The organism is Opitutaceae bacterium (assembly GCA_015075305.1).
In the GTDB taxonomy this organism is placed as follows: Bacteria; Verrucomicrobiota; Verrucomicrobiia; order Opitutales; family Opitutaceae; genus UBA6669.
Genome location: JABTUS010000004.1, coordinates 1 through 115,343, shown reverse-complemented (window position 1 = coordinate 115,343; position 115,343 = coordinate 1). Strand labels below are relative to the sequence as shown.

Here is a 115,343-nt window from a genome sequence, read left to right as displayed (position 1 = left end):
TCAAGGCCGCAACAACCGGCCCGGACTCCAGCTCCAGCTACCCGAAGGACGGCACCCTTCGCTTCAACTTCCGCGGCGCGCCGCTGGAAGCCGTTCTCAACTACATGAGCGATGCAGCCGGCTTCGTGATCATCCTGGAGACACCCGTCCGCGGCACCGTCGACATGTGGAGCGCGCAGCCGGTCTCAAAGGCCGAGGCGATCCAGCTTCTCAATCTGGCACTCAACAAGAACGGTTACACGGCAACCCTGCAGGGCAGGAATCTGATAGTCGCATCGCGGGAGGAGGCGAAGAAGAAGAATCTTCCGATTCGCACCGGCAACGATCCCCGGGAAATCCCGGCGAACGCCGAAATGATCATGCAGGTCATCCCGCTGCGCTACATTACGGCGGCAAAGGTTCTCGTCGACATCGCCACGCTGGTTCCGAGCAGCGCAACAATCACCGCCAACGAGGACAGCAACTCCCTCGTCGTCACTGACACCAATCTCAATGTCCGGCACATCGTCGAGATCGTGTCGGCGCTCGATCTTTCGGTGCAAAGTGATGCCGCGATGCGCATCTTCAAGCTGCACAACGCCGATCCGACCGAAATGGCGGACCTGATCACCAACCTCTACCCGAATTCCGGCGCTCCCGGCGGCGCGTCAACGGCGGGCGGACTCCCGTTCGGCAGCCAATCCCGGTTCGCGGCATTCCTGTCCAACCGGGGCGGATCAGGATCCAGAAACGGGGGCCGCGACAGCAGCAGCCGGAGCAATAGCGGCAGTCGAACCACGACTCCGGTCACCGCAGTCGCCGATCCCCGCACCCAGTCGCTCATCGTCACCGGATCAAAGGACACGCTGCTGCAGATCGGCGAGATCATTGCCCAACTGGACGAGAGCAGCGCCCGCAAACAAAAGGTGTTTGTTTACACCCTGGAGAACGCCGACGTGAGCCAGGTCGAGAATGTCCTCAAGAACCTCTTTGAAAGCACCACGTCCCGGAGCACAAGCAGCAACCAGAGTGATCCGCTCTCGGCCCGTGCAAACAACAACAGCCAGCAGAGTGCCAGCGGCCTGCTCAACAGTTCATCCAGCCGCGGTCAGCGCTGACGGAATCACCCAATCCCTTTCATGCCATGAGGACTCTCCTCCGATCTTCTTCAATCCGACTCCTTGCGATGCTGTCGCTGCTTTCCGCATGGCTGCCCGCCGCCGCCCAGACCACGCGTCCGGGAACGCCGAGCCGCACGACCGGAAACCGCAGCTCCAGCACGACCAACACCAGTCAGCGTCCCGCCGCATCCCGCAGCGGTCGCACCGCAGGTGACAGACAGTACCAGAATTCGACCATGCTTGGCGACGCCATGATCAGCAGCGATCCGATCACAAGGCGCCTGATCGTCGTCGCCGACGACGAAACCAACAAGAACATCAAGGAGATCATCGAGAGTCTGGACCGACCGAAACCGCAGGTCCTGATCAATGTCGTATTCATGCAGGTGACGCACAACAAGGACCTCGATCTGGGAGCGGAGTTCAGCCAGCGGGGCACCTATCTGGGCAACGACATTGTCTCGACGGCCGCGACGAAATTCGGCTCACCCACGACCGGCGGATTTTTCAATATCCTGAACGCAGACGTGGATGCCACAATCCACGCCCTGTCGACCGTGGGAAAAACCGAGATCCTTTCCCGCCCCTCCATCCTGGCGCGCAGCAGCCAGCAGGCCACGATCATGGTCGGCCAGGAGGTTCCCTTCATCACCAACTCGAGGATCAGCGACACCGGTCAGACGACGAACACCGTGCAATACCAGGACATCGGCATCATCCTGCGGGTGACTCCCTTCATCACCTCGGCGGGCCTCGTTGAGATGATCGTCACTCCGGAGATCTCCGCCTTGAGCGAAAAGACCGTTGCGATCTCGGAAACCGTCAGCACCCCGGTGATCGACAAACGATCCGCGGACACCGTCGTGGTGACGCCCAGCGATCGCACGGTTGTGATTGGCGGTCTCATTTCCAACCAGAGCATCAATCAGGACAACAAGATCCCCCTCCTCGGCGACATACCGCTGCTTGGGCAGTTGTTCAAGCGGACGGTCACTCAAAACTCGAAGACCGAACTCCTGATCTTTCTAACTCCGCACGTCGTTCAACAGCCCGAGGATCTCTCGAAACTGACGCATTCCGAGCGCAGCAAGCTTCAGTTGGAATCGAAGGCTTTCAAGCCGGGCGAGGTGGACATGTATCTCGACCAGGCTCCCCCGACTTCCAACAAGTCACCCCAGTAGGAACGCGCCAGGGCATCCGCACCCCCATGTCCCGGACAAAGTGTAACCCATCTCACAATCTCCCTCGTGGCTTGTCCAAGCGCCATTCGGATTGGATTGTGACCCGAATTTCAAACCGGTCCGGATTGAAATGGCACCGATCTCACAGCCGGACGATACATATTCACGGGCTTGACTCGACAGCCGAAACGAGGGAAACGTAAACGCTTATCCTTTCCATCCATGGGTCGCCAATCCAACAAGGTCATCAAGAGAAAACGCCGTCTAGCACGCATCAAACGCAGAAAAGAGGCTGCAAAGAAAAACGCCAAGGCCAAGAAGTAGCCCACTTACCGCGGCCCTCCAGCCGCGGTTTTTTTGTCACTTGAGGCAGAGGTCCGATTCACGGGCGATTCCGCCTGCCTCGGCACAAGAAATCTGCATCCTTCGGCTACGCATTCATGATCAAGGTCAGTCTGATTTCACTGGGTTGCGCCAAGAACCTCGTCGACAGCGAGATCATGGTCGGCCACCTGCACAAGGCTGGCATGACCGTTATTCCGGAGGCGGAGAAGGCGGACGTCGTCATCGTCAACACCTGTTCCTTCATCGATTCCTCCAAGGAGGAGTCGATCGGCCACATCCTCGAGGTTCACCAGAATCGCGGCCTTCGCAAGCGCCGCAAGGAACAGAAGCTGATCGTTGCCGGCTGCATGTCCCAGCGCTTTTCCAAGGAGCTTTCCCAGGAGCTCTCCCATGAGGTCGACGCTTTCATCGGACTCGATCAGGTTACCAGAGTCGCACCCATCATCGAGTCGATCTATGCGAAGGAGCGCGCGGCAAGTCCGGCTCCCGAGAATTTTGTCACGCGCCATTCAACCTACATCCCCGACTACGACACGCCGCGCTTCCGGCTGACTCCGAAGCATTTCGCGTACATCAAGATCGCGGAGGGCTGCAATCACCCCTGCACTTTCTGCATCATTCCACAGATTCGTGGGCGACACAGAAGCCGGACCGTGGAAAGCGTCGTTGCCGAGGCCAGGGGGCTTGTCGCCGAGGGGGTGCGCGAACTCGACCTCATTTCTCAGGATACAACCTTCTTTGGGATGGACACCTGGGAACAGCGCCCCAACCCGCGCACGCCCGTCGATTCCTCCAGGGGAACCGCGCTGACGACCCTGCTGCGACAGTTGAATGCAATTGAAGGGGATTTCTGGATACGCCTGCTCTATACACATCCCGCGCACTGGAGTGACGAACTCATCCAGACGATCGCCGAGTGCCCCAAGGTGGCGCGTTACATCGACATACCGCTCCAGCACATCAGCGCGCCCATGCTGACAGCCATGCAGCGCGAGACGAGCGGCGACTATATTCGCGACCTCATCAGGCGCATTCGCACCGGGATCCCCGGCATCGCGATCCGCACGACATTCATCGTGGGTTTCCCGGGGGAGACCGAGGCGGACGTGGATGAACTGTGCGAGTTCATTCGCGAAGCACGCTTTGAACGTCTTGGCGTGTTTCGCTATTCCCAGGAGGAGGGAACGCGCGCGGCAAAGATGGAGCAGCAGATTCCTCCCAAGGTGAAAGAGGCGCGCTGGCACCGGGTGATGGGTCTGCAGAAGGATATCGCCGCGCAGGTGAGCGCCAGCCAGCTCGGACGCACCCTGAAGGTCCTCGTCGAGGAGCCCGGCATCGCCCGGGGAGAGGCCGACGCCCCGGATATCGACGGGCGCGTCTACGTGCCGCGCGAACTGACCGTTGGTGATTTTGCCAGCGTGACGATCAATGCCTACCGCGACTATGATCTCCTGGCGCTTCCAACCGGAGAACAGCCCGCGGCCTACAAGGTGGCAAGGCAGGCCCAGTAGCCTTGTGCCACGTTTCGATGCCTGGCGCAGCGCTCAAGATTGGTTGGACAACACTCGCGTCAGCCGCTGACGCAGAGCGGCTTTCCCGGGAACTTGTCCATCGAAGTCTGGCCGTCTGCTGCCAGATCGATGGACCGATTCAATCCATCTATCGGTGGAAGGAGGAAATCGAAGCCGCTTCGGAATACAGACTGACCGTCAAGTTCCTGGCCGGGAAAGAGTCGCATCTGGAGACATTGCTGCTTTCCCTGCATCCGTACGACACCCCTGAGTGGGTGGTCGTCGACGCGACATCAGTCAGTGAAAAGTACTTGTCATGGGCCAGATCCGCTGCACAGTCTTGACCCTTTAACTCGAAACAGACCGTCAATCATCTTTCGTCATGTCACAACACAAGAGTCTCCAGGGAGCATCCGGCATCATTGTGAAACGCAATGTCCTCAAGCGCTTCGAGCGTGTGGATCTTCTGAAAAAGCGCGGCCTGTGGAAGGCCGGAGACCGGATTCTCGGGCTCAAGAAGACGAAGCCCGACGTCTGATCGATCGCACATTCAACCCTCTTTCGGCAGGTCAATCCAGACCTGCCTTTTTTGCGCTCATCCACTTCTCTCCGCTGCTTCGCAGCCGCAATCGCGCAGGCGGGAACCGCCTCATTCAAGTCCATCACGTCAGCATGCTTGACGTGATGGATTGAGCCCGTTTCCTTAGCCGCAATTCTGCGGGCGTAGCACAATGGATAGTGTAGCGGTCTCCGAAGCCGTTGATGTGGGTTCGATTCCCGCCGCTCGCACCACCCCGACCCACGTCAATCGATTCTCCGCCTATTGCGTTTGGATTCGCGCCAGATCAGCAGGTTTCGCCGGCACATACGGAGCTTCAGCCCGTCCTGCCCAGCGATACAGTGTGATATCCGCCGTCTGGCTATTCTTGGCACCTGAGTTTTCACAAAGGTAGGTGAGTCCGTGGCCGACCGGCTGGAGCCCGACATTCGCCTTCTGGTTCCAACCTCGAATTCCAGTTGCAGGATCCTTCAAACCGTCGTCCGCCAGGGCCAGCAGGAGCCCCTGCTCCTCCCCCAGTCCACCCGGATTCCGAACACCGATCAGGTTTCCGCGCATGGGTTGCGTGCGCGCTTCGACGGCAAAGAGGAGGTAATTGGGAAAGGATGGCTTGATGCCCTTGTAGACGCCCATGAACCAGCGTTGCTGACTTTCATCGTAGGCGAGGTTCTGCACGCCCCAGCTCGTGTTGCCGGTGCGCACGAAGTATTTTCCCTGCACGTCACTTGGACCGCTTTGAGTCGCACCGGCCTCCCTCACCGGACGCTCATAACGACTCCATTCACTGATGTCATATTGCAGCAGAACCTGGTGGTCATTGTCGCTTCTGTCCGCATTGGCATAGATGCCATAGGCGACCGTGAGGAACGACGGGCCGTCGGTCCGCCCGAACTGCGGACCGAAGGCGACGCCATCAATACCCGAACAGCCGTAGCGATGATCCGGAGTCTTCGCCACGTCCCCGTCAAAAACACCGTCCCCGTTCATGTCGGCCGTGAAGTCGCCGGCAACCTCGGGAAGGTAGACAATCCGGAAGATGTCGGACTCGGTGGCATCGAGACCGATCCGGTTGAGGCGGCTCACATCGATGACCGCAATGTAGAAGGACCGGCTCTTCTTGTATTCAAGCGATCCATACACGCGGCCATTCTGCGCATTGAAATCGAGGTCACCGAGATGGCCGGTCCAGCCGACAAGCGTTCCCACGAGCCTGCCGCTGAAGTCATACTTGGCCAGCAGAGTGGTGAACGAATAGTAGATGTAGCCACCCTTCACGTCTACCGCGATGCCCTGCACGTGGCTGGTGGGCCAGGTGCCGCCATTCTGGCGGAGGGGCATCGTCCGCACCGCCGCCGGACCCGGTGCCGGTGCGCTGGCCACACAACCGGCCAGCACCGCGGCAAGCGGGAGAATCAAGGACAGTCTTTTCATTGCGATCAGAAGGAACCGCGAATGCCCGCACTCCACAGCGATCCATAGACGTCATAGAGATAGACGCGCCCCGGGACGTTGGTGTACTGGATCGACGGCTCATTGAAGATATTGCGGCCCGATAGCATGAGGTCAAAGTGCTTTGTCAGCCTGAACCCGGCGCTGAGGTTCCACATCTCCCGCGCAGCCAGCCAGCGGATTCCCGTGTTATTGGTCGTGGGAGTGTCACTCAGCGAACCAATGCGATACATCGTCGTCCAGGTGCCGTTGATCTGGGCATTGAACCGGCCGTACCGGTAGCGAAGCCCCCAGTTGCCGGAACGATTGGGCACACCGATGCGCAGGCCGTCGGCAATGACACGGGTCACCGATCCATGGAGGCTCAGGCCCTTGAGTGCACCCGGGAGGAACGTGAGCTGCTGGCTGTACTCCGCGGTGATGCCCTCGGTCTCAAACGTTCCAACGCCGTTCACTGCACTGACAAAGGTGTACCCCGGATAGTCGGTGGGATCGTAGCCCGCATCCGCGGGGTTGATGGTGATGCCCGCCTGCTGCATGTCGTTCACCTTGAGTTTGTAATAGGACAGCCCGATGATGCCGGACGGTTCCAGGAAGTATTGGATTCCCGCGTAGTACTTCGTGGAATGCTCCGGTTTCAACTCCGGATTCGGCACGTTTACAATCTGGGTGCTGTCATTCACCGTCGCGATGCCGCCGAGATTTCCGTAGTCAGGGCGCAGGATCGAGTCGGAGAAGGCAATCTGGCCGGTCAGCTTTTTCGTGATGTCATACTTCATGCCGCCGCTGAGGAACCAGTCGCCGTACTTTCCGCGCCGCGTGTTCTGCTCGCCGTTGCGGTACTTGTACGTGATGCCCTCCACCGTGTTCAGCGCGTAGTTTGCGGCGGTGACCTCCTTGTCCGGACGAACATTGGCGACCAATGCCGCAGTTTCCGTTCTCTCATAACGCAGCCCGAGATCAAAGCGGGCTTTTCCGACCTTTGTCTGTCCCTCCACGTAGGCCGAGCTGATGTCCTCGGATATTTTTTTGTTGTTCTGGAATTTCCGCGTCAGATTGCCGGTGGTGTCGGGAACGAAATACTCCGGGTGCTGCCTGTAGATGTCATAGACACCGTAGTTGCTGTCCGCCCTAAAGTTCTGCGCGGTGACATTCCCGCCACGGCCATCCAGATTGAGATCGAACTTGTAGTTTGTCGTCGCGGGAATGAGTGCCTGCGGATCCATCTGGTTCAGATTGCCGGTCGATCCGACGTATTGGAACTGCCGATACGACCCTTCAATGGATTTCCATTCGTTGGTGCGATAGCCCAGGCCTCCAAAAAGGGTGACCGGAAAGCCTCGGACGCCCAGCACCTTCTTGAAATCGAGGTTGCCGACGTATTGTTCGTTGGATGCGTCCGATTCCGCGTTGCGGATGTTATTGCCGATGTCGTCATCGCGATTCACACTGGCGGGATCACCCCAGGGACGACCGGCCGTTTGCTTGAGAGTCCATGTTGGAGAGTTTTCAGACGGGCGGTCCGCCGTGAATCCGATGCGTGTGATCCAGGTGTCCGTCCGCTGGAAGAAGCCCTTGCTGTTGTCACGGAAATTGAATTCCGATCTGGCATAGCTCGGCCGGAATGCCACTTCGAATGTGTTCCCCTTGTATTCCAGCTTTGGGGCGAGCAGCATCGCCGGCGTTCCGGCGTACCGGTGGGAGTACTCCGTCCGGAAGCGAGGACTGCTTCCGCCGGTGACCACGGCACCTGTCGCCGCATTCACCGGGTTCACCACGACATGCGTGATCGAGCTGCCCGCCACCTGGGTCGCCACCGGGGCGTAGAGGTAGGTGTACTGATTCACATACTCCACATCGTAGAACGAATAGGTGCTCCTCCACGAGAGCGTCAGTTCCGGAGTGAGACGATAGTCGACGCTCAGGCAGCGCGTATTCACGAAGGGAAGTGGCGGGAGGTGACGGCGGAGACGGCGCGTTGGTCATGGTTTTCAGCCATGGCGGCGATGAAGTCAGTGGTGGTGTGATGAGGTTTTCGGCGCCAGTGGATGAACAGGCTGTTTGCCCAGCGGTTGAAGATGGCGTGGATGCGCACGGCCCTTCGTGTGCGCAGGCGGCAGGTGTCGTCATGGCGTGAGACGTCGAGGCGTGCATGCAGTCCGTTCTCGATGCCCCAGTGCTGGATATTGACCTTGAGCCAGTGGGCCGCAGGCAGTTGGGCCAGTGGACGACTGGTGATCAGAGTCACCGTCTCGGATGGCTTGAGGGTGCGGTGCCGGTGGAGCCGGGCGGCTTGTGCAAGCAGGGGAAAACCGGCGGCTTCCCCGTCAAACTCGCGAGCGACAAGGGTGCGGGTGACCGGCTGGCCTTTCTCCATTGTGGTGCAGCGCACCGCCATCGGATCGTTCAGCGGGGAGAAAAAAAGGGGGGGGGGAGGGATCGGGCACCGCCGCCTGCACCGTCGCGGCGAGCTGGGGCTGGTTGCCTTTGACGGTCATCAGGTAGTCGCCGCCGTGTTCGAGCACGATCTGGCGGGCGGTCTCCGCCTGGGTGTGCAGCGCATCGATGCTGACAAGCCGCCCGTCGAGTTCGAGCCTCGAGCACAGGGTGCGCACGGCGGGTATCTCATTGGTTTTTTCAGCCACCACCTCGGTGCCCAGGAAGTGAAGGCTGGGCACGGTGACCGCGGTGACCACATTGAGTCCGCCGCTGTGCCTGGGCACCTTGCCATCGAGCACGACGATCTGCCCACTGGGCGGTGCTCCCCGCACCTGCGACTGGTGCGCGAGCAGCACCGCCTCAATCTGCTCCTCGCTCACGCGGGCGAACATCCGGCTGAATGTCGGCTGACTGGGAGCCGGATAGCCGCTCCCGGAAATGCGCCTCACACCAAGCGCGCCGCGCTGGCGCGAGGAGAGCCGGCGTGCAAACGCCGCCAGATCCTTCTGTCCCCGGGGCGCTCCGGCAAGATAGGCGCACGCGGTCAGCCCCAGCAGCGCAAAGAGCGGATACCGGCCCACACGCTGCCGGTACTCAGGCACCGCACGAAAGTGCTCCGAGAGCGACTTGAGTGCCGCGGCCTTGAGCGTGCTGCGCACCGGCACCCTGGCCTCGACCGCCGCCAGCGAGGGCTTCAGGTGCTCGGCCTGAAGGCTGCGGCGCGCGTTTCTGACCAGTTCACACACAAAAAGCCGCTTGGGCCGGTTGTGGTTTTCGTAGTAGTCGCGCCGTGTGCGTCCGTGCCCCTTGGTAAGCCCCAGCTCCGTCCAACCCGAGGCCCGGTAGACGCTGCCTTGGAAACGCTCGGGATCCACAAAGGTCTCCACCACGAGCACCGGATGAGCGTAGCGCGCCTGCCAGTCCTCGCCAAGCCTTGCCAGTATCCGGCTGAGCACCACGGAACCCAGATTGGGCACGCTGCGTCCGGGCAATATCAGGAAGCGCACGTTGTTGGCCACCAGCGCCAGCCTCCTCCTTCTCTGCTCATCGCTCCATCCAATCCACTGCTCTCGCGCCCGCAGGTGCTGCGCGGCCGCCGCGAATATCAGCACCGCCACCCACTCACCCTGCGCATCGCTCACCGCGTAATGAATCTGCTCTCCCACCGCCTGAACCCCGCCAAGGTAATGGTGCTCCTTGAGCAGCTGCTGCGCTCTCAATCGCAGTTCCGGTGTGTCGAGAACCTGCGTCTGCACCGTGCGCAACAACATCGCGCGATCTTCCGGCAGCGGCTTCGGCTGCTTCCCAAGTGGCATTGTGCTCATGGCCACCCAGAGTGAAAAAGTTTTTCCGAAATGTCCCGCAAAATCGTGGAATCTCGCTTCCTCTCAGTCATTTGCGGAAACTGGGAATGCGCGCTGACGCTCAGGTTTGCCGCCTGGCGCGAGGTCATCTTGGGTCCTGGCCGGAACATGATGTCGTTCAACCTGGGAGTGTCGACCGTCGCACCGGAAGCCGGCGTGTTGTAGTTGTAGCGCATCTGGACACGGTCCTGCTGGACGAAGTTGGCGTTGTAGCTGGTGTTGAATTCGACGCCCAGCCGGCCATCCATGAACACCTCGGCATAGCCAAACTGACCCGATGGGAAGATGCGGTTGTGCTTCTTGTCGTCAGGAAAGTACTCGCGTTTCAGATCGGCGTCAGAGGTGCCGACGCCATAAACCTGAAAGATGATCGAGCGATCCTTGCGCTGGAACGCGTATTTGCTTCGGAGATTGATGGTGCCTCCCGGGGAATCGGCATCCATGCGCGCGGTCAGGGTGTTGTTGAACTCGATCGATTCGATTCCGGTGATGGACATCTGCTCGAAGGAATTCTGACGGCCTGCATTGTTGTTGGATGTTGCCGTCGCCATGCGTGCACCGTCGGTCGTGAAGGTGGAGTATTTCGGATCCAGACCACCGATGCGCACCTGGGTGGCGTCCACCTCGGTGTAGTCGAGCGAGATGCCCGGCATTGACTTCATGAACTCGCCCACGTCTCCCATCGTGAGCTCCCCATAGTTGTCAGCCGCGACAACGTTCTTGGCGTTGATCGATGCGCGGCGCTCCATGATCGCCTTGGCCTGTCCGCTGCGCGTGTCCGCCACCTCGAACTTCTCAAGTGTGATCACCTTGTCGCCCCCGGGACCCGCCGCACCATAGCTGATCTCCCTCATGTTGACGTCGACCGCGGTCGTCTGCCCGGCCGTGATCGTCACGGTGGTTCGCGTCTCCTGCAGTCCGGTGTAGCTTGTCACAATCGTCGCCTCGCCGGCCGGCACACCCGAAATGACAAACGCTCCGCCATCCGAGGAGTAGACAACGAGCGGCGTGCCCTCGACGCGCACCTCGGCATTGCGGATGTATTCGTTCGTGGCCACGTTGAAGACGCGCCCGCGGACTCCGCCGGTTGACGCTGTCTGCGCCTGCAGCGCGCCCGCGACTGAGACCAGGGCGGCGAAGAGCTGAAGAAAGCCCCGCGCAAAACCTGCGCGGCGGCATGGGATGGTTTGTGATGACATGGTGGTGAGGTTGACCTGGCTTGAATGGAAATTCCGGGCGCACCCCCCTTTTCGCCGCGGAGCGGCCGCGGCGGCGCGCGGAGCCGGATGGGGCGGTCGCCGGAATATTTTCAATAGGGGGTGGGTATTCACTTGACTGAATATCTATTCAGCATTGTGATTCCATTCAGATACCGAAATTTTGACGTGTCAAGCCTCCCTTCCGATATTCCCACCGCACTTTCGCCCAGTTCCTGGCTGGCGTGATGCCACTCCCATTCCGCACGCTCTCCGCATGTCGAACACCTATTCAGACGACCGCCTCCGTCTAGCGGCGCGGCTCTATTACATCGACGGCCTGGGCCAGAACGAGGTCGCGAAATTCGTCAAGGTATCCCAGGCCAAGGTATCCCGCCTGCTTGCCCTCGCCCGCGAACGCGGCATCGTCCGCATCACCGTCGCGGACTACGACCCCCGCCATGCCGATCTCGAGGCGCGCATCCGTTCGCGCTTCCACCTCGGCACGGTGATCGTCATCAAGGCGCTTGAGGGCCTCAACGCGTCGGATCTTCGCCGGGCGGTGGGCCACTTTGCCTCCGCCACGCTCGACTCCCTCATCAAACCGGGGGATGTCGTCGCGATCGCGGGCGGCCGCACCATCTACGAACTCGTGCACCACCTCCCGGAGCCGCGCAACAAGGCGATCACGGTTGTCCAGGCGATGGGCAGCGTCGATTCCACCGTGAGCGCATTTGACGCCCAGGAGGTGGGCAGGGTTGTGGCCCAGCGCCTCGGCGGCAGCTTCCTCGCCCTGAATGTCCCCGCGTACATCCCGGAAAAGCGCACGCGCGACGCTCTGCTGAAGCTTCCGCAGGTCCGGGCGGTGCACGACCATCTCGACCGTGCACAAGTTGCCGTTGTCGGTCTCGGCACCTTGGAAAACTCGGTTTTTGTCGAGCGCGGGGCGCTCACCCCAGCCAACATAAGGGAACTGCGCAACGCCGGCGCAATCGGCGAGATGTGCGGACGTTTCCTCGACAGCGAGGGACGGGAGTGCGACACCGCGTGGCGGGACCAGGTCATGAGCGCGGAGTTCGGCCAGATTCGCAGGATCCCCCTCACGATCGGGGTCGTTTCCGGGAGTGATCGATCCCCTGCAATAGCTGCTGCGATCCGCGCCCAGCTGCTCAAGGCGCTCATCATCGATGAATCGGGTGCGCTCGCCCTGCTTGACCAGCCCTCAGTTCCTTCCGCTCGAAAGGAAAGAACGCGAAGGAAATAGCGGCGGAATGCCCGCCTCCCGCATCAAACCTCGACGAGACCAGAATTTATGACTTCACAAGCGACTTCGTCGCTGCCCGCTCCATCCATTCCACCGCCGCGACAGTCGCTGGCTGAGGCGCTCGCTGCCGCTACCGAAACACAGGCGCTTCATATCGGGACGGGTGCCATTGCTGGCACCGCCAGAATTTTCAGCGAACAATTTCCGGGGCGGAAGGCGCTGGTGGTCTGCGACCCCAACACCCATCGTGTCGCAGGTGCCTCAGTCGACAGTCAGCTTCGCCTTGCCGGACTTGCACAGGCTCCCGCCTGCATTCTCGACGATCCCGATCTCCACGCCGAAATCCGCTTTGTCGAAAGGCTGGAGCCGGTCATCAGGGAATCGAACGCCATCGCCGTCGCAGTTGGATCAGGAACCATCAACGATCTCGTCAAGCTCGCCTCCCACCGTGTCGACCGCCCCTACCTCTGCGTCAGCACAGCGGCATCGATGGACGGATACACCGCCTTCGGTGCGTCCATAACCCATCAGGGGGCAAAACAGACCTTCAGCTGCCCCGCACCGCGCGCCGTGGTCGCGGATCTCGATGTTCTCCGGAGTGCACCGGCGGACATGACCGCTTCAGGTTATGCGGACCTGCAGGCAAAGATTACCGCCGGAGCCGATTGGCTGGTTGCAAACGCGCTTCGCGTCGAGCCGATCGAACCGCGCGCATGGGCGATCGTGCAGGGCGGCCTGCGCGAGGCTCTGGCTGACCCCGCGGGAGCCCGCCGCGGCGATGCCCGCGCGATCGAAGCACTCACGGAGGGACTCATGCTTGGAGGCTTCGCGATGCAATGGACCCGGTCGAGCCGTCCAGCCTCGGGAGCGGAGCATCAATTCAGTCACCTCTGGGACATGGAGCACCATACGCACCTGGGCCATGCGCCATCCCACGGCTTCAAGGTGGGGCTGGCCACGCTCGCGGTTGCATCCCTCTATGAGGAGCTTCTCAGGATTCCGTTTGAAAAACTGGATGTTGAACGCTGCGTTTCACGCTGGCCGGCGTGGACGGCGACAGAGGCCGAAATCCGCCGCCTCTTCACAGCCAGCGATTTTCTCGAAACCGCCGCGCAGGAGACCCGCGCCAAGTACATATCCGCCGATCAGCTGCGGGATCAGTTGATCACACTTGCGCGCTGCTGGCCCTCCCTCAGCGCCCAACTTCGCGCCCAGTTGCTTCCCTATGCTGAGCTTCGGAGGCGCCTGGAACTTGTCGGAGCCCCCACCCGCCCGTCGGAACTGGGCCTCACCAGTGATCGGCTTCGACAGACTTTCCATCGAGCCTACTACATCCGCCGGCGCTTCACGGTTCTGGATCTGGCCATTCGCACGCAGTCGCTGGAGCGCTGCCTCGACACGCTTTTCGGCCCAGGCGGAGCGTGGGCATGCTGACCATGTCCACCATCGAAACTTCTCTCTCCAGCGAAGACCAGGCCCGGTTTCGCTACTGGCAGCGTCGCACGCTCATCGCCACCATGGTTGGTTACGCGGCCTACTATTTCGTGCGCAAGAACCTCAGTCTGGCGATGCCCGCCATGCAGCAGGATCTCGGCATCACCAAGTCCGACCTCGGCCTGTTCCTGACACTGCACGGACTCCTCTACGGCGTTTCCAAGTTTGCAAATGGCTTCCTCGGTGACCGTGCCAATGCGCGCACCTTCATGATCACCGGGCTCCTGCTCTCGGCCCTGGCCAATGTGGTGTTCGGCTTCAGTTCAGCCGTGCTGGTACTGGGAATCACCTGGATGGCGAACGGCTGGGTGCAGGGCATGGGTTTTCCACCCTGCGCGCGCCTGATGACGCACTGGTATCATCCCAACGAGCTCGCCACACGGATGTCAGTGTGGAACACCTCCCACTCCATCGGAGGCGCTCTGGTCGTGATCTTCTGCGGATATGTTGTCGCCTATGGATGGCGCTGGGCCTTCTTTGCACCGGCCGCGGTCGCGGGCATCGCCTGCATTTTCCTCTGGTTCGCGCTTCGTGACACACCCCGCTCGGTTGGACTTCCTGAGATCCAGGTCAGTGACTCCCAGGGACGAAAATCCGGCGGGGAGGCACCGGAGGATTTCAAGCGCTTCGTGCGGCGGCAGGTTTTCGCGAATCCGTTCATCTGGATTGTCGCGATCGCCAATTTCTTCGTGTACACCTTTCGGTACGGCGTGCTCGACTGGGGGCCAACCCTGCTGACTGAATCCAAGGGCGTCTCGCTCAGCCATGCGGGCTGGATGGTGGCGGCCTTTGAAATCGCCGGAATTCTTGGAATGCTCGCGACCGGTTGGATCACCGACCGCATTTTCGGAGGGCGTGGCGCGCGCACCTGCGTTTTCTGCATGGCTCTGGCCGGATGCTTCCTGCTTGCCTTCTGGAAACTCCCCTCGCAGTCGCCATTGGTGGCCGCGGGCCTGCTGGGAGGAGCGGGATTCTTCATCTACGGTCCGCAGGCGCTCGTTGGCATCATTGCCGCAAATCTCGCAACCAAGCACGCCGCCGGCACCGCAGTCGGATTCACCGGCCTTTTCGGCTATCTCAGCACCATCCTGTCCGGATTGGGACTCGGGTACATCTCGCAGCACCATGGATGGAACGTCGCAATCGGAGCCTTGGTTGCTACTGCGGCGATCGGTACCCTCCTGTTTCTCCTTGCCTGGCCCGCGCGTGCCCACGGGTACGGCCAGTCACACTGATTTCCGCCAATGAACATGGCTGCCGCCCTCACGCATCCGTCCCTCGCCGGCTTCAGGGAAAAACTCCGCCCGGTTCGTCATGTCGCCCTGGATATGGATGGGACGATCTACAAGGGCGGTACGCTTTTCCCGTTCACGCCTCCATTTCTTCAGCTGCTGCGAACACTGGGGATCGGCTACACGTTTCTGACCAACAACCCATCGAAAAGTGTAGCGGACTACCTGGCCAGTCTGCAGAAGATGGGACTTACCGTCCAGCGAGAGGAGCTCCATACATCCGCACAGGCCACCATCGATTGCCTTCGAGCGCGATTTCCCCGGATTCAACGATTGTTCCTCCTCGGCACTCCGAGCATGATCGCTGAATTTGAAGCTGCCGGATTTGTCTCAACCCGGGATTCGTCCGATGATGAACCGGATGCGGTTGTCGTCGCTTTTGACACCACGCTCACCTTTTCCCGCCTCGGCCGCGCCTGCTGGTGGATTCGCCAGGGCAAGACCTATCTCGCGACGAACCCCGACTTCGTGTGCCCGACTGACCAGCCGACCGTCCTCGTTGACTGCGGTTCAATTTGTGCAGCCATTGAAAAGGCCGCCGGCCGCCGGCCCGATGTCACTCTGGGCAAGCCGGATCCTGACATGCTCGGCGGCATTTTGGCCAGACACGGCCTGAAGCCGCACGAAGTCGCGATGGTCGGCGATCGCATGTACACCGACATCCGCATGGCAAAGCAGGCCGGTGCCGCGGGAGTGCTGGTCCTCTCCGGCGAAGCGACTGCTGGGGATGCGGCCCGAGCCGAGATCAAGCCCGATCTCGTGGTGCCCTCTCTCGCGGAACTGGGCGAACTCTTCGCGACGCTTGACTGAGAACGATGACACCCACTCCATCACGGACAGAAACACTGGATCAGCTGGCACGGGCGGAATTCGACGTCCTTGTCATCGGCGGAGGCATTGTTGGCAGCGGGATCGCCCGCGATGCAGCCCAGCGCGGCCTGCGCACCGCCTTGGTCGACCGGCACGATTTTGCCTTCGGCACCAGTTCCCGGTCAACCCGGCTGCTCCATGGAGGATTGCGCTACCTTGAGCAGGGCCGCGTGGGGCTTGTTCGTGAGGCAAGCCTTGAGAAACAAATCCTGCGCGACATCGCACCACATCTTGGTGATCCGCTCGGCTTCGTCTTCCCCGCCTTCCGTCCCGGCGGGCGGCCGCTCTGGCAGTTGCGCATCGGCGTGAAACTCTACGATTTGCTCTGCAGCTTCAGGAATTTCGGGGCATCACAGGGATACACGGTTTCAGAGACGCGACGCATGCTTCCCGGGCTGCGCAACGACGGCCTGCGAGGCTCCGTCCGCTACTTCGACGCCCTCACCAATGACGCACGCCTGGTCCTTGACACACTCCGATCAGCCACGGCGGCGGGTGCTCGCGTTTCCAACTACGCTCAATTCCTTTCAACACGGCGCGTCGGTAGGCAATGGGTGACGCAGATCCGCGACGAGATCAAAGGCCGGGAATTCGAGCTTCGGGCCCGGACGATCGTCAATGCGACCGGCCCCTGGGCCCAGGGGCTTGCCCACAGTGCGGTGAAGCTTCGCCTGAGCAAGGGCATTCACATCGTTGTGGATCGCAGCCGCCTGCCAGTGAATGACGCCGTCGTCATCACCGAAGGCAGGCGCATTCTCTTTGTCATCCCCTGGGGTGAACGGCTGATCATCGGCACGACCGACACCGATTTTCACGGAAGCCCCGAGTCGGTGGCAACGGATGCGAACGACATCGCCTACGTGCTCAAGGCCGTCAACCGGGCGTTTCCGACGCTGCGTCTGCAGGAAAGCGAAGTCGTCAGCACCTGGGCCGGCCTGCGCCCCCTCATCGCAAATCCCGACGGATCCCCGTCGGACATCTCGCGCGCCCACCAGATTCGAAGTCCGGAGCCCGCCTGGTGGGACGTTGCAGGCGGAAAACTCACAACCTATCGCCTCATGGCCGAGCAGACGGTGGACCAGCTCGTGAGTTTTCTCGGGCTGCCGGCCTCTCCGTGCCGTTCAGCACGGGAACCCCTGCTGCCTCCGGATGAGACACGGTACAGCGGCATCCTGCCGTCGGAATTCACCGCCCAGGCAGTCAGCCACTTCATTGAAAACGAATGGGCGGTCTCTCTCACGGACGTGATGGTTCGCCGAAGCGGCTGGCACTACTATCATGCCGACGCCGCGGAACGCGCCCAGCAGGCCGCCGGCTGGATGGCGGCGATTGCAGGCTGGTCCTGCGAACGCACTGCCGGGGAACTTGCCGCCTACCTGCCTCTCATTCACGATCGAAACAGAAGGCAGACATCATCCCCGACTTGAAACAATCCCAGCCATGCACCCTCGGCACTCCCACCCTCCCTCGCTCCCGACCTTCCTCATCCTGGTTCTGCTTGTGCTTGTCGCAGGCTGCAAACCCAGCGGGCCCGAGTCCGCCTCGCCGGCGCAGAAGCCCCTTCGCATCGGCATTTCCTTTCAGGAGTTGAACAATCCCTATTTTGTGGCGATGCGTGAAGCCTTTGAGGCGGCCGGCCACTCGCTTGGCGCCGAACTCTTCGTTACTGATGCGCGTCACGACGTAACCAAGCAGATCGCGGACGTCGAGGACCTGGTCCAGAAGGGAATCGACATCCTTCTTCTCAATCCGACGGATTCTGCAGGAATAGAAGCCGCCGTGCGGACAGCCAAGCAGAAGGGCGTCACTGTGATCGCGCTTGATGCACAGGCCAGCGGGCCCATCGACTCATTTGTCGGCTCTCGAAACTACGACGCCGGCCGGCTTGCGGGAGAGGAACTCGCGCGAATCCTCGGCGGCCAGGGCGATGTCGCGATACTGGACGGAATCGCCGTCGTCCCCATTCTCGAGCGCGTGCGCGGATTCAAGGACGCCATCGCCCGGCACCCGGGCATCCGGATCGTTGCGACTCAGAACGGACGCCAGGAGCGAACCGCGGCGCTCGCCGCCACGGAAAACATGCTGCAGGCCCAGCCCAGCCTGCGCGGACTTTTCAGCGTCAACGACGGCGGAGCGGTCGGAGCCGCCGCCGCCATCCAGTCAAGCCGGCGCGACGTCGCGCTCGTCAGCGTCGACGGCCTCGCCGAGGTGGTCGACGCGATCCTCACCGACAGCCCGTTCAAGGCAACTGTCGCCCAGTTCCCCCGCGACCAGGTCCGCATTGCCCTGGGTCTTGCGCTGGCCGCCCGGTGGGGAGCGAAGCTTCCCCGGGAGGTCCCCATTGATGTCAAGCTGCTCACGCGAGACAACGCCAAGGGCTTCTCCTGGTGAAGCTGCCTCGCATCGCACTTCCCCTGGGGCTCTCACGGAGAACCTGGCCGCCGGAGGTTTTCGCGATCCTGACGCTGCTCACCCTCTGCGTCATACTGTCGGTGGCATCTGATCGATTCCTCGATTGGGAAAATTTCCGCAACATTGGGCGCCAGGTCTCGATCAATGCGATCCTGGCCACGGGCATGACCTTTGTCATCATTTCAGGGGGAATCGACCTCTCCGTGGGCTCGGTGATGGCGTTGTCAATGACAGTCGCCGCCGCGTCCATGCTCGCGGGCGCTCCCGTTCCCGTCGCGGCGCTCGCGGCACTCCTCACCGGCACCCTCTTTGGCGTCATCAACGGCTTCCTGATCGCCCGCGCACACCTTCCGGCGATCATTGTGACGCTTGCGACCATGGAGATTCCCCGCGGTCTCGCCCTGCTTTCAACAGGTGGATATCCTCAAACCGGCCTGCCCGAATCATTCAGTTCGCTGGGGCGCGGCTCAATTGCGGGATTGCAGATCCCCACACTCGTCATGCTGGCCGTGATGACCTGCGGATCCCTGCTGCTCCGGCGTCATGTGGCTGGTCGCTACTTCTACGCGATCGGAGGCAATGCGACGGCCGCCAGGTTCTCCGGTGTCCCCGTGGCCCGCTACCAGATTCTCGCCTATACATTGAGCGGTCTGACCGCCGCCATCGCGGGCCTGGTATTGAGCTCCCGGTTGATGTCGGGGCAGCCCAACGCCGGCGTCGGCTACGAACTGGATGCAATTGCAGCCGTTGTGCTCGGGGGGGCCGCCATCACGGGAGGCAGCGGTTCGGTGCTCGGCACATTCATCGGCGCGTTGATTCTCGGGGTCATCAACAACGGTCTCAATCTCATGGATGTTTCGCCGTACCTCCAGAAGGTGCTGAAAGGAATGATCCTTCTCGGTGCCATTCCCCTCGGCATCAGCCGACGGAACCGTTCCTGAAGAAGCAGCCGGTCCGAGGCTGGAGAGAGCGGCTTCCCCGCATCAGACGACATCTTCGCTGCGCGCCCATTGAATCGCGTAGCGAACCAGGTCCGCACCCTTTTCCAGCCGCAGCTTCAGCTTCAGGTGCTCACGATAGGAATCGATCGTCTTGACGCTCAAATTGAGCTTCGCGGCAACCTGCCGCGTGCTGAATCCATTTCCGATGAGTTGAAAGACCTCCATCTCGCGATCACTGAGCGTATCGATGGTGAAAACCACATCCTCGTGCGGGCTCTTCACAAGACGATGGAGCATCCTCTCCTTCATTCTTTCGCTGAGGTAAAGCTCGCCGGAGAGCACGCGGCGAATCGCGACGAGTATCTTCTCGCTGGCCTCGCGTTTCATGATGTAGCCCTTCGCCCCGGCGCGCAGCGCGCGCTCGGCATAGAGGGACTCATCATGGATCGACATGATGAGCACCGGCAGTTCGGGCAGCACGGCCTTGATGTTCTTCATGAGCTCAAGGCCGCTCGTAGTTTTCAGCGCGATTTCAATGATGGCGAGATCCGGCGCGGCCTTGGGAATGAGATCCATCGCACCCGCCGCGCTGCCTGCCTCCCCGCACACGACAAGGTCGCTTTCGCGCTCCACCAGCATGCGCACGCCCTGGCGCGTAATGGGATGGCCATCGACCAGGAACAGACGAAACTTTCCAGCCGTGGGGCTGGTTGCAAGCGGTGCAGCGGGAGGAGTCGGAAATTCAAGGGTCCTCATACTGGATCAAATGCCGCGGCAATTGGATTTTTCGCATCCCAAATGTGGCATCCGGCGTCCGGGGAGACACGCGCGGGAGTGCAAAAAATTCGCCGCTTCCACGGCACTCGCATGCTAACGGAGCTGGCGTTGATTCCTGACATTCTTCGCCCTGATCGGCAGGAAGAGGATATCATTTCGATGAGCGGTGTCCATGGGGCTGAACCCTGCGCACGACGCCGGTGCGGATCGCTGCGCGCGTAGGGTGAAGTACCTTGGTGTATCGTGGATCGGAATCATCAACGCACTACAGACCGCAAAGTTTCGCGCTGGTGCCCCACCCGCCCGCAAATTGGGGGATTTCCCTTTCTCAGGGAACTTCTCATTTTGGACGAACACTCTTGTCCTGAGTTGCTCCGGGTGACCTCCCATCCATGCGTTCAATCACCAAATCCGCTCCCTCAGAAAAAGCGCATTGCTTCTTGATTGGGCGGCTGAATCGTCGCTGTACACTCAATCCCATTCCCATGAAAATTCATTCAATCTGTCTCGCCGTTTCGCTCACCCTGCTTCCCCTCTCGCTCGGACTCACCGGCTGCGCGGGCACGGCGACTTCCGAGAGCACCGGAGAGTACATCGACAACACGGCCATCACTGCGCGCGTAAAGAAGGCGTTCGCTTCGGATGAACTCGTCCGCGCACGCGACGTCAAGGTGGAGAGCTTCCGGGGTACGGTTCAGTTGAGCGGCTTCGTGGATACCGCGGAGCAGAAGGAGCGGGCCGAATCGCTTGCAAAGGCAATACCCGGTGTGAAGGCCGTGGAGAACAACATCATCGTCAAGTAGCTGTCCGGCGGGCCGGGCCCGTCAGCCAGACCGCATCCGCACAGCGCGGCCTTCCGGCTATTCCGGAGCCTGGTAACCGCCAGGCCCGCCAAATCTCATGAATCCGCGGTAGACAACATAGCCGCTTGCCAGTGCAGCAAATGAGATGATCCCGCCGGCGGCGAAGATGTAGCGGTACTCATGATGCATGAGGTCGAGAAATCCTCCCAGCACCGGGCCCAGGAGGATGGTGAAGAGGGCCTGGGCTGCGGCGACGGCGGAGGCGTATTGGGCGTACTTGATTTTCGGATACAACATCTGCCCGAGTGCCGCCGCGCCGGTCAGATAGCAGCCGGACAGCACGCCGTGAAACAGAAAGAAGACGCCAAACGCGGCGGGTCCGTGGATTCCGGCAAACGCAATCACCATGACGACCGTGTAGATGGCAAGCGCCGCAAGTCCGACGCGGATGGGATGGAAACGATCGGCAAGCCAGCCCAGCGGAAATGACAGCAGGAGCGAGCAGGCATAGGTCGCAGCGAGGTACTTGCCATAGGCGTCCATCGACAGATCAAACGATTTTGCGGCGAACACGCTGTACATGTTGACCGGCAGAAATGCGACCATGGCCAGCGCCATGGAAACGATCGCCCACACGTAGTAGGACCTCGAAAAGCAGTCCCGCATGTAGGATCGCGCCGCCGCCACGAACCCCCTTGATCCAGTCGAGTCGGGCTCTGAAGGAGGCGGGTAATCCCCCTCCTTCACGAACAAGCACATCAGCGTGAAACCCAGGCCGTAGGCGGCTCCCAGTGCGGAAAAAATGATGGTGAAATGGCCCTCCACCTTTCCCATCAGGAAATAATTGAAGAAAATTCCCGTCAGCAGGCTCACCGCGCGGAACATGCCGAAAAACCGGCCGATGATCCCGCGCGGCACGACATCGTTGATGAGTGCGCCGAAAACCACATTCGCCGCCAGAGTTGCGAATTCGAAGACCGTCCAGGACAGCCCCATCACCAGGAGAATCGAAAAGTTGAGCGACTCCGGAGCCAGGCCAAGCTCATTGTGGATCCACGCTCCAATATGGGGGCTGAAAGCCAGGCTGAACATGCTCGCCGTGGCCATGGGCGTGGTGAGCAGAAGGTACGGGATTCGACGTCCCCACCTTCCACGGTGCCTGTCGCTGCGATAGCTGATGATGGGTTGTGCGATGATCCCGATCAACGCAGGCAGCGTGGCGAGAAAAAGGCCCGTGAGAAAATCCGACGACTTGAACGTCTTCAGCATGATCTGCACGACCGGAATCGCCGAGCGCTCCTTGAGCTGCCAGGCGAAGTCTCCCCACAGCAGCCAGCCGAAGAGAACGGCAAGTGCGCCGGTGGTGTACGTCAGCGTGCCGACCGTCCAGAGCTTCCTGCCTTCCGCGTCCACGGAAGTCGCAGCACTTTTTGAATCGTTCGACCCAGACGGCGGAGGAGGCGTTGATGACATGAAGAGCTTCGGGTGGCGCTACTGAAGACAAAAAGGGTAAACCGAAACCATGCGCAGGCGCTCTAACGGAGTGAAGCGCCAAAACGAAGACGCACGACAGGCTTCTGACACTTCATCTGGGGGGGTGTTGGAATCGTGCCAGCGGCATCGATCGAGTCCGATCGCCGCCCAAAGCGTCCATGGCAAAATCATTCGGAACGTCAGACTCCCGGCCTGCACTCGCAAGCCCAGTGCATCCCGGAATCACGGACTGCTCAAAGGGATTGACAGGTGCGAGCGCTGTCGAGAATTTGTCCGACTCCCTACGGCGGTCATAGCTCAGTTGGTTAGAGCACAAGATTGTGGATCTTGGGGTCGCGGGTTCGAGTCCCGTTGGCCGCCCCAATTTGAAGACTGAAAATCATCAATCCCCACTGGGAGATTGATTCGTTGATGCGCCGCCTGCCAGCGACTTTGCCGTGACCTTGAAACATCGACAGGCGGATGGCTGTCATTCAGCCTACCCGCCAAATCCATGTTTCATCGAACCACCACCTGTGTCGGACTGATTGCCATGACCTTCAGCGCAGGCTGCCTGCACGTGAAACTGGAGCCGATCCAGGTTCACGCTGTGGTTGACGTGAATGTGAAGGTCGATCGCGCCCTGACTGATTTCTTCGGTGATCTCGATCGAAAATCGAGCGTCATCAATTCATCGTCCTCCCCGTCTCCCAATTCATCATGACACGCCTGCTCTTCCATTTCGGTATCGTTCTCCTGCTCGCGCTCGCCTTGCCAATCCTGCGAGCTGACAACATGGACGCCGTAAAGGCGCGCATGGAGCAGCGCCAGCCTGCACTCGACGCACTGCGGCGGGAGGGATCAATTGGCGAAAACAACCGCGGTTACACCGAGGTGCGCCATCCATCGGATCGAGCATCGGAAGTCTCATCGGCCGAAAACAAGGATCGCGAAATAGTGTACGCAGACATCGCCAAATTGACCGGCAGCGCACCGGATCAGGTCGGGCGGGCGCGCGCCAGGCAGATTGCTGCCAACAGCACTCCCGGTGTCTGGCTGCAGCGCGAATCCGGAGAGTGGTACAGAAAGTAGATCCCTTTCCATCAGAATAAATTGCGGAACGTGCAGCTGCTGCTTTCATGCAATGGCCGTTGTGTTGCATGTTTGCCTTCGCGTGCCAGATTGAGGCAGCCCGTTGACGATCGAAGGCCACTTGTTTTGCCAGCAGGCAAACCTAAGCTTGCCAGTAATTGAGCCGTAAATCTAATTTATGCCTTAGAAAATGCGTTCGGCCAAAAAATCGCTTTCCTTGGAGGTCTTGGAGGCGCGAGCCCTCTTTGCGGGCGTCGCCCTGCCCATTCCCGAATTTGATCTGGTCGTGCAGGCAATCGACGCAACGGGCCACATCGACGCATCCTTTGATCCGAAGATCCCCAACCGCCTTGTGCTCCATGGCTCGGCGGACATCGATCTGACCATCAATTTCGACAAGCTGCCGGCGACCGTCACGAGTATCGATCTCTCAAACTTCGACAATGTGCGTTTCGAAGGCAAAGACGTCCTGTACAACCTCTACATCACCGACGTCCGCGCACTCGAGGCCCCGCGAATCGATGTCTGGGGAGGCGGCATAATTGCCTCAAATGTGGACAAGCTTTCGCTCAATTCCGTCCACGGTGACCTGCTGCTGGCCGGAGACAAGATGGAGGCCAAGATCAACGATCTCGGTGGCACCTCGGTTGTCCTGAAGCTGAACTCGCTGATTCTCGAGACCGAAAGCAAGTCGTTGAACCTCGTCAGCATGATCAATGACCGCGCGGTGATTGCGCTCCCGATTACTCCTGCATCCTGGGATCCATCCAACCCGAGATCGTGGAAAGGGCTTTCGGGCTTTGAGGACATTTCCTCCCAGATTCGACTGGGCACCCGCGATGTGACCATTGCACCAAACGTTCCGGATTCCCACAGCCCAACGAATCCGACGGAGCCCGCTTCCCCCTCCACTCCCATCACTCCAACGACACCGATTCCTGGGGGACAGGGAAGCACGGTCGACCCCGTCAAGCCGGAAATCCCTCCGCTGACCACGGAAATTGACCTGCGCTCCTATTTGGACCGTTTGGAGGTCCTCTTCAACAAGGTGGGCGGCTTCGAAGCCACCGGCTTGGATGTCGGCACAGTGACACGTGTCGTGGCCGAATTGAGACACGCGCAGGGTGGCGCACACAATGAGCTTCCTGTGCCGGAGTCGATGCGGCACACGCTTCAGATTGAGTCCAGTGCAACTCATTTTGCCAGTGCCGCCGTCACTCCGGTAGCGGAGGCAAAGGTTTCTGTGGCTGTCACGGTCGAGGACCTTGGAAGCGGCTTCTTCCATGGCGAATCCCTGCCGCACTCGGATGCGTCCGGCGCCAACGGGCCGCACATCCTGAACGACGCGCCACTCAACATCTCAGAAGTCGCCCAGGCAGACGCATCCCCCTCCCACAGCGTGCACGTGACCGTGGATCCCGATGCGCCCGCAGAAACGCCGAGGTTCAACCTTTTCAACGTCATCTCGCTCTTCATGGATCGCGCCGTCAACTTGAAGAGCTACGTCATTGATCAATTGAGCCAGGAATTCGTTCCTGGTGAACGCACCGGCGTGCTGCTCGTCGATCCCAAGTCGGTCCGCGCCTCCCAGCAGAACAAGATCTCCTGATCCTTGAGTCTTCACGGGACATTCCGTGCGACCGGGGGTCCTGCCGGAATGCGCCAATGGGGACGGTCCAGGGATCTGGAAGACCTGCTTGGATTTCCCATGAATGACGTCAAAGTCATGGTTCCAGCCATGCTCGCCAAACCAGCTTCACCGGATTCCTGGGCCGCTCTGTGGAGATACCGTCACCTGCTCTGGCAGTTCACCAAGCGGCAGATCGAGGGCAGGCACAAGGGCAGCCTGCTCGGGTTCGGCTGGTCGATCCTCAACCCGCTGCTCATGCTGGCCATCTACACGTTCGTCTTCAGCGTGATATTTCCGGGACACTTCTCCAACCGCACGGGCGACGGTCCCATCACCTACGCCTTCACCATCTTTCTGGGCCTTTCCTTCTATCACCTGTTCGTCGATTCCTTCGCACCCGCGCCCGCTCTGATTGTCACCAACCCCAACTTCGTCAAGAAGGTCGTGTTTCCCCTGGAGATTCTTCCGGCTGCAACAGTGGGGGCGGCTGTGTTTCATTTTCTGGTGATACTTGTCCTGTTCTTCACCGGTGCTTTCCTGGCCAAAATCCCCATTCCATGGACAGCGCTTTGGCTGCCGGTCATACTGCTGCCCATGGTCATGATGAGTCTTGGAGTCTGCTGGCTTCTCGCAGCCCTCGGGGTTTTCCTTCGGGATCTTCAGCAGCTGGTGACATTCGCCGCACTCGTGCTCATGTGGGCGAGCGCCATATTTTTTTCGCCTTCGAGGATCCCTCCTCCGGTCTGGCAGTTCCTGAAATTCAATCCCCTGCTGCAAGGCATTGATCTGGCTCGAAAAACGGTGCTCTGGGGGGAATCTCCATCCACAGGAGCCATGCTCTACACCTACATCTTCGGCATGACAGCCATGGTCCTCGGTCTGTGGGTTTTCAGGAGAACCAGACCTGCATTCGCCGACGTGCTCTAACCGAACGCGTCCGCGCCACCGGCCGGACAATTGACTCCCACCTGATGCATTCAGACGGCTACTATTTCGGAACCACGCTCGCGAAACGCGTGGACTACTACGCTTTTCCCCGCACGGGCAGTCATTTCCTCTGGACAGGCTTCACCGGACTTTTCGATCTGGTCTTCTTTCCCAATGAGCATGTCGACAATCCGGAGGCCAGGCAGCGGAGCGAAGAACTGAACCCGCTGGCGATCTACGCCATGAAACTCCGTGAGGAGGGCGTCCCCTACCAGCCGGTGCACATCAACGCATCAGCCCAGGGACTCCATGGCGGTCCCGTGATCGGCGCCGATCCCGTCATCATTCTCATTCGCCATCCCCATCCGACCATTTACAGTTGGTACCACACCGCCACGGAGCGCTGGGGTGCTCGAATCAGCGACATCCGGGTCTGGCTTCGCGACGCGTACGCCCAGTATGATGCGTTCTACGACAAGGCCATGATGCTGCTTCGCGATCATCCGGCGAAAGTTCACCTCATTCGATTCGAGGACCTCAAGAAGGACGCGGACAGCCTCAGGCGCGTGACTGAGTTTGTGGACGTCAGGCCCAAGCTCTCACCCGAGTTTGTTTTCGAGTGGACACGCTTCGACCGCATGACGCGTCCGGGTGCGCGCAGTTTCTATCGGGTGGGCGACAATACCCACTGGTCATCCGATGCAGCGTGGCGGACGCATTTGCATGCAATCAAACCGGACAGCGCGGTCCGATTCGGCTACGCGGAAACCATCTGAGCCATGTCATCAGTGGAGTTCCAGGCCGCACCGCCAGCCCCCTCCGAGTGGTTTTTCCGCGTCTCCTGCTGCTGGTGCGGCGGACGGTCACGCGGCCCATGCCCGAGCAGTGACGCCTACTTTGTCTGTGAGCGCTGCGGCACCCATGTCGCGGGACAGCGCCTGCGCCCGGAACATGTCGTGGATTTCTACAGCATGGAAAGGTACTGGCACTCGCGCCAGCAGCAGAAGGCGCATCCCACCCTGAATGAGCGCCGCGAGATTTTCGCCCGGGACGGCCGGGTCGAGCTGTGGCTGGCGGCAATCGAGCGTCATGCACGAAAGGACTCTCCGCGGACAGCGGTGGAGATCGGCTGTGCGGAAGGCTCGTTGCTCGCCCGCCTTCGCGATCGCAGCTGGAGGGTTGTCGGAGTCGAGCCGGATCCCGCCACGGCAGCGGCCGTGCATCAGGCAACCGGCCTGGAGGTGATAGCAGGAGTTTGGCCCGGTGCGGCCGTTCCGACCTGCGATCTCTTTGTCGCTTGCGACGTCCTCGAGCACTCGCTGGATCCGGTCGAATTCCTGAAATGCGCACACAGCGCACTGCGCCCGGAAGGAATCCTGTTCCTTCAACTGCCACTCGTTGTTCCAGGCGAAGCCGATTTCGGCCCGATCACGCCAAAGGTCTATGACCCGTGGGAGCACTCATTCATCTTCACCCGCCAATCCATCGGGTTCCTGCTTTCGATGGCGGGTTTCGAGGTTCTCTCCAACGACGAGTCCTGGATTCGCGCCCATGAATTTGTCGTCGCCCGCAGAAGGACTCCGACGAGGCGCGCGCGCCGCCTCCTGGCCAATCTGCCGGAAATGTTCTCAGCCCCCTGGCGGACTTTCATGGACGAATTGAACGCCTTTGCCCGACCGCTGGGATTGCGCGAATTCTCCACCTGGTCAAAGATCTGGGAGTACCCTGCACTCTGGTATGGAGGCCTCGACCAGTTGCACTGGAGGGAAGCGCGCCTGCTCGACATCGGCAGTGAACTCTCTCCCCTGCCCTGGTGGCTCGCCATGAAGGGAGCGAAGGTGACCCTGGTGGAAACCGCTGCGAACTACGTTGAGCACTGGGAATTCGTCAGGAGGAAATTGAACAATCCGGACGTCTCCTGGGAGATTGTCGCGGACACACGCCTGCCCGCGGAATCCTCAACCATCGATGCCGTGACAAGCCTCTCAGTGATCGAGCATCAGCCCGACAAGGAAATGGCTGTCCGTGAAGTTGCGCGTGTCCTCAAGCCGGGGGGCTTGTTTGCCATGTCATTCGACATCGCCGAGCCCGCGATGGGCATGAGCTACCCGGAGTGGAATGGCAGCGCGCTCACGCGCCTCGAGTTCGAGGCACTGATGGCGCGCCACGCCAGCCTCCATCCCATCGCACCGCTGGAATGGAATGAGGAGGACATGCCTTCCTTCCTGGCATGGCATCGACTCACCGCGCCGCATCATGACTACGTGACGGGTGCGGCGGTGTTTCGCAGAGCGGCAATCCACACGAAATCCTTTCAGAGGCTGCGCAATGCGTATTCTCGTTTCAAAACCAGATTCGCTGGGTGACCAGCTGGTCATCGCGCGGCATCTGCAGGCACTGGCCTCCGCGAACCCCGACGCACTCGTCCTCTGGCACGTGCGCGATGGCATGGAGGACGTGGCATCCCTTTTCTCCGGAGTGTCCGTTTTTCATCCCAACCTCGGGGCTTCTCCAGGCATGGAAGCGGACCGCCTGCAAAGCTTGCATTGTGCGGGTCTCGTCCTCGTCCCCATTCCACTGCATCCGTTTGCGGAGTGGACAAGTGTGACGGAGGCACATCTGGCTTGGTGGAGGGTTTTCCTGGAATCCCAGCCGTGGGATGCGGCTGTCGCCGCCGTGGGCAACCGGACATGGGTGGCCGAGGCGTCGATCGCCGCGGCACGCGCCCCGATTCGCATCGGCGCGGCTCCAACAACGGCCCGCCAGATCCCGGTCAATGCCGCCGGCGAACTCATTGGCGCCTGCTCTCCGTTGTTCACAGTGGAGATTCCCTTTGATCCCGAAACGTCGGAGGACTGCCTCCTGCGCAAGCTCCTGCAGGCGCTGCCACACTCCGGCGCGATTGCCTGGGATCTTCCCGCCAAACTGAAGATTCCGATCAGTGGGACGACGTCGAACGCAGGTCAGATCATACTGGCCCCCGGCGTCGGCGGCCCGGCCTGGCGCGCATGGCCTGCGGACAAGTATCTTGAACTGGACGCCCGCCTGCGAAAATGCGGATGGTCGGTGACCTATCTCGCCGGCCCTCTCGATTCTGACTTCCTGAAACCTATCCGGGAGACCCCGGGGAAGGACATCAGAACCTTTGCACGCGGTGACCTGGTGGAAATTTCCCGCCTCCTCCAGCAGGGTGCAGCGCTCGTCTGCAATGACACCGCGTACGTCCACCTGGCGGCCCTGCTGAACGTGCCAACCCTTGCAGTCTTTGGCGGAGGCCAGAAGCAGAGATTTCATCCGCAAACGGGACGAGTGAAGATTGTCCAGGGTCTGCCGGCATGCGCGGGCTGCCAGTGGCACTGCGTCTTCGAGCGATACCCGTGTGTCTCCGACATACCCGTTGATCTAGTCATGAGCGCGCTGAACGCGCTGATGCGGGACCATGATTCAACACTCGTGCCGTTCGCTCCGTCCTGGTCTGGGGAACGGAGCGGCGCCGCGCTCGTATCGCGGCTGCAGGAGGAAATCCTCTTTCTCGACTCCGATCGCTTTGCCCGGCTCCAGATCATCCAGTCGCTGCTCGACAAGCAGCGCCAGTCATCTCTGCAACCAGCGCCTGGATCCAACCCTCCCGGGGCGACTCCGCTGCTTTCAGTCGTCATTCCCATGGGGCGACCGGAAAGTGCGGGCCCCACACTTGCGGCGCTCGCAAGCCAGGTGCCGCCCGGAGTGGACTGGGAAGTCGTTGTAGCTGGAGCGGGAGAGTCCCGGATTCCATCGAATTTTGCCGGGCTCACACTGGCCCGTGTCGTGCTTCCCAATCGCGCGCCGCCGTCACAAACCCGCAATGCAGGCGTCACCCATGCACGCGGAAAATGGCTCGTCTTCATTGACGACGACATTCAGCCCGCCATCGACTTCCTGGCGTGCGCCGTCGCCCTGCTTCGCAGACTCGACGAAGAGAATCCCACTGTCGCGGCGATCGGTGCCCGCCTGCCTGGCAGGCGCGGCGGCTTCTGGGAACGCGTCACCGACTTGTCGAATTTCTGGAGCCAGCAGGACAGGGTCGCCAGAGACTGCGACTGGCTGTACAGTGCGGCGCTGCTGGTGAAGGCGGACGCCTTTCGGGCCACAGGTGGATTCGATCCGCAGCTTGCGGTTGGCGAGGATGTCGATCTGTGCCGGCGCCTCGCAGCCCAGGGACACCGCCTTCGTTACGAGCCGAGTCTGGTCGCCTACCACGATCACCGGCGCGACTCCGCATTCAGAACCTGGCGCTATTTCTGGAGAAACGGCGAAGGAGCCCGGTTCTTCTTCAGATCCATCGGAGGCACGTGCGCATTCAGTCTGAAAACGGTCTGGCTCAAGACCTGGAGCGATTTTCGTGGAAATCTCGCCCACCAGAAGCGCTATGGCGGAAAACTCGGCCGTCACGCGCCCGCAGTCTGGCTCAACTACCTGATTGTCGAAACTTCCCTTGAATGGCACTGGCAGCGCCACCTGCGCGATGGCCGGCGCTACGCCGACCTGCCGGCACGCACGCGCAGTGATGCCACTGCAGCCCGGGCGCTGAGCGCCTTTGACAACAGCCGTCCCATTCGCGGCGCCTGGCTCAGTCTCATCGCGACGCTGCAGGACTTCGCGAATCCCGTCAGACGATGAGAATCGGCGTTGGACTCCATCTGCTCGCCCCGGACAACGGTGGCGTCACCAACTACGCGCTCACCCTGCTGCGCCTGTGGCCTCTCCACGCTCCCGAGCACCCGATGGTGCTGTTCTCATTCGACCACAACGACGCCCTGCTGGACACCCTGCCACCGGCAACGCGCCGCCATGAAATCCGCATGCGGACGCAGGAGGACGCCTTCTCCCATGCGAGTGAAATCGACGTGTATTTCTGCCCTTTCGGAACCCTCTGGCCGCGCCCGTTTCCCAAGCCCGCAGTCCTGACATTCCACGACATGCAGGAGCGCTTTCATCCGGAATATTTCACAAGCGCGGAGTTGGCCGAGCGATTTTTCCATTACGACTGGTCGCTGCGCATGGCGGACAGTGTGATCGCAGTGTCGTCATTCACCAAATCGATGGCTGTTTCGCTCACAGGCATCCGCGCATCCAAATGCCACGTGGTTCACCATGTGCCCGATGAGCTGCCATCGGCGTTGATGCCGTCCCGCTTTCCCTTTGCAGACCGGCCTTTCGTTTTCTATCCCGCAAACTTCTGGAAACACAAGAACCACAATCGGCTTGTCGAAGCCATGCGGCGGGTCTGCGCATCCAACCCCGACCTTTGCCTGGTCTGCACCGGAAGCCTCCTGAATCAGGAGAAAACATGGGCTGACATGGTGAAGGACACGGGATGCGGGAAACGCATCGCGCACCTCGGGCGACTGAAACGCTCCGAAATTGCCTGGCTGTACCAGCACGCGCGAGCGCTGATCTTTCCCTCGCTGTTCGAGGGCTTTGGCATTCCCTTGATCGAGGCCATGCAGGCGGGATGCCCGATCGCCTGCGCGCGCAATACGAGCCAGCCGGAAGTGGCGGGCACGGCGGCTCTCTATTTCGATGCGGAGAGCGTGGATTCCATCTCGGATGCCATCCAGCGCATCTGCGCGGATGCGGGACTGCGAACACAGCTCGCATCCGAAGGATCCCGGCGCATCGCCCGCTATTCGACGCGCGACTTCATTGACGGGCATCTCCGGGCCTTTCAAGACGCGATTCGAGGTCGTTCGTCGGTCCAGGCCTGGTTGAACAGAAACATCCGCCTGCCGCGATCGCTCATGGCGCGCACCGAGCTGAGCCCCCGGGAGAAGCGCACGGCTGTGCGGCTCCTGGCCCGGTCGGCCTCCGTCCCCGCCGGTGCTCCGGTCGTTGAAGCATGACCGCACCGAGATTCAGCCTGGTCATGCCGACTTTCAATCACGGCCGATGGATTGAGCAGGCGCTTCGAAGCATGCTGGACCAGGCTCCGTTCCCGCTCGAAATCCACGTGATGGACGCCGTGTCAACGGACGATACAGCCGGCATCCTTGCCCGATACTCCGACAAGATTCAGTGGGTCCGTGAAAGAGACAACGGTCAGGCTGACGCCATCAACCGGGGCCTGGCACGCTCGCGTGGCGAGATTGTTGCCTGGCTCAATTCGGACGACAGCTACCTGCCACACGCGCTGGCGAGGGTGGACGCGGCCTTCTCCGCTGACCCCGGCCTGGATTTTGTCTATGGCGATGCTTTGGAAATCGATCCGGAAGGGCGCATACTGACACCGAATCCCTTCACGGAGGAATGCGATCGCGACCGCTTCTATTTCTCCCACGACTACATCTGCCAGCCGACGCTGTTTTTGCGCCGCGAATGCCTTCGGAAAGTGGGCGCCCTGCGCGAGGACCTGAAATGGTTTCTTGACTACGAGTGGCTGACGCGCTTCTTCGCCGCCGGTCTGCGTGGTCGAAGACTGCCGTTCTTTCTTGCGGCAAATCGTGATCATCCACAAACCAAGACCAACTCCGGCGGACTGAATCGATGGCGGGAAATCATGGGCGTTCTCACCTCGACGCCACCCCCTGGTCCACCGATGCTCCTGAGACGCTGCGTCTGGAACTATTCGATGGAATTCTTGATCAAATCACTGAATGCCTCCCCCTGGGGACGTTCGGAGCATGCGGCACGCGACTCACGGGATGCCCGCACTGCGGTCCTGAACGCGCTGAATTCCTGGCTGATGGCGCTGGTTCGGCCACGATCCTGCGATGACATCCTTGCCCGCTACCACAGGGACATCGCACGCCATGGCGCAACGCTTCAGGAAATCTGGGCTGCTGCTCCCGCGATGAGTGCTGTTGTCTGAGTTGGTCAACCGTCCATGACACCGCTCGAGCCCAACGCCCAGTTGAAATATCCGCCGCTTGTGCACGAAATGCATGATGCGCTGCGCGCCACCTGCTTCCCGCGCCTCCCCGACCGGCCTGGAAGAAAGCAGTTGATGGCACGCCTGCTGGGCACCGGCATCAGCCAGGCGATGCATCTGCTGAACGAACTTCACTGCGCCATGGACCAGCCGGGGGACGTGTGTGAATTTGGAGTGGCCCAGGGAGCGACATCCGCACTGCTGGCAAACGAGATTCGCGGCACTGACAAGATGCTCTGGCTGTACGACACCTTTGCCGGGCTTCCGAAACCCTCGTCCAAGGACGTGTTGAAGGACGATATTTTCAATCTCGGCTCCATCGAGCGCTATCAGGGGGAAATGCGCTGTGAAATCGAGGAAGTGAGGGTTCGTCTCAATGAAATCGGTTTCCCCGAGACGCGATTTCGCCTTCAACCCGGGCTCGTTGAACAAACGCTTCAGCCGGGAATCGGCCCCGGGAAGGTTTGTTTTGCCTACGTGGACTTCGATTTCTACGACGGAATCACCCATGCGCTCAACTACCTGCATGGCCACCTGGCTCCGGGAGGACGGATTGTCGTGGACGACTACGACTTCTTTTCAACCGGCGCAAAGACAGCCGTCGACGAATTCATCGTGCGCACGCACGGGGCCTACCAGCTCGTGCTGCCCCAGCGGTTTGCCGGCCATTTCTGCATCATCCGGCCGAAAGCACGCGGATGGCGGCGCTGGTTCCGGTGAACCGTGTAGTTGCGTCGACAATACACGACTCAACCTTGTCCGAACCTTTCGCTCGAGCCCGCAATCCAGGTCACGACAAAGCGTGCCCCTCCAGCCGATCCCCCCTCCGTTGGAGATGACATGCCTTGTCATGCCCAGGGTTCGCGCGCAGCGCATGGCCGCCGGCAGGCGCCGGACGGACTAAAATGAGTTCACGCCGTTGATCACGGCTTCGACCTGCGCGTCTGTAAGCTCTGGGAAAATCGGCAGGCTCAGGCAGGTGGCGGCGGCCTGCTCGGCCACGGGCAGGCTCCCTGGCCGCACATTCAATTGCGAGTAGCACGGCTGCTGGTGCAGGCACTTCGGATAGATTAGATCAGTGCCGATTTCGAGCCCTGCCAGATGCTCTCGAAGCGCGTCGCGCCGCGGATGGCGCAGCGTAAACTGATGATATACACTCTCGCCATCGTCGACCCGGGCGGGAAGAACCGTGTCGGAAAGCCGGATGCCCTGCAGGTAGCGCGAGGCAATCTCGCGGCGACGTGCGGTCCACCTTGCCAGGTGCGGCAGCTTCACCGTCAGGGCGGCCCCCTGGAACCCATCCATGCGGAAATTGAAGCCCACAAAATCATGATGATAACGCTTCAGCGACCCGTGCACGCGCAGGGCGCGCGCCCGCTCAAAGACATCATCGCGACGCGACACGAAGGCCCCTCCCTCGCCGCAGCCGCCAAGGTTTTTCGTCGGATAGAAGCTGAACGTTCCGCAGTCGCCAAGGTATCCGACCGGTGTGCCCCGGTATTGGGCGCCCACCGCCTGGGCGCAGTCCTCCACGACAAAGAGGCTGTGCCGCCGCGCAATTTCCAGGATCGGCCCCATCGCGGCCGGTTGACCGAAAAGGTGCACAACAACAATGGCCCTGGTCCTGGGCGTGATCGCCGCCTCAATCCTCGCGGGATCGAGATTGAAGGTTGCGGCATCTATGTCGACAAACACCGGTGTCGCCCCGACGTAGCTGATGCCCCAGGCACTCGAGGCAAACGTGAAGGGTGTCGTGATCACCTCGTCTCCGGCCTGAAGGCCGGCGCAGACCGATGCGACATGAAGCGGCGACGTGCCGCTGTTCATGCCGAGCGCCCGCTTGTAGCCGAGGGTTTGGCTGAATGCGGACTCAAATCCTTCAACATCCCTGCCGAGACAGAACCGGGTGCCGTCGTAGGTGGCCGTGATCGCCGCGAGGATCTCCGAGCGGAGTTCACGATGCTGGAGCGTGAGATCAAGAAACGGGACTTTCATGCCTTGTCGGTTTTGGCGGGACGGTTTTTTCCTGGGCTGGAACCCATTTTTCTGACCAGCGCTTCAACCAAGGATTGAAGGCCGGGCTTGGCGGCCTCGAAATCCACCGGTACTCCCCGCGCCTTCATGGTCGCGGACGTAAGCGGCCCAATGCTCCCAGCCAGCGGCCGGCGAGCGTCCTTGTCCAGCCGAAGCGAGGCCGCCTGGGCGACGAAAGACTCGACCGCGCTGCTGCTGGCGAACAGGATGGCATCGGCTCCAAGGGTCCTGAATGTGTCCGCGCGGGGATCAGACGAGAGATCCGTCCTGGATGTTCGATAGACGGGAAGCAGGTCGACAATGCCACGGGCGCTTTCCAGCTTCCTGACCAGCACGTCGCGATTGAGATTGCCGGTTATCACCAGGACTTTCGCATTGTCCAGGCTCCCCGTCGCAATCAAGGCATCCGCCAGCGCCTCACCCGTGGAGAACTCGGGCTGGCATTCCACCTTCAAATGCCGCTCCTTGACCGCGCGGGCGGTCCCCTCGCCCACACAGGCGATGCGCATCAGACCAAGGCTTCTAATGTCGTCGAAAACGCGATCGAATTCCTCGAAGAAGAACCTCACTCCGTTGGGGCTGGTGAAAACGAGCCAGTCATACGAACCAAACTCAGGAAACACCTCCGCGAGGCGATCGTTGGAAACGTCCTTCACAACATCGATGAGAGGGATCTCAAGGACTTCCGCCCCGAGCTCCTCCAGGCGCCCGCGCAATTCGCTCGTCTGCGCGCGGGTGCGGGTGATCGCTATACGGCGACCAAATAGCGGCAGGTGCTCAAACCAGCCGAGTTGCTCCCGCTGGCCGACGACCTCCCCGACAACTATGATGGCCGGCGACCCCAATTCCGCTTCGGCCGCCCTGTCCGCAAGATCAGCCACCGTTCCAACGACCGAGCGCTGGCACCCAAGGGACGCCCATTGTACAACGGCCGCCGGGGTCTCTGCTGACATGCCTCCGTCCCTAAGGCGGCTCATGATCTCCCTGAGACGGCTCATGCCCATGTAGATGGCAAGCGTGGCATTCGAAATCCTCGCAAACTGCGCCCAGTCGGTCTGCAACGCATTCTTCTCGGGACTTTCATGGCCCGTCAGCAGTATGAGCGATGAGCTCGTGTTGCGCTGGGTCAGTGGGATGCCGGCGTATGCGCCTGCCGCCAAAGCCGCGGTCACGCCGGGCACAACCTCAAACGGAACTCCCGCATCGCGCAGGCGACGCATCTCCTCGCCCCCACGACCATAGATGAACGGATCGCCACCCTTGAGTCTCACGACCGTTGCACCTTCCTTCGCATGCTTCACGAGCAGGGCCTCAATTTCATCCTGCGGCAGGGCATGAAGTCCGGCCTTTTTCCCGACATAGATCTTTTGCGCATCCCGCCTGCACCACAGCAGCAGGTCCGGGTGGACAAGATAATCGTAAACGAGCACGTCGGCGTTCTCGATCAGTTCCTTCGCACGGAAAGTCACAAGACCGGGATCACCCGGCCCCGCACCAACCAGATATACCTTGCCGACTGGCATGATCAAAAGGGGTTGTCAGACGTTTCCAACGAAAACACCAAACTTCCGCAACCACTGGCGGGCCGAGTGTTCCGGATTTGAAAAGTCCTCGGATCCCAGGCTCGCCTCGCGGATGCCGACCTTTTCATGGAAAAAGTAGAGACGCCCGGCGGTCGCATGCACCGCAACCGCCGTGTGGCACCCCGCCCCCATTTCCCGCTGAAACGCCCGTTCAAGATTCACCGTGAGCGCGGTGGATTCATCCAACGCACGCACCCAGCGATGAGCCTCGCCCTGCCGGCACTGGACGGCGATCGCGGCCTGGCCAACCGCCGGAACCATTGAAGAAAGCTCCATTGGCAGAAAATCGAGACCGGGCCAGCGCTCGATTCCCAGTCGCTTCAAACCCGCCGCCGCCAGCACGGTGCCGTCCGCAACCCCTGTCTCCGCGATCTTGCGCAACCGGGTCTCCACGTTTCCGCGCATCTCGCAAAACGATACTCCCGGATGGAGGTTTTGGAGCTGCAGCCGTCGACGCGGGCTCCCGGTGGCCACCGTGCGGGGAGAGGCAACACCCGCACGAAGGACCAGAATGTCGCGAGGATCCTCACGCGGCAGATACCCCGCAATCTCCAGCCCAGCGGCCATGTCGCCCGGCAGATCCTTCGTGCTGTGAACCGCGATGTCAGCCTCGTGCCTGAGCAACGCCTGTTCGAGTTCGGAGGTGAATAGCCCCTTCCCTCCCTTTTGCTCGAGCGACCACTCCGCCTGCCGATCTCCGGTCGTGACGATTTTCCGGAATTCCGCATCCCATCCCAGGAACGAACGGAAACGCCCGGCAACAAGCGCGGCCTGGGCCAGTGCGAGCGGACTCTTCCGAGTGGCGATCAGCAGACGACTCACAAATCGGGTGATGAACCCGCTTCGAAACGGAAGCGAGTTCCTGCGTTGAACCAACTTGCGCCGGCCAGAGTGCGCAAAACGGGAGCTCTGCGCAACCGTCGCGGAATCAGCAAGCGCCCGGGTGGCAAAGACTCAGTACGAAGCCTGCACACCCTTGAGGTTCTTCTTTGACATCCAGGGCATGAGCCCGCGGAGGTAGGCGCCGGTTTTCTCAATGGAGTGTTTCTCCCCCGCCTTGAGGAGTTTGTTGTAGTTCTTCAATCCGCCCTTGTATTCCTTCACCCACTCCTTGGTGAATTTGCCGGACTGAATCTCCTTCAGGATCTTCTTCATCTCGGCTTTTGTCCTGGCGCCAACGATGCGCGGACCGCGCGTGATGTCGCCGTACTTTGCCGTTTCCGAAACGGAGAAACGCATCCCGGCGATGCCGCTTTCGTACATGAGGTCACAGATCAGCTTGAGCTCATGAAGGCACTCGAAATACGCCATTTCAGGCTGGTACCCGGCCTCAACCAAGGTTTCAAAACCCGCCTGGACCAGAGCGCTTGCCCCACCGCAAAGGACCGCCTGCTCGCCAAAGAGATCCGTCTCCGTCTCTTCCTTGAATGTCGTCTGCAGCACACCGGCGCGGGTCGAGCCTATGCCCTTCGCCCATGCCAACGCCGTCTTTTTTCCTTTTTTCGATTTGTCCTGCGCAACCGCAATCAACGCGGGCATGCCTTTGCCTTCCGTATAAAGCCTGCGGACCATATGCCCGGGGCCCTTAGGGGCGACCATGATGCAGTCAACGTCCTTGGGCAGCTTGATCAGGCCGAAATGAATGCTCAAGCCGTGGGAGAAAAGCAGCGTTTTCCCCTTGGTGAGATTCGGCAGGATGTCCTTCTCGTAAACATCCGCCTGTTTCATATCCGGCAGCGCAACCATGATGACGTCGGCACGACGAACCGCCTCAGCGGTGTCAACGACTTCAAAGCCGTGCTGTTCCGCCACCACCCGCGATTTTGAACCGGGGTAGAGGCCGATGATGACCTTGCAGCCGGAATCCTTGAGATTCAGCGCGTGTGCATGGCCTTGGGAACCGTAGCCGAGAACGGCGAGGGTTTTGTTCTGGAACTGGCCGAGATCGGCATCCTTGTCAGTATAGACTTTGGCGGGCATGATGATAAGGGCTTGAGAAATTGATTCTATCGTTTGAGTGCAAGTTGTCCCGTGCGGGCGAGTTCCAGAATGCCGAAATCGTCGACCAGCTTCAAGAAGGCTGCGGTTTTCGCCTCGTCGCCCGTCACTTCCACGATCACGGCATCCTTGGCCACATTGACAATCTTCGCCCGGAAGATGTCGCAAATCTGCATGATCTCCGATCGCACCTTCGCGTCGGCCTTGATCTTCACAAGAACCAGTTCGCGAACAACCGCCTGCCCCTCCTTGAAGTTCACGACATCCACGACATTGATCAGCTTCCGCAACTGCTTTGTGACCATGTCGAGCGAGCCGTCTCCACCCTTGATCACCACGGTGATGCGGGACAGCGATGCATCATGCGTCGGTGCGACATTGAGCGAATCGATGTTGAAACCGCGTCCGGAAAACATTCCGGATACACGCGTGAGAACACCGAACTTGTTTTCAACCAGTACGGATATCGTATGTCTCATGAGAAGGTTTGGTCGGGAAATGACGGTTGCGATGCCGGAATGTTGCCGGCGTGAAAACAGCCTCTCGCCACATCAAGGCACCGAGAGCCAGCCTCGCGCATCGCCGGACAGCATCCGCAAGACTGGTGGACGGCGAGGGACTCGAACCCCCGACACCCTCGGTGTAAGCGAGGTACTCTAACCAACTGAGCTAGCCGTCCGGACAGAAACGATCAGATAAACCCGCGGGAATACTTGGAGGCAAGGGTTTATTCGAGATTGATCGGAGCCGGCGTTCAGTGCGCGCTGGGCGCCACGAGCTCGCCGGATTCCTCGAGAACGCCATTCGAGGCCATCCATTCGGCATTCTGGATCGCATTCAACGCAGCCCCTTTCCACAGGTTGTCACCGCTAACCCAGAAGGAAAGGCCGTTGTCCAAGGCGGTGTCGATCCGGAGTCGCCCAACACCGCAGCGGGCCTTCTCGGCAAAGTCCAGGGGCGTTGGATATTCCGACTTGGAGGTATCATCCACCAATTGCGCGCCAGGGAACGCGGCGATTGCAGCACGCGCGGTCGCAAGGTCAACCGGACGCTCAAACTCCGCGCTGACCGAAATGGAATGGGCGCGGACCACGGGAACCCGAACGCATGTCGCAGACACCTTGAGGTTGGGCAGGTTCATGATCTTTCGACTCTCCTGCGCCATCTTGGTCTCCTCCCCTGTGTAGCCATCAGCTCCGAAGGAATCGACCTGCGGGATGCAGTTGAATGCAATCTGATGGGGATACACCTTTCGGGGAAGTGGCCTGCCCCCAACGTGCGCCTTTATCTGCGCCGTGAGTTCCTGAACAGCCTCCGCACCGGTTCCCGAGACGGATTGAAAGGTCGATACAATAATTCGCCTGACCCCGAAGGCCAGATGCAGAGGCCACAGCCCCATCAGCATCACTGCTGTGGAGCAATTGGGATTCGCGATTATTCCCTCATGCCGCAGCAATTCCTGCGGATTGATTTCCGGAATCACGAGCGGAACCCGCGGATCCATTCGCAGCGCCGAGCTCTTGTCGATGACAACGCATCCGGATGACACGGCATCCGGCGCAAGCGCCCGCGTAACCGATCCGCCAGCCGCAAAGAAAACGAGATCCAGTCCGGCAAACGCCCCCTTTTGAGCCAGTTCCACCCGATATTTTCTGCCGTCTCGCTCCGTGTGCTTGCCCGCCGAACGCGCCGATGCATATAGCCGCAGCGTACTCATGGGGAAATTCCTTTCGTGCAGGAGCCGGACAAGCTCTTGACCGACAGCGCCAGTGGCGCCGACGATGCCTATAGCGTAACGATTTTGATTCACGATGGAGTCTCCAGTTGAACAGGTAATAAAAACCGCACACCGCCTGGGTATCAAGCCCACAGACCGGATTCTCGTTGTGCGCATCACATCCCAGACTCTGCAATTCTATTGCCGAAACTCACTGACAAGGACATTTGCCGTTTCGACATCGATTCGCCCGCCCTCAAATGTCGCAGACTCCCTCGGAACCCCACGGGGATTGCATGAGATTGCGGAGAGAATTGGCGGAGGCCAGCCGTCCGGTGTGGTTTTCAAGGGAAGAATCCCAACCGGTCGGCACTTTTCGGAATACACCGCCGACGAGATCCGGACGGATGACCTGATCACGAGCCGCATCCTCTGGCTGCGCGGGCTGGAAGCGGGCATCAACGCCGGAGGGCAAGTCGACACGCATGATCGCTACATCTACATCCACGGCACACGTCACGAGAACAAACTCGGGACACCCGCGAGCGGCGGGTGCGTGCGAATGTCCAACCGGGACATCATCGAGCTCTACGACGAAGTTCGCGCCGGCGACTGGGTATGGATTGGAGACTGAAACGAAGTCATGATCGGTTTGCGCAACGAAGCGGAATTCCCGGATTCACCGCCCCCGTCTCCATCGAAGGCTCCAGCAGTGACGTCCCGAATATTTGCGGAGGGTGGCGTGCTTCAGTCGGCGCTCCGACTCGAGTTCCGCCCCCAGCAGGCGGAAATGGCGTCAACCGTCGCACGCGCCTTTGCCGAGGATGCTCCATTGCTCTTCGAGGCGGGCACAGGCGTGGGCAAGTCCCTCGCGTACCTGCTGCCAGGGATTGTGCAGGCGATGGACCAGAGCCGGCAACTCATCGTCTCAACGCACACGATCTCCCTTCAGGAGCAGCTCGAGACCAAGGATCTCCCCATCTGTCGACGCGTGCTCGCAGCTTTGCCGGACGGTGCAAACTTCGCCTCGTTCAGGAGCTGCATGCTTCTTGGCAAGGGCAACTATCTCTGCACCACCCGCCTTTCCCTCACTCTCGCGGATCGCGCCACCATCCTTCCCGATGACGAATATGCGGAGTTGCAGCGCATCGCGGACTGGGCGGAGCACTCGGAGACTGGAATCCGTCATGAACTTGCTCCGCCACCAAGACCCGAGGTTTGGGAACTGGTCAATGCCGACTCCTCTTCCTGCGCCCGCAAGCACTGCAATGAAAAAGTGTGCTTCTATCAAAGGGCGCGCGCCCGGATTCGCGAGGCTCATGTCATCATCGTCAACCACGCCCTGCTCTTCGCGCTGATCAATGCAGGAGGCGCCCGGGTGAATGGCGCCAGGAGCGGAGCCCGCGGCATTCTGTTTCCCGATGATTTCCTCGTCATCGACGAGGCTCACACGGTGGCGGAGGTCGCCAGCGACAAGTTTGGACTGCACCTCAGCAGCTACGGCGTCGATCGCGCGCTCAGGCAACTTTTCAATCCAAAAACAAGCCGCGGCCTGTTCATGAAGCACCGGAGCGAAACCGGCCAGGGGTTGGTCGCCGGCACCATCAAGGCGTCCCAGGCTTTCTTCGGCAACCTGGCCGTCTCATTGCTGGGTGAGCGCCAGATTGTGCGGCTACGCGAGCCCGGCTGCAGTGACGCCGAATTGGGCGGGGCGCTTGGTGCTCTGGAGCGCCTCCTGGCACAGATGGCGGATCGATTTGACGACGGCCACGACCGCGACGAATTCCTCGATCAGAAGGCGCGCATCCAGGCAATCCAGACGGGGCTCAAGGAATGGCTGAGCCTGGCGGACGAGAAGAGCGTCTACTGGGCTGAACGCTCGGGAAAACGACAGACGATCGTAACCCTGCGAAGCGCCCCGCTCGACGTCGCGCCGCAGTTGCATCAGCGGCTCTTCGGATGTCGCACGAGCGTTGTCTGTACAAGCGCGACGCTTGAAATCGGTGGAAGCCTGGAACCTTTCGCGCAGAGGATAGGAGCGCAGGGTGCCCGCGCCGTCTCCGTGGCCTCCCCGTTCGACTACGAAAGGAACATGCGCGTATACATCGCCGCGGACATGCCTCTTCCTTCCAGACAGGAAGCCCGGCTCGCGCTGGATGCGCTCACTGATTACGTGGGGTTCTGCGTGCGGAAGGTCTCCGGCGGCACACTCGTGCTTTTCACCAGCTATTCGGACATGCGCGCCGTCGCGCAATCGCTCGCCGATGAACTGCGCGAACAGGGCAGACCGCTGCTGATGCAGGGCGAGTCGCTCTCGCGCACGGAACTCGCGAGGGAAATGCGCCGCGCGGGCGACGCGATACTCTTCGGCACCGACAGCTTCTGGACCGGTGTGGATGTGCCAGGTGCCGCGTTGTCGCAGGTCATAGTGACCCGGCTTCCCTTTGATCCGCCAACCCATCCGCTGCTTGAGGCGCGCAGTGACGCCATTCGCGACGCAGGCGGAAATCCGTTCGCCGAGCTGACGCTGCCGGAATCAATCATCCGGTTTCGCCAGGGCGTGGGCCGCCTGATTCGCACCGCATCGGATCGCGGCGTGATAACGATACTCGACTCTCGCGTCCTCGCAAAAACCTACGGCAGGCTTTTCCTGGAAGCATTGCCTCAGCGGGAACACGTGCGAATAACCCGCGCAGACCGCGAGATGAAATTCCGGCCATTCTGAATGCTCGAAATCAGATTCCGAAACCGATCACCCCGCCACGCAGCATGGATAGAATCGCTCACTTTTCGAAACTCACGGCGGAGCAGCCGGACAATGCGCTGTTCCGTTTCAGCCTGGCCCAGGCGCTCATTGCCGCCGAGCGAAGTGCGGACGCTGAGCCCCACCTCCGCCAATGCATGGCAGCGAAACCGGACTGGATGATTCCGAGAATCCTTCTCGGGCGGATCCTGCTGACGCAGGGCCGCCGGCGGGAAGCCAGGCCACTGCTGGAGGAAGCGCTCCATCTGGCATTGGAGCAGCATCACGAAGATCCGGCTGAGGAGGTGCGCGGCCTGCTCAACGAAATCTCGTGGGATTGAAGTGCACGCACCGGAAAAGAAAGAGCCCGCCGCGTACCCCTACACGGCGGGCATTGTTTTCTTAGTTACCCCAAATGTCCCCTGCTAAGCAGAGTGACGAGAAGGACAATCGGTCGTTCTGCGGATTTCGCAATGTGAATAGGCGGTTTTCTCTGAACAGTAGCGTGGCAACTAGCCCAAATAAGCTGATGCGCTCAACCAATTCATGAGTTCATGGCATGGTCATCATATCATTCTTATAAACAACAGCTTAGCTTTCACATCCAATCGGTTCTCGCCGTGTGGATCGAAGTGTACTGATGAGGGTTTGCACCTCATGGATCGACTCGCTTCAGACGTTGCAAAGACTTGAGCGGCAAAGGGGCGCGTTGTTGCCTTGACGGTCTGCTGTTCGCGACAATCCCCTCTCCCATCCATGTCCTCCGTTCCGACCATCATCTACACCAAGACCGACGAGGCTCCAGCACTCGCCACTCACTCGTTTCTTCCCATAGTTCAGGCTTTCACCAAGCATTGTGGCATCCGCATTGAAACGCGCGATATCTCGCTTGCCGGGCGCATTCTTGCCCAGTTTCCGGAGGCACTCACCGAGGCGCAGCGAGTTGGGGATGATCTGGCGGAACTTGGCGCGCTTACGCTGAAACCAGAAGCGAACATCATCAAGCTCCCCAATGTCAGCGCATCAGTTCCCCAGATGAAGGCGGCCATTGCCGAACTGCAGGGCAAGGGCTTCAAGATTCCCAGCTTTTCCGACAACCCAACCAATGAAGCTGAAAAGGAAGCCCGGGCGCGCTATGCCAAAGTCATGGGCAGCGCGGTAAACCCCGTGCTGCGCGAGGGCAATTCCGACCGCCGCGCTCCGAAGGCTGTCAAGGAATACGCGCGCAAGAATCCGCATGCCATGGGAGCTTGGTCACCCCAGTCAAAGACGAATGTCGCGACGATGGGACGTGACGACTTCTTTTCGAACGAGAAATCCGTCACGGTCGCCGCCGCCACCACCGTGAAAATCGAATTCGTTGGCGCCGACGGCTCCACCAAGGTGCTCAAGGACAAGACCCCACTCAAGGCCGGTGAAATCATCGATGCCACCGTGCTGAGCAGGAAAGCGCTCATTTCGTTTCTTGAGAGACAGATCGCACGCGCAAAGTCGGAGGGCATTCTTTTCTCCGTTCATCTCAAGGCGACGATGATGAAGGTGTCCGATCCGATCATTTTCGGGCACGTCGTTCGCGTTTTCTTCAAGGATCTCCTGGCAAAACACGCCGCAACCTTCACGGAACTCGGCGTCGACCTGAACAATGGTTTCGGCGATCTCATCGCCAAAATTCAGAAGCTTCCCGCGGAAAAGCGCGCGGGCATCGAGGCGGACATTCGAGCGGCATATGCGAACGGTCCCGGACTCGCGATGGTCAATTCCGAGAAGGGCATCACCAATCTGCATGTTCCGAGCGATGTGATCGTCGATGCGTCGATGCCGGCAATGATCCGCAGTTCCGGCCAGATGTGGAATGCCCAGGGAAAGCTTCAGGACACCCTGGCTGTGATTCCCGACAGCAGCTATGCCGGTGTCTATCAGACCACCATCGATTTCTGCCGAAAACACGGGGCTTTTGACCCGCGAACGATGGGCTCGGTCCCAAATGTCGGCCTGATGGCCCAGGCCGCGGAGGAATACGGCTCGCACAACAAGACTTTCCAGATAGCCGGCAACGGCAGGGTTCGCGTCGTCGATGAAAGCGGGTGCGTTCTCCTGGAGCACGCGGTGGAGGACGGTGACATCTGGCGGGCCTGTCAGACAAAGGATGCCGCCATCCAGGATTGGGTGAAGCTCGCCGTGCATCGCGCGCGCGCCACGCGGACGCCCGCGGTTTTCTGGCTCGACTCCCGGCGCGCCCACGACGCCCAGCTGATCACCAAGGTCAATGCCTGCCTGTCCACACATGACATTGCGGGACTCGACATTCGCATTCTCCCCCCCGCTCAAGCCTGCCAGTTCAGCCTCGAACGGATCAGGGATGGCAAGGATACGATCTCGGTGACCGGCAACGTGCTGCGCGACTACCTGACGGACCTCTTTCCCATTCTTGAACTCGGCACCAGCGCAAAGATGCTTTCCATCGTCCCGCTGATGAACGGCGGCGGCCTGTTTGAAACGGGCGCAGGTGGATCGGCTCCCAAACACGTCCAGCAGTTTGTGGAGGAAGGATTCCTCCGATGGGACTCCCTGGGGGAGTTTCTCGCGCTCGCCGTGTCTTTCGAGCATCTCAGCGAAACTTTCGGAATCAAATCCGCCAAAGTCCTTGCCGACACGCTCGACGCCGCAACAGGACGCTTTCTACAGAACAACAAGTCCCCCGCCCGCAAGGTGGGCGCGGGCATAGACAACCGGGGCAGCCATTTCTATCTCGCCTTGTATTGGTCTCAGGAACTCGCCTCCCAAGGCAACGACGCACAGCTCCAAAGACTGTTTGCCCCCGTCTCGCAAAAGCTCTCCGCGGCGGAGCAAACCATCGTCGCCGAACTCAACTCCGTCCAGGGAAAGCCCTCCGACATCGGCGGCTACTACCGCCCGGACGAATCCAGAACCTCCGGAGCAATGCGCCCAAGCAGGACCTTCAACTCAATTCTCGACGCGATCTAGCGCCTGCGCACACGAAATCCCATCGACAACTCCGCCTCCCGCCGCTGCGATGGAACCGTATGGGACAACTCGATCACCTGTTTGCAAGAAATCGGGACTGGTCTGAAACAATTCGTCGGCACGATCCTGAATTCTTCCAGAAACTTTCCCAACAGCAGTCACCGGAATACTTGTGGATCGGCTGTTCCGACAGCCGTGTCCCGGCGAACGAAATCGTCAATCTCCTGCCAGGAGAACTCTTCGTTCACCGAAACATCGCCAATGTCGTCATTCACACGGATCTGAACTGCCTGTCGGTGATGCAGTTCGCGGTCGATCTGCTCAAGGTCAGGCACATCATTGTTGTCGGTCACTACGGCTGCAGCGGCGTGCGAACCGCGCTGCGCTGCGATCGAATCGGTCTCGCGGACAACTGGCTGCGCCATGTCCAGGATGTCCGCGAACGCCACCGGAACTGCGTGCATGCGGTGCCGGGCGAACGAGCGCAGATAAACACCTTGTGCGAATTGAATGTCATTGAACAGGTGTCCAACGTTTGCCAGACGACGATCGTTCGAGATGCCTGGGACAGGGGCCAGCCGCTGACGGTGCATAGCTGGATCTACGGACTGACCGACGGCATCATCCGCAATCTGGGAATGAGCGTCTCGTCTTTCGACCAGCTCCCAGGCCAGTTCCAGGGCGCACTCGCCGCCATCGAGGCGGGCAGGATCAGAAGTGGCTCCGAGGGCCTCGACTAGCGTCTGGAGTTCGGCGGACCAAGGCCATCTTTTGCGTGCCGGCTGACCTTGAGGACCAGGTCGGACACGGGCGGGTCACATGTGCTCCTCGTAGGTGATGTCGATCTTTGCGGTGAACGCCTTCTTCTTGGAATCGCCGTTGAATCGAATGCTGTGTGAGCGCTCGTCGTATGAGAACCCATTCTCGGGATCAGCAGGAATCTCCCGGCCATCCACCAGGACCCGGAAACTCTTCTTGTAGAGGGTCGCCGTGACCTGAACAGGCTCCAAGGCGACGGCAACCGTATCCGCAATGCGATCACCGAGCGCCGCGAGCTGTGCGGAGAAATCGGATTCGATGTCCAGCACCGTGCCTCCGGTCAGTTCCGCTGCGCGACGATGAGAGATGTTGCCATGCGCAACCACGGCGTGCATTTCAATATTCCCTCGCTTGTTTCCCTTCACGATGATGAAGGGCTTCAAGACCCAGTCATTGATGTAGCCGTCGAGAGTCTGACGTGCCTCTGGGTGACGAAGGTTGTACTGCCGGATCAAGTCGGGCAGTTTTCCATCCTCGACCCATTCCGCCTGCCGGGTTCCATCCCGGAAGGTTCTCCATGTCGCCATGCGTGTTTCCTCCTCATCCATGAAGAAGACGACGAAAGTCGTCGCATCCGGGCGAAGGAAAGTGTGCTGCTTGTTGTAGTATCCGGCGACGAAATTGTACACTGCGGTGAATGCTGTCCGGTTGCTGTCCCCGTTTGTCCCGACCTTCACGAGTTCCGCAAAAATGCCGTTGGGTGTCTGGCGCGTAACCCATGGCTGAGGCATGACGGGAAGCGTGACGAGGTTGCCATTGCTTGCGACGCGCTTGCTGATCACTTTGGGGCGGTTGCGCCGATCGAGCACGGGGTGACCGTTCGCATCCAGCTCGATCGATCGAACCTCCTTATAATAGCGCGGGGGTCCGTATCCGCCGCGCGAATCCCTGTTCACAAAATCCGTCGTCAGCACACCTATCCTGTAGTCCAGATCCCGCTTGTCGAAGAGCTGCCTGAAACGACTGAGATTCTCCGCAAGTCGGCTCTGATGCGCGGCCATCGATGGCGAATTGTTGATGACAAAGACAAGATCGACTTCCCGGCTCCGCGAGCGATCCGCGACAATGTGCCGCTTGATTCGAACCGGCTCCACATTGACCGTCACGGTGTTCTCCACCCCCAGATGCGGGTTGTTCTCATCCGTCGTGTAATACTTGAAATGGTCCACGCCGAAGAATCCGGGGTTCGGCGAATAGGTCAGCTGCCCCGTTTGCCGATCGAGCCTGGCCATCCCGTTCTGAGGTTTCGCCGCATCATCGAGCAAATACACCACCTTCGCACCGACCACCGACAAACGGTCCGCCTCCGACATGAAGTCCTCATGACTCGGAAGCTTCTGGCTCACCTGAGTATTGGGTCGCGTGGTCAGGGTCACTTCGCTCGCGTTGACCACGCGTTCACGGTCGGCGCTCACTTCAAATTTCTGAAGTTCAACCGGCGGCGGCGGCTTCACGGTGATCACCACGCGGTTCCTATAAACGAGACCGGAGGTCTCATTCTTCACGCTATAGCCGAAGGAGTCCTCACCCACATAATCGTCCTGCGGGCGATAGGCAAAGTAACCGAGGCGCGATGTTGTGTTCTTGAATACGTCCGAATCATCGCCGCCAGCCAGACCAACGCGCCCAAACTTTGGAGGTTCCGTGATTGAATAAACCAAGTCGCCGCTCGAGTCCGCACTCAGGATTTCTTTGGCGACCATAAACTGCCCATGAACACCAGTCCCCTCCGCCTCGATTTCCATTGGCTGGGTCGAGACGATGGTATTGATGTCAGCGGGCAAACTGGCACCCTGGGAGAACGCGGGAAGCGCCGTCAGCAGCCATGTTAAAAACCCAAGGCACAGCCACCGTTGTGAAGTGATTGCTGATTCCATTGCGGCACGTCTTTTCTCAATCATGAGGGTTTTGGGTCAGCTTGACAGGGGATTGGTTCCCGACAGCCGGGTGAATCCCGGTCTTCTAGGGCGACGCCAGTGGATTGAAAAGCCCTAACAGTGTTCATCAGGGAGTTAAAGCGCCTCTCACAAGCCGCAGCCATCTGAGCACCAGACTGCAGGGCACAGGAACAAACTGCTCACATCCTTCAGTATGGAATGCCTCCAGGGTCCGATTCATTCAGCCTCATTCCCCCGCGGCCACCTGCCCTTCGCTCAGGCACCAGCCGCCATCGACGGCAAGCACCTGGCCCGTTACGAATCGCGCCGCATCGGACAGTAGAAAAACCGCCGCTCCGTCACAGTCATCCGGCCGGCCGATTCGTCCGCCATCCAGGGGTTGTTTTGTGCGTATGAACCCAAGAATTCGATCATCACCCGCGGCCCGTTTGGCCATCGGTGTTTCAACCAACGCCGGCGCGATGGCGGACTGCGCATGCTTCGGATCGACGGCATCGTCCGTGAACCTCCATGGCAGAGTACGCCGGCTAAGCCGGATCAATTCAAGGACCGATACGAAGACCGACCGCCTTGGCGCCCTCCCGTTGGCGGGCATCGAAAGTCAGAAAAAGCTTGGACCGAAGATGCACCGCCAATCCAAGGTGGAGCAAGTCGAGCGTCCGGATACCGAGCCGGCTGGTATGTGCGGCTCCAATACGCCCCGCCGCGGCAAAAAGGTCGGACGAAGTCGCGTTTTGCTCGAAAAGATTTCCCGCGGCAACGTCGGCTTCCAGTGTCCGTAACGCTTCCGCGGCCGCGGCTGGATCGATGCTTCTCCGGAAGACCGCCAGCCGGATCGCATTTTCCAGTTCACATCGCTGGAAGTCGGTCAGGGGAATTGGCACCGGATGCTTCTCAAGCCAGGCCAACGCGGCGGCTGTGTTCGCGTCATGGACGAACAGCGAGAAAAGGAAGGAGGTGTCGGCGTAGGTGGCCACCGTCACTCCCGGTCGGCGGTCAGGAGGTCAGCTCCCGAAATCCGTGCGACCGGCCTCGCCAGCAAGGCCCGGCGCCGATCGGCGAGATCGCCCCAGCCACGCTCGGCGCGGGCCACCGGCGGAGGCGGCGTCAAGGTCGCCACCACCTTGCGCCGGGACGTGATGGCTACGGAGCCACCGTCCCGAAGCATGCGCAGGACCTCTGGAAACTTGTTGCGGATCTGGCGGACAGTCGCCGTTTTCAATGTATCACGGAAATGACTCACGAATCCGCCGGAGTCAAGCGTCGCCAGAGAGCCTCAAAACGAAATGCGTTCAGTCCATCATACGGAGGGGCGGCCGGGGATGCGCAACAAAACTGCTCACATCCTTCGGTATGGAATGCCTCCAGGGTCCGATTCATTCAGCCTCATTCCCCCGCGGCCACCTGCCCTTCGCTCAGGCACCAGCCGCCATCGACGGCAAGCACCTGGCCCGTTACGAATCGCGCCGCATCGGACAGTAGAAAAACCGCCGCTCCGTCACAGTCATCCGGCCGGCCGATTCGTCCGCCGTCCAGCGGCTGTTTTGAGTGAATGAACTCACGAATCTGGTCATCTTCAGCCGCCCGCCTGGCCATCGGCGTTTCAATCAGCGCCGGCGCGATGACATTGAAACGGATGTTCTGAGACGCGTAACGCGCAGCCACGGACTGCGTGAATCCAATGACCGCCGACTTCGCCGCCGCGTAGACGTGTGTGGAAAAGTAGTGGGGTGACGGCGACCAGCCAAGCACCGACCCCATGTTGAGCACAGCCCCGGCCGACCCTTGGTCGAGAAACTGGCGGACCGCGGCCCGGTTCGAAAAGATCAGCGAGTGGAGGTTCATCTCAAGCGTGGCACGAACCCCCTCGTCGGTGATTTCATGCAGGGGGCCATCCCCAAATCTTCGCCCACTTCCTCCAGCGACATGGTAGAGCCCGTCGAAAGAGCCAAACTTTTCCCGCGCCAGCGCAATGGCGGATGGCGCATGCTTCGGATCAACGGCATCGCCCGTGAATGTCGCCGCGGCATCACCCAGCAGCGCCTGCACCGATCGCGCGGAATTGTCGTCGCGCCCCGTCAGAACGACGCCCTTCGCGCCCGCTTCAATCATCGCGCGCGCAGCCGACAGGCCAAGACCCGTCGTGCCACCAATCACCACAAGAACCTTTCCGTCCAGGGCCACGGTTGACATCGGCGGATCTTCCGCGGGCGGCGTGAATCCATCAATCTTTTGTTTTTTCCGCTGCCGTTTACCCCGCACTTCCCTCTTCGCACGGCGCGGCGGCAGCACAGTATCAGCAGAATTCCAAACTGCGTCTGATGGATCTTCCACTGTTTCGGCGAGTTTCATCGCGACAACAATTGTGAACGCGGCCAAGGCTCGACACCCGCACTGGCGCGTATCCATATGTGGCCATGGCAACCATTTCAAAAGCTAAAATATTTCAACATGGTGGCTCTCAAGCGGTGAAGCTGCCTCGTGACTTCCGATTCAAGGGCAGGGAATTTCAAATTCTCAAGACGCCGCGTGGTGTCTTGCTTGAACCGCTGGACTCCAACTTCGAGGAGCGACGACAAAGATTCATTGCCCTCGCGGGATCGTGCCCGGATTTGCCGGAGGTTCCCCGTCATGAAGGCCGGGACCTTGCCCGCAAAAATTGATCTCTCACCATGCAAAACCAGGCATTGTCAATCCTCACTCCATGGATTCGATCAGTGATACTGGTCGCCTGCCTCGAACTCGCCGCCCGCGCAGACGCGGTACCTGACAAAGCCGTCCAATGGCAGCGCTGGGAAGGCGCGCTGGCCGCGGAAAAGGTGCACGCCAAGCCCTACTCGGACGTTCAAATCGACGTGCGTTTCGCGGGTCCGGGAAACGCAAGTTTCAAGGTTCCCGCCTTCTGGGACGCTGAACGCGGCTTCCGCTTTCGAGCGGCGTTTCCGAGCACGGGAACCTGGCATTGGACCACGACCTGCAGCGATCCCTCGGACGCAGGCCTGCATGGTCGCACCGGGGAGGTCCACGTCGAAGCCTACGACGGGGACAATCCCCTCTACCGCCACGGAGATCTGCGTGTCAGTCCCGACAGGCGGTACCTGATCCATGCCGACGGCACGCCTTTCCTCTGGATGGGTGACACCGGCTGGAATGCGATCTGGAAGGCCACGCTGGCGGAATTTCAGGACTACATGGACGTGCGTGCCCGCCAGGGCTTCACCGTGCTGCAGACCGTGGCCACCATGGTGAAGCGCAGCGGCAACATGGCACCCGCCAGCGGTCACGCTCCATTCCGCGAGGACAACTCCCCGAATCCTCTCTATTGGCGGGATCTTGAAGTCAAACTGGCCTCCGCCAACGACCGAAGCCTGATGGTGCTCCTTACTGGACTTGGCAATTCGCCTGCGGGCTTTGGGATCCAGCAGCGCCCACTCGCTTTTCATCGCTACGTCGCCGGCAGGCTCGCCGGTCACATGGTGATTTTCTCGCCAAGCTTCGATCAGCGAATCGATCTTCAAAACGAGGAGGCCGCCAGAACCTACCATCAGCTCACCACGCACCTGGTCACCCAGCACCCCGGAACGCACTTCGAGACGGCCAAACGCTATCACGACGCCGACTATGAGGACTTTTGCGGCCTTCAGTCCGGCCATCACTCAGGGCGTCTGAACCAGGCCTACGCAGCCGCGGCGGATTGGACCCTCGAATTGTGGAGGAGGCCGCCCATCAAGCCAGTCATCAATATCGAGGCGATGTATGACGCCCACGGACACGACCACGCGCCGAACTGGCGCGAGCAGGATGTCCGCAAACTCGGCTGGATAGCCTGGCTGTCCGGCTCGCGCGGCTACACCTACGGCGCAGGTGATATTCCCCCAAAGGTGCCTGGCGGCTTGGGAGGCGTGTGGCGTTTCAACACCGACGCCGATACCTACGACTACTGGCGCAACGCACTCACCTGGCCAAGTGCGACGCAGATGACGCACCTGCGCGATTTCTTCTCAGTCATCGACTGGACGCGGCTGGTGCCCGCACCTGAACTGGTTCTCAACCAAGCTGCCGATCCCCAGAAACGCATGGCCGCTTCTCGATCAGCCTCCGGCGATCTGCTCGTGGCCTACCTTCCCGACAATCCCGAGATCGTCGTCGATTTGAGCGCGGCGCCAGCAGGGATGACAGGGCGCTGGTACAATCCCGTCACAGGGAAATTTGTCGTCATTAGCGACGCATTGAGTTTGCCTACGCCTGCGGCGACCTTTCATCGACCCTCCGACTGGAACGACGCCGTATTGCTCCTGACGATGTCGCCATAGGCACACGCGAAATTGCTCCGATTGTCGCCACGTTCGCAACAATCCCCACATTGCTCGCAGGCAGCACAATCGAGCCGGCAGCCAATCGATGAAAACTGCCGGGGTTCCTGCTGCCGGCATTCGACTCGCAGTCGAAATTCGGATCCTATTGAATTTCTCCATCTGCATGCCCGCATCCCTGCCACTTTCCGACTTCCAATCACCTGATCCATGACAGCGCCAGACGCCTCACCCATTGTCAAAGAAGCCGTGCCATCCTTCTCCCGCTGGGGAGATGCCGAACTCCAGCGCCTTGCGGCCATGGTTGGGCAGCGATCCCTCTTCTATTGGAACGGTCCGCAGAACACGGCGCTTCTTGAGGAATTCCGGAAGCACTATCCCCTCAAGCATCTCTTTGCGACCTCCTCGGGAACCGCAGCGCTGCACGTCGCAGTCGCCTCCCTCCGGCTAAAACCGGGCGAAGAAGTGATCGTCTCCCCCATCACCGACATGGGTTCGGTCATTGGGATACTCTATCAGCAGGGGGTGCCGGTGTTCACCGACATTGACCCTCATACTTTCAACTCCGATCCCGATGCGGCACTCCGGGCGATCTCGCCGAAAACGCGCGCAATCATGGCCGTGCACCTCGCCGGCAACCCCTGCGATCTGACCGCCCTGCGAGCCATTGCCAACGCCCATGGCATCGCGCTGATCGAGGATTGCGCGCAGTCATGGGGAGCACGCCACCAAGGCACTCCGGTCGGGCTGGTCGGCGACATCAGCTGCTACTCCTTCAATGACTTCAAACACCTCTCCTGCGGAGACGGCGGCATCGTCGGCACGAACCGTGAAGATCTCGGAAACGGACTCACCAAATGGGGCGACAAATGCTATGACCGCGTCTCCGGCGCGCGAGACCCGGAGGACCTTGCCCCCAACTACCGCATGGGCGAACCCCTCGCCGCGGTTGCCGCGGCCCAGCTCACGCGGCTTGAATCCATCGTCGCGCGCCGTGTCAACGCGGGCAGCCGCCTGACGGCGCAGCTCGCCGATGTTCCTGGCATCACTCCTCCGGTGACGAAAGGCGGCGACACCCACAGCTACTGGTTCTACCTCTTCCGCCTGAATCTCTCCGCCTTTCGAGTCGGTCGAAATGAGTTTGCCGAGGCGCTGAAGCGGCAGGGAGTCGCGGCGAACGCAGGGTATCTGCCCATGCCGGTCTATCGCTACCGGGTGTTCCGCAACCACAATTTTTTCGGAGGCACCTGGCCGGCAAGGGAACTTGGCGCCACCACGATGGACTATGCCAAGGTCAGGTGTCCGATCGCGGAGGAGTTACTGGGCGATTGCATCACGCTCCCGATCAACGAGGCGATGACGGAAGCCTACATCGACATGGTTGCCGAAGCAATCCGCGATGTCGCGCACCGCCTGTCAAAGGCCTGATGCACCATTCCGCGGGCGCCACCCGCACACGTAAATTCCGCCCCGGCCAGTCTCAGCTCTTCAGGTCCTTACTCCAGGCAATGACAATGCTGCAACCGGAATTTACGTTGGCATCGCTCTTCGTCTTGGAAACATCAGGCCCCTTGACTGCCATGATCTCGGGATCTGACCAATTTCGGAGATCCCGGGTGCGCATTGTGAAGATGCGGGCTCTTGTATCTGACAGGAAGCGCTTGCCTCATTGGGTCTTCGAATCCCATGCGACGGGAAGCCAAACGCTCATTGCCGACTTGCCTCTATTCGACCAGGCAAAGTAGGGGATCAGCGTCAGATCGAATGCGCGCAGGCTCGCGTTTCCAAGCGGGCGGTAGAGCGAGGTCCAATTGTCACTCTGAAGCCCGAGCCCCCTGCCCTTGAGCGAAACGACCGACGCCGCGAGTGGTTCCTTCGAGTCCGCCAGCCCGCGCGAGGGCTTGAAGGTGGCATACTGTGAAAGATACACGTCAGGCACCTTCACACCACTGGGCAGGTCCTGCGATTCCACACAGTAGACCACAGGGCCCCGCATGACGGCGACCTGATTCCGCGTTTCCTCCACCCGCGGATCCGCCACGATCAACTGGGACTGCATCGGCATCACAAGCGTCAAGGTGTCACCCGCACGCCAGACCCGACCGACGGTCGCATAGCCGTGCTGAGGGGCCGCATTCATTGGCTGACCATTGACCGCGATCGTCGCGCCTGAACTCCAACCGGGTATCCGAAGCCTCAGTTTGACCTCTGCAGTCGGGGCTTCGGCAATGACGATCCGCACCTCTCCATTCCAAGGATACTCCGTCACCTGTTCAAAGGAGAACGGGCGACCGGATGCCAGCGTGACATTCACCTTGCTGCCGCCATAGTGGTGAACCCAGACGCCGCTGTCATCCATGCTGTAGAAATATGAGGAAAGCTCGGCCATCGTGCGGAGCACGTTTGAAGGGCAGCAGATCGCGTTTCGACCCGGCTGCTTGCGCTGCGCCATGTCACTCAGCCCCGATGCCTTGTGGTTCTCATCATAGCGACGAATGATGTTCTTGTAGAACCATGACCTGCCATCGAGGCTCTGCGCCCCAAGGAAACCGTTGTACATCTCCCGCTCCATGATGTCGGCATACCGGGCGTCCGGCTCCTCCGTCAGCATGCGGTAGGCCCACATCAGGCAGCCGATCTGCCCGCAGGTTTCATTGTAGCAGCCTTCATTCGGCAGATTGTATGCCGGTCCGGCCGCCTCGATCACCGGCGCGAAATTGGAGATCCCCATCGGTTTCGCGCTGACCCCTCCATGGATGAACATCTTGCGCTCGGTCATGTCGGTCCAGAGGCGGTTGAGCGCATCCATCAACGGCCTGTCCCCGGTCTCTGCATAGACATCGCCCGCCCCGGTGTAGAGATACGTGAAAAAGACATTGTGCCCGACGATCTCCGTTGATTCGCGAACGGGAACCCGGTCCTGAATGATGTCGGTCCCGCCAATGCCAGGCATCATCGTGAAGAGCGTCTGTTTCTTCGGCTTCTCCCCCCGGCGATCAACGATGAGTTTCGCGGTGCCTAGATACCTCGCATCTCCGGTTTCGCGGTAAAGCTCCATCAGCCCCATGATCGCCGATGGATTGTGGGCAAAATACGGTTCCACCGTGACTCCGAGATTCGCGACAATGAAATCGCCCGTCTTGACCGCCACACGCAGCAGGCGGTCATCGCCGGTCATGCGATGATGGATCACCCCGGCGGTGAGGAGGTGCCCCATGTTGTAGAACTCATGATCGCGCGGCTCAACAAACCGCTTGAGCCCGCCCGCCGTCGCCCGCGTGGCAAGGTATCCATCGGGCTCCTGTGCCGCCGCAATCAAGCCGATGCTTTCATTGATCCTTTCCAGAATCGATGGATTCCCTGTCTCCCTCCAGATGCAGGATGCTGCCTCGATCCACTTGTAAAGCCATTCGTCCTGCCACGTGGTACCCGCATATTTTCCGGATCCGGGTTTGGCGGCGAATCGGAAGTTGTCCAGAACGTGACCCGCATTCTTGTCCGCCATCAGCCGCCAGGATTCATCGAGGGTGACGGTGGCAGTCTGGTGAAAACGATCCGCCCAGAATCCATGGGTCCACTTCACCGCTTCATAGGGAAGCGGGCGCAGCTTCACGTACGGGCTGTGCCGATGGTCGACTATATAGGCTTCAGGAAGTTTGGCCGATTCTGCCGCCTGACAATTCCATGCCGTCAGGACGAACAGAAGCGTCGGAAGGATGGTTTTGATTTTCACATTAAAATTTCAGGCGGTCCAGGAGAACACGCGTCTACCGAGCCACTTCCACCGCACCATCAATGGTCGCTACACCTTCGACCGGGGCGAGTGTGGGCGAACCTTGAATCCAACCCAACGACCCAAGAAATTTGTCCACTTCAAGGAGTGTTGTCCGGTAGTATCTGCCGTTGTCTCGATTGCGATTGAAGAATGCGTGCCCCTGCCCCTTGTAGAAAACGGCGTGTCGGCTCAGGCGCACCGAGTCCAACCATGGGGAGAGCAATCGAGACAATGCAGAGTCGAAACAGGTGGTTCATGATTGAATGGATGCGATAAATCCCGGCGGCGCGCCGAGTACATCGGACGCTGTTGGGCACGACAGGGAGCGATTTGGGAAGAGCGTGATCACAACCGCGTCATTCGCGAGCGAGTTCAATCAAATGAAACGTCGTGTCGCCGCCACCGGATTGCCGAAGAATCAGATCCGCGCCACCCGGCAGCCGATGATCCCAGACGGCATTCGGCAGCGTCACCGTGATCTCGCTCCATTTTCCACTGTTCTTCAGGGAGACGCTGCGCGCAATTTGTTCGCCCTTCGTTGTGGCATAGGCGAGCTGCCATCCGCCCGCCCCCGTATCCAAATAGACAATACGCAGGCGCACCGCGTGTTCCGCCGCCGGTTCAGGAAAAAATCCGTCCGCCAGCTTGAACGCCATGGCCGTCCGTCCGCTCGCGGAGTCGAAGCGGCGCGCAAAGAGACCGTACGGATGCCCGGCGGGACCGGTGTTCCAAAGCCCGAGACTCGTCGCCTCCGGATTCAACTGAAAGAGATGCCGCTCGAAGTTTCCCGGCAGGATTCTCCAGCCCACATCGTTCTGGTCGTCCGCCTGCCTGTTTCGCATGCCTGCGCCCGTGGCCTTCGCTGGATCTCCCTGGCGGGCGCCGAATTTTGCATGGGCCGCCGCAATCTTCAAATAGCGATCGACATTGGACTTCGACGCTTCTCCGAATTCAGCCTCCGGAAACTCCCGCGTGTCGGAAGCGTCGAGTCCGCGCCGGAACGCGCAGAATGCCCCCGGGCTGCCCTCCGGCTCATTGTAGCCGGCATACCGGTTGAAGGTCACGACGGCCTCCCGTATCGGCTGCGTCGACAGCGCATCGATCGGCACGTTCCATACATCAAGTTTGCAGTGAAGCGCGAACAGCGCCGACCAATAGAAGGCCCGCGGAGGATTCTGACTGCTCCACCCGCAGACGCGCCATTCCTCATCCTGCTCGCCCCGGGTGAACATCGTGTGGCCGCTTGCGATCGCCTTGGCGCGAAACGCATCCCAGCGGGCAAGGCGGTCGATCGTGTCACTCACGAGGTAGCCATGGCTGAACATGCCCTGCTTCACCCCGAAGACCTTCGTGTGGTCAAGCAGCCATTGGTTCTCGACGTCGGTGTTCGCATCACCATTGACCAGAAGCGGCACATTGAGCGATCCATCCGCGCGCTGAAACGCCGCCTGGTAGCAGGCCCAAGTCTCCCGACGGTAGTCATTCCACGCAGTCTCGCTGATGCGGTACTTCGCATCGAGAGGCACGCCCTTGTAGGGTTGCCCGTCTCCCGTCGCTCCCTCTGCCACCTGAATGAAAATGATGCGGCTCTTCAAGTCTTCAGGCAGTGCGGCAATGTAGTTCGACAACGCCGTCACCAGTTCGTGCAGGATCTCCTTGTACAGGGGATCGAAATAATACGGGTACGTCGGTTTCTGCAGTTTCCGCGCCGGCGTGATCCGTTCGGGCATGATGACCCTCGGCACACCCGCCTCGTAAACCCAGTCGGGCGTGATCGGCGCGACATGAAACATGATGTGCGTGTACCCGCCCATCGCCTTCACCTCCTCAAGCCGCCTGCGCACCGCGTCGTCAAAGTCGTACCTGCCCCGCGCAGGCTCGAGCTCGGCCCAGCGCCAGGTGAAGGGAATGCCCCGCACCGGCATGTCCGCCGGAATCTTCATGTTCCTGCCCTGCCCCCAGGGATAGACACCCCACGGATGAGGTGGAAGCGTTTGCTCAGCGGCGGGCAGACCGGCAGCGAGGGCAAACGTTGCAAGGGCGATGGTAAGACTGAGGCTTTTCATGGAACTGTCTGCCTGACGTGAAGGGCTGCGCGAAGGAGGTCGAACTTGCCTCTCCCGAGCTTGAATATCGTCGAGTGACGCGCCGGAAGGCGGATGGTTACAGTATCGCCGGAGATTCGGCTTTCACCAGAGCCGGAAACCTTGGCCAGAGCGGCCAGGTCTGTGGATGAGAATCCCTCGATGGCGATGTCCCTGTCCTGATCACTCCAGTTGAATGTTCCAAGATACGCATCTCCCTTCGCCTGCGTGAGAATGACGGTGGGAGCGTCGCTCTCGTCCCTGGCATGCGCCCAGAAGTCGAGTGGCACAAAGCGCTCCGCCGTGGGGAACCCCGCGGCAAAGCGAAAGAGCGCACGACGTTCCTCGCGAAGGATGAGCAGATTGTCGCTGTTCAGCCGGGGCCCTCCACACAGCGCCACATAGTGGGTCCACATTTCAGCTTCATTCAGGGTCAGATCCCGTCCATCCTTGTTTGGCGCCTTCACCCTTGTTTCATCCTGATCCTCACGCGCGCGGACAACCAGGTAGTCCGCGTCATTGTACACGACCTTGCCGTGCAGGTGGAAATTTCCAGACGTGTCGAGCGCGCACTTCCTGTATTGCTTGATGCTGGGATTGATGTCCGCTCCCACACGCAGCCCATCCACGTGCCCGAAGGTGGGTCCAAACACCGCCGAGCATCCAAGGAAATAGGCGTCGCGCCCCATTCCCTCCCGCATGGCCGCCAATCCACGGTGGATGCGCTCCACGCTCGTCATCGACCGGTCATGCGGCACGATTTCAACTTCGTCCCCAACCGCACTGTGGATGAATTCGTTGATGCCGTACCGGAGAAAATCCACCTTGAAATAATCGTATCCCCACTCCTTCCGGATGGTCCCCATGACTCCGCGGAAATAGTCGCCAGTCGCAGGGTTTGAGAAATCGAAGAACGTATTGTCCAGCTTCTCGCCGGCATTCAGTGTCGATTGAACGAGCAGGCCACCCTTGGCATCCTTGAGAAAGAAGCCCGGATGCTCCTTGGCGACGATCGCCTTGCTGTCGCCGCGCATGCCATCGAGGTGTATGCCGGCATGCAGGCCGTGGCTGCGGATGAGGTGACCGAGGCGCTTCATCCCGTCGGGCCGGAGGTTTTCGCGCACCAGAGTATAATCCCCCCGTTGCGGCCACCATCCTCCATCAATCTGAACAAGGTCCGCCTTGGGACAGACCTCCAGCAGCTTGTCCATGTTCGCCACCGCTTGTTCAAAGGTCCACCCGCGGCCATAGTAGTCCCACGTTGCCCAGCCAATGTCCGGCCGGGGCCGGTTGAGCTTGATGCGATTCTCCCGCGCAATGGCATCGGCGTGCTCGAACAGCAGGTTCTGCCAGTCGCTACCGGTCGCCAGGCGCACGATCTCGAGCGAAAGCGTCTCACCGGGGCGGACAATTCGGTTCTCCCCATCCCCCGTGACAACAAGCCGACCGGAATCGTAGCGGAGTTTGGCATTGAACACCCGCCAGGTCGTGAAGCCGGCGATGGAATAGCCGCCCGCCTGCCTGGCGAGCACGTAGCTTCCCGTCTCGACCTTCGACGCCTGCTCCGGCGTCCACACGCGCGCCTCGGTGCGGCCCATGTCCCAGCCTCCCGTCGAGACAAGATCGGGAGCTGCGTTGGATGCGAGCCATGGAAGCTCCACCCGCCATCCCTGCAGACTGGCATCCTGCCTCGAATCATTGGAGATCGTCACCAGGAGGCGGCGGGAGGCGCCCTCCGCTTCGCCTATGGTGATGTTGGACGAAAACGCGGCCGCAGCCGGCGTCCGGTCAATTCTCACGGAAACCTGATCACGGGAAAGCGCCGCAATTGGAGGAGCGGAAAATGCGAGTGAAGTGAATGCCAGGCCGGTGAGACAGATTTTGATTGGATGCATGGTTGATGAAGCGGGCTTGGATCTCGATCAACCCATGCGGGCAGGAGTTCACGACATCCCCATTGGACGCATGGCCGGCGAGCGGCACGGCAATCGAGGGGATGCCGAAATGGGGGGAATGATCGCGAGTGTCAGCCGAAAGGATCGACAGTCTGTCAAACGGCAAGGCCGCATCACATGGAGAATCCCAAGCAATTGCTGGACTTTCCGCCATTCTCCGGTTCCCGCTGGGATCGGTTCCTCCCAGCGGGTTGTTCGCGATATACGAATACCTGTTGTACTCCTGCCCGTCGCTTGCACCGTCGACCCATTACTCCCGTCTGGCATATTGCTCCGCTAGCAATCCTCCGACTTTCTTCTTGGAACACTTGAAGACATTAAACTCGGCGAATGACTAGTCTGAAGACCAGGTAACAAGATCCACGATGACATCCCTTGTCTTCGGATTCTGAATAATCGAACTCGGTGCGTCCGGATTCTGCTGCTTTAGGCGCAGCAGATTCGCGGCTATGACTTTCGGATCGATGGGGGGCTAGTGGTGGTGGCAGGTATGATCCTGGGAGCGGGCGTACAGGGCAGTCCATACTTCACAACCAAGGGGACTGGAAACCACCGCGTGCGATGCGGGAATCAGAACCTGATCACCGCTTCCGACAGGCACTCCTCAAACGCCTGCTTCGCCCTGTCTCGCTTGGTTTTCCCTCCGCACTCAAATCGGCTGCGACCACTTTTCGAATACTGACAGCCGCGAGTCGTTTTCCAGTGCTATCCGGACGGCCTATTTCTTCGCGCTGGTCTCATAGTCGAAAATTTCCCCTGGAAGCACCGGCGTGTACACGGGAAGACGACGAGCAGGCAGGGCGGTTTCGAAGGCGTAGCCGTAACCCAACAGACGGGCCTCGCTGAAGGCTGGTCCGATAAAGGAGAGCCCCACCGGCAACGCGGGATCCCCCGTGAATCCCGCGGGCACGACGAGATCCGGCCAGCCGGTGATATTGCTGACCTGATCCACCGACCCCGCAAGCGTTGGAGACGGCCGGACCGCCACGGCTCCGGTGGCTTCCGCCGCGATCAGTCCTGGAGGGGTTGAGCTTGTGGGGACGATGAACGCATCAAGTTTCTCACGATCTAGAATCCAGGTCAGATTGTCCCGGACGATTTTCCGCGCCTCATGGAGTGCATCCTGGTAGGGTACATCCTGCAGCGTACCCGACCGAGCCTGCCGCTTGAGCGATGCCAGGCGGCTCGGGTTCGGAACCCAGCCTTCGGGGGTGGGTTCGGCGATTCTTTCAACGAGATTGATGACGTCCTCGATGGTCCTGGGCGTGTTCTGGTCCTCTCGGGGGAGCGTGGCCAGGTAGGACTCGATTTGATAATGGAATTCCGTGTCATGGATTGCGTCATACAAGCCGCCGCTGAGGCCGAGCACGTAGCGTGGAAGCTTGATGTCCACGACCTCGGCTCCCCGATTGCGGAGCACTGCCACGGCGGTTTCAATGACGGCATCGACGCCGGGATCGAGCTTCATCCAATCCCGCAGCAGACCAAAACGCGCGCCCTTCAGTGCACCGGCCTTCAGGCCAGCCGTGTAATCGGGAACGCGCCGGATCGAGACATCCTTGGTGGCGGGGTCGCGGGAATCCGGTCCCGCCATCTCATTCAAGACCACGGCTACATCGGCCACGTGGCGCGCCATCGGGCCGACCGTGTCCAGCGAGAGCGCGAGCGGAATGATCCCGCCGCGGCCATTCAGGCCGTAGGTGGGCTTCAGGCCCACAATGCCCGTCGCTGCCGAAGGCCGCCGAATGGAGCCGCCCGTGTCCGTGCCCAACGCAAACATGGTGAATCCAGCCGCCACGCCCACTCCACTGCCACCACTCGAGCCTCGCGGCGTGTGGTCAAGCGCGTGCGGATTCAGGATCTGCCCCCCCAGCGTGGAGAGCGCCGCGCCACTGGCGAATTCGCTGAGATTGGCCTTGCCGAGAATGATGCAGCCAGCGGCGCGCAAGCGGCAGGCCTGCTCGGAGTCCCTGTTCGGAATGGAGTTTCGCAAGCCGTAAAAGCCCCCCGTGGTGGGCAGGCCGACGGCATCCATGTTGTCCTTGAGCAGGACGGGAATGCCGTGGAGCGGACCCCGCGGGCCTCGCGCCTCGCGCTCCTCATCAAGCGCGCGGGCCTCGTTGATGGCCCGTGGATTGAGCGTGATGATCGCATGCAGCCTGGGCCCGGCCTTCTCATAGGCGGCAATCCGATTGAGAAACAGCCGCGTCAGCTTTTCAGAGTTGAGCGCACCTGCAGCAATGGCGGTGTTCACCTCGTCAATGCTAGCGGAAGTGAGGTTGAAGGTCGCGGTCCCGGCTCGGAGAAATGGCGCGGCGGCGACCGCCAGGCCCGCACAGAGCCGAATGACGAGGGACGCGGCCAGAGGAGGGAGGGTCTTCATCTGCGGAGGCTTGGAGCGGAACATACTTGGTTTATTAAGGAGGCCAGAATAGAAGGGACATTTTAAGCGGCGTATGCCGTGCTTGGTTTCTGAAAATAGGACCGAATGATGTTGGGGAGTTTCTGGAGTCTGCGCAGGTGGGCGATGGCCGTGCGCTTCATCTGTTCCTTGGTCGTGTGGATCTTCCGGCCGAGTTCGCCGTTTTTGAGACTGTTCCACACGAGCTCGTCGGGATTCAGCTCCGGGCTGTAACCGGGGAGCAAAAACAGTTTGAGCCGACCGTTCGTCGCCTCGACGAATCGACTGACCAGCCCGGCCTTGTGCGAGGGATGCCCATCCACGACGAGGAACACCGGCTTGCTGACGTCACGCAGCAAGCGGAGGAAAGCAATGAATGTGGCCGCGCCCACCGAACCTTCGACGACCATGAAGCGCAGGGACCCTCGGGCGCTGATCGCACTGACCATATTGAGCCGAAACGGGCGCCTGTGCCGGTCACGACAGGAGTCTTGCCCTTCGCTGCCCGGTGGTGCCCGCGTGATGATCAGAGCGCACTCCGGCTTCGTCTCGAAGAAGATTTCCGCTCCACTTGCGCGCCTCCTCGCGGATTGCGGGGAACCTCGTGCATCCAGCGCCGCACCGCCTCGGGGTTTTGTTGATACGCCCGCCACAACGGACGTTGGGCGCTCAATCAACTGGGTGAGCAGTCGATTGACTGAGGTGCGACTGAGCTTCACCCCGAATCGACGCCTGATCAGTTCCCTGATCATCTCGCAGGTCCACAAGGCGAACGGAAACTTCAGCTGTAGCGGGTTCTTCGTCGTGATCGTTCGATGGAGCCATCTCAGCGTTTTACCGTCGAGCTTGGGCGTGCGACCGCCGCGTTTGCGCGCCTCCAAGGCACTCCAACCGCCTTTCCGATACAGCGCCAGCCAATCGTATATCGTCGTCCGGTTGATCCCCAACGATTTCGCCACCGCCTCCGGCTTTGTCCTCTTGCACCCTCAACGGCCCGACGTCGCAATTCGCTCAGCGTTTTGTGTCCAAGACCGCGGCAATCCGTATCGCGAACTTTCTTCATTTGCCCGATCCTAACATGTCCCTATTATTTTGCACGCCTTAATAAACGCCAGCCCGCGCCCCCGGCACTGTGACCGGGGAAACCATGCAGCTGCAGGCGAGCAGAAAGTTTGAGGGCGAACAGATTGAAGCGGCGTCTGCAAAATGGACGCCACGAGAGAGTGGGCTTGCCTCGAAAAAATGGACAGTGGCTTAGGCAGTCAATCTGTCAGTGTGTGAGTTGATTTTTTCGAATGCCACAGGGGAAAGATAGCCCAAGGAGCTGTGGCGCCTCTTCGGGTTATAAAACGTTTCGATATAGTCAAAGATGGCAAGCCTTGCGTCGGCCCTGGAGGGGGGGCTTGATTTCCATCTCGGTCTCAGTCTTGAGGAAACTCCAGAACGACTCGATTTTACTGTTGTCGTAGCAATTGCCGGCCCGGCTCATGCTTCGCGCGATACCGGCCTTGGAAAGGGCCTCTGCGAGTCCGGCATCGACGTACTGACTGCCACGAGCGGAGTGATGGACCAGGCCGGGAGCCGGAGCACGGCGCTTGATCGCATCGGCAAGCGCCGCAATGACCAGGCTCGCGGCCATCGTTGGAGCACAAGCCCATCCAACAGCCCTGGGGAGATCCCAAAGGGGTCAGTCCTTACTTCTAACATTCAATGGTAGGAGAGATCAGCCCCGTGCACTTGGAAAAAATGTGGCGAAGCCGAGTACGGCGACGATCAAGCGGGAGATGCAGGCAGCGGGATTCATGGATTGTTGCGGCGGAAAATTTGCGGATGCGCATTCAAGATTGCTGGAGCGGGCGGACGAAAGGCGCAGGGATGCCGAGGCTGGATTTTGCGGGCAATGCAAATGTTTCTTTTGAAAAAAGCCTCCCAACCGAGTCGGGAAATTGGAAATTCTGATCTGAGAGCGGAAATGATCCCTTAAGTGGAGCGTCGTGAAGTCGTGTACATGAAATCGAACGCAGTTCGTCTCATCTCGATACACCCCTGCGGGCGTCGCCGATTCATCCCGCTTCGCATTTTTTGAAATGCGGTCGAGATCTATTACCACGTCCAGGCTGAATTGGCGGCCCGCATAAGCCGCTCGAGCCATTGACTCCGACCCGCGATGTACCGGATCGCACCGGAATTCATTTTCCAAGCACTGCTGTCCAAAACAGAAACGCGTCTGGCGCGGTCAGGCAAATTACGTCAGCCTGACGTTCGCTCTCAGAGGGAAACCGATGCCAGCAAATTCCCAAGCGAGCGCCCATTCCGGATTTCATTCGCTAGCCAAAAAGAGGTCGTAACCGCGTATTCACGGAATCTTCCTCTCAGAATATTGTCGCGGTCTTTCGCAATGCGGGTGAACACTGGGAAGAGGACCCAAGGTCACGGGGCGATTGGATTGAATGAAAGGAACGCTCGGGCACTGCTTTCTCAAAAATCGTAGTCGTCGATATTGGCCTTGTTGAAGAGGAAGGGCGTGCCGAGGAGGATCTGGTCCTTGTCGACCGCAAACTCGCCGAGCTTGCCGGCCTTGAAAGCGGTCGCCCCGCGCTTGAGGTCGCCGTTGACGAGCGCCGCCGCGGCATAGACGGTGAGGTACCCGAGGTCCTCCGTTTTCCACAGCACAACAGTCTGGGTGACCCCTTCCTTCACATAACGACGGTTTTCATTCGGCAATCCCAGGCCGATCACCTTGACCTGCCCCACCCGCCCCGCCTGCTTAACGGCCTCGGCGGCCCCGGGAACCGCCGGGGAACAGATGGCCATGAGCAGCTTGAGTGACGGATTGGCGCTCATCAGCGCCGTCGCCTCCGACTGCGCGCGATCCTTCAGGTCATCGCAGGGACGCACCGCCACAAGCTTCATCCGGGGATACTTTTCCGCCAGCCGCTTCTCGATCTGCATCTGCCACTCCCTTTGATTCCCCGCCGTGAGGCTGGCGCTGAGAATCGCGAACTCACCCGTCGAGTCGCACAGACGGGCCGCCTCGTCCATGAGCGCACGCGCAATGCCCTCCGGTGTCGCCTGGTTGACAAAAAAGCTGCGGGCATCGGGGAGCGCATCCGCATCATAGGTCATCACCTTGATCCCTTCCCTCTGCGCCTTGCGAAGCGCCGTCGAAATGCCCTCCTTGTTTTCCGCCGCCACCGCAATGGCGTCGACGCCAAGCGTGATCCAGTTCTCCACAATCTCGTTTTGCTTGGCGGCATTGGCATCGACCGGCCCGTCAAAGAGCAGTTCAACTCCAAGCTCCTTCGCGGCCTGTTCCGCGCCGGCCTTGCAGGAAATGAAATAGGCATTGCCCTTCGACTTCGGCATCAGCGCGATCATCAGCCTGCCCTGGGCTGACACCGCAGGCGCAAACGCACCTGCAAAAAGGAGAAGAACGGAAAGCGTGACTGCGATGAAACGGAAGCGGAGGCGAAGGGTGTTCATGGAGTTTTGAAACCAATCCCCTACCGACGCGAACGCAGAACGGAAAGAAGTTTCGGCACCATTCCCACCACGAGCGCAAGCAGCAGCAGCACCCCCGTGAGCAGACCCGAAAGCTCTTCCGCGGAATTCATCCGGATGACAACGGGAAGCGTGGCGAGTCCGTTCTTCAGCACCGCAATGACCGCCACGCCGAGCAGCGTGCCGGTCACACTGCCCGCACCGCCAAAAATGCTGGTTCCTCCGAGCACCACTGCCGTGATCGCAAAAAGTTCATAACCGACCGCGGCATCCGCCTTCGCCTGTCCGAGTCGCGCGGTGTAGATCAACGCAGCCAGGGCAGCCACGACGCCGGCGAGCACATAGACGAAAGTCAGGCAGCGCCCCGTGCCCAGCCCCGCATACCGCGCTCCCTCCGGGGAGTATCCAATGACGCGAAACGACCGTCCCAGCATGGTGCGATGCACCAGCACCCACATGCCGATGGCGACGGCGAAGAATATCCACGCCTGCGCCGGAACGCCGAACACCCGCCCCTGGCCCAAGGCGAGAAACCCCGCCGGAAACAAGGTGTAGGTGACAGCGCCCCCCGTGAGCGCCTCAGCAAGTCCGCGAAACAGGGAATACGTGCCGAGTGTGACAATGAGCGGCGGCAGTCGCATGCCCGCCACCAACGAGGCATTGAGTCCGCCTCCCAGCGCACCCACGAGAACTGTGAGCGGAATTGCAGCCGCCACCGGCAGGCCGGCGTCATGCGTGAGCTGGCCAAACACAATTGCACAGAGCGCCAGCAGTGAGGCGACCGACAGATCGATGCCCGCCGTCAGAATCACGGGCGTCAGGGCGAGCGCGAGCAAACCGATCTCGCAGGAGTGTCTTAGAATGTCGAACTGGCGATCCAGCGTTCCAAATCCCACCGTCATGCCGCGGCGATTGGTGGTCGTGCCGCAATGATGAAACAGCAGCCACTCGACAATCAATAGAGCGAAAAGCAGCACCTCATGGCGCAGCAGCACACGCCGCCAGACTGGTCCGCAGACCGAATCTCCCTGGGCGGAACTCATGCCGGAGCCGGGCGATGCCCGCGGTTGCGACCTCCCCCAAAACCCTCGGCAAGCACGGCGAGCAGGATGATCGCGCCCTGAATCGCCTTCTCCCAATAGGCCTCGATGCGCAGGTGCACCAATGCCGGCGCGATGCATGCCAGCAGGCACAACCCCATCACGGCACCCCAGAGGTGGCCGCGTCCGCCGGAAATGGCGACTCCGCCAACGACGACGGCCGCAATCACTTTCAGCTCCATGCCGTTTCCAGTGAGCGGCTGCACCTGGGGTGACTGCACCACATTCACGATCGCAGCAATCCCCGTTAGCCCACCGAGCAGCGCAAACGCCAGAAACGTGACCCACCGCGGTCTCAACCCGGCCAGCCTCGCCGCTTCCGCATCACTGCCGACGGCATAAAAATGTCGTCCCAGCGCAACGCCATGCAGGCAGCAGGCCAGGATCGCCACCAGCACCAGTGTGGCGACGAGCACAATGATCTGACCGTGCGCCTGGTTCAGACCGAACCATTGCACTCCATCCGGCAGATTGACGAACTCGCCCTGTCGGAAAAGATTCAATCCCTGCCGCAGCGCCACCAGCATCGCGAGTGTCACGACGATCGAGGGCAATCCGAGCCCCGCCACGAGTGCGCCATTCAGCGCTCCGAAGAGAGCTCCGATGAGCGCGCCCACGGGGAGCAGGGAGACGACCGGCCAGCCTTTCGCGGCAAGCAGCCCACAAACAACGCTGCAAATCGAGAAGAGGGAGCCGACGGAAATGTCGATCTGCCGGGTCAGAATCACGAGGACCATGCCGCAGGTGACGATCAGCACCGGCGCCTCCCGCGTCGCCAGCGACAGCAGCGGCTGCGCCCGGTAAAACGCCGGCGCCCAGATCGCCAGGCCGAACAGGACACCCGCCAGCACCGCGGCGATCGCCAGCTCCCGACGGTATCGACCCAGCATCATGCGGCATCCTTTCCGTTCACGACACCCTGCCCAAGCGCTGCGGCCATGACCTCGGGTGCGGAACTTCCCCGCGGGAGAATGCCGATCAGCTCACCACCCCGCATGACGCCGATGCGATCGCTCATTCCCAGCACCTCGGGCAGATCGCTCGAAATCAGGATCACGGCCATGCCGTCCGCGGCAAAACGGCGGATCAATGCGTGAATCTCGCTCTTGGCCCCGACGTCCACCCCCTGCGTCGGTTCATCCAGGATCAGCACCTTCGGTGCCGTCGCGAGCCAGCGCGAGAGCGACACCTTCTGCTGATTCCCACCACTCAGGCTCGCCACCGCAGCTTCAATGCCCGCGGTCTTGATTGAAAGCCGCTGCACAAAATCACGAGCCGCTCGCGCCTCGACGCGATCCCGCAGCCAGCCGCCGGGAAAAAATCTTCGCGCCGCGGCGAGTGTGATGTTCTGCGCGACCGGCATCTCCATGACCACGCCGTGGCGCCGCCGATCCTCCGGCACATAGGCAATGCCCCGCTCAATCGCCCGCACCGGAGATCCAATCGAGGCGTCTTCTCCGTCGATGCACACCGTGCCGCTGTCAGCCGGTGTGAGCCCGAAGAGAACGCGTGCAAGCTCGGTTCGTCCCGCTCCAACCAGGCCGGCAAGGCCAAGGATCTCGCCGGCGCGGACCGAAAACGACACCTGCCTCACACCGGAGGCCTCGCAGCAGAGGCGATCAACCCTGAGCCGCTCGGCGCCCGGCTGCGCGAGTGGCGGCGGGTAGAGCTGCGTCACTTCCCGCCCCACCATCAGGCGAATGAGCTCATTTTCCGAAAGGTCCCTGGCGCCAAACGTTCCCTCGCTTGCTCCGTCCCTCAGCACAGTGACCCGATCCGCGAGCGCAAAAATTTCCTCGAGCCTGTGTGAAATGTATATGACGCCGGTGCCATCAGCCTTCAACGCGCGGACAATGCCGTGGAGCCGCTCCTGTTCGCGCTGTGTCAGCGACGCCGTGGGTTCATCCATGATCACGATCCGCGCGCGTGCGCCGACGGCGGCGGCGATCTCCACCAACTGTTGCTCCGGCATCGACAGTTCACTCACGACTGCATCCGGTCGCACCTCGGCACCCACCCGGGCGAGCAATTCAAGCGCGCGCCGCCTGCGCTCTTTCCAGCGAACCGGCGAAAAGGGAGAGGGTTTCTCCAATCGCAGACCCAGGTTCTCCATCACGGTCAGATCGGGAAACAATGCGGGCTGCTGGTAGATGCAGGCGATGCCGAGTTCATGCGCCAGCGCCGGCGTGAGCCTGCCCTGGGCCCTGCCATCCACGGTGAGCGCGCCGGCATCCGGCGCGTGCGCTCCCGTGGCGACCTTGATCAACGTCGATTTCCCGGCCCCGTTTTCCCCCAGCAGCGCGTGAACCTCTCCCCGCCTCAGCTCAAAATCCACCCCGCGCAACGCCTGCACGGCTCCGAAGGATTTTCGAATGCCTTGAAAGACGAGGAGCGGGGCCATTGGAGGGTTCAAGGAAACTCGCGCGGAATTTTCCGTCCAAACAAAAAATGCGCATTCAAACAGGCGCCGCCTACCCGACAGGTTTGACTCTCAAATTCGCACAATGAAAGGCGAGTGCGTCGCGAATGTGGAGGTCCCAGTAGTCCCAGGTGTGCGCTCCGGGAAATTCGCGGTACTCGTGCGGTATGCGTTCCCGCTCCAGATCGGCATGCAGGCGGCGGTTTTCGCCGATGAGAAAATCTTCCGTTCCGCAGTCGATCAGGATCCGCGGCAGCCGTCCGGCCCGGCGCGCGCGTCTCGCGAGTTCGACGACATCATGGGCTGTCCCCAGCGGAGAGCGGCCAAACACCCGCACCATCTCCCGGACAAACGCATCGGTCCAGCCGCGATCCTTCGCCGCCTTGCGGTAGGCCGCCACGCCCGGCCGGTCGCCCCATCCGACGGCGCCCGAGTGGCTGTTGATGGAGCAGAATCGATCGGGATAACCCAGCCCCACCCGCAGGGCGCCGTATCCACCCATCGAAAGCCCGCCGATGGCACGGGCACGCCGCGCAGGCCGCGCATGGAAGTGTCTCTCGACAACACGCGGCAGCTCCTCTCCGAAATGACGCGCAAACGGAGGGCCGTCCTCATTGTCGGTGTAGAAGCCGCGATAGCCATCCGGCATCACCACGATCAGCGGCAGACCCGCCATGTAGAACTCGATCCGGCTGCGCCGCATCCACATCGTGGCGTCATCGGAAAGCCCGTGCAGCAGATAGAGCACCGGAAAGGGCCCCTCGCCGCGATCGGGCAGGAGGATTTCCGCACTTGTTTGTTTTCCTATGAATTCGCTGCGCCAGTGAAAGGTTGTCCAGGCCACGGGATCGGGAATGTTGCTTGAGATAGCGCGCGTTTTCAGTCAACGCGCAGAATGTAGCCACGCAGGTATTCGCTTTCCGGCATTGTCACAAGCACGGGATGATCGGGAGGCTGATGCGCGAACTCCAGCACCCGCGCCTTGCGCCGCGCGTCGACAGCGGCCTCGGTTAGCACGCGGCGCAGCTCCAGGTCCTGCATGTGATGCGAACACGTGTAGGTCGCGAGAACTCCCCCGGGCGCCAGACTGCGCATCGCGCGGAGGTTGATCTCCTTGTAACCGCGCAGGGCGCCTTCAAGCGCGCTTCTCGACTTTGCAAAGGGCGGTGGATCCAGCACGATCACGTCCCACAGCGGCTCTGAATCCCGCGCGGCATCGTTGAACCAGTCGAAGACATTCACCGTTTCGAACGAAACCTTGAGCCCCGCGCGCCCGGCATTTCTCCGCGCCCCCTCGATCGCCTCCGGCGCGCTGTCCAGGCCCAGCACCTCGCTCGCACCCGCCCTCGCGGCTTGAAGCCCGAAGGCGCCCTGATTGCAGAACGCATCCAGGACCCGCCGGCCCGTGCAGTACCGCGCGACAGCCGCATGCTGGAGGCGCTGGTCGAGATAAAACCCGGTCTTCTGCCCGCCCTGCAGATCGAGCCAGTACTCAAGTCCGCCGATTTCGACCCATCGCGGGGCCCAGGGTTTTCCCGATCGCGTGTGCACGCCGAGGGGCAGCCCTTCGAGGCGGCGAATGGTCGCGTCGTTGCGAAAGATGATCTCCGCCGGATGGAGGATCTCGTCCAGCACATCGCCAATGATCGCGGCGCGCCTTTCCATCGCGAGCGTCTGTATCTGTACAACCACTACATCCCCGAACTGATCGGCCACCAGGCCGGGAAGGTCGTCCGATTCCGACCAGATCAACCGCCGCGTCGGAGTCCCCGCCACCGCCATCCCCCGCAGCCCGTCGCGCCGCTCGATCGCCTGCCGCACGGCCTCGCGGATGAACGCCTGGTCCAGGGCCGTCCGCTCGCGGCTGAAACGCCGCCAGACGATCTGGGAGCGGGAATTGTAGATGCCCGTTCCCAGAAATCGCCCGGTCCGGTCCCGGCATTCCACCACCTCCCCATCCCAGTCCCCGGGCAGCAACACCTCGGTTTCATTGGCGAACACCCAGGGGTGCCCCAGGAGCACACGCGGCCTGGCGTTGGGCTTTAGTTTTAGCGTCGGTACCGGAGTCGACATCGCCCCAGCATCACGGCACCGCCAGCCGGGAGAAACCAAAAAACCGCAGGGAGTGCGCTGTTCCCTGGCCTTGCGTCAAATCGCGCCGCTCAACGGACGTCCGACGATTGGTTGAAATGGTAACCGTCAGAATCCTGATAGCCATCAGGCGCTGTCCAGACTGCGGTCGCCAGGAAAACCAATCCAATGACAGAGGCCAGGCCGAGAATAATCAAAAGGGTAAGCATGAGGCAAAAAGGAGGTGGTGAAACTACTTATCGGAGTTTCACGCGGGGCAAGATTATTACGCAGAATTACGCATATATTAAGCCAAATGCCATTATTCTTCAATTATCTCGTGGGTCAAGGTCTGAATTCGTATTTACCGTACTTTACGCTTCCCCCTTCGCATGCCGCACCCTTCCTTGAACCTTCCGCCATGTCCGCCGCTGAAGAAATCGCCCGCCGCCGCACCTTTGCGATCATTTCGCACCCGGATGCCGGCAAAACGACGCTTACCGAAAAATTCCTGCTTTACGGCAATGCCATCCACCTCGCGGGAACCGTCACTGCCCGGAAGAATCAACGGGCCACCGCCTCGGACTGGATGGAACTCGAAAAGCAGCGCGGTATTTCGATCAGTTCAACCGTGCTGCAATTCGACTACCGGGGCTTCGCTGTCAATCTCCTGGACACCCCGGGCCACAAGGACTTCTCGGAGGACACCTACCGGGTGCTGACCGCGGTCGACGCCGCCCTGATGGTCATCGACGCCGGCAAAGGCGTGCAGGCTCAGACACGCAAGCTGTTCGAGGTGTGCCGGCGCCGGGGCGTGCCCATATTCACGTTCATGAACAAGTGCGACCGCCCCACGTTGAATCCCATCGCACTTGTCGACGAACTGGAGAGCGTGCTTGGCATCCAGGCATCGCCCGTCATCTGGCCCCTGGGCAACGGGCCTTCATTCCGAGGTGTGTTCGACCGTCGCAACCGCGAAGTCCACCTGTTCGAACGCGTTCCGGGAGGGGCCTATCACTCGCCGGTCAACGTCGCCTCGCTTGAAGACCCGGTGGTCCGCGAAAAACTCGACGACTACACCTTCAACGAAACGCGCGAACAACTGGAGATGCTCGACGGTGCGGGCCATCCCTTCGACCTCGACGCCATCCGGGCCGGCCGGCAGACGCCCGTCTACTTCGGCAGCGCGGTCAACAATTTCGGCATTCAGCTCCTGCTCGACGGATTCCTGCAAAGCTCCGTTCCTCCCGCTCCGCGCCGGGTCTCCGTGACGTCCCCCGCCGCAAAAAACCGCCCGGTGCCGGCGCCCGCAGGGGAAATCGTGCCTGTGACCCATCCCAAGTTCTCCGCCTTCGTCTTCAAGATTCAGGCAAACATGGATCCGAAGCATCGCGACCGCATAGCGTTTGTGCGGATCTGCTCCGGAAAGTTCACTCGCGACATGACGGTCCTGCATCAGCAGTCGGGAAAAACCGTGCGCCTGTCGTCGTCGCACAAACTCTTCGGACAGGAACGCGAAACGGTCAATGAGGCCTGGCCGGGTGATGTCATCGGACTCGTGGGACACGATGCCTTTGGCATCGGCGACACGCTCACCGAGGATCGCGCGATCATCTTCGACGAAATTCCCCGCTTCCCGCCGGAGGTCTTCACCTACATTTCAAATCCCAACCCATCGGACTCGAAAAAGTTCCGCGCCGGTCTGGATCAACTGCTGCAGGAGGGTGTCGTCCAGTCCTTCTCCGCCCGCCATGCGCCGCCCGGATCAACCCTGCTCGCGGCAGTCGGTCCGCTGCAGTTCGAAGTCGTGCAATACCGCCTGCAGTCGGAATACGGTGCGGAATCCCGCCTCGAGACCACGCCATGGTCGTTGCTCAAGTGGATTGAGCCGCACCCAAGCCTCGCCAATCCGTCCGGCATCATCGTCGCGAGCGGCGTGAGTTTTGGCGCCGACAAGTTTGACCAGCCGGTCGTTCTCTTTCCCAACGACTGGTCCATGGCCTATTTCAAGGAAAAGAATCCCGAACTCAAACTTCACGATCTTCCGCTGGACCAATCCGAAAACCACAATTAATTCCGCCATCTCCGCATCCATCCCTTCATGTCCGTCCGCCACTTCCTCGCGCTGGTCTCCGCAGTCGTTCTCCTTCCCTTCGCAGCACGCGCGGCAAAGTCCCCCGCACCCGCCTACCGCGGCGCCATTGTCGTCGACGCGGCATCCGGCAAGATCCTCATCGAGGATCATCCCGATGTCGTGAACCCGCCGGCCAGCGTCACGAAACTGATGACGTTTCTCATCGTCCATGACCGCATCGCCGCGGGAACGCTTTCACTTTCAACCGAGGTCACCGTGACCCGTGAGGACTCAAGGATCGGGGGCACGCAGGTATGGCTCGAGGCGGGTGAAAAATTCAGTGTAGAAGAACTGCTCTACGCCATGCTGATCCAGTCCGCGAATGACTGCGCGCATGCCCTGGCGCGCACCGTGGGGGGATCGCGCGACGCCTTTGTTGCGATGATGAACGAGCGTGCGCGGAGTCTGGGCATGACCCACACGACGTTCAGGACGCCGCACGGACTGCCACCGTCCAATCGAAGGATCGCCGATGGCGATCTCACGACTCCCCGCGATCTGGCGCTGCTCAGTCGCGAGCTGCTTCTCAAGACCGACATCCTGCGCTACACCGCGGTGAAGGAGCGGGTCTTCCGCCCCGGCCAGCCCGCGCCCCGGGAAATCATCATGCGAAACCACAATCACGTCATGGGAAAGGTTCGCGGCGTGGATGGGTTGAAGACCGGATTCACCAGTGGCGCGGGCTACTGCCTCGCCGCCACCGCCGAGCGCGACGGCCGGCGCATCATTGCCGTCATCATGGGGAGTCCGGACCAGAAGACGCGCGACATCAAGATGGCTGAATTGATCGAGCGCGGATTTGCCCTGCTTCCCACCGGCTCCAGGTTCATCGCCGACTCCTCTCCGCTTCGCCCCGTCGCTGCCGGTGGCACCGCCCGTTCGAGCGCGTCCCAACCCGAGCCGGTCATTCAACCGGTGAAAACACTACCCGAGCCTGCATCCACACCCGCACCCGTGCGTGCGACGGACGACACCACGCCCACCGTCCGTTTTGTGCCGCGGCGTTGACGTCCGGGAACGCGACACGGGACCCTTGCAATGACTTCACGCACCCGATTTCTCGACGCCTGCCGCTGCGAGCCGCTTCCTCGTCCGCCGCTGTGGGTGATGCGGCAGGCCGGACGCTACCTGCCGGAGTACCGCGCCCTGAAGGCGAAGACGTCCTTTCTCGAGATGGTCAAGACGCCGGATCTCGCCATCGAAGTCACGCTCCAGCCTCTGCGCCGTTTTCCCGGACTCGACGCCGCAATCCTGTTCTCAGACATCCTGGTCATCCCGGAGGCGCTCGGCCAGCCCTACGCGTTCAGGGATGCGGGTGGCATAGCCATGGCCTACCGGATGGAAACCCAGGCGCAGATTGACGCACTCATTCCCGCTGCGGATGCCATTGGCAGACTCTCCTACGTCACGGACGCCCTGCGCGGATTGAAGAAGGAACTGGGCGAATCAAAGGCCCTGCTTGGATTCGGAGGCTCTCCCTGGACCCTGGCAACCTACATGGTCGAGGGTGGCAGTTCCGAATCGTTCGAGCGCATCAAGATGCTCTACTACACCGAGCGCGCACTGTTTGAATCGCTGCTGCGCAGGATCACCGACGCCCTGATCCTGTACTTCCGTGCCCAGATCGACGCTGGTGCGGACGCGATACAGATCTTCGATTCCTGGGGAGGAATCATTGCCGGCCAGGACTATGCCGGGGCATCGCTGCGATGGATCCGCGAAATAGTCGCCGCACTTCCACGGGATTTTCCTGTGATCCTGTACGCCAAGGGCACGGGCACACAGCTCACCGACCAGAGCTTTTCCGGTGCGCGCGTGTTGAGCGTCGACTGGACCGTGGATCTTCGCGTGGCACGCGCCATCGTGCCTGGCAACGTCGCACTTCAGGGCAACCTCGATCCAGTGATGCTTCAGACGACGCCCGAAATCGTCGCTCGCGAGGCGGGCGCACTGCTCGAAGCCATGCGCGCCGAACGAGGACACATCTTCAATCTCGGCCACGGCATCACGCCCCAGGCACGCATTGAGTGCATGGAGGCTCTTGTGGAGACCGTCACAACATGGAAGTGAGCGGCGAATCCACGCTGCCCGTCGCCGTGATCGGCGCTGGCGTTACGGGGCTTGCCGCAGCCTTCAGGCTCGCGCAGCGCGGTCGTGCCGTGCGTGTGCTGGAAGCATCGTCTCGAGTCGGCGGCGTCATTCAAAGCGAGCGAACCCCCGAGGGATGGCAGACTGAAAGCGGTCCGCACACCCTGCTGCTGAACGATCCCGGTGTCAGGCGGCTGATCGACGAACTCGGCCTCACCCGCGATATCCTCCCTGCCGCACCCGAAGCGAAACACCGCTACATTCTGCGCAGAGGCAAACCCGTCGCCGCGCCCTCATCGCCGCCCGCGCTCCTCGGCTCGCCGCTCTTTTCGCCCGGAACAAAGCTGCGTGTGCTAGCCGAGATGTTCAGGCGGCCCCGTGCGCGCAGCGCCGACATGAGCCTCGCATCGCTGGTGGAGGAACATTTCGGAAGCGAGTTTGTGGACTACGCGCTGCAGCCGTTTGTCAGCGGCGTGTACGCAGGCGACGCCACACGCCTGTCCGCCAGACACGCATTTCCACGGGTCTGGCAGGACGATCAGACGTGCGGATCGCTCATTCGCGGGATGATGCGATCGGCGAAGGAGCGCAGACACCGGGGCGAGCCACGCCCGCAGCTCATTTCATTTGCCCAGGGCCTGCAGGTCATTCCCGATGCACTCGCCCGCAGTCTTCCCGCCGGAAGCCTTCAATTCGGGGCGCGCGCCGAGCAGGTTGTCCGCGTCGGGGACGACTGGCAAGTGAACGGACAGCGTGACGGCTCTCCGTTTTTTGAGAAATTCAGCCAGGTCATTTTTGCTCTTCCCGCGCGCGCTCTGGAAAGGATCCAGATCGGCACGCCACCCGAGCCCGCCATTGCTGAACTGGCCGGGATGCAGCACTCTCCGATCACGGTCCTCTCCCTGGGATTCCGCCGCGAGGACGTAGCCCATCCCTTGGATGGTTTTGGCATCCTGATTCCCGCCTGCGAAAACCGCCGGATTCTCGGCGTGATTTTCGTCTCGTCCCTTTTTCCCGGGCGCGCGCCGTCGGGACATGTCGCACTCACGGTCATGATCGGCGGCAGCCGGCAATCCTCCCTTTGCGCCCTCCCTCAGGACGAGATTCAGTCCCTCGCGAAAACAGAACTTCGCCAACTGCTGGGAATAACGGGTCGCCCCGTCTTTTCCAGACAACGCACCTGGCCCGCTGCCATTCCCCAATATAATATTGGATTCGAACGTTTTAAGGACTTGATCTCAAATATTGAATCTCGGCATCCCGGCCTTCATGTCGCCGGGCCCGTGCACGAAGGCATTTCAGTGCCACTTGCACTGCTCTCAGGTCTTGGAGCGGCTGCAAAGTGCCTTGATGGCACCACCTTGGAATAAGAGGCTTCCCGCGACGGGCTGCCTTGGAAAATCAGGTCTTTCCCCTCGCCTGCCTTGACTAGCCGGGGTCGCAACATAGCCTCTGCCGCCCTTCTTTGGCATGCCGCAAGACCTTAAGGATACTCTTCAGCTTCCGAAGACCGGATTTCCCATGCGGGCAAACCTGGTCCAGCGGGAACCCGCGCGCCTGGCGCATTGGGAACGCATGGGACTCTACGGGGAGATTCAGGCGCAGAGAAAGGGCAATGCCGCCTTCATCCTGCACGACGGCCCGCCCTTCACCAATGGCGACGTGCATATCGGCACGGCGTTGAACAAGACCCTCAAGGACCTGACGCTTCGCTACAAGTCCATGCGGGGATTCCGCACGCCCTATGTGCCGGGCTGGGACTGTCATGGCCTGCCCATCGAACAGAAGGTGACCCGGGATCTGCAGGCGAAAAACGAGACGGTCTCCACCGCCGAACTGCGCGCGCGCTGCGACGCTTTTTCCGAAAGCTGGATCGCTCTTCAGACAAAGCAGTTCAAACGGCTCGGCGTGCTTGCGGACTGGCCCCATCAGTACAAGACGAAGGATCCTGGTTTTGAGGCCGACATCGTCCGCACTTTCGCGTCCTTTGTCGAAAAGGGTCTGGTCTATCGTTCGAAGAAGCCCGTGTACTGGTCCATTCCCTTCGAGACCGCGCTTGCTGAGGCGGAAATCGAGTACAAGGACCATGTCTCCCCAGCGATCTGGGTCAGGTTCGCGATTCCCGAAAACGAGGCTGTCAAGTACTCACTCCCCACCGGCAAGCCGTTGAGCATCGTCATCTGGACGACGACACCATGGACAATCCCCGCCAACCTCGCGATCGCGCTTCATCCTGAGGTCGACTACGTGGTGGCCGATCTCGGCGAGGAATGCATAATCGTCGCCGAGCGCCTGCTCCCGTCGGTTCTCGCAGCAGCCAAGATCGAGGCGACAGCCGAAATCAAGCGGAAGGTCGCAGGCACCGCTCTGGAGCATCTGGCGACGCGCCATCCCTTCATCAACCGCCCTTCGCCCGTTGTTCTCGCCGACTATGTCACAACCGAAAGCGGCACCGGCGCAGTCCACACCGCCCCAGGACATGGTGCGGAGGACTACCTGACCGGGCTCAGGTACGGGCTGCCCATTTACTGCCCCGTGGGCGACGATGGGAAGTATGTCGCCGACGGTCAGATCCCCGCCGAACTGGCCGGATTGACGACGCTTGAGACGGTTGAAGACCTCGAAGCCAAACGAACTTCACCGGCAAACATTGCAGTGCTTCGTCTGCTGACCAGCACCGGCGCTCTCTTTGCGCGCCAGCGCCACCCGCATTCGTATCCGCATTGCTGGCGCTCCAAGACACCGATCATTTTCCGCGCCGTCGACCAATGGTTTGTCAGCCTCGACGGACCGAAGGACGCGCCATCTTCCCCGCGCAAGGAAGCGCTGGTATCACTGTCCGGCGTGCACTGGGTGCCAGCCTGGGGCGAGAACCGGATCCGTGGAGCCGTGGAGGCGAGACCGGACTGGTGCGTGAGCCGCCAGCGCTCCTGGGGCGTGCCGATCGTCGCCTTCTACGACGAACAGAAGGTTCCGTTTCTTGACGCAACCGTGGTGCGCGCCGTCGCAGACAAGTTCGCGAGCCGTGGCACGAATCTCTGGTACGACTCCACCGCCGCCGAAATTCTCGATGGAATCAAGCTGCCGGCAGGCTGGCCGGATGCGCGCGCGCTGACCTGCGGCCGCGACACCCTCGATGTCTGGATCGACTCCGGGTCGTCGCACGCAGCCGTGCTCAGGCGCGGACAGGGCGGCACACAGTGGCCCGCCGATCTCTATATCGAAGGCAGCGATCAGCATCGTGGCTGGTTTCAATCATCTCTCTGGACCAGCGTCATGGCCTACGGTGCCGCTCCCTACCGGGCCGTGCTGACCCATGGCTTCGTTGTCGGCGAGGACGGCAGGAAGATTTCAAAGTCGGGGCAGTACGAGAAGCCTCCGACCTCTGAGAACTACATTGTTCAGTACGGCGCCGATGTGATCAGGCTGTGGATCGCCTCCCAGAATTTCACGGAGGACATCACCATCTCGGAAAAGATCCTGAACAACGCCGCCGAGGCCTACCGGCTGTTTAGAAACACGTTCAGGTACCAGCTCTCGACGCTGTTTGATTTCGACCCCGTCCGCGACGCCGTCCCCGCCGAACAGCTCGACACGCTCGACCGTTGGGCGCTGCATCAGACCGCGACACTTCTGCGCGACTGCACCGCAGCCTATGACGCGTACGAGTTCCACCGGGTCCAGCAGCTCTGCAATCAGTTCTGCGCGACCACGCTTTCAGCCGTCTATCATGACATCCTCAAGGACCGCCTGTACACCTTGCGCGCGGATCATCCCCTGCGCCGGTCGTCGCAGAACGCGATCCACCACATCTTCCGGACCCTCGTCCGGATCCTCGCACCCATCCTGACTCTGACCGCCGACGAGGCCTGGTGCCATGGCGAATTCCAGTCGGATTTTCCCTCCGAGGAACAAATCAAGGGCGCCCACCGCTCGCGCAACTCCGTCCACCTGCAGGACTGGCCCGTCGCGCCGGAGAGCTGGACGCAACCGGAAATTGAAGCCGAAATGTTCGCGCTGCTCGACGTGCGGCGACAGGTGAACGAGTCGATCGAGCCCCTGCGCGCCGCCGGGAAACTTGGCAAGTCGCTGGATGCCGCCGTCGTGCTTACCGCCCAGGACACCGCCCTCGCGCGCACGCTGGAGAAACATCGGGATTTTCTTCCAGAGCTCTTCATCGTCTCCCATGTGGATGTGGAGGTCGGCACCACGACACCAACCTCCGAGCCGCTCACCATCCTTGTCCGTCACGCGCAGGAACTCGGATACATCCGCTGCCCGCGCTGCTGGCGTTCAGTGCCCGCGCTCGAAAAGACAGTGCAGGGCAATGATGTCTGTCCGCGCTGTCGCGATGCCCTCAATCCCTGTGCAAATTCCTAATTTCTAGAAACATGGCCCGTCACAAAAAGTCCGCCCCGAAGTCCGCATCTTCCTCCCGGAAGCCCGCACCATCCAAGAAACCATCCGCTGCTTCATCGGCGAAACGCCCTTCACCAAAGCCATCGCCGAAAAAGCCGGGGCCCGCCAAGGCTGCCGCCGAAAAAAAGGCTCCGGCTTCGAAGGTTCCAGCGAAAAAGGCTGCTCCGGCGCCGGTTGTCGCCACTCCTCCCCCCCCGCCCGCGGCGGCACCCAAACCGTCGCCAAGGGCCGTCGAGAAGGGCAAGGCTCGCGAGGCGCTGCGCAGCCGCATCCTCGGAGCCAAGAAGCCCTCCAAGCCCATCGCATTCTCCCTCGATGAAGTGCGCGAAATCGCCAAGACGATCGCTGCAAGAAATCCCGATGTCGCCCAAAAGGCGTCCACCGCGAACCACAATCAAAAGGCCGCCAAGCTCCATGCGGCCAAGACCGCCGCAAAACCCAGCCAGCCGAATCACGTCAAGGCCGCAACGCTCGCCGACATACTGGGCTTCAATCCCCACAAACCGGCAAGACAGCCAGCGGACGACTCGGACATCCCGGAAAAATTCCGCCGGTACTACCGGCTCCTGATCGATCTTCGCAATCATGTCACCGGCAGGCTGGATCTTCACAGCGAGGACACGCTCAAGCGTTCGAGCAAGGACGACGCGGGCGATCTGTCGAGCTACGGCCAGCACATGGCCGATGCCGGAACCGACACGTTTGACCGGGATTTTGCGCTGAGCCTGGTATCGAGTGAGCAGGAGGCTCTCTCGGAGATCGAGGCGGCGATCAAGCGGATCAAGACGGGATCCTACGGCATTTGCGAGGTAACCCAAAAGCCCATCGCCAAGGAGCGTCTGCTCGCCGTGCCCTTCACCCGCTATTCCGCCGAAGCCCAGAAGGAAATCGAACGCAACCGCTACCGCCTCCGCACCGGCGCCGGTCTCTTCGGCGAAGCCGGCGAGGAAGGCGGCTCGATCAGCAGCGACGGAGGCGGCGATGACGAATAGGCCGGCCTCAGCCCGACGCTGGGCGACCCCTGATTGAACTCCGGTCCTTCCATTGCCGGCTCAAGCCGGTCTCCCGATTCGAATGACGCGACAACCTCGCTGGCGCCTGCGTCCCCTCCGGCGTTCTGCAAGCGCATCCGCGCCTATCGCACATTCTGGTTTGTTGCCGCAGTCCTTTTCACGCTCGACCAGGTCACCAAGGTCTGGATCAACAACCGACTCCCGCTCGGCACCTACGGACCACCGGACGCCATCACCGTCATCGATGGTTTCTTCAACCTTGTTCATGTCGGAAACACCGGCGCCGCGTGGAGCATGTTCACCGGACGAAGTCTGCTGCTCGCCTGCTTCGCCCTGGCCGCACTCGCAGCCATATACTTCTGGCGCCATACGCTATCCCTGAAGGCTCTGCCCGTGCAGCTCAGCTTCGGCCTGCTCTGCGGAGGAATCGCGGGAAACCTCGTGGACCGCATCATCCACAAGCACGTCATCGATTTCCTGGATTTTCATTTCGGCGGATACATCTATCCGACCTTCAACGTGGCCGACTCCGGCATCTGCATCGGAGTCGCAATCTACCTGATCTGGTCGCTCCGGAATCCCGAATCCGCGCGATAGGCGGGCGCTTTCCGCAGAAAGCATTTGCGCTTCTCGCCGGACGCTCTACTTCCTTCCCGGCAACCATGACTGAGGTTGCCATTCGTCCCTCCACCGCCTCCGCGATTGATGCGGAGTTCTACCAGCCCGCCGCGGAGTTCTTCCGGGCCAATCTGCCCATGGCGCTGACATTTGACGATGTCTCGCTCGCCACGCTCTACTCGGACGTCCTTCCCCGCGATACCGACACGGGCACGTCCCTTTCGGAATCCCTCCGGTTGTCCATTCCAATCATTTCGTCGGACATGGACACGGTCACCGAGGCGCGCATGGCCATCGCCATGGCGCTGAACGGCGGACTGGGCATCATTCACTACAACATGGCGGCCCGCGACCAGGTGAAGGAGGTTGCCCGTGTCAAACGTCACATTCACGGGCTGATTCAGGATCCGATCACGGTGACCCCGGATCAGCACCTCGGTGACGTCCTCGCCATGATCGATCAGCGGCGCTTCGAGTTTCGCACATTCCCCGTGCTCGACTCCCAGGGCAGACTCGTCGGCCTGTTGTCCGGCGCCACGGTGCGCGAACGTTACCGTTCGAAGAAGGTTTCGGAGGCCATGGTGCCGCGGAAGGATATTCGCACGGTGCACGAACGCGCGCTCCAGCCTGATCCGATTGCCGCCGCGGATGCCTTTTTTACCGAGAATGTCGGCATCCACAAGATGCTCGTCGTGGACGACAATGACCGCCTTCGGGGGCTCGTGACATTTTCAGATGTCGAGCGCATCACGGCGGAGGCGAAGTCGCGCCGCAAGCCGGCCCGCGATTCCGAATTTCGACTGGTCGTCGGAGCCGCCATCGCACCTGTGCGCAAACCGGACGGCTCTCTCGACCGGGATCGCATGATCACGCATGTGGGTCACCTCATGGATGAATCCATCGATGCCGTGGCGGTGTCCACGGCGCATGGGCACAGCGCCGGCGTGGGTGACATTGTGAAGATGCTGCGCGACGCCTTTCCGAGCCTCACCCTGATCGCCGGTAATGTCACCAGCGCCGAAGGCGTGAAATTTCTCGCGGACTGCGGCGCCAGCGCCATCAAGGTGGGCCAGGGTCCGGGATCCATCTGCACGACGCGCATCGTCGCGGGCGTGGGCATTCCCCAGCTCACCGCACTCTATGTCGCAAGCGCCGCCGCCGCCGGTTCCGGCGTCAGAATCATTGCCGATGGCGGATTGACGAAGAGCGGCGATCTGGTGAAGGCATTGACGCTTTCGGATGCCGTGATTCTCGGCGGACTGCTCGCCGGCTGCCGGGAGGCTCCCGGTGAGATCATGGAAATCAATGGCAAACTCTATAAGCAATATCGCGGCATGGGTTCGGTGGCCGCCATGAAGGCGGGAAGCGCGGCACGTTATGGTCACGACAAGACTGACACTTCCCGCAAATTGACCGCTGAAGGCATTGAGGCCCTGAAGGAAGTATCGGGATCCGCCGATGACGTGCTTTCCAACCTCCTCGGCGGCATTCAGAGCGGCATGGGCTACCTGGGGGCGGGCACCCTGCCCGAACTCCGCGCGCGCGCACGCTATATTCGCGTCAGTCCGGCCGGTCAGAAGGAAGCCGCGCCGCACGATGTGGTCGAAATCAAGACCCAGCCCAAGGGTTAGCGGTTTTGGTGCGACCGAAAGAATCTGTTTGCATCAGACCCCGCACGGCGGCTTCAACTGTCGGGCAACAGGGGTTGGACCTCGGTTGCCTCTCAGGAACCATGTCACTCCTTCCTTTCACCAGTCAGTTGATTGCCGATGCCGGCATTTCCTTCGGCGACGAAGGCAAGGGCCGCCTGATCCCCGAGATCGCCCACGAGCTTTCGACCTCACCCACGCCCGTATCGGTCGTGCTCAAGGTCAACGGCGGAGCCAACTCGGGCCATACGGCGGCGGGGATCAAGCTGAACCTTCTCCCTTCGGGAGTTGTTGAACGCGAGATCGCTCATCTCGCGATCGGCAGCGGTGTCGTGGCCGATCCACGGAAGGTCCACTGGGAGGCGCGCCCGCTGGAGAAAAAGGGCTACGCGGTCTACTCACGTTTGCTGATCGACGAGCGCACGCTTGTCTCCGACCTCTCCCATCGCCTGCTGGATCTCGCCTGGGAGGACTATCGCATCAATGTCCTCGCGGAGGCGCCGCGAGGCTCGACGGGCCGCGGCATCACGCCAGCCTACCTGGATGAGGTCGGCCAGTGGCAGATCACTTTCTCCGACTTCCTCGCTGGCAGGAACTACTTTGCGCGAAAGCTCGCCCAGCGCTGCGACCGGGCGCTGCGCACGATTGAGCATGTCTGCCGCGTGAAGCCCGAGACTTTCGCCGGATTCTTCGAGAAGCTTTCCACGGCGGAACTTCGCGCCAATGCGGAGGGCATCGAACTCGGCGTGTTTTCAAAGGAGGAATTCGACTTCAACCGCTTCCGCGGGGACGGACCGTTCTCCCTCAACCTCGACATGCTCACCGAGGTCTACTGGCGGGCGGGCACCGCGCTCGCGGCCAACATCGGGGAGGTTCGCGAGCTCATGCTGCGCGAAACGGCCGCCGGTCGCACGATCATCGGTGAATTCGGCCAGTCCTACTGGCTCGACAAGCGCCACGGCTACTCTCCCAACGTGACCGCGTCGCACACGTTCACGCCCGAGTTTTTCGAGAGCGCCGGCATCCCTGTGCAGCCGATTCACACGTTCGGTGTGGCCAAGGCCTATGACACCAAGGTCGGAACGCACACCTTCCTGACCGAAATGGAGGAGAACCACCCGCTCACGGCAAAACTGAAGCAGCTCGAATTCGGCACCAGCACGGGCCGCCAGCGCATGGTCGGCTGGTTCGATGCCGTCGAGAAGGGGGACGTGCTCAGGTACGGCGGATTTCAGGACCTCATGATCAACAAGGCCGACGCCCTCACGCATTCGGGAGAGTGGAAGGGCGACCTCCAGATCGCCGTCGCCTACCAGGATTCGACAGGGCGCCGCTACTCCCACGTGCCTCGCAACGAAGCCGTGCGAAAAACCCTGCGGCCGGTGTACACGCGTCACCCGGGCTGGCACGAGGACATATCCCGCGTCCGCCACTTCTCGGACCTTCCTGTCAACGCCCGCCGCTATGTGGCGGCGATGGTGCGGGCCGTGGTCGATGTGGCCCATGGCGGCGGCCCTGGCAGCCGTCCGCAACACCTGCCGAACCTCCGCTACCTCGGCGTGGGTCCGGATCCCTCCCAGATCATCAAGGATGTCCCGCCCACGTCCGAACTGATCCGTCTTTAGAAGTCCTGGAGTCGGCCTTCGCCGGCACCCATTTCCGGCGCGATCAGCGCGAAGATCTCCCCAAGCAGGTAAATGGATCCGGTGACTACGACAATGTCATCCGGTCCTCCCGCCGTGCATCGCCTGCCTTGAGGAAAGAGCGCTTCGAGGGATGCGCGCTTCACCGTGCCGGCATACTCCGGCGGTATGAGTTTCTCCAACTCCTCGACAGGTGTCGCCCTGGCCTGATGCGGCGCGACCAGGTTGATCTCACTCGCATAATCTGCGATCGTGTGGAGGAGTGGCGCCGCCCGCGCGGCTCCAAGGACCCCGGTTATGAAGACAGGCTTCCGTCCGGTCTCGCGATGGAGCGCCGCAAGGTTGGAACGCAAAACTTCAGCTCCCTCGGGGTTGTGCGAGGCGTCGAGGATCAGGGTGCGTCCACCAAGCGTCACCCGCTGCCAGCGCCCAGGCCAGACAACCTGGTGCAGTCCCTCGTCAATGAGCTGGCTGCTGAGCTCCCATGCAGGCGCCAGGATGCGCGCCGCCAGGGTCGCGGTCGCCGCATTCCACCGCTGGTAGTCTCCCTCCAGATTGGTGGACGGATACCGCGCAAGATCCTCGCCAAACTCGTCGCGCACGGAATGAACCGCACACCGCTGGGCCGCGGCCACCTCGCGAATCACCCTTTCCGCCTCCGGGGGAACCCTGCCCATGACGACAGGCTTGCCGGGTTTGATGATCCCCGCCTTCTCAGCGGCGATCCGCGCCACCGTTTCCCCCAGCATTTCGCAGTGGTCGAGGCTGATGGAGGTCACGATTGAAACCAACGGATCAACCACATTCGTGGCATCGAGCCGCCCGCCAAGTCCAACCTCCACGATGCTGAGATCACAACGCTTCCTCTTGAACTGAAGAAATGCCATGGCCGTCATGAACTCAAAGAAGCTCGCATGATCCTCCGGCGCACCATGCGCCAGCCGCTCCGCCACGGGCCGAAGTTCGTTCGTGAACGCCGTTATTTCCTCCTCGGAAAGGATGCGACGGTTCACCTGCACGCGCTCTCCCAGTCGAACGAGGTGCGGCGAAGTGTAGAGCCCCACTTTCCATCCCTCCCTCCGAAAAATCGAGTCCAGCATCGCCGCCGTCGACCCCTTCCCATTCGTGCCCGTGATGTGTATCGTCGGCACGACAAGCTCGGGATGCCCCAGCTCCGCGACCAGCAGCCTCATCCGGTCGATGCCGAACTTCACTCCGCGCGCCTTCAGCGAAAAGAGATAGTCCTGAACCGACTCATAGTCGGTGAACGGCATGACTCCGGACATGCGTATTGCGGCTTTGCCGATCCAGGCACCCAGGTCAGGCCTTGGCCGCACCGGGTGCGCGGCGCTTCAGAAACAGCGCCGTCAGCACGTCGCGCAGATGGCTGCGCATTTCAAGTCGTCCGACAATCTGGTCAATCAATCCATGCTTCAGAAGAAACTCCGCGCTTTGGAATCCCGGCGGAAGCGTTTGTTTCGTGGTTTCCTTGATGACTCGCGCACCGGCAAAACCGATCAACGCCCCGGGTTCGGCTATATTGAGATCTCCCAATGTCGCAAAGCTGGCCGTGACACCTCCCATGGTGGGATGTGTGAGCACGGAAACGTAGGGCAGCCTCGCCTCCGCCAGGCGACCCAGCGCCGCGCTCGTTTTTGCCATCTGCATCAACGAAAAAATTCCCTCCTGCATGCGCGCGCCGCCCGAGGCGCTGAAAATGATGCAGGGTATCCTTTTCTTGAGAGCAACCTCAATGGCCCGCGTGATCTTTTCGCCCACCGCCGACCCCATCGCGCCACCACAGAAGCGAAAATCCATCACCGCCACTGAAACGGGTATCTCCTCGATGTTTCCCGTTCCGCAAACCACCGCCTCATTCAAACCGCTTTCACGCTCGTACTTCTTGATTCGCTCCGGATAGGGCTGGGAATCGACAAAGCCAAGGGGGTCTGCCGATCGAAGGGCCGCATCCGCTTCCTCAAAACTCCCGGGATCGAGCAGGGATGCGATCCGCTGCCGGGCCCCAATGGGGAAATGGTACCCGCTCTTCGGCACCACCATCAGGTTGGCTTCCAGCTCCTTGTTGAAAACAATCTCCCCGGAAATCGGACACTTCGTCCACAACCCCTTTGGGATGTCCTTCTTTTTGACAACAACGGTGGAATACTTCGGCTTGCTGAAAAGCGCCATGGTTCGATGAAGGACGATAGAAGTCGGACCTAACCGTGACCAAACGTCGCTACGTCGAGCTTCACAACCCCCGCATCGCGAAGCACGCTTGCGCAGCTGTTGAGAGTGGAACCCGTGGTAAAGACGTCATCGACAAGGATGTAATGCTGGTTCGGCAGAATGCTGGACCGCGGAGCCAGTGCAAAGGCATTTTTCAGGTTCTCCCGCCGACTGCGTCTATCGAATGCCGTTTGCGTCATGGTATCCGTGACGCGTTGCAGCAGAGAATCCACACGCGTTTCGCCCCCAGCCGCGCGTGCAAACACCTCCGCCAGCAGCAGGCTCTGATTGTAGCCACGTTCGCGTTCCTTGCGCGGATGCAAAGGCACCGGAACGAGGACGGCGTCACGCAGATGGCTCAGGAGGTGAGGCGACTGACGCACGATCATTTCGATTTCATGCAGCACATGAAGTCCGTGATGGTACTTGAGCTCGATGATCATCGCCCGCGCGGGTCCCCGCAAAAGAACCGCCGTGAGTCCGGATCGAAACCGGGGCGTGAGCTCCACGCAATGCGGACACACGCGATCCCCCTCCACCTCCCCAAAAAACGGGTGCCCGCACACCGTACAATGGGGGGGGCTCACTCTGACAATCCCAGGGATGCATGCTCGACAGACATGGCGAAACGGCGGGTTGCCCTCAACCAATCCTCCACACCCAACGCAAAGCGGCGGAAACATCAGATCGCCGGCGCATCGAATGCTCTCCCGCAATGCGAAAACTCCATCACTGACATTCACGGTCGTTTGCCAGGTCCTTTCGCCGACAGCGGATACCAAACCTTCATGAGGCAGAGGCCCTGTGGGGGCGCTGTCTCCACTTCCGGAGGGCGCAGCCCGTCGACAAGCATCTGGCGGATTCGCCCGGGTGTTGCCTTTCCGGTGCCGACCGCGACAAGCGCACCGACAAGCGTTCTCACCATCTTGTAGAGAAATCCATCCGCCTCGGCCACGATGCGCAGATTGCGGCCCTTGCGATGAATCTCTAAGCGATCGAGCCGCCTGACAGTGTCGTCCCGATCGCTTCCGTTCAATGCGGAGAAAGCGGCAAAGTCGTGGCGTCCCCGCAGGTGGCGCACAGCCGCGTGCATGGCGTTGAAATCAAGGGGCTCCGGGCGGTCCAGCCCCCAGACAAACCGGCGGATGAAGGGATCCGGATTGCCAAGAAAAATCCGGTATTCATAGCGCTTCCGAACCACGTCGAACCGGGCATGGAAATCCGGCCGCTTTTCGCGCACGCTGCAAATCTGCAGTGATGGTGGCAGCCCGACCCGCATCGCCGCCAGCAGGCGTTGCGCCCCATGCCGCCAGCGCAGATCGAAATGAAAGACCTGAGCCTTCGCATGCACACCCGCATCGGTCCGCCCGCTGCCATGGATGCGCACAGGCAGTTCCGCTATCCGTCCCAGGCGCGCTTCAATCACATCCTGCACGGATCTTCCTCCCGGCTGGCTCTGCCATCCCGCAAAATCGGAACCATCATACGCGCATATCGCCATCCAGCGCACGGAATCCGGTTTTTCTGGGTGAGCCTTCGACATTCTCAGTGGATGCTTGCGGTGGGACAGACGCCGGCAAGCCATGACAGCGCCATGGCGTGCATTTTCCCGATTGCGCCAGGAATATGGGAATGCCCGGTTCAATTACTCCAAGGGCGGCGGCAGGGGCTGATGCTGGTCGAGAAAGTCCTGCAGGATGATTGTTGCCGCCCGTGAATCGACGATGCCGCTTGCCCGGAGGTCGCGCCGGCGTTGTTTCGGAATGCTCTCCTCCGCCTCGTGCGACGTCAGCCGTTCGTCAACCAGATGAACGGGCAGCCCGGTATCGCTTCGGAGTCTTGCTGCAATCACCTCCATTTCGCGGGCCTTGGGCCCGATCGTGTCATCCATGTTCAACGGCCAGCCAATGACGAGGTCAGTCACGCGGCGCTGGCGGATGATCTCCAGCAGGCGTTTCCAGCGCTCGCGCTCATCCTGCTCCACGATGGCGGGGAGCGGCGTGGCCACACCGATTTCATCGCCATAACTGAGCCCCACCCGCCTGGAGCCGTAGTCGATGCCCAGACAACGCATCTTCAAGCCTTCACTGAACGTCGCTGCAATCCATCTCCAGTCTCCGGAGGCATGCGAGTCGCCAGCTAGAGCCAGCGCGCACCATCCTTGGCGGACTCGATTTGCTTGAGAACCGCCTTGATCTCCTGGGCCCGCGCCTTGGGCGCGATGAGTGTCGCATCCGCCGTGTGCACCACGATGAAGTCATCGACTCCGATCGCGGCAACCAGGTGCCCGCCCTCTGAGAACACAATGTTGTTGGCCCCCTGTTCAATGACGACCCGCCCGCGGCAGACATTGCCGTTCGCATCCTTGTCGTGATGGCGCGATATGGCGGGCCAGGCACCGACATCATCCCAGTCAAAGGATGCCGGAAGCATCACCACATTGTCGGACTTTTCGAGCAGGGCATAATCGACCGAGATTTTTCGCAGACCTGGATAGGCCTTCTTTAATGCGCTTGTGAGCGGCTTTCGTTGCACCACCGCCGACCAGACAGGCGCAAGTCCGTCACGCAAATCCGGCGCGTGCCGCCTTATTGCATCAGCCACGGTGCGCACACTCCAGACGAACATGCCGGCATTCCAAACGTAGTTGCCGGATTCGAGATACTGCCTGGCTACCTCCACGGTTGGCTTCTCGACGAACCGCTTCACTCGGAAGACAGGCCGGCGATCAAACGATTTCCAAACCGCTCCGCGTTCAATGTAGCCGAATCCCGTTGCCGGCTCCGTCGGTTTGATGCCGATCGTCACCAGCACATTCCCCGCCCTTGCGGCCGCAAAGGCGGCGTTCAAGTCCGCAGCATACGCCTCTTGATCGTGAATGACATGGTCCGCAGGCAAAACGGCAAAGGCGGCCCTGGTACTGCGGGCCTCAATCAACAGCGCGGCCAGTGCCACTGCGGCCGCAGTGTCGCGCCCCATCGGCTCGACAATGATGTTTTCTCGTGGCAACTGCGCACAGCACGCGCGCACGCCTTTCTCCTGTGCCGCGCTCGTGATGACATACGTATTGCGCTCCGGAACGATCGCCCGCACTCGCGCCAGTGTTTGAGCGAGCAGGGGCTCCGTTCCCACGATGGGAAGCAGGTGCTTCGGCCGATGCGCACGGCTCTGGGGCCAGAACCGCTCTCCTTTTCCACCTGCGATGATCACGACAAATTTCTGGGACATGCCGCTAAAAACCTGCAAGAGTGCGCGCGTCTGCGCAATTTCAATTGCAGACGTTCCCCAAGCGGCCTTCTTCCCTCCTATGACCGGTCTCACTCCAGAGGAGCTTGCACGCTACAGCCGGCACTTGCGCCTGGAGGAAATGGGAATATCCGGGCAAACCCGATTGAAGAATTCCCGGGTGCTCGTGATCGGTGCCGGCGGACTCGGCAGCCCTGCCGCCCTCTACCTGGCTGCCGCCGGTGTTGGCACGCTGGGCATAGTCGATTTTGACCGGGTGGAACCGCACAACCTGCAGCGACAGTTGCTTCACACTGATTCGACGGTCGGGGAGCTCAAGACCGCGTCCGCCGCAGCCCGACTTCGCGCCGCCAATCCGTTGATCACCGTCAATGAGCACGCCACCGCTGTCACCGCTTCCAACGCCGTGGCATTGTTCAGCGAGTACGATGTCATTGTCGATGGCACCGACACCTTTCCCACTCGCTACCTCAACAATGACGCAGCCGTCCTGGCCCAGCGGCCGCTCGTGCACGGCAGTATTTTCCGCTTCGAAGGCACGGTCTCGGTCTTCGCACCTCACCTTGGAGGGCCCTGCTATCGGTGCCTGTTTTCCGATCCTCCTCCGTCCGGGACAGTGCCCACGTGCGAACAAGCCGGCGTGCTCGGCGCGCTCTGCGGCATTATCGGCAGCCTGCAGGCAATGGAGGCGATCAAACTCATCACGGGCGTCGGCACTCCGCTGATCGGGAGTGTGCTCACCTGTGACGCGCTGACTCAGGAGTTTCGACGCCTGCGACTGGCCAAGAGCCCTTCCTGCCGTGCCTGCGGCCCCGGGGCGTCCTTGCAGGAACCCATTCCCGCCGAGCCAGAAGCCTGCAACAATCAATCAACACCACCCATGAAAGCCGCCAGTGCGGAAGCACCGCTTGAACTAAGCGTCGAGGAAGTCAGCAACCTGTTAAGGACGAATCCGGAGGGCATTGCCTTGATCGACGTTCGCGAAACCTACGAGGCGGAGATCTGCCGCATCGGGTGCGCCAGGCTGATTCCCTTGCGACAACTTTCCGATCACCTCGCGTCCCTCGCAACGGACCGGCATCTTCTCATCTACTGTCACCACGGAGGGCGCAGTCTTCGGGCGACTGAATTTCTGCGGAGTCGCGGATTTGCGAACGTCAGCAATATGCGCGGTGGCATAGATGCCTGGGCCGAACGGATCGAAGCAGGCATGCGTCGATACTGATCGACCGCTGGCGTGGAGCCGCTGCTCCGTCAGGATTCGGGCACCCACAGGGCTGTTTGGTGCGTGGCAACATAATTCGCCACATGCTTCGCGAATTCCCGCTTTAGTGTCATCGTCACGGTATTGTCCCCCACGTGAAACGCACAGTCGTCGATGGCTCGCACCGGGACGATATCCTTCGTGGTCGACATTAGAAAGCACTCCTCGAATTCACCAAGTTCTGCCGGCCTGATCGCACATTGTTCAATGCTGACACCCGCTGATGCGGCAACATGGGAAATCAGGATTCGTCGCGTCACCCCTTCCAGGATTCCCGACTCGGCCGGAGGCGTGACGACTATTCCATGCTTAACAAAGGCAATATTGCTCACCGCGGCCTCGGTGATTTCTCCATCGAGATTGCAGATCACCACTTCATCAGCGCCCTTCGCACGCGCTTCACGCAGGCAAAGAATATTGTTCAGGTAGTTGCCGGTTTTCCACGCGGGATTGAGGGAGTCCCGGGGATTCCGACGCAGGGAAGTCGCCAGCGAAAGGAAAAGACCCGCTCGAAGCTTCTCCGGCGTCAGCTTCGGATTGGCCTGCACCAGTATCAGATAGTCAGCCTTGTCAGCAAGCCGGGTGTCCAGCCCGATCGCTCCGCCGCCCCGGGTGATTTGAAGTCGCACGTATACATCGGGAGCATCCTTCACACGCGCCCGAAAGGCCGAGACCGTCCTCCTGACTTCCTCCAGCAGGGACAACCGGGTGACGGGAATCGTCATGAAGAGCGAGGATGCCGAACGCTCCAGTCGAACCCAATGCTCCTCCCATGCAAAGAGGACGTTCTCATAGGTTCGCCAGACTTCGTAAATGGCATCGCCATAGAGGAAGCCTCTATTGAGCGGCGATATCGATGGCTCGTCCGCCGGATGAAGCCGCCCATTCGTATTGGCCTGCACGTAAGACATGCAGCAATCCAGCGCCCCCGGTTCCACCCGCGCAAGACGCAAAAAAACATCCGTGTTTTCGACGGAGGTTGTCTGAATGGACTTCGAAATCCTCAGCCTGCCTTCGCGCCCCTGGCCTTCACGAGGCCCAGCGCCGTCTTGATATTCTGGACGCTTGGAAGGGAAATCCTGAGTTCCTTCGAAATCTCCAAACCCGTCTTCCCCGCCTCGACCATGGATCGAACCTGTGCTCTTGTCTCATCTGTAATCCTGGCCCGCGGACGACGTCCGGACTTTCCCGCCCTGGCCGAACGCGCACCCTTGCGGCGACCACCGCGCGAGCGCTGCGCCAGCTTCAAGGCGCGTATGAACGAATTCAGATCAGGGTACCCAAAGTCGGCTGGCAGACTGGCCAGCGCGGCGGTCCGCTCCGCAGTGATCGTGCTTTCCATTTCCGCGAGCTTCGCGCGGGCCGTCTCAAGCTGATTCAGTTTATCAATGAATGGCATAGGCTGTATATGCAAATCGATCCAACGTACATATCAAGCATAATTCCATTCTATATTTTCTCTCCAGCATCCTGTCGCATGAGCAGCGTCAGCACCGGGCTCCGGCGGAAGCAGGCCTGGGCGGAAAATGAATGATCATCCATGATCAAATCACGACTTCAGGGACCTGCAATTCGATGCTATTTCTCTTCTATATACGGCGAGCAAGCCGGCTCCTTGCCGCTGGCTCGGCGCGGAATTTTTCCGGCGCTGTGGCGCAACGCGCGATCCCTGGTCACGACGGAGCGTGCCCCTCCAAACTACACAAAATTCTTCTCCGCGTCCTCCGCGTCTCCGCGTGAAACTCTTCCGATTTCATCGTACATCCCAAGGCCACGACGGAGCGTGCCCCTCCATCATTGTTCTTGTTTCCCTCTGATTTTATCGACCCTTTGGTTGCAACCCGCCTACTCCCCATCGCATGCCCCTCACCCATCGCAAGCATTCCCCTCCGTTGGAGGGGCATGCTTTGTCATGCCCAGGGTTCGCGCGTTGCGCCACAACGCCGGTTCAATTTCTCACCGACCCACTTCACCCCCTTTCCACCACACCCTGCTCCGGCGGGGTCGAGGGCTTGACAAGGGTTTTTGCGGCAGGCTAACTAACCCGTTTCCAGTCACGGTCACTTTCAAATGAGGTGGGCCTTTGGCCCGCCTTTTTTTTCTCTTTAAACTACACTCCCTATGAGCAACGAAATTCTATCTGTCCTCGAGTACATGGAGAAGGAAAAGGGGATCGGTCGTGCCGACATGATAGCAGCGATCGTGAATGCCATCAAGGCGGCCGCACTCAAGGGAGTTAACTCCGGCCAGGAGCTGAAGATAGAGATCAATCCTCGAAACGGTCAGCTGAAGGCCTGGTCAGTGCTAAAGGTTGTCGATTCCGTCAGCAATCCCCGGACGGAGATCCACGTTGAAAAGGCCCAGGCGGTTCAGCCGGGTGTGCAGATCGGCGAGTTCATCGACAAGGAAATCGATCCTTCGACGCTGGGCCGCATCGCCGCGCAGACCGCACGGCAGGCTGTCATGCAGAGGCTTCGGCAATTTGAGAAGGAGCGCATCTACGACGATTTCAAGGACATGGTCGGCAACATCGTGACGGGCACGGTGAGGCGGAAGGAGCGCAACGACATCTTTATCGACCTGGGCAAGGCCGAGGCAATCCTGCCTGGCAAGGAGCAGGTGCCGACGGAGGAATACCAGCCGGGCGACCGCATTCGCTGTCTGTTGCTCGAGATTGAAAACAGCCCGCGTGGTCCCGAACTCGTCCTCAGCAGGTCCTCCCCACGCTTTGTCCGGCGATTATTCGAAGTGGAAGTCACCGAAATCGCTGACGGAACCGTCAAGATCGAGTCCTTCGCGAGGGAGCCCGGGTACCGGACGAAAATGGCCGTCACCTCAAAGGACCCCAAGGTCGATCCCGTGGGGGCCTGCGTCGGAGCACGTGGCGCCCGTGTGAAGACCATTGTGCGCGAGCTCAATGGCGAAAAAATCGACATCATCAACTATTACGCCGATCCGAAACAAATGGTCATTGAGGCTTTGCGCCCCGCTGTGCCCCGCGACCTCCAGTTCGACGAGAAGAACCGTCGAATCCTGGTGCGTGTCGCTTCTGACGATCTGGCCGTCGCCATTGGCAAGGGAGGCAAGAACGTGCGCCTCACCTCGCGGCTTCTCGGCTGGCGCCTCGAGGTCGAGGAGTTCAAGACCCAGGTCGCGGATCCGCGCACGGCAGGCATCAATGCTCTGGTTTCGACCTTCGGATTCGATCAGGCTCTGGCCGGCAGGCTCGTCGCGATCGGAGTGACCTCGCCAGCGGCCTTCGAAGGCATCGCAACCGACGATCTGGTCAGCGCAAACTTCACCGTCGAGGAGGCTGAGGCCATCCTGGCACGCGTGCACAGTCAAACTTCCTGAACCCCAGGCTTCACGAAACTCCCAGTCCAACCACACTTAATTCACTCGCGCCCGGCACCACACGATGAGCATCCGTATTCACGAACTAGCCAAGCGGCATAACATGGAAGGCAAGGAGATGCTGGCCTTCCTAAAGGAGCGTGGCTACGTGTCCGCGAATACCCGGTCGGTTTCCAGTACGGTCAGCAAGATCTACGAGGAAGAGGTCGACAAGGAGTTCGCCTCGAGGACGGCCGACGCACCGCCTGCCGCGCCCGTGGAGGATGCGCCGGTTGATGCGACGGAACCCGCCAAGGCTCCGTTCGGTATTTTCGTAAAGACAAAGGAGGACATCGCCCGCGAGCGCGAGGAGGCCAGGAACGCGGCCGCGGCGGCCAGCGCTTCGCCGGCTCCAAGTGCTCCCACGCCGACAGCCCCTCCGATCGTGCCAGCGCCAACGCCGCTCTCAACACCACCCGCGCTTCCCGCACGCCCGCCCCCAGCGCCCTTGAGAGGCACCATCGCTCCGCCGGTCGCTCCCCATCCGGTTCCTCCACCCGCTTCCGTGCCGCTGCGCATGCCGCCACCGCCGCCGTCCGCACCCATCCCTCCTCCGCCGATCGTGCGGGCACCGGCTGTCGCTCCAACTCCACCCGCGTTCAGCCCACCCCCCGTTCCGCCACCCCACGCGGTGCCTCCGCGCCCCGCCGCACCGCCCTCACTTCCAAGGATTCCAGCGCCGTCCACCCCCATCGCTCAGTTTCCTCCGGCACAACCGGCCCTTCCCGTAGCCACGTACACCCAGCAGGGCGACATCAGGGTCATCCACATGAAGCCGCCGATTGTTGTGCGGGATTTCGCATCGGCGCTGGGGCTGAAGCCCTTCAAGCTCATCTCCGAACTGATGGAAATGGGCATCTTTGCGTCGATGACGCAAAGCCTGGATGAACCGGTCGCCACCAAGGTTGCCGAGAACCACGGCTACCTGCTGGAAATCAAGCACCGCGGCGATGCCGCAACCCAGCAGGCCGCCAAGGAAAAGGCGCGCGCCAAACAGGAGAAGCCCGACGTCGATGACCCGGCAAATCTGGCTCCACGGCCACCGGTCGTGTGCATCCTGGGTCACGTCGACCACGGCAAGACATCCCTGCTCGACGCCATCCGCAAGGCCCATGTCGCCGAGGGCGAAGCCGGCGGAATCACCCAGCACATCGGTGCCTACCAGATCGAGCACTCCGGCCGCAAAATCACCTTTCTCGACACACCCGGCCACGCGGCTTTCTCCAAGATGCGCGCGCGCGGCGCCAATGTCACCGACATCGCCATTCTGGTCGTCGCCGCCGATGACGGCTTCATGCCCCAGACCGACGAGGCGCTCAGCCATGCCCAGAACGCCAAGGTCACCCTCATGGTTGCCGTCAACAAGATGGACGTGAAGGGAGCCAACCTTGACCGCGTGAAAACCCAGATGCAGGAGCGCGGAATCGCTGCCGAGGACTGGGGCGGCGAAACCATCACGGTCCCTGTTTCAGCAATCAAGGGCACGGGCATCACGGAACTGCTGGATTACGTCCTGTTGCAGGCCGACGTTCTCGAACTGAAGGCGAATCCCAAGGCGGACGCCACGGGCGTCATTATCGAATCCCAGGTCGACGTGGGGCGCGGCCCCCTGGCGACTGTCATCGTTCAGCGCGGCACACTGAAGATCGGCGATGCCCTCGTCTGCGGTCCTCATTGGGCAAAGGTCCGCGCCATGTTCGATGATCAGGGCAGGAACCTCAAGGAAGCTCCTCCGTCAACCCCCGTGCGCATCATCGGATGGTCAGGCACGCCGGAAAGCGGTTCACAGTTCCGCGCCGTCAAGAATCCGCGGGAAGCCGAAAAACTCGCCGAGGAGGTCCGGCATGAAGCCCGCAAGGAGGCATCAACCCAGGCTGCCCAGCCAAAAAATGTCTCTGTCGAGCAGTTGTTCGCCGACATCGCGGCGACCCAGAGCAAGACGCTCAAGGTCATCATCAAGACCGACGTCTTCGGCTCGTCCGAAGCCGTGCGTAGCGTGCTCGAGGGAATCAAGAGCACCAAGGTCTCCCTCGAGATCGTCTCAACCGACGTGGGCCTCGTCACCAAGAACGATGTCCTGATGGCCGGAGCATCCGGAGCGGTCGTCATCGGCTTCAATACGAAGCTCGAAAATGGCGTCACTCCCCTCGCCAAGCACCACAAGGTCCGCGTCGAGACCTATGACATCATCTACGAACTGGGCGACAAGGTGCGCGACATGATGGCCGATCTCCTCGATCCAGAAATCAAGGAGGTCCGCACCGGCGCCGCCGAGGTCCGCGCAACGTTCCCGCTCGCCAAGGGCTTCGTGGCCGGATGCCTCGTCACCGAAGGCAAGGTCACACGCAACTCCCGCGCGCGCGTCCGCCGCAAGAAGGACTCCGTCTACGAAGGCAAGGTTGACACGCTCAAGCGGTTCAAGGACGACGCCAACGAAGTCCGCGCCGGCCTGGAGTGCGGCATCAAGCTTGACGACTTCAACGGTTACGAGATCGGCGACGTGATCGAGGTCTTCGAGATACAGAAGGTCAGGGCGTCGCTCTAGCCGCCAGCCCCGCCCCCTGCATCGGTAAACGCCAGGACGGCCATCGCGCCGTCCTGGCATCCCGGCGCTTGCGGTCATCGCGGAGCCCTTTCACTTTCGTTTTCACCGTGTCCAATCGAACCCTTCGCATCAACGAGCTCGTTCAGCGGGAAATGAGCGACTACCTTCGAAAAAAGCACCAGTCGGAGGCGGTCACGCTGACCATCACCTCAGTGGAGGTGGCATCCGACCTCCGAACGGGCAGGGTTTTTGTCGGCGTCATCGGCGATGACGCGCACTGCACGGACCGCCTTCGATGGCTTCGCAAACACGGCGAGGAGATCCGCCGCGAAATGGGCAGGCGGGTGATACTTAAATGGAACCCACGCTGGGAATTTGTCCTCGACGATTCCGGCGAGCGCGGCGCCCGCATCCTGCGCGCGCTGAATGAGATCGAGGAGCTGGATCGAAAAGTCCGCGATTCCAAGGGAGGCGATGCGGCGGAGTGAGCCTAAAACTGATATATGAACAAACACACACCAAACACCCAACCCTACTCAAGCCAGTCGAAAGCCTTTGCGGCTTTGCTGCCCGCCCTCAAGGGCCGGACCGTCGCCGTCGTCGGACATGCAAAGCCGGACGGCGACTGCATCGGCTCGCAGGTTGCTCTGGCGACAGTTCTCCGCAACCTGGGGCATACCGTCGTCTGTGCAAATGTGGACAGGGTTCCGCGCGTGCTGCAGTTTCTAGCCTGCGACATGCCGTTCCTGAAGGCGGCCGACGCTCCCGCCGATGCGATCGCGATATTTGTCGACTGCGCGGATGTTGCGAGGCCCGGTGACGTCCTGGCTGCGCGCTACCCGCGCCCGTTCGCCAATATCGACCATCACCTTTCCAACACCAACTACGCGGAGAACAACCTCGTCGAAAAAACCGCCGCCGCGACCTGCGAGATGCTCGCGGGAATTTTCCTCGATTGCGGCCTGCCCATTGACCGGACAACCGCCCAGGCGCTCTACGCGGGAATCACCACCGACACGGGCCAGTTCCGTTTCAACTCGACCTCGCGAAACACGTTTCTTCTCGCAGCCGAACTGGTCTCCCGGGGTGCGCAACCCTCGGTCATCGGGACAGCGATATTCGACAACGAATCCCCCGCAAAGCTGCGGCTGCTGCAGCGTTTTCTCGCATCCCTGCGCATGGAGAGCGATGGACGGATCTGCATCGGAGTCCTGCCCCTGGGCGTGTTCGAAGAAACGGGCGCCTTGTTCGAGGACACCGAGGGGCTTGTCGACTACGCGCGCTCCATAGCGGGAGTGGAGGTTGGCGTGTTGATTGAGGAAAAGGTCGGTGCTGTGAAATCCAGCCTGCGCGGAAAGGATCCCGCCATCCGGCTCGACCAGATCGCCACCCAATTTGGCGGAGGAGGTCACGCCTGCGCGGCCGGGCTGACTCTCAAGGGAGCAACTCCTGAAGAATACAGGGCACGCCTCATTGAGGCCCTCAATGCCCGGATGGACGAAGTGAAGCGCACGCATCAGGCGGCTTGATCCATGCTCGGAATTCAAAAAGACCTCGATGGCATTCTGCTGATCGACAAGCCGGGCGACCACACGTCCCACGACGTCGTCGCCCGCGTCCGCCGCAAGCTCGGCATGAAACGCATCGGCCATGCCGGCACGCTGGACCCCATGGCGACAGGCCTGATGATCATCCTTGTCGGCAAGGCGACGAGTGCCTCGCAGTACCTGATAAGCCTCGACAAGGAATACAGCGGCACGATCAAGCTCGGTGCGGTGACGAACACCCAGGATGCCGAAGGCGAGGTTCTTGAGAGCAGACCCGTGCCAGCCTTTTCGAAGGAGGAGATCCTCGCGGCAGTGAAGACCTTCCTCGGCGACCAGTACCAGATGCCGCCGATGTTTTCCGCCATCAAGATCGACGGCGTGCCGCTCTACAAGTCGGCGCGCAAGGGGGAGGAGGTCGAAAGGGAGCCGCGATTCATCCGGGTCATGAGCTGGGAGATCACGCGCATTGCGCCGACTGAGCTCGATTTCGTCCTGAAATGCAGCAAGGGCACCTACGTGCGCACGCTGGCCCACGACCTCGGCGCGAAGCTAGGCTGTGGGGCGCATCTCGGTGCGCTTCGGCGCACGGGCACCCACACCTTCAACGTCGCACAGGCTGTCACTATCGAGCAACTCGAAGCCATGCCGCGTTCGGAGATCGAATCCCGGCTCCTGCCGGCCAGGTCCGCAGTGCCACCGGGATTTGTCCTGTGAACGCCAGGCGAACCTTTGCCAGTCCACAGGAGGCCGCGCCGTATCTCAATCGCGCGCTGCATCTCGCGATCGGCATGTTCGACGGCGTGCACCGCGGCCATCAAGTGGTGATCAATGGCGCGATCGCCGCCGCGCACAGACAGGGCGGCCTGTCAGCCGTGCTCACATTCTGGCCGCATCCCAGCCGGCTCTTCACCCCCGACAACCCGGTGCGCCAGTTGCAGTCGCCTGCGTACCGCGAGCGCAGGCTGTTTTCCCTGGGACTCGACGCCGTCATCACGCAACCCTTCACCCGGGAGTTTGCGTCAATCCCCGCGGACCGGTTTCTGTCATCCCTGAAGGAGTGGCTTCCCACTCTTTGCGCCATTTACGTCGGTGACAACTGGCGCTTCGGCAAGGGCCGCACGGGTGACGTTCCGTTTCTCCAGGAAGATGGCGCGCGGCTCGGCATCGATGTGGTCAGCACAGCGAGAATGAACGCCGACGGTGATGCCATCAGCAGCTCGCGCATCCGGTCGCTCCTCGTTGCAGGCGATATTGCCGAAGTGAACGCACTGCTCGGCTACAACTACTTCTCCGAAGGCGTCGTTGTTCCTGGAAAACAGCTCGGTCGCACCCTGGGTTTCCCCACGCTCAATCTGACCTGGAATCCCGACCTTGCACCGCGGTTCGGTGTCTACGCCGTGCGCCTCCGCGACGCCGAGCAGGCCGACGCCGCCTGGTTCCCGGCAGTTGCGAACTACGGGCTGCGTCCCACGGTCGAGCAGGCGACAGAACCCCGCCTCGAGGCGCACGTCATCGGACAATGCAACTTCGACGCTGGTGATCGCCTGATTGTAGAATGGCTGGCATTTCTGCGACCAGAGAAGCGATTTGAAACTGTCGATCAGCTGAAAGCCCAAATCGCAGCTGATCGCGATCGGTGCATCACCCACTTCGCAACCCATTCCGGAGCGTGAGATTTTTACTTGCACCCTCCCTCCCCTTTCCTGCTTAGTGGCAGACCGTCAGCTTGTGGACCTTTAGCTCAGTTGGTTAGAGCGTTTCCTTGACATGGAAAAGGTCACTGGTTCGAGTCCAGTAAGGTCCACCATCCTCATAACATGCTGCCTGTGAGCGGTTAGTGAAAATACCCCAGAAGATCAGCCACGAAGGAACGAACCTTCGGTGGCACCTATGGCTAGCGAAGCCCTTCCCCCGATGAAGCGCAGCCTCGACGCCTGCCTCGCAGCGATGGTACCGCCTTCAACGCGCTCGCACTCGCAAAATGCCCTTCATCGTCGCCGCATGTCCTGGAAAACTGCAGATGTAGTCGTAGTCTCCAACCTCCTCGGGCACCGCGAAGAAAATCCGGTCGGTGCTGTCGGGCTGCGTCAGCGCGGTGTGGTAAAGCACGTCATCGGTGTCAGGCACGTAGTTGTGCGCGGGACCATCGATGCCCATGGCCATCGCCTCAGCGCCCACTTTCTGCCCGGTCCCCGGACGGCAGATCACCACATTGTGCAGCATGTCGTCGGAATTGCGAAACACGAATTGAATCAGCTCTCCGGCCGTGACGACCAACTCCTCCTGGTCAAACTTCATTCCGGGACGCGTACCCAGAATGACCGCTTGATCTTCCCTCCACTGTTTCCAGGCAGCCGGCTTCAGGGTCGGATGCTTTTTTGTCCACTCATTCGCGGAGGGAGGAACGGGCGGCACGCAAAATTCCCGCTCCTGCTTCTCCACCGGGATCAATCGGTCGCCATCGGGAATCTCGTTCAGTGTGTAGTAGGCGACAGCATGCACCAGCGACTCCGCTCCATCAGCCGATCTCACTCCCGCCGCCTTGATCTCGTGCACATAGCCTTCGCGCAGACAGATCGCGCCAATGCGAACACTCCTCCGATCCGCTGCAACCTCGACCCGCCGAATCGGGCAGGACAGGCGATTGATGGGGGCACTGCCATAAATGTAATGGTACTTGTAGGTGAAGCCGGCAACGGAGTAGCTCGCCGGATTCTCAGCCGAAATCAGGTCCACCGGCTCGGTAAAACGAAGGATGAACCCGTCGGGCTGAGCCTGAATTTCCTGGATTTCAAAGGGCACCTTTCCAGTCCACTCAACCTTCTCCAAACCATACTGCTTCGGACCCACGGATCCCCAGCCCCGTGCGGTTTCTCCAGAAAACATCACCCCATCCTCCGCCATCGCGAGGCGAAGCACACCGCATTCAAATCCTTCCTTGAACGGGTGGACGGCGCCCTGCCAGACACCTTTCACCTTTTCGAAGGAAAGGCGCATCACCTTGCTCTGCCCTTGGTCGCCGACAAAAATCTGACCGCTGAAGGGTCCAAACTTTCCTCCCGAGCGATCCTCCACCAAACCGGCCGTTGAAATTCCAAGGATGGTGTGCGGCAGCCACACCGTCGGTCGCTTCAGACCGGGCATGGAACCGAGAACCTCCTGCATCGGCTGACCGGTGCGTGAGACATCGTCTGGGCGCAAGGATACGGTTGATCCCGGAAGTTTCGACCAGGCCAGCGAGGCCGGGTGTCCCATGAAATCGCCCGGCTGAATCTCAGTCACCCGACCCGATCCCGCCCATTCACCCTGGTTCTCAGAATAGAGCCAGAGTCCTTTCGAAGTGACCAGATGATCCGCAGGTGATCTCAATCCAGCCGCAATCGGGATCATCTGTCCGTCCGGTGTCACCTCCAGCGCCCATCCGCGCCAGGGAACCGCACTCTGCGTCGGGCTGCCAAAGCCCACATTCAGCGTCACCCTCAGGTTTCCATTCGGAGCCATCACCGGGCCAAAGGCGTATTCGTGATAGTTCCCGCTCAGGGGAAATTTGCACACCGTGTCGAATTCATCCGCACGTCCGTCTCCATCACGATCCACGATGTGCGTGATCTCCTGTCGCTGGGCGACGTAGTAGCCGCCGCTCGGAGCAGCGCAGATCCCAAGCGGCTCATGAAGTCCGGAGGCGAACAGGGTGTAGGTCGGACGGGGGTGCGCGGCATAGGCGCCATCCACCCAGTAGATCTCACCCCGGCGCGTCACAACGAGGAGACGCTGTCCGGCGACGGGGAGAATTCCGCTGACCTCGAGCACGATACCTTCAGGCACCGGCAGAGAGGTTCGTTTCCAGTAGCGCTCCTCCCGTTCGATCTGCAAATAATTCGGTGGAGCGAAACGCTCCGCCGCCGAGGGGTTTTGCGCCAGCGCAGTGCGGGCAGCGCCCGCGATGAGAATGATCCCGATCCAGGAGACAGAGAGAATGTGTTTCATGGTTCAGGTTACCAGACGAGCGTGTAGGAAACGGGTTTGTCCAAAGTGTCCTTGGTCAGCGGCACCACCAGCCATTGCCGGCCGCCGCGTGACAGAACAAGCGGGGTGTGCTCTGTCCCGGTTGGAAAATCGACATACCACTCGCGATCTCCCACAATGAAACCGGATCGTCCAGCTGGCGCGGGTGTGATCTGATCGGACTCCGCGAGAAGGAGAAAGCAGCTCCATCCGGGGAGCCTTCCTTCACACCGCACCGTGCGTGTCAGCCCGGTTCCTTCCTTTGCGGGAGCCACACGATCCGTCAGGCGCAAATCGGCGAGGTGTGCCCTGAAAACCGGGGTTCCGTCCGTCTCAAGCCGGTATCCATCAAACCCATACAAGGGACTGGGGTCAGTCGGCCAGCCGTCAGATTCAGGCGTCTCAATCAATGCGATGCCAGGAGCTCCACTCAGGGTCAGAAAGGGGCCTGCGGGTTTGGCGAGCTGACTGGTCCCACGGTCCTCCCACATTTCACTCGTGTCGACAAATCCACCCCGCCAGACACGGAGCACCGAAAACGATTCGGTATCGTAGGCATAGTTCCCTCCTTCCGGTGTCCCCACCGAGCAGGCGTAAAGGCGCTTGTAAGGCTGAAAGGGCACGAACCCACGCTGAATCCTCACGTGATCTCCGACCTCAAGAATGATCGGAGTCGTCGCGGAGCGCCCGCGTTTTCCGTTTGAGACCGCCGCAGACGCCTTCGGCACGGTGCATCGCAGACCGCGGAAGGCCACCGGGCCATGGCTGCCTTGAATCATCAGCGGACCAAACGGCGCTTCAGTCTTGAAGTGGCTGGCCCGCGTCGGTCCGGTGGCAACAGCGTCGACCTGCACCGGAAACCCGTTCACTTCGACGAGCGTAAAGCGCGCGTTCTCCACCTTCCGGCCCTGCCCGTCAAATCGCGGCGCTCGAAAAACCACACGCAGGTGCTGCCAGAGGCCGGGCGCCCTCGCCGCATTCGCCAGCGGTGCAACTCCGTCAAAACTTTCCCGGCCCTTGCCTCGCGTTCCATCCCAGCGCGGATAGACGGCACCGAGATCCTGAACGCCGGGCGTGCGTCTGCCCCAGCTGTCAAACAGCTGGATCTCATACCTGCCCATGAAATAGACTCCCGAATTCGATCCCTTGGGAAGGAGGAAATCACCTTCAAACTCCATGTCTGCGTGCTCCCACTCAGTGTAAAGATCGGAACGGGCCGCCTCACTGGGTTGATTCACGATCACACCCTTCCCGGCGCGGGCGATGAATCCCCCTTCTTCGCGTGGATCTCCCGCCAGGCCGCCGGCTTCGCTCCAGTTGGAGCCGGCGGACTTGAAATCCGCAAGCTGGTTCAACTCCGCATTGCCGCTGAAAACCGCCCCGGAGACAGAGATTGAAGTGATGCACACACCGACGGCAGTCCACAACCACGCACAAGTCATCTTAGGCATTTCGCAGATCCAGCAACTCCCGTCCCGGCAGCGCAAGCGGCAAATGCAGTGGCCGTGATACCTGGCCGCTTTCGACCTTCGCAAATTTCTAGAGCTGAGGCTTACCCGGAATCATCGCCTGTTGATGAGCCGCAACAGCGGCCCGGATCTTTTCCAGGATGTCGGGATGCTGCGAAGCGATGTCAAACTGTTCGCCAGGATCTGAGCCAAGATCGAAGAGCAAGGGAGGATCATGCGCCTCCGCCCTGGGCTGACCGTGCGCGGGCGGATGAAGAATCAACAGCCAGGATGATCAATACTGCAGCAACGAGCGGAATGAGGCATTTCATGACATTCGAGGACGCTCGCGCAGACATGATTCGCCACGATTCTCCCGGGGTGCGACTTCAAGCGAAAGACAGAAACTTCATCAATCCACTTTTATGCGTGCGCAACGACAGCGATCACCCGAGTGGCGCTCAGCATCAGGGAGCGGACCCAGCTCGCCTCATACTGTGCCTGCAGCGGCGCACCATCTACGGCGTCCGCCTCGCATCGCGCCCGCAGGTCGTCTTCAAGCTTGCCCACCTCAGCCTTGAGGACTGCGAGCGGGAGCGGAGAATCAATCACAGGGGGAAGGTTCTGCGGAGTCGGGCAGCCTCCGCCATCAGTGGATGCTCAAAGGCCGAGGCGTATGCGTCGAGGGTGCGGGCCGGGAGGCGCAGTTTCTTCGCAGTCGTGCGCCAGCCGGCTACGGCGGCGTGCACTTCGCGGACGATGGCTTTCGCGGCGGCCGGCTTCAGGCCGAAGCGCGGCGCAGCCTCCATGGCGGCCTCAATGCTGGAGTCGGGGTTGTCCTCAGAGATGGCGGTCTTGGGCATCTGGGCGCGCTCGATTTCAGTCACCGGGTTCAGGTCATAGGCTGGCGAGAGCGACCACTTGCCCGCGGTGCGCATCAGGAAGCCGTGGTTGCGGAGGTGGTCGTCATAGTTGCTCGCAAGCAGCGAAAACACCAGGCGTCGCCAGAGTTCGCGGAGATCGCCGGCCACGTTGTCACCGAACTGGCGGATGCCGTCGGCGAGAAGCGTGTAGGCGCCGGGCTCGCCGTGCAGCAACCCGAGCAGGCTGTTCGCAGAAAGAAAGGGAAGGCGGTGCGCACCGACGCGATCAAAGCGGGTCAGGACCGACACGCCGCGCCCACCTGCCGTGACTAGCCGGGATTCAGCCACGTTGATGCCGGCGAGTCCCGCCAAGTGGAGGGCGAGCACTTCACCGGCCGCGATGTCACGCACGTCGTCGGGCTTGGGAAATTTGGCCATGGCCAGCCGGCCGTCTTCCAGGGTCACCGCTGCCTTGGGGCGGGCGCCCCCGAGCGGCGAGCCGGCGCCGAGCAGAAACCGGAGGTCGGCGGCGGTTTCGGTTTCACCGTGGATGGCGTCGGCGGCCCGCAGCAGCACGGCCAGGCTCACGAGGGGCGGCAGCTTGCCGGCGGTCGCGGCGCGGAAGGGTCCCGCAGGCTCGGTGCGGAACCGCAAGGCGCCGATGCGGGCCGTGTCGTCGAGCGCGAGGACGCAATCAATATCGCGGTAGGGCTTTCGCACCAAGATGCGTTTGCGAACGGCCCGCTCGATCAGGATCCGGCCCCAGCGGTCCGGACCGCTGTCCTGCATCGCGCCGAACAGCGAGGCGCCGTGAATCGGGCCGGAGCCCAGCGGCAGACTGGTGGGATCAATCGAAAACGCGCCGGCACGAGCCAGCCATTCGCGGTCATACTCAAATGTCACTGCGGCGTTGCGCTCCGCCGTGTGCAGCCGCCCCACGGGATGTGTCACGCCCTGCCAGTCGATGTGCACCTCGATGCTCATGCCCGGGGACGCCGAATACGCTTGGGCAGGCGCTGCTCATCGAGGCTCAGTCCGAGCACGTCGTCACCCGGAGCGGCCAGGTTGGCCAGCCGGTCATGCAGTTGGAGCACGAATGCGGCCGTCGCCAGCGTGCCAGCGGCCACGGTGGGATCGCCTCGTTCCATGCGCCACAGGGTGTCGCGGCTCACGAAGAGCCGGTCCGCCATGTCCCGGGTCGATATCCCGCGCTTGCGCCGGGCCAAAGCGAGTTCCCGGCCCAGCTTGCGCAGGGCGTGGGTGACAGGAAGTGGCAGTGAAGGAGAGCGGCTCACTGCTTTATCGTCCAATATACCTGACGTTTTGTCAACCTACGTCTGATATACCCGATCTAATCTGACACCCGCTTCGATGCTCATTCCCTGGCAGGGAGCGCTAACTGACGCCGGGGGAAATCGGCTCCCCCTTGATCGTCGCAGCGGGTGGGAGTCGTCGGAGGGGGCGAGCACACAGTGACGACTATCGACAACCACGCACAAGTCGGGTTAGGCGTTTCGCGGGTTCAGCAACTCCCGCCCCGGCAGCAAAAGTTGCAGATCTTTCGATCGACGGGATGATCGACAAGTTGAGAACCATCACCTGCAGCCGCATCATGGCACGTGGATCACGACGTCGGAAAACTTCTTGAAGTCCTGGTCAAAGGTCACAATCGGCTCCCCAGTCGAGACGGCCAGGGCGGCCAGGTGGGCGTCTCCGAAATCCACATTGGCGCGCGCAACTCGCGCGAGTGCGTCAAGCATACGGTTCTCGTCCTCCAGTTCAAAGACACCGGTGTGCAGCAAACGGATCAATAGATCGGCCGCATCCGTGCGGGACATGCGATAGGATGCGCGCAGCGCGTAGAATATCTCCGCCAGCGTGGTTGAAGAGAGGATCAGAATTGTCTCACCCCGCTGAGCTGAATCGACGAGCGACCTCGCCCGGGGCGATTGCTTCGCATCGTCGTTGCGAAGGAACCGCAGGATCACGTTGGCATCGACGTGAAGCCGCTTCATGTGCGCCGCTTTCGGCACCCCATCGCCCGGCGAGCCTTCGCCATTTCGTCGGGATCCCTGCCCCTTCCATCCCCTGCCGCCCCGAACAAGGTCATCACGTCCGGCGCAGGACGCACGCGCGCCGATCCGTCCTCGCAAACCTCCCAGAGCACCCCGGACGTCTTCCAGATGCGGCGCAATTCCACGGGCACGGTCGTCTGCCCCTTGCTCGTGATCGTAGTCCTTACCATGGCCCAAAGGTAATACCTTTGGGTCATGCCCGTCAACAGTCGTATCAACCATCCCGAGACCCGATCATCGCCTCAATCGCGCAGGCAGGTAGTCGACCAAGCGATCAACGTAGTTGGCGACATCCGGATCGAAGTCTGCCTGAGCGTGGACGGGCGCTGGGAACCATATCCTCCATGAATCTACCTTGCCATCACGGATCTTGCGGATCAGCCGGCCCCGCGATCGATTCGTCCGCCTCAGGCCTGGGTGATATGCGCAGCAGGGTAGTCGCGCCAACAACTAGAACGCCGCAGAACAGGACGAACCAGTCCCCGTGCTGAACGTAGAACGATTTCCTGCCCACCCAGCGAAAATCCCGCTGCACCTCCGCGACGCGAACCCCCTTGAAATAGATTCCCTGTTCCGGATCGGTCGCGACGGCCTTTGTGACTCCGAACTCGTCAATCCATCCGCTCCATCCGCCGTTGCCGATGCGCAGCACGGGACGGCGCGTCTCAACCGCCCGGAGAACGCTGTGCGCCGCGTGCTGGAAGGCCGCCCCATCCTCGCCAAACCAGCCGTCATTGGTCATCACCACCAGCAGATCCGCGCCGGCCAGAACACTCTCCCGCGACAATCGGGGAAAGAGATCCTCATAGCAGATCAACGGACCGATCGAAACAGGGGTCTTCCGCAGCGTCGTATGCAGGAGCCCGGGTTCACTCCCATGCATGAAATCATCGCTGCCGATCGGCACGACCTTCTGCAGCCAGCCGAGCAGGGGACGGAAGGGAACGTACTCCCCGAAGGGAACAAGCTTCCGTTTTGCGTAGTAATTCGGCTGAACCCCGCTGACAGGATCCACCAGGAACGCGGCATTGTACCAGGCCTCCTGAGGTGTGGCCGGATGCTCGATGGCAAGGGATCCCAGCACGAGCGGGGCACGCGCTTTAGCCACCAGCTCCTCCGTCCAGTTTTTTGTCTGCTCATCACCCTTGAGCGCCCAAGGCGTGCATGCCTCGGGCCAGAGTATCAGGTTGGGACGGCTTGCCGCCGCCTGTCGCGTCAATGTCTGCAGGGTGTCCACTATCGCGGGACCTTCCGCCGGGTCCCACTTGATCGTCGACGGAATGTTGGGCTGGACGAATGCCACCTTTCCCAGGCCCACGATGTATTGTCCGCGATTGATCGTCTCCTGCATCTGAATGCTGAGGCAGACAACAAGCAGGAACATGGTGGCGAAAAATTCCTGGCTGCGCCGGTTGAGTCCTCGTTTCCCTTCGCAGAGGAGCCGGTGCGCATAGGCGCCGAAGCCGAGATTGACCGCGATGAGCACAAATGAAATCCCGCCCGCTCCGGTGAATGCCGCAATCTGAAGGATGCTCACGCGCTGCCACTGACTCGCCGCGAGCGGCAGCCAGGGAAAACCGGAGAAGAGCCACGTCCGCAGCCATTCGTTCAGCACCCACAGCGCAGCCAGAGCAAACACCAGCAGGATCCGGGTCAGCGGCGGCCTGCCCAGCAGCTGCGGCATCGTCCACCGCACCGCGAGAAACCACGATCCCACCCAGAGCCCGATCACCGGGCCAAGCAGGAGCAGCCCGATCCACGAGACATGGTGAAGCCAGGAGAGAATCAGTGTCCAGGCAACGACGCACGCGCCCAGGACCACCAGCGAATAGAGTTTCCAGGAGGGCCTGCGGTAGGCCCAGAAGATCGCCGGCACCGCAAAGGCGTAACCGGCCTCCGGGAGCTTGCAGGGGGGGAAGGAAACAACAGTCAATAGGACTGTTGCCGCAAAGACACCCAGCGCCGCCAGGGCATGGGCATTTCGACTCCAGAAGGATGGAGGCGCATCATACGGATCAAGCGAAAGGATCTCCGCGTTGTTCATGCTCTCCGCATCACATCGATCTCAAACAAGGCCGCTGCCGCCACGCCGGACAACGCCACCACCCTCTCTGCGCGCGGAGCACAGTTGACGCAAATCGCAGGGGCAGGCTTCAACCTAGGCACCGTGGCAATTCTTGAACTTCTTTCCACTTCCGCACGGACAAGGCTCGTTTCGCCCGACCTTGGGAACCTCCCGGCGAACCGTCACCTTGGGAAGCTGGATCTCGTCATCGCCGCCGGAGGCTCGCGCAGCCTGCGGCGTCTCGCCGCGCGGCGCGGACTGGGCTGGTGCGGCGGTGCTGGCTGGCCCGACTGACTTTGCGCTGCGACTCAGGATCGCGAGCATGTTCTCGAACGCATTCAGGTTCGAGGCGCTCCTGAAAAGGCCGGTGCAGATTTGAAGGCGCACATTCTGCATCAGCTCCTCAAAGTACTTGTACGCCTCGCTCTTGTACTCCACCAGCGGATCCTTCTGGCCGTAGCTGCGAAGGCCGATGGACCGGCGAAGCTCCTCCATCTCTGTCAGGTGCTCCTGCCAGTGCTGGTCGATCGCGTTGATGACAATGTAGCGTTCGACCGCGGCCAGCGCCTCCGGCTCCTCAACCGACTCCTTGACGGCATAGGAGGCCCGGATCTTTTCAACAACCGTGGTGGCCAGGCGCGTGACATCGTTGCCGGCCAGATCCTCGGCCTTGAGTCCGATGGGAAACGTGCCGTTCGCCCATCCGATAAAGCTGTCCATCGCAGTCTGGGACGCCCCGACCTTCTCACCCACCCCGGCATTTTCGAGTCTTGTGGCGACCTCTTCTTCAACCTGTTCGGCGATGATGTCCTTCGGCCTCGCTGAGTGAATCGCGCCATTGCGGATGCCGTAGACCACCTCGCGCTGCTGATTGAGCACGTCATCGTACTGCAGCAGGCGCTTGCGCTGCGAATAGTTCTGCTGCTCGACCTTCTTCTGCGCGCTCTCGATCGAACGGTTCAACCAGGGGTGCTCAAGCTCCTCGCCCTCCTTCATCGACCCCTCCATCAGGCGCGACGCGAGATTGCCCTGAAGGAACAGCCGCATGAGATCGTCCTCGAGCGAGAGAAAGAATTTTGTGAGTCCGGGATCGCCCTGGCGCGAACAGCGGCCGCGCAACTGGCGGTCTATGCGGCGGGACTCATGGCGCTCGGTGCCGATCACAAAGAGCCCGCCCAGTTCGCGAACGCCTTCGCCGAGTTTGATGTCGGTGCCGCGGCCGGCCATGTTGGTGGCGATGGTCACCGCGCCGCGCTGACCGGCACGGGAGACGATCTCGGCTTCCTGCTGGTGATACTTCGCATTGAGCACGGAATGAACGATGCCGGTGCGTTTGAGCATGCGCGACAGCACCTCGGATGACTCGACGGAGACCGTGCCGACAAGCACCGGCTGCCCGCGGCGGTTGGCCTCCTCGATCTCCTTGACGACGGCCGCGTACTTGTCGCGGCGGGTCTTGAAAATCGAGTCGTTCCTGTCGACGCGGATGCACGGCTTGTTCGTCGGGATGACCTGCACGGCAAGCCGGTAGATGTCGTTGAACTCCGTGGCCTCCGTTTCCGCCGTGCCGGTCATGCCGGCGAGTTTCTGGTAGAGGCGGAAATAGTTCTGGATCGTGATGGTCGCGTACGTGCGCGTCTCGCGCTCGATGGCGACATTCTCCTTGGCTTCAACCGCCTGATGGAGTCCGTCCGACCAGCGCCGTCCCGGCATCACGCGGCCCGTGTTTTCGTCGACGATCAGGACCTTGCCGTCCTGCACCACGTATTCGATGTCGCGCTCGTAGAGCGAATAGGCGCGCAGCAACTGGGAGATCGTGTGAATCTCCTCGGACGTTTCCGCGAAACGCTGCTGCGAGGCCAGCTTCAGCTCCTCGCGTTTCTCGGGAGTCAGCGAAGTGTCACGGTCTATCTCGCTGTATTCGGTGGCTAGATCGGGCAGAACGAAGGCATCGGGATTGTCAGGGCGCAGACGCAGGCGGCCCTTCTCGCTGAGATCGGCCTGGTGCTGGCGTTCATCGATCGAGAAGAAAAGCTCCTCCTTGAGGCGATAGAGCTCCTCCTTCTGCAGGTCGGAACTCAGTTCGGTTTCCACCTTGTCCAGAAGCTTGCGCCACTCGGGCGTCTCCTGGAGGCGCAGCAGCTTCTTGTTCTTGGGATGCCCCACCTTGACCTGAAGCATCTTGCGCGCGGCAGCCTGCTTGTCTTCGTTCGTAAGCGCCGGCTTCGAAAGTATCTCCTCAGCCTCGGCAATCAGTCGGTTGACGAGCCGCAACTGTTCCGAGACCAGGCGCTCAACGCTCGGTTTGACGCGGGTGAAGGGCTGTTCCCGCTCGATCGGTGCGGGACCGGAGATGATCAGCGGCGTGCGCGCCTCATCGACCAAGATCGAGTCTATTTCGTCGACAATGCAGTACCAGTGGTCGCGCTGGACCTGGTCCTCCTTGCGGGTGGCCATGCCGTTGTCGCGCAGGTAGTCAAAGCCGAATTCCGAGGCCGTGCCGTAGGTGATGTCGCGGCCGTACATGTCGTGCCGTTCGGCCGACGGCATCTGCTGCTGGATGCAGCCCACGGTGAGCCCCAGGAAACGATAGAGGTAGCCCATCCACTCGGAGTCGCGGCGGGCCAGGTAGTCGTTGACGGTGACAAGCTGGGTGTTCCGACCGGTCAGCGCATTGAGGTACAGCGGCAGCGTCGCCACGAGCGTCTTGCCCTCGCCGGTCGCCATTTCCGCAATCTTTCCCTGGTGCAGGGCGATGCCGCCAATGAGCTGGACATCGAAATGCACCATGTCCCAGGTCAGCTCGTGTTCGCACACGACTACCGTCTGTCCCACCAGCCGGCGGGCTGCGTTTTTTACCGTCGCAAATGCCTCGGGCAGAATCTGATCAAGAGTTTCTCCAGCTTTGATCCGATTGCGAAACTCGTCGGTTTTGGCACGAAGCTGCTCGTCGCTCAGCGACTGATAGGACAGCTCAAACTCATTGATTCGTGCGACCAGCGGCCTGGCCGACTCCAGGAACTTACGATAGTGCCGGCCGGAAAAGCCTTTGAGGAGGAACGATAGCATGAAAGAAATCGATCCTAGACACCCTCATCGAGTTGGCAAATGGCAAATCATGGCCGGGCAATCCGGGGAAAATCGCCGGAGGACCTGCATACGCATGCCCGGGGGTGACGTCAGTTCAGCCATGCTGGGCCGGGCTGCGCTGCGCCCGAAGGCGGAGGCCATTCCTGGTCAACCTGCACTTCAGGTCGTTGCCAGATGGCCGCGGAAGTATTCGATCGTCCGCTTAAGCCCATCCTCCAGTGGCACTTTCGGCTCCCAGGCCAGCGTCTTGCGTGCAAGGGAAATGTCGGGGCGGCGCTGCTTGGGGTCATCGAGGGGAAGCGCCTTGTGAACGATCCTCGATTTGCCGCCGACCAGCTTCAATGTCAGTTCCGCGAGCTGGAGCATTGTGAATTCGCCGGGATTCCCGAGGTTCACAGGTCCCACGGTTTCCGTTTGATTCATCAAGCGCACAAAACCTTCAATCAGGTCGTCGACATAGCAGAACGAGCGCGTCTGCGTTCCATCGCCATAGATCGTGATGTCGTCGCCTCGGATCGCCTGGACGACAAAATTCGAGACAACCCGGCCATCGTTGGGGTGCATGCGCGGACCGTAGGTGTTGAAGATGCGGGCCACCCGGATGTCGACCTTGTTCTCGCGGTGATAGTCGAAGAAGAGCGTCTCGGCGCAGCGCTTGCCCTCGTCATAACAGGAGCGCCGGCCGATCGGATTGACATTTCCCCAGTAGCTCTCGGTCTGCGGGTGCACATGGGGGTCGCCATAGACCTCGCTGGTGCTCGCCTGAAACACCCGCGCCTTCAGCCGCTTCGCCAGACCGAGGCAGTTGATCGCACCCATCACCGAAGTCTTGGTCGTCTTGATGGGATTGTACTGGTAGTGCGGTGGCGAGGCGGGGCACGCCAGATTGTAGATCTGGTCCACCTCGACCTTGAAGGGGTCGATCACATCATGCCGCACGAGTTCGAAAAACGGATTTGAAAGCAGGTGCGTGATGTTCCCCTTCCGTCCGGTGAAGAAGTTGTCGAGACAAACCACCTCGTGTCCGTCCCGAAGCAGTCGATCGCAGAGATGGGAACCCAGAAATCCGGCGCCGCCGGTGACCAAAATGCGCATGCGCCGGAACCGTTGAGCAAGAGCCGGCCGATTTCGAGCAAATCCAGCGGTCGCACCGCAATGCGCGGCTGCAAACCTACACCGCCGCGGGAATTCGAGCGAGCGCCTTCGGGAAGAGGATGTTGTTCTCCTTGTGCACGTGGCGGTGCAGGTCGGCCTCGAACTCGGCCAGGCCCGCGAGCAGGGCGCGATGCGTGTTGCAGCTCTCGGCGTCGGGAGCGAAACCGTCGGTGAGCTCGCGCAGGCGCGCAACCGCGTTGCCGGCCGACTCGTGCTCGGCCTCCATGACGCTGATGGGGTTCGCGATCGAACCGCAGTGGAAACTGCCGTCGGCCGCCCCGGCCTCGATCTGCCGCACGATGGGGAACAGGATGAGCTCCTCCTTGCGCATCTGGCTGAACATCTCCTCGGCGAGGGCGACCACCGTCTGATGCACCGCCGCCAGGCGGGTGTCGCGCCAGCCGTGCTTGCCGGCGACGCGCCCGGCCATCTC

Annotated in this window: 97 protein-coding genes, 4 tRNA genes and 1 pseudogene (1 of these 102 running past the window's edge); 50 read left to right on the top strand and 52 right to left on the bottom strand. The window is 61.0% G+C overall.

All coding sequences use genetic code 11. From position 1 onward, the window contains the following. From HS122_09265 to HS122_09240, 6 genes are all read left to right on the top strand, one after another. Positions 1-1,097, top strand: the 3' portion of a protein-coding gene (locus tag HS122_09265; GenBank protein ID MBE7538585.1) for a hypothetical protein. 109 nt of this gene lie to the left of the window's left edge; 1,097 of the gene's 1,206 nt are visible here — the last part of the coding sequence; its start codon lies beyond the left edge, outside the window; the stop codon is at positions 1,095-1,097. 26 nt (positions 1,098-1,123) lie between these two features. After that, positions 1,124-2,281, top strand: a complete 1,158-nt coding sequence (locus HS122_09260) for a hypothetical protein (GenBank protein MBE7538584.1) — start codon at positions 1,124-1,126, stop codon at positions 2,279-2,281. 440 nt (positions 2,282-2,721) lie between these two features. Beyond that, positions 2,722-4,137 carry a 30S ribosomal protein S12 methylthiotransferase RimO gene (gene rimO, locus HS122_09255; GenBank protein MBE7538583.1) on the top strand — a complete coding sequence of 472 codons (1,416 nt, stop codon included), beginning with the start codon at positions 2,722-2,724 and terminating at the stop codon, positions 4,135-4,137. 17 nt (positions 4,138-4,154) lie between these two features. After that, on the top strand, positions 4,155-4,481 hold the full coding sequence (locus HS122_09250) for a divalent-cation tolerance protein CutA (GenBank protein MBE7538582.1): 327 nt from the start codon (positions 4,155-4,157) through the stop codon (positions 4,479-4,481). A gap of 38 nt (positions 4,482-4,519) precedes the next feature. Further along, positions 4,520-4,675 (top strand): small basic protein, encoded by a 156-nt coding sequence (locus HS122_09245; protein ID MBE7538581.1) that lies wholly within the window; start codon positions 4,520-4,522, stop codon positions 4,673-4,675. 179 nt (positions 4,676-4,854) lie between these two features. Then, a tRNA-Arg gene (locus HS122_09240) sits at positions 4,855-4,929 on the top strand. A 28-nt stretch (positions 4,930-4,957) separates the two neighbouring features. Here the strand turns inward: HS122_09240 and HS122_09235 are convergent. The 5 genes from HS122_09235 to HS122_09215 all read right to left on the bottom strand — a co-directional run bounded on the left by HS122_09235 (position 4,958) and on the right by HS122_09215 (position 11,147). Then, positions 4,958-6,034, bottom strand: a complete 1,077-nt coding sequence (locus HS122_09235; GenBank protein MBE7538580.1) for a hypothetical protein — start codon at positions 6,032-6,034, stop codon at positions 4,958-4,960. A 98-nt stretch (positions 6,035-6,132) separates the two neighbouring features. Beyond that, positions 6,133-8,085 carry a TonB-dependent receptor gene (locus HS122_09230; protein ID MBE7538579.1) on the bottom strand — a complete coding sequence of 651 codons (1,953 nt, stop codon included), beginning with the start codon at positions 8,083-8,085 and terminating at the stop codon, positions 6,133-6,135. Beyond that, complete coding sequence (locus HS122_09225; protein ID MBE7538578.1) at positions 8,082-8,522, bottom strand: hypothetical protein; 441 nt, start codon at positions 8,520-8,522, stop codon at positions 8,082-8,084. The genes HS122_09230 and HS122_09225 overlap by 4 nt, the downstream gene beginning before the upstream one ends. Then, entirely contained in the window at positions 8,473-9,909 is a 1,437-nt protein-coding gene (locus tag HS122_09220) for an ISAs1 family transposase (protein MBE7538577.1), read from the bottom strand. Before HS122_09220 ends, HS122_09225 begins: the two co-directional genes overlap by 50 nt. Next, positions 9,906-11,147, bottom strand: a complete 1,242-nt coding sequence (locus tag HS122_09215; GenBank protein ID MBE7538576.1) for a carboxypeptidase-like regulatory domain-containing protein — start codon at positions 11,145-11,147, stop codon at positions 9,906-9,908. The genes HS122_09220 and HS122_09215 overlap by 4 nt, the downstream gene beginning before the upstream one ends. Before the next feature lie 274 nt (positions 11,148-11,421). Here HS122_09215 and HS122_09210 point away from each other — a divergent pair, with 274 nt between their 5' ends. The 7 genes from HS122_09210 to HS122_09180 are packed head-to-tail and all read left to right on the top strand — an operon-like array spanning position 11,422 to position 19,417. Further along, positions 11,422-12,408: a transcriptional regulator gene (locus tag HS122_09210; protein ID MBE7538575.1), complete on the top strand. Its 987-nt coding sequence runs from the start codon at positions 11,422-11,424 to the stop codon at positions 12,406-12,408. A 48-nt stretch (positions 12,409-12,456) separates the two neighbouring features. Then, on the top strand, positions 12,457-13,842 hold the full coding sequence (locus HS122_09205; GenBank protein ID MBE7538574.1) for a sn-glycerol-1-phosphate dehydrogenase: 1,386 nt from the start codon (positions 12,457-12,459) through the stop codon (positions 13,840-13,842). 2 nt (positions 13,843-13,844) lie between these two features. Then, positions 13,845-15,137: an MFS transporter gene (locus HS122_09200; GenBank protein ID MBE7538573.1), complete on the top strand. Its 1,293-nt coding sequence runs from the start codon at positions 13,845-13,847 to the stop codon at positions 15,135-15,137. Between the two features lie 9 nt (positions 15,138-15,146). Continuing rightward, a complete protein-coding gene (locus tag HS122_09195; protein ID MBE7538572.1) occupies positions 15,147-16,004 on the top strand; it encodes an HAD-IIA family hydrolase in 858 nt (285 codons plus the stop codon). A gap of 5 nt (positions 16,005-16,009) precedes the next feature. Beyond that, complete coding sequence (locus HS122_09190; protein ID MBE7538571.1) at positions 16,010-17,491, top strand: glycerol-3-phosphate dehydrogenase/oxidase; 1,482 nt, start codon at positions 16,010-16,012, stop codon at positions 17,489-17,491. A 13-nt stretch (positions 17,492-17,504) separates the two neighbouring features. Beyond that, complete coding sequence (locus HS122_09185) at positions 17,505-18,455, top strand: substrate-binding domain-containing protein (GenBank protein ID MBE7538570.1); 951 nt, start codon at positions 17,505-17,507, stop codon at positions 18,453-18,455. Next, positions 18,449-19,417 (top strand): ABC transporter permease, encoded by a 969-nt coding sequence (locus tag HS122_09180; protein ID MBE7538569.1) that lies wholly within the window; start codon positions 18,449-18,451, stop codon positions 19,415-19,417. Before HS122_09185 ends, HS122_09180 begins: the two co-directional genes overlap by 7 nt. Before the next feature lie 42 nt (positions 19,418-19,459). Here the strand turns inward: HS122_09180 and HS122_09175 are convergent, their stop codons facing one another. After that, complete coding sequence (locus HS122_09175) at positions 19,460-20,173, bottom strand: response regulator transcription factor (GenBank protein ID MBE7538568.1); 714 nt, start codon at positions 20,171-20,173, stop codon at positions 19,460-19,462. Positions 20,174-20,679: 506 nt separating this feature from the next. Here HS122_09175 and HS122_09170 point away from each other — a divergent pair. Then, complete coding sequence (locus HS122_09170) at positions 20,680-20,997, top strand: BON domain-containing protein (GenBank protein MBE7538567.1); 318 nt, start codon at positions 20,680-20,682, stop codon at positions 20,995-20,997. 57 nt (positions 20,998-21,054) lie between these two features. Here HS122_09170 and HS122_09165 read toward each other — a convergent pair whose 3' ends face one another. Next, on the bottom strand, positions 21,055-22,410 hold the full coding sequence (locus tag HS122_09165) for an MFS transporter (GenBank protein ID MBE7538566.1): 1,356 nt from the start codon (positions 22,408-22,410) through the stop codon (positions 21,055-21,057). A 367-nt stretch (positions 22,411-22,777) separates the two neighbouring features. On the opposite strand from HS122_09165, the gene HS122_09160 reads away from it, so the two are divergent. From HS122_09160 to HS122_09110, 11 genes are all read left to right on the top strand, one after another. After that, positions 22,778-22,854 (top strand) — tRNA-His (locus HS122_09160). A 130-nt stretch (positions 22,855-22,984) separates the two neighbouring features. Beyond that, positions 22,985-23,194: a hypothetical protein gene (locus HS122_09155; GenBank protein MBE7538565.1), complete on the top strand. Its 210-nt coding sequence runs from the start codon at positions 22,985-22,987 to the stop codon at positions 23,192-23,194. Beyond that, positions 23,191-23,562 (top strand): DUF1318 domain-containing protein, encoded by a 372-nt coding sequence (locus HS122_09150; GenBank protein MBE7538564.1) that lies wholly within the window; start codon positions 23,191-23,193, stop codon positions 23,560-23,562. The genes HS122_09155 and HS122_09150 overlap by 4 nt, the downstream gene beginning before the upstream one ends. A gap of 190 nt (positions 23,563-23,752) precedes the next feature. Further along, positions 23,753-25,171, top strand: coding sequence for a hypothetical protein (locus tag HS122_09145; GenBank protein ID MBE7538563.1), 1,419 nt, complete (start codon positions 23,753-23,755; stop codon positions 25,169-25,171). A gap of 99 nt (positions 25,172-25,270) precedes the next feature. After that, positions 25,271-26,119: an ABC transporter permease gene (locus tag HS122_09140; protein ID MBE7538562.1), complete on the top strand. Its 849-nt coding sequence runs from the start codon at positions 25,271-25,273 to the stop codon at positions 26,117-26,119. A gap of 44 nt (positions 26,120-26,163) precedes the next feature. Beyond that, a complete protein-coding gene (locus HS122_09135; protein MBE7538561.1) occupies positions 26,164-26,895 on the top strand; it encodes a sulfotransferase domain-containing protein in 732 nt (243 codons plus the stop codon). Positions 26,896-26,898: 3 nt separating this feature from the next. Continuing rightward, positions 26,899-28,485 (top strand): methyltransferase domain-containing protein, encoded by a 1,587-nt coding sequence (locus HS122_09130; GenBank protein ID MBE7538560.1) that lies wholly within the window; start codon positions 26,899-26,901, stop codon positions 28,483-28,485. Beyond that, positions 28,448-30,778: a glycosyltransferase gene (locus tag HS122_09125; protein MBE7538559.1), complete on the top strand. Its 2,331-nt coding sequence runs from the start codon at positions 28,448-28,450 to the stop codon at positions 30,776-30,778. The genes HS122_09130 and HS122_09125 overlap by 38 nt, the downstream gene beginning before the upstream one ends. After that, positions 30,775-32,001 carry a glycosyltransferase family 4 protein gene (locus HS122_09120; GenBank protein ID MBE7538558.1) on the top strand — a complete coding sequence of 409 codons (1,227 nt, stop codon included), beginning with the start codon at positions 30,775-30,777 and terminating at the stop codon, positions 31,999-32,001. The genes HS122_09125 and HS122_09120 overlap by 4 nt, the downstream gene beginning before the upstream one ends. Beyond that, positions 31,998-32,966 (top strand): glycosyltransferase, encoded by a 969-nt coding sequence (locus HS122_09115; protein MBE7538557.1) that lies wholly within the window; start codon positions 31,998-32,000, stop codon positions 32,964-32,966. Before HS122_09120 ends, HS122_09115 begins: the two co-directional genes overlap by 4 nt. Before the next feature lie 15 nt (positions 32,967-32,981). Further along, complete coding sequence (locus HS122_09110) at positions 32,982-33,746, top strand: hypothetical protein (protein ID MBE7538556.1); 765 nt, start codon at positions 32,982-32,984, stop codon at positions 33,744-33,746. Positions 33,747-33,926: 180 nt separating this feature from the next. Here HS122_09110 and HS122_09105 read toward each other — a convergent pair whose 3' ends face one another. The 7 genes from HS122_09105 to HS122_09075 all read right to left on the bottom strand — a co-directional run bounded on the left by HS122_09105 (position 33,927) and on the right by HS122_09075 (position 40,535). After that, positions 33,927-35,021, bottom strand: coding sequence for a DegT/DnrJ/EryC1/StrS family aminotransferase (locus HS122_09105; protein ID MBE7538555.1), 1,095 nt, complete (start codon positions 35,019-35,021; stop codon positions 33,927-33,929). Further along, positions 35,018-36,583, bottom strand: a complete 1,566-nt coding sequence (gene cobA, locus HS122_09100; GenBank protein MBE7538554.1) for a uroporphyrinogen-III C-methyltransferase — start codon at positions 36,581-36,583, stop codon at positions 35,018-35,020. The genes HS122_09105 and cobA overlap by 4 nt, the downstream gene beginning before the upstream one ends. Before the next feature lie 15 nt (positions 36,584-36,598). Further along, positions 36,599-37,465: a hydroxymethylbilane synthase gene (gene hemC / locus HS122_09095; GenBank protein MBE7538553.1), complete on the bottom strand. Its 867-nt coding sequence runs from the start codon at positions 37,463-37,465 to the stop codon at positions 36,599-36,601. 132 nt (positions 37,466-37,597) lie between these two features. Next, positions 37,598-38,623 carry a ketol-acid reductoisomerase gene (gene ilvC, locus HS122_09090; protein ID MBE7538552.1) on the bottom strand — a complete coding sequence of 342 codons (1,026 nt, stop codon included), beginning with the start codon at positions 38,621-38,623 and terminating at the stop codon, positions 37,598-37,600. Between the two features lie 26 nt (positions 38,624-38,649). Then, positions 38,650-39,120 (bottom strand): acetolactate synthase small subunit, encoded by a 471-nt coding sequence (gene ilvN / locus HS122_09085; protein ID MBE7538551.1) that lies wholly within the window; start codon positions 39,118-39,120, stop codon positions 38,650-38,652. A gap of 123 nt (positions 39,121-39,243) precedes the next feature. After that, a tRNA-Val gene (locus HS122_09080) sits at positions 39,244-39,320 on the bottom strand. A gap of 75 nt (positions 39,321-39,395) precedes the next feature. Beyond that, positions 39,396-40,535 (bottom strand): aspartate-semialdehyde dehydrogenase, encoded by a 1,140-nt coding sequence (locus HS122_09075; GenBank protein MBE7538550.1) that lies wholly within the window; start codon positions 40,533-40,535, stop codon positions 39,396-39,398. Here HS122_09075 and HS122_09070 point away from each other — a divergent pair. From HS122_09070 to can, 5 genes are all read left to right on the top strand, one after another. Further along, positions 40,453-40,992, top strand: a complete 540-nt coding sequence (locus tag HS122_09070; protein ID MBE7538549.1) for a L,D-transpeptidase — start codon at positions 40,453-40,455, stop codon at positions 40,990-40,992. The two genes, HS122_09075 and HS122_09070, sit on opposite strands and share 83 nt — an antisense overlap. A 9-nt stretch (positions 40,993-41,001) precedes the next feature. Further along, on the top strand, positions 41,002-43,083 hold the full coding sequence (locus tag HS122_09065) for an ATP-dependent DNA helicase (GenBank protein ID MBE7538548.1): 2,082 nt from the start codon (positions 41,002-41,004) through the stop codon (positions 43,081-43,083). A 44-nt stretch (positions 43,084-43,127) separates the two neighbouring features. Beyond that, positions 43,128-43,442, top strand: a complete 315-nt coding sequence (locus HS122_09060; GenBank protein ID MBE7538547.1) for a tetratricopeptide repeat protein — start codon at positions 43,128-43,130, stop codon at positions 43,440-43,442. Between the two features lie 415 nt (positions 43,443-43,857). After that, positions 43,858-46,086 carry an NADP-dependent isocitrate dehydrogenase gene (locus HS122_09055; GenBank protein MBE7538546.1) on the top strand — a complete coding sequence of 743 codons (2,229 nt, stop codon included), beginning with the start codon at positions 43,858-43,860 and terminating at the stop codon, positions 46,084-46,086. 59 nt (positions 46,087-46,145) lie between these two features. Continuing rightward, positions 46,146-46,826: a carbonate dehydratase gene (can, locus tag HS122_09050; GenBank protein MBE7538545.1), complete on the top strand. Its 681-nt coding sequence runs from the start codon at positions 46,146-46,148 to the stop codon at positions 46,824-46,826. A gap of 75 nt (positions 46,827-46,901) precedes the next feature. Here can and HS122_09045 read toward each other — a convergent pair whose 3' ends face one another. The 5 genes from HS122_09045 to HS122_09025 form a co-directional block, all read right to left on the bottom strand. Then, positions 46,902-48,782: a hypothetical protein gene (locus HS122_09045; protein MBE7538544.1), complete on the bottom strand. Its 1,881-nt coding sequence runs from the start codon at positions 48,780-48,782 to the stop codon at positions 46,902-46,904. A gap of 247 nt (positions 48,783-49,029) precedes the next feature. Beyond that, positions 49,030-49,398: an SDR family oxidoreductase gene (locus HS122_09040; GenBank protein MBE7538543.1), complete on the bottom strand. Its 369-nt coding sequence runs from the start codon at positions 49,396-49,398 to the stop codon at positions 49,030-49,032. Then, positions 49,346-49,780 carry a type II toxin-antitoxin system VapC family toxin gene (locus HS122_09035; protein ID MBE7538542.1) on the bottom strand — a complete coding sequence of 145 codons (435 nt, stop codon included), beginning with the start codon at positions 49,778-49,780 and terminating at the stop codon, positions 49,346-49,348. The genes HS122_09040 and HS122_09035 overlap by 53 nt, the downstream gene beginning before the upstream one ends. A 2-nt stretch (positions 49,781-49,782) precedes the next feature. After that, positions 49,783-50,046, bottom strand: a complete 264-nt coding sequence (locus HS122_09030) for a hypothetical protein (protein MBE7538541.1) — start codon at positions 50,044-50,046, stop codon at positions 49,783-49,785. A gap of 143 nt (positions 50,047-50,189) precedes the next feature. Then, positions 50,190-50,996: an SDR family oxidoreductase gene (locus HS122_09025; GenBank protein ID MBE7538540.1), complete on the bottom strand. Its 807-nt coding sequence runs from the start codon at positions 50,994-50,996 to the stop codon at positions 50,190-50,192. 224 nt (positions 50,997-51,220) lie between these two features. Here HS122_09025 and HS122_09020 point away from each other — a divergent pair, with 224 nt between their 5' ends. The 3 genes from HS122_09020 (at position 51,221) to HS122_09010 (ending at position 54,544) form a co-directional block, all read left to right on the top strand. Continuing rightward, positions 51,221-51,466, top strand: coding sequence for a hypothetical protein (locus HS122_09020; protein ID MBE7538539.1), 246 nt, complete (start codon positions 51,221-51,223; stop codon positions 51,464-51,466). 54 nt (positions 51,467-51,520) lie between these two features. Continuing rightward, complete coding sequence (locus HS122_09015; protein ID MBE7538538.1) at positions 51,521-53,116, top strand: DUF4038 domain-containing protein; 1,596 nt, start codon at positions 51,521-51,523, stop codon at positions 53,114-53,116. Between the two features lie 249 nt (positions 53,117-53,365). Next, positions 53,366-54,544 (top strand): DegT/DnrJ/EryC1/StrS family aminotransferase, encoded by a 1,179-nt coding sequence (locus HS122_09010; GenBank protein ID MBE7538537.1) that lies wholly within the window; start codon positions 53,366-53,368, stop codon positions 54,542-54,544. A 238-nt stretch (positions 54,545-54,782) separates the two neighbouring features. Here the strand turns inward: HS122_09010 and HS122_09005 are convergent, their stop codons facing one another. From HS122_09005 to HS122_08945, 13 genes and pseudogenes are all read right to left on the bottom strand, one after another. Beyond that, positions 54,783-56,849: a glycoside hydrolase family 127 protein gene (locus HS122_09005; GenBank protein ID MBE7538536.1), complete on the bottom strand. Its 2,067-nt coding sequence runs from the start codon at positions 56,847-56,849 to the stop codon at positions 54,783-54,785. A gap of 398 nt (positions 56,850-57,247) precedes the next feature. After that, entirely contained in the window at positions 57,248-58,957 is a 1,710-nt protein-coding gene (locus HS122_09000) for a hypothetical protein (GenBank protein MBE7538535.1), read from the bottom strand. Then, positions 58,954-60,870 carry a hypothetical protein gene (locus HS122_08995; protein MBE7538534.1) on the bottom strand — a complete coding sequence of 639 codons (1,917 nt, stop codon included), beginning with the start codon at positions 60,868-60,870 and terminating at the stop codon, positions 58,954-58,956. The genes HS122_09000 and HS122_08995 overlap by 4 nt, the downstream gene beginning before the upstream one ends. Positions 60,871-61,648: 778 nt before the next feature. Beyond that, positions 61,649-63,313, bottom strand: a complete 1,665-nt coding sequence (locus HS122_08990) for a glutamyl-tRNA amidotransferase (GenBank protein MBE7538533.1) — start codon at positions 63,311-63,313, stop codon at positions 61,649-61,651. A gap of 62 nt (positions 63,314-63,375) precedes the next feature. Then, positions 63,376-64,394: pseudogene (locus HS122_08985) on the bottom strand (IS630 family transposase). A 300-nt stretch (positions 64,395-64,694) separates the two neighbouring features. Further along, the gene (locus tag HS122_08980; protein ID MBE7538532.1) at positions 64,695-64,970 is read right to left on the bottom strand and encodes a transposase family protein; all 276 of its coding nucleotides are present in this window, start codon (positions 64,968-64,970) and stop codon (positions 64,695-64,697) included. Positions 64,971-65,809: 839 nt separating this feature from the next. Further along, positions 65,810-66,814, bottom strand: coding sequence for a substrate-binding domain-containing protein (locus HS122_08975; GenBank protein ID MBE7538531.1), 1,005 nt, complete (start codon positions 66,812-66,814; stop codon positions 65,810-65,812). Between the two features lie 20 nt (positions 66,815-66,834). Then, on the bottom strand, positions 66,835-67,734 hold the full coding sequence (locus HS122_08970) for an ABC transporter permease (protein ID MBE7538530.1): 900 nt from the start codon (positions 67,732-67,734) through the stop codon (positions 66,835-66,837). Positions 67,735-67,871: 137 nt separating this feature from the next. Further along, the gene (locus HS122_08965; protein MBE7538529.1) at positions 67,872-68,825 is read right to left on the bottom strand and encodes an ABC transporter permease; all 954 of its coding nucleotides are present in this window, start codon (positions 68,823-68,825) and stop codon (positions 67,872-67,874) included. Next, a complete protein-coding gene (locus tag HS122_08960) occupies positions 68,822-70,333 on the bottom strand; it encodes a sugar ABC transporter ATP-binding protein (GenBank protein ID MBE7538528.1) in 1,512 nt (503 codons plus the stop codon). Before HS122_08960 ends, HS122_08965 begins: the two co-directional genes overlap by 4 nt. A 70-nt stretch (positions 70,334-70,403) precedes the next feature. Further along, complete coding sequence (locus HS122_08955) at positions 70,404-71,195, bottom strand: esterase family protein (GenBank protein ID MBE7538527.1); 792 nt, start codon at positions 71,193-71,195, stop codon at positions 70,404-70,406. Between the two features lie 35 nt (positions 71,196-71,230). Next, positions 71,231-72,424, bottom strand: a complete 1,194-nt coding sequence (locus tag HS122_08950) for a class I SAM-dependent rRNA methyltransferase (protein MBE7538526.1) — start codon at positions 72,422-72,424, stop codon at positions 71,231-71,233. A gap of 89 nt (positions 72,425-72,513) precedes the next feature. After that, positions 72,514-72,651: a hypothetical protein gene (locus tag HS122_08945; protein ID MBE7538525.1), complete on the bottom strand. Its 138-nt coding sequence runs from the start codon at positions 72,649-72,651 to the stop codon at positions 72,514-72,516. 191 nt (positions 72,652-72,842) lie between these two features. On the opposite strand from HS122_08945, the gene HS122_08940 reads away from it, so the two are divergent. The 9 genes from HS122_08940 (at position 72,843) to HS122_08900 (ending at position 85,967) form a co-directional block, all read left to right on the top strand. Then, positions 72,843-74,495 (top strand): peptide chain release factor 3, encoded by a 1,653-nt coding sequence (locus HS122_08940; protein MBE7538524.1) that lies wholly within the window; start codon positions 72,843-72,845, stop codon positions 74,493-74,495. 27 nt (positions 74,496-74,522) lie between these two features. Next, positions 74,523-75,563, top strand: a complete 1,041-nt coding sequence (locus HS122_08935) for a D-alanyl-D-alanine carboxypeptidase (protein MBE7538523.1) — start codon at positions 74,523-74,525, stop codon at positions 75,561-75,563. A gap of 30 nt (positions 75,564-75,593) precedes the next feature. Further along, a complete protein-coding gene (locus HS122_08930; protein ID MBE7538522.1) occupies positions 75,594-76,625 on the top strand; it encodes a uroporphyrinogen decarboxylase in 1,032 nt (343 codons plus the stop codon). Continuing rightward, on the top strand, positions 76,616-78,013 hold the full coding sequence (hemG, locus tag HS122_08925; GenBank protein MBE7538521.1) for a protoporphyrinogen oxidase: 1,398 nt from the start codon (positions 76,616-76,618) through the stop codon (positions 78,011-78,013). The genes HS122_08930 and hemG overlap by 10 nt, the downstream gene beginning before the upstream one ends. Before the next feature lie 100 nt (positions 78,014-78,113). After that, complete coding sequence (gene ileS / locus HS122_08920; GenBank protein MBE7538520.1) at positions 78,114-81,023, top strand: isoleucine--tRNA ligase; 2,910 nt, start codon at positions 78,114-78,116, stop codon at positions 81,021-81,023. An 11-nt stretch (positions 81,024-81,034) separates the two neighbouring features. After that, a complete protein-coding gene (locus HS122_08915) occupies positions 81,035-82,054 on the top strand; it encodes a TraR/DksA C4-type zinc finger protein (protein ID MBE7538519.1) in 1,020 nt (339 codons plus the stop codon). A 33-nt stretch (positions 82,055-82,087) separates the two neighbouring features. Continuing rightward, positions 82,088-82,672: a signal peptidase II gene (gene lspA / locus HS122_08910; protein MBE7538518.1), complete on the top strand. Its 585-nt coding sequence runs from the start codon at positions 82,088-82,090 to the stop codon at positions 82,670-82,672. Positions 82,673-82,737: 65 nt separating this feature from the next. Next, positions 82,738-84,324: an IMP dehydrogenase gene (locus tag HS122_08905; GenBank protein MBE7538517.1), complete on the top strand. Its 1,587-nt coding sequence runs from the start codon at positions 82,738-82,740 to the stop codon at positions 84,322-84,324. A gap of 101 nt (positions 84,325-84,425) precedes the next feature. Beyond that, positions 84,426-85,967 (top strand): adenylosuccinate synthetase, encoded by a 1,542-nt coding sequence (locus tag HS122_08900; protein ID MBE7538516.1) that lies wholly within the window; start codon positions 84,426-84,428, stop codon positions 85,965-85,967. On the opposite strand, the gene HS122_08895 is transcribed toward HS122_08900, so the two are convergent. From HS122_08895 to HS122_08870, 6 genes are all read right to left on the bottom strand, one after another. Beyond that, positions 85,964-87,271 (bottom strand): bifunctional folylpolyglutamate synthase/dihydrofolate synthase, encoded by a 1,308-nt coding sequence (locus HS122_08895; GenBank protein MBE7538515.1) that lies wholly within the window; start codon positions 87,269-87,271, stop codon positions 85,964-85,966. The two genes, HS122_08900 and HS122_08895, sit on opposite strands and share 4 nt — an antisense overlap. A gap of 34 nt (positions 87,272-87,305) precedes the next feature. Further along, the gene (locus tag HS122_08890) at positions 87,306-88,175 is read right to left on the bottom strand and encodes an acetyl-CoA carboxylase carboxyltransferase subunit beta (protein MBE7538514.1); all 870 of its coding nucleotides are present in this window, start codon (positions 88,173-88,175) and stop codon (positions 87,306-87,308) included. Positions 88,176-88,204: 29 nt separating this feature from the next. Further along, on the bottom strand, positions 88,205-88,897 hold the full coding sequence (locus HS122_08885; GenBank protein MBE7538513.1) for a ComF family protein: 693 nt from the start codon (positions 88,895-88,897) through the stop codon (positions 88,205-88,207). Between the two features lie 56 nt (positions 88,898-88,953). Beyond that, a complete protein-coding gene (gene truA / locus HS122_08880) occupies positions 88,954-89,757 on the bottom strand; it encodes a tRNA pseudouridine(38-40) synthase TruA (protein MBE7538512.1) in 804 nt (267 codons plus the stop codon). 102 nt (positions 89,758-89,859) lie between these two features. After that, positions 89,860-90,288, bottom strand: coding sequence for a Holliday junction resolvase RuvX (gene ruvX / locus HS122_08875; GenBank protein MBE7538511.1), 429 nt, complete (start codon positions 90,286-90,288; stop codon positions 89,860-89,862). 65 nt (positions 90,289-90,353) lie between these two features. Beyond that, entirely contained in the window at positions 90,354-91,442 is a 1,089-nt protein-coding gene (locus HS122_08870; GenBank protein ID MBE7538510.1) for a mannose-1-phosphate guanylyltransferase, read from the bottom strand. Positions 91,443-91,521: 79 nt separating this feature from the next. Between HS122_08870 and moeB the strand changes: the two genes are divergently transcribed. Beyond that, positions 91,522-92,685 (top strand): molybdopterin-synthase adenylyltransferase MoeB, encoded by a 1,164-nt coding sequence (gene moeB, locus HS122_08865; protein ID MBE7538509.1) that lies wholly within the window; start codon positions 91,522-91,524, stop codon positions 92,683-92,685. Positions 92,686-92,714: 29 nt separating this feature from the next. Here moeB and HS122_08860 read toward each other — a convergent pair whose 3' ends face one another. Both HS122_08860 and HS122_08855 read right to left on the bottom strand, forming a co-directional pair. Further along, entirely contained in the window at positions 92,715-93,635 is a 921-nt protein-coding gene (locus HS122_08860) for an aminotransferase class IV (protein MBE7538508.1), read from the bottom strand. Between the two features lie 92 nt (positions 93,636-93,727). Further along, a complete protein-coding gene (locus HS122_08855; protein ID MBE7538507.1) occupies positions 93,728-94,123 on the bottom strand; it encodes a helix-turn-helix domain-containing protein in 396 nt (131 codons plus the stop codon). 722 nt (positions 94,124-94,845) lie between these two features. Between HS122_08855 and nusA the strand changes: the two genes are divergently transcribed. From nusA to HS122_08820, 7 genes are all read left to right on the top strand, one after another. Further along, positions 94,846-96,078 carry a transcription termination factor NusA gene (gene nusA / locus HS122_08850; GenBank protein MBE7538506.1) on the top strand — a complete coding sequence of 411 codons (1,233 nt, stop codon included), beginning with the start codon at positions 94,846-94,848 and terminating at the stop codon, positions 96,076-96,078. A 64-nt stretch (positions 96,079-96,142) separates the two neighbouring features. Next, entirely contained in the window at positions 96,143-98,662 is a 2,520-nt protein-coding gene (gene infB, locus HS122_08845; GenBank protein ID MBE7538505.1) for a translation initiation factor IF-2, read from the top strand. A 107-nt stretch (positions 98,663-98,769) separates the two neighbouring features. Then, positions 98,770-99,150, top strand: a complete 381-nt coding sequence (gene rbfA, locus HS122_08840; protein MBE7538504.1) for a 30S ribosome-binding factor RbfA — start codon at positions 98,770-98,772, stop codon at positions 99,148-99,150. Between the two features lie 15 nt (positions 99,151-99,165). Next, a complete protein-coding gene (locus tag HS122_08835; GenBank protein ID MBE7538503.1) occupies positions 99,166-100,191 on the top strand; it encodes a DHH family phosphoesterase in 1,026 nt (341 codons plus the stop codon). Positions 100,192-100,194: 3 nt separating this feature from the next. After that, a complete protein-coding gene (gene truB, locus HS122_08830) occupies positions 100,195-100,923 on the top strand; it encodes a tRNA pseudouridine(55) synthase TruB (protein MBE7538502.1) in 729 nt (242 codons plus the stop codon). A 74-nt stretch (positions 100,924-100,997) separates the two neighbouring features. Then, positions 100,998-101,882: a riboflavin biosynthesis protein RibF gene (gene ribF, locus HS122_08825; GenBank protein MBE7538501.1), complete on the top strand. Its 885-nt coding sequence runs from the start codon at positions 100,998-101,000 to the stop codon at positions 101,880-101,882. Positions 101,883-101,939: 57 nt separating this feature from the next. Further along, a tRNA-Val gene (locus tag HS122_08820) sits at positions 101,940-102,016 on the top strand. A gap of 152 nt (positions 102,017-102,168) precedes the next feature. On the opposite strand, the gene HS122_08815 is transcribed toward HS122_08820, so the two are convergent. From HS122_08815 to HS122_08760, 12 genes are all read right to left on the bottom strand, one after another. Further along, a complete protein-coding gene (locus tag HS122_08815; GenBank protein MBE7538500.1) occupies positions 102,169-104,196 on the bottom strand; it encodes an auracyanin family protein in 2,028 nt (675 codons plus the stop codon). An 8-nt stretch (positions 104,197-104,204) separates the two neighbouring features. Continuing rightward, on the bottom strand, positions 104,205-105,665 hold the full coding sequence (locus tag HS122_08810; GenBank protein ID MBE7538499.1) for a DUF1080 domain-containing protein: 1,461 nt from the start codon (positions 105,663-105,665) through the stop codon (positions 104,205-104,207). An 88-nt stretch (positions 105,666-105,753) separates the two neighbouring features. Beyond that, positions 105,754-105,888, bottom strand: a complete 135-nt coding sequence (locus HS122_08805) for a hypothetical protein (GenBank protein MBE7538498.1) — start codon at positions 105,886-105,888, stop codon at positions 105,754-105,756. Between the two features lie 197 nt (positions 105,889-106,085). Continuing rightward, positions 106,086-106,274: a hypothetical protein gene (locus HS122_08800; protein ID MBE7538497.1), complete on the bottom strand. Its 189-nt coding sequence runs from the start codon at positions 106,272-106,274 to the stop codon at positions 106,086-106,088. After that, positions 106,271-107,509 carry a type II toxin-antitoxin system HipA family toxin gene (locus HS122_08795; GenBank protein MBE7538496.1) on the bottom strand — a complete coding sequence of 413 codons (1,239 nt, stop codon included), beginning with the start codon at positions 107,507-107,509 and terminating at the stop codon, positions 106,271-106,273. Before HS122_08795 ends, HS122_08800 begins: the two co-directional genes overlap by 4 nt. Beyond that, entirely contained in the window at positions 107,506-107,820 is a 315-nt protein-coding gene (locus HS122_08790; GenBank protein MBE7538495.1) for a helix-turn-helix transcriptional regulator, read from the bottom strand. The genes HS122_08795 and HS122_08790 overlap by 4 nt, the downstream gene beginning before the upstream one ends. Positions 107,821-108,135: 315 nt before the next feature. Next, a complete protein-coding gene (locus tag HS122_08785; protein MBE7538494.1) occupies positions 108,136-108,540 on the bottom strand; it encodes a PIN domain-containing protein in 405 nt (134 codons plus the stop codon). Next, a complete protein-coding gene (locus HS122_08780) occupies positions 108,537-108,797 on the bottom strand; it encodes an AbrB/MazE/SpoVT family DNA-binding domain-containing protein (protein MBE7538493.1) in 261 nt (86 codons plus the stop codon). The genes HS122_08785 and HS122_08780 overlap by 4 nt, the downstream gene beginning before the upstream one ends. 164 nt (positions 108,798-108,961) lie before the next feature. After that, positions 108,962-110,644, bottom strand: coding sequence for an apolipoprotein N-acyltransferase (gene lnt, locus HS122_08775; GenBank protein MBE7538492.1), 1,683 nt, complete (start codon positions 110,642-110,644; stop codon positions 108,962-108,964). Positions 110,645-110,758: 114 nt separating this feature from the next. Continuing rightward, positions 110,759-113,734 (bottom strand): preprotein translocase subunit SecA, encoded by a 2,976-nt coding sequence (gene secA / locus HS122_08770; protein ID MBE7538491.1) that lies wholly within the window; start codon positions 113,732-113,734, stop codon positions 110,759-110,761. Positions 113,735-113,914: 180 nt separating this feature from the next. Continuing rightward, positions 113,915-114,850: an SDR family oxidoreductase gene (locus HS122_08765; GenBank protein ID MBE7538490.1), complete on the bottom strand. Its 936-nt coding sequence runs from the start codon at positions 114,848-114,850 to the stop codon at positions 113,915-113,917. 76 nt (positions 114,851-114,926) lie between these two features. Continuing rightward, a partial coding sequence (locus HS122_08760) for a hemerythrin domain-containing protein (protein ID MBE7538489.1) occupies positions 114,927-115,343 on the bottom strand: 417 nt, incomplete at its 5' end.

Bases quoted from the DNA above. Each gene is read 5' to 3' on its own strand.
- HS122_09260 (MBE7538584.1), top strand. From the start codon at position 1,124: ATGAGGACTCTCCTCCGATCTTCTTCAATCCGACTCCTTGCGATGCTG.
- rimO (MBE7538583.1), top strand. From the start codon at position 2,722: ATGATCAAGGTCAGTCTGATTTCACTGGGTTGCGCCAAGAACCTCGTC.
- HS122_09250 (MBE7538582.1), top strand. From the start codon at position 4,155: ATGCCTGGCGCAGCGCTCAAGATTGGTTGGACAACACTCGCGTCAGCC.
- HS122_09245 (MBE7538581.1), top strand. From the start codon at position 4,520: ATGTCACAACACAAGAGTCTCCAGGGAGCATCCGGCATCATTGTGAAA.
- HS122_09235 (MBE7538580.1), bottom strand. From the start codon at position 6,034: ATGCCCCTCCGCCAGAATGGCGGCACCTGGCCCACCAGCCACGTGCAG.
- HS122_09225 (MBE7538578.1), bottom strand. From the start codon at position 8,522: ATGGAGAAAGGCCAGCCGGTCACCCGCACCCTTGTCGCTCGCGAGTTT.
- HS122_09220 (MBE7538577.1), bottom strand. From the start codon at position 9,909: ATGAGCACAATGCCACTTGGGAAGCAGCCGAAGCCGCTGCCGGAAGAT.
- HS122_09215 (MBE7538576.1), bottom strand. From the start codon at position 11,147: ATGTCATCACAAACCATCCCATGCCGCCGCGCAGGTTTTGCGCGGGGC.
- HS122_09210 (MBE7538575.1), top strand. From the start codon at position 11,422: ATGTCGAACACCTATTCAGACGACCGCCTCCGTCTAGCGGCGCGGCTC.
- HS122_09205 (MBE7538574.1), top strand. From the start codon at position 12,457: ATGACTTCACAAGCGACTTCGTCGCTGCCCGCTCCATCCATTCCACCG.
- HS122_09200 (MBE7538573.1), top strand. From the start codon at position 13,845: ATGTCCACCATCGAAACTTCTCTCTCCAGCGAAGACCAGGCCCGGTTT.
- HS122_09195 (MBE7538572.1), top strand. From the start codon at position 15,147: ATGAACATGGCTGCCGCCCTCACGCATCCGTCCCTCGCCGGCTTCAGG.
- HS122_09190 (MBE7538571.1), top strand. From the start codon at position 16,010: ATGACACCCACTCCATCACGGACAGAAACACTGGATCAGCTGGCACGG.
- HS122_09185 (MBE7538570.1), top strand. From the start codon at position 17,505: ATGCACCCTCGGCACTCCCACCCTCCCTCGCTCCCGACCTTCCTCATC.
- HS122_09175 (MBE7538568.1), bottom strand. From the start codon at position 20,173: ATGAGGACCCTTGAATTTCCGACTCCTCCCGCTGCACCGCTTGCAACC.
- HS122_09170 (MBE7538567.1), top strand. From the start codon at position 20,680: ATGAAAATTCATTCAATCTGTCTCGCCGTTTCGCTCACCCTGCTTCCC.
- HS122_09155 (MBE7538565.1), top strand. From the start codon at position 22,985: ATGTTTCATCGAACCACCACCTGTGTCGGACTGATTGCCATGACCTTC.
- HS122_09150 (MBE7538564.1), top strand. From the start codon at position 23,191: ATGACACGCCTGCTCTTCCATTTCGGTATCGTTCTCCTGCTCGCGCTC.
- HS122_09145 (MBE7538563.1), top strand. From the start codon at position 23,753: ATGCGTTCGGCCAAAAAATCGCTTTCCTTGGAGGTCTTGGAGGCGCGA.
- HS122_09140 (MBE7538562.1), top strand. From the start codon at position 25,271: ATGAATGACGTCAAAGTCATGGTTCCAGCCATGCTCGCCAAACCAGCT.
- HS122_09135 (MBE7538561.1), top strand. From the start codon at position 26,164: ATGCATTCAGACGGCTACTATTTCGGAACCACGCTCGCGAAACGCGTG.
- HS122_09130 (MBE7538560.1), top strand. From the start codon at position 26,899: ATGTCATCAGTGGAGTTCCAGGCCGCACCGCCAGCCCCCTCCGAGTGG.
- HS122_09125 (MBE7538559.1), top strand. From the start codon at position 28,448: ATGCGTATTCTCGTTTCAAAACCAGATTCGCTGGGTGACCAGCTGGTC.
- HS122_09120 (MBE7538558.1), top strand. From the start codon at position 30,775: ATGAGAATCGGCGTTGGACTCCATCTGCTCGCCCCGGACAACGGTGGC.
- HS122_09115 (MBE7538557.1), top strand. From the start codon at position 31,998: ATGACCGCACCGAGATTCAGCCTGGTCATGCCGACTTTCAATCACGGC.
- HS122_09110 (MBE7538556.1), top strand. From the start codon at position 32,982: ATGACACCGCTCGAGCCCAACGCCCAGTTGAAATATCCGCCGCTTGTG.
- HS122_09105 (MBE7538555.1), bottom strand. From the start codon at position 35,021: ATGAAAGTCCCGTTTCTTGATCTCACGCTCCAGCATCGTGAACTCCGC.
- cobA (MBE7538554.1), bottom strand. From the start codon at position 36,583: ATGCCAGTCGGCAAGGTATATCTGGTTGGTGCGGGGCCGGGTGATCCC.
- ilvC (MBE7538552.1), bottom strand. From the start codon at position 38,623: ATGCCCGCCAAAGTCTATACTGACAAGGATGCCGATCTCGGCCAGTTC.
- ilvN (MBE7538551.1), bottom strand. From the start codon at position 39,120: ATGAGACATACGATATCCGTACTGGTTGAAAACAAGTTCGGTGTTCTC.
- HS122_09070 (MBE7538549.1), top strand. From the start codon at position 40,453: ATGGAGTCTCCAGTTGAACAGGTAATAAAAACCGCACACCGCCTGGGT.
- HS122_09075 (MBE7538550.1), bottom strand. From the start codon at position 40,535: ATGCGCACAACGAGAATCCGGTCTGTGGGCTTGATACCCAGGCGGTGT.
- HS122_09065 (MBE7538548.1), top strand. From the start codon at position 41,002: ATGATCGGTTTGCGCAACGAAGCGGAATTCCCGGATTCACCGCCCCCG.
- HS122_09060 (MBE7538547.1), top strand. From the start codon at position 43,128: ATGGATAGAATCGCTCACTTTTCGAAACTCACGGCGGAGCAGCCGGAC.
- HS122_09055 (MBE7538546.1), top strand. From the start codon at position 43,858: ATGTCCTCCGTTCCGACCATCATCTACACCAAGACCGACGAGGCTCCA.
- can (MBE7538545.1), top strand. From the start codon at position 46,146: ATGGGACAACTCGATCACCTGTTTGCAAGAAATCGGGACTGGTCTGAA.
- HS122_09045 (MBE7538544.1), bottom strand. From the start codon at position 48,782: ATGGAATCAGCAATCACTTCACAACGGTGGCTGTGCCTTGGGTTTTTA.
- HS122_09040 (MBE7538543.1), bottom strand. From the start codon at position 49,398: ATGCCCGCCAACGGGAGGGCGCCAAGGCGGTCGGTCTTCGTATCGGTC.
- HS122_09025 (MBE7538540.1), bottom strand. From the start codon at position 50,996: ATGTCAACCGTGGCCCTGGACGGAAAGGTTCTTGTGGTGATTGGTGGC.
- HS122_09020 (MBE7538539.1), top strand. From the start codon at position 51,221: ATGGCAACCATTTCAAAAGCTAAAATATTTCAACATGGTGGCTCTCAA.
- HS122_09000 (MBE7538535.1), bottom strand. From the start codon at position 58,957: ATGAAAAGCCTCAGTCTTACCATCGCCCTTGCAACGTTTGCCCTCGCT.
- HS122_08995 (MBE7538534.1), bottom strand. From the start codon at position 60,870: ATGCATCCAATCAAAATCTGTCTCACCGGCCTGGCATTCACTTCACTC.
- HS122_08990 (MBE7538533.1), bottom strand. From the start codon at position 63,313: ATGAAGACCCTCCCTCCTCTGGCCGCGTCCCTCGTCATTCGGCTCTGT.
- HS122_08980 (MBE7538532.1), bottom strand. From the start codon at position 64,970: ATGGCCGCGAGCCTGGTCATTGCGGCGCTTGCCGATGCGATCAAGCGC.
- HS122_08975 (MBE7538531.1), bottom strand. From the start codon at position 66,814: ATGAACACCCTTCGCCTCCGCTTCCGTTTCATCGCAGTCACGCTTTCC.
- HS122_08970 (MBE7538530.1), bottom strand. From the start codon at position 67,734: ATGACGGTGGGATTTGGAACGCTGGATCGCCAGTTCGACATTCTAAGA.
- HS122_08965 (MBE7538529.1), bottom strand. From the start codon at position 68,825: ATGATGCTGGGTCGATACCGTCGGGAGCTGGCGATCGCCGCGGTGCTG.
- HS122_08960 (MBE7538528.1), bottom strand. From the start codon at position 70,333: ATGGCCCCGCTCCTCGTCTTTCAAGGCATTCGAAAATCCTTCGGAGCC.
- HS122_08950 (MBE7538526.1), bottom strand. From the start codon at position 72,424: ATGTCGACTCCGGTACCGACGCTAAAACTAAAGCCCAACGCCAGGCCG.
- HS122_08945 (MBE7538525.1), bottom strand. From the start codon at position 72,651: ATGCTTACCCTTTTGATTATTCTCGGCCTGGCCTCTGTCATTGGATTG.
- HS122_08940 (MBE7538524.1), top strand. From the start codon at position 72,843: ATGTCCGCCGCTGAAGAAATCGCCCGCCGCCGCACCTTTGCGATCATT.
- HS122_08935 (MBE7538523.1), top strand. From the start codon at position 74,523: ATGTCCGTCCGCCACTTCCTCGCGCTGGTCTCCGCAGTCGTTCTCCTT.
- HS122_08930 (MBE7538522.1), top strand. From the start codon at position 75,594: ATGACTTCACGCACCCGATTTCTCGACGCCTGCCGCTGCGAGCCGCTT.
- hemG (MBE7538521.1), top strand. From the start codon at position 76,616: ATGGAAGTGAGCGGCGAATCCACGCTGCCCGTCGCCGTGATCGGCGCT.
- ileS (MBE7538520.1), top strand. From the start codon at position 78,114: ATGCCGCAAGACCTTAAGGATACTCTTCAGCTTCCGAAGACCGGATTT.
- HS122_08915 (MBE7538519.1), top strand. From the start codon at position 81,035: ATGGCCCGTCACAAAAAGTCCGCCCCGAAGTCCGCATCTTCCTCCCGG.
- HS122_08905 (MBE7538517.1), top strand. From the start codon at position 82,738: ATGACTGAGGTTGCCATTCGTCCCTCCACCGCCTCCGCGATTGATGCG.
- HS122_08900 (MBE7538516.1), top strand. From the start codon at position 84,426: ATGTCACTCCTTCCTTTCACCAGTCAGTTGATTGCCGATGCCGGCATT.
- HS122_08895 (MBE7538515.1), bottom strand. From the start codon at position 87,271: ATGTCCGGAGTCATGCCGTTCACCGACTATGAGTCGGTTCAGGACTAT.
- HS122_08890 (MBE7538514.1), bottom strand. From the start codon at position 88,175: ATGGCGCTTTTCAGCAAGCCGAAGTATTCCACCGTTGTTGTCAAAAAG.
- HS122_08885 (MBE7538513.1), bottom strand. From the start codon at position 88,897: ATGTTTCCGCCGCTTTGCGTTGGGTGTGGAGGATTGGTTGAGGGCAAC.
- truA (MBE7538512.1), bottom strand. From the start codon at position 89,757: ATGTCGAAGGCTCACCCAGAAAAACCGGATTCCGTGCGCTGGATGGCG.
- ruvX (MBE7538511.1), bottom strand. From the start codon at position 90,288: ATGCGTTGTCTGGGCATCGACTACGGCTCCAGGCGGGTGGGGCTCAGT.
- HS122_08870 (MBE7538510.1), bottom strand. From the start codon at position 91,442: ATGTCCCAGAAATTTGTCGTGATCATCGCAGGTGGAAAAGGAGAGCGG.
- moeB (MBE7538509.1), top strand. From the start codon at position 91,522: ATGACCGGTCTCACTCCAGAGGAGCTTGCACGCTACAGCCGGCACTTG.
- HS122_08860 (MBE7538508.1), bottom strand. From the start codon at position 93,635: ATGTCTTACGTGCAGGCCAATACGAATGGGCGGCTTCATCCGGCGGAC.
- HS122_08855 (MBE7538507.1), bottom strand. From the start codon at position 94,123: ATGCCATTCATTGATAAACTGAATCAGCTTGAGACGGCCCGCGCGAAG.
- nusA (MBE7538506.1), top strand. From the start codon at position 94,846: ATGAGCAACGAAATTCTATCTGTCCTCGAGTACATGGAGAAGGAAAAG.
- infB (MBE7538505.1), top strand. From the start codon at position 96,143: ATGAGCATCCGTATTCACGAACTAGCCAAGCGGCATAACATGGAAGGC.
- HS122_08835 (MBE7538503.1), top strand. From the start codon at position 99,166: ATGAACAAACACACACCAAACACCCAACCCTACTCAAGCCAGTCGAAA.
- truB (MBE7538502.1), top strand. From the start codon at position 100,195: ATGCTCGGAATTCAAAAAGACCTCGATGGCATTCTGCTGATCGACAAG.
- ribF (MBE7538501.1), top strand. From the start codon at position 100,998: ATGTTCGACGGCGTGCACCGCGGCCATCAAGTGGTGATCAATGGCGCG.
- HS122_08815 (MBE7538500.1), bottom strand. From the start codon at position 104,196: ATGAAACACATTCTCTCTGTCTCCTGGATCGGGATCATTCTCATCGCG.
- HS122_08810 (MBE7538499.1), bottom strand. From the start codon at position 105,665: ATGCCTAAGATGACTTGTGCGTGGTTGTGGACTGCCGTCGGTGTGTGC.
- HS122_08795 (MBE7538496.1), bottom strand. From the start codon at position 107,509: ATGAGCATCGAGGTGCACATCGACTGGCAGGGCGTGACACATCCCGTG.
- HS122_08785 (MBE7538494.1), bottom strand. From the start codon at position 108,540: ATGAAGCGGCTTCACGTCGATGCCAACGTGATCCTGCGGTTCCTTCGC.
- HS122_08780 (MBE7538493.1), bottom strand. From the start codon at position 108,797: ATGACCCAAAGGTATTACCTTTGGGCCATGGTAAGGACTACGATCACG.
- lnt (MBE7538492.1), bottom strand. From the start codon at position 110,644: ATGAACAACGCGGAGATCCTTTCGCTTGATCCGTATGATGCGCCTCCA.
- secA (MBE7538491.1), bottom strand. From the start codon at position 113,734: ATGCTATCGTTCCTCCTCAAAGGCTTTTCCGGCCGGCACTATCGTAAG.
- HS122_08765 (MBE7538490.1), bottom strand. From the start codon at position 114,850: ATGCGCATTTTGGTCACCGGCGGCGCCGGATTTCTGGGTTCCCATCTC.